General features: G+C 67.4%; 79 protein-coding genes and 2 pseudogenes (2 of these 81 cut by a window edge). 46 read left to right on the top strand and 35 right to left on the bottom strand.

Annotated features, from left to right (window positions below; translation table 11 throughout):
* The 4 genes in view from ACKI2N_RS24975 to ACKI2N_RS24960 are tightly spaced (at most 53 nt apart) and all read left to right on the top strand, a layout consistent with a single transcriptional unit that may run on beyond the window.
* Positions 1–1,062, top strand: the 3' portion of a protein-coding gene (locus tag ACKI2N_RS24975; RefSeq protein WP_420991475.1) for an ABC transporter substrate-binding protein. The gene continues 540 nt to the left of window position 1, outside the view; 1,062 of the gene's 1,602 nt are visible here — the last part of the coding sequence; its start codon lies off the left edge, out of view; the stop codon is at positions 1,060–1,062.
* Between the two features lie 53 nt (positions 1,063–1,115).
* Positions 1,116–2,072 (top strand): ABC transporter permease, encoded by a 957-nt coding sequence (locus ACKI2N_RS24970; RefSeq protein WP_420991474.1) that lies wholly within the window; start codon positions 1,116–1,118, stop codon positions 2,070–2,072.
* Complete coding sequence (locus tag ACKI2N_RS24965) at positions 2,069–2,881, top strand: ABC transporter permease (protein ID WP_420991473.1); 813 nt, start codon at positions 2,069–2,071, stop codon at positions 2,879–2,881. Before ACKI2N_RS24970 ends, ACKI2N_RS24965 begins: the two co-directional genes overlap by 4 nt.
* Positions 2,878–4,602 carry a dipeptide ABC transporter ATP-binding protein gene (locus ACKI2N_RS24960; RefSeq protein ID WP_420991472.1) on the top strand — a complete coding sequence of 575 codons (1,725 nt, stop codon included), beginning with the start codon at positions 2,878–2,880 and terminating at the stop codon, positions 4,600–4,602. Before ACKI2N_RS24965 ends, ACKI2N_RS24960 begins: the two co-directional genes overlap by 4 nt.
* An 81-nt stretch (positions 4,603–4,683) precedes the next feature.
* Here the strand turns inward: ACKI2N_RS24960 and ACKI2N_RS24955 are convergent, their stop codons facing one another.
* Positions 4,684–5,340: a BON domain-containing protein gene (locus ACKI2N_RS24955; protein WP_420991471.1), complete on the bottom strand. Its 657-nt coding sequence runs from the start codon at positions 5,338–5,340 to the stop codon at positions 4,684–4,686.
* Between the two features lie 215 nt (positions 5,341–5,555).
* Between ACKI2N_RS24955 and ACKI2N_RS24950 the strand changes: the two genes are divergently transcribed.
* Positions 5,556–7,934 (top strand): phosphoketolase, encoded by a 2,379-nt coding sequence (locus ACKI2N_RS24950; protein ID WP_420991470.1) that lies wholly within the window; start codon positions 5,556–5,558, stop codon positions 7,932–7,934.
* 70 nt (positions 7,935–8,004) lie between these two features.
* On the opposite strand, the gene ACKI2N_RS24945 is transcribed toward ACKI2N_RS24950, so the two are convergent.
* Both ACKI2N_RS24945 and ACKI2N_RS24940 read right to left on the bottom strand, forming a co-directional pair.
* Complete coding sequence (locus tag ACKI2N_RS24945) at positions 8,005–8,580, bottom strand: nitrogen fixation protein NifQ (RefSeq protein ID WP_420991468.1); 576 nt, start codon at positions 8,578–8,580, stop codon at positions 8,005–8,007.
* 163 nt (positions 8,581–8,743) lie between these two features.
* On the bottom strand, positions 8,744–9,637 hold the full coding sequence (locus ACKI2N_RS24940; protein WP_420991467.1) for a LysR family transcriptional regulator: 894 nt from the start codon (positions 9,635–9,637) through the stop codon (positions 8,744–8,746).
* Between the two features lie 86 nt (positions 9,638–9,723).
* Here ACKI2N_RS24940 and ACKI2N_RS24935 point away from each other — a divergent pair, with 86 nt between their 5' ends.
* Complete coding sequence (locus ACKI2N_RS24935; RefSeq protein WP_420991465.1) at positions 9,724–10,503, top strand: NAD(P)H-dependent oxidoreductase; 780 nt, start codon at positions 9,724–9,726, stop codon at positions 10,501–10,503.
* An 18-nt stretch (positions 10,504–10,521) separates the two neighbouring features.
* On the opposite strand, the gene ACKI2N_RS24930 is transcribed toward ACKI2N_RS24935, so the two are convergent.
* The 4 genes from ACKI2N_RS24930 to ACKI2N_RS24915 form a co-directional block, all read right to left on the bottom strand.
* Positions 10,522–11,376, bottom strand: a complete 855-nt coding sequence (locus tag ACKI2N_RS24930) for an EAL domain-containing protein (protein ID WP_420991464.1) — start codon at positions 11,374–11,376, stop codon at positions 10,522–10,524.
* A 612-nt stretch (positions 11,377–11,988) separates the two neighbouring features.
* Positions 11,989–13,104, bottom strand: a complete 1,116-nt coding sequence (locus ACKI2N_RS24925) for a hypothetical protein (protein ID WP_420991463.1) — start codon at positions 13,102–13,104, stop codon at positions 11,989–11,991.
* A 180-nt stretch (positions 13,105–13,284) separates the two neighbouring features.
* Positions 13,285–14,991, bottom strand: a complete 1,707-nt coding sequence (locus ACKI2N_RS24920; protein ID WP_420991462.1) for a hypothetical protein — start codon at positions 14,989–14,991, stop codon at positions 13,285–13,287.
* Positions 14,992–15,420: 429 nt separating this feature from the next.
* Positions 15,421–16,212, bottom strand: a complete 792-nt coding sequence (locus ACKI2N_RS24915; protein WP_420992054.1) for an XpsR family transcriptional regulator — start codon at positions 16,210–16,212, stop codon at positions 15,421–15,423.
* Positions 16,213–16,827: 615 nt separating this feature from the next.
* Here ACKI2N_RS24915 and ACKI2N_RS24910 point away from each other — a divergent pair.
* Positions 16,828–17,922: a helix-turn-helix domain-containing protein gene (locus ACKI2N_RS24910; RefSeq protein WP_420991461.1), complete on the top strand. Its 1,095-nt coding sequence runs from the start codon at positions 16,828–16,830 to the stop codon at positions 17,920–17,922.
* Between the two features lie 27 nt (positions 17,923–17,949).
* Here the strand turns inward: ACKI2N_RS24910 and ACKI2N_RS24905 are convergent, their stop codons facing one another.
* Complete coding sequence (locus ACKI2N_RS24905; RefSeq protein WP_420991460.1) at positions 17,950–18,768, bottom strand: transcriptional regulator; 819 nt, start codon at positions 18,766–18,768, stop codon at positions 17,950–17,952.
* A gap of 647 nt (positions 18,769–19,415) precedes the next feature.
* Here ACKI2N_RS24905 and ACKI2N_RS24900 point away from each other — a divergent pair.
* The 5 genes from ACKI2N_RS24900 to ACKI2N_RS24880 all read left to right on the top strand — a co-directional run bounded on the left by ACKI2N_RS24900 (position 19,416) and on the right by ACKI2N_RS24880 (position 25,461).
* The gene (locus tag ACKI2N_RS24900; protein ID WP_420991459.1) at positions 19,416–20,804 is read left to right on the top strand and encodes an undecaprenyl-phosphate glucose phosphotransferase; all 1,389 of its coding nucleotides are present in this window, start codon (positions 19,416–19,418) and stop codon (positions 20,802–20,804) included.
* Positions 20,794–21,267 carry a VanZ family protein gene (locus tag ACKI2N_RS24895; RefSeq protein ID WP_420991458.1) on the top strand — a complete coding sequence of 158 codons (474 nt, stop codon included), beginning with the start codon at positions 20,794–20,796 and terminating at the stop codon, positions 21,265–21,267. Before ACKI2N_RS24900 ends, ACKI2N_RS24895 begins: the two co-directional genes overlap by 11 nt.
* Positions 21,245–22,690 carry a UDP-glucose dehydrogenase family protein gene (locus ACKI2N_RS24890; protein WP_420991457.1) on the top strand — a complete coding sequence of 482 codons (1,446 nt, stop codon included), beginning with the start codon at positions 21,245–21,247 and terminating at the stop codon, positions 22,688–22,690. The genes ACKI2N_RS24895 and ACKI2N_RS24890 overlap by 23 nt, the downstream gene beginning before the upstream one ends.
* Before the next feature lie 185 nt (positions 22,691–22,875).
* Positions 22,876–23,460 carry a WecB/TagA/CpsF family glycosyltransferase gene (locus ACKI2N_RS24885; protein WP_426990948.1) on the top strand — a complete coding sequence of 195 codons (585 nt, stop codon included), beginning with the start codon at positions 22,876–22,878 and terminating at the stop codon, positions 23,458–23,460.
* Between the two features lie 114 nt (positions 23,461–23,574).
* Positions 23,575–25,461 carry an acyltransferase family protein gene (locus ACKI2N_RS24880; protein WP_420991455.1) on the top strand — a complete coding sequence of 629 codons (1,887 nt, stop codon included), beginning with the start codon at positions 23,575–23,577 and terminating at the stop codon, positions 25,459–25,461.
* 30 nt (positions 25,462–25,491) lie between these two features.
* On the opposite strand, the gene ACKI2N_RS24875 is transcribed toward ACKI2N_RS24880, so the two are convergent.
* From ACKI2N_RS24875 to ACKI2N_RS24820, 12 genes are all read right to left on the bottom strand, one after another.
* Positions 25,492–25,848, bottom strand: coding sequence for an acyltransferase (locus tag ACKI2N_RS24875; RefSeq protein ID WP_420991454.1), 357 nt, complete (start codon positions 25,846–25,848; stop codon positions 25,492–25,494).
* Positions 25,849–25,963: 115 nt separating this feature from the next.
* Positions 25,964–27,196, bottom strand: coding sequence for a glycosyltransferase family 4 protein (locus ACKI2N_RS24870; protein WP_420991453.1), 1,233 nt, complete (start codon positions 27,194–27,196; stop codon positions 25,964–25,966).
* A 34-nt stretch (positions 27,197–27,230) separates the two neighbouring features.
* On the bottom strand, positions 27,231–28,556 hold the full coding sequence (locus ACKI2N_RS24865) for a hypothetical protein (RefSeq protein ID WP_420991452.1): 1,326 nt from the start codon (positions 28,554–28,556) through the stop codon (positions 27,231–27,233).
* Positions 28,553–29,446: a glycosyltransferase family 2 protein gene (locus ACKI2N_RS24860; RefSeq protein WP_420991451.1), complete on the bottom strand. Its 894-nt coding sequence runs from the start codon at positions 29,444–29,446 to the stop codon at positions 28,553–28,555. The genes ACKI2N_RS24865 and ACKI2N_RS24860 overlap by 4 nt, the downstream gene beginning before the upstream one ends.
* A 55-nt stretch (positions 29,447–29,501) precedes the next feature.
* Positions 29,502–30,818 carry a flippase gene (locus ACKI2N_RS24855; protein ID WP_420991450.1) on the bottom strand — a complete coding sequence of 439 codons (1,317 nt, stop codon included), beginning with the start codon at positions 30,816–30,818 and terminating at the stop codon, positions 29,502–29,504.
* Positions 30,819–30,833: 15 nt separating this feature from the next.
* The gene (gene fcl, locus ACKI2N_RS24850) at positions 30,834–31,796 is read right to left on the bottom strand and encodes a GDP-L-fucose synthase (RefSeq protein ID WP_420991449.1); all 963 of its coding nucleotides are present in this window, start codon (positions 31,794–31,796) and stop codon (positions 30,834–30,836) included.
* 6 nt (positions 31,797–31,802) lie between these two features.
* Positions 31,803–32,933: a GDP-mannose 4,6-dehydratase gene (gene gmd / locus ACKI2N_RS24845; protein WP_420991448.1), complete on the bottom strand. Its 1,131-nt coding sequence runs from the start codon at positions 32,931–32,933 to the stop codon at positions 31,803–31,805.
* Between the two features lie 31 nt (positions 32,934–32,964).
* Positions 32,965–34,419 carry a mannose-1-phosphate guanylyltransferase/mannose-6-phosphate isomerase gene (locus ACKI2N_RS24840; RefSeq protein WP_420991447.1) on the bottom strand — a complete coding sequence of 485 codons (1,455 nt, stop codon included), beginning with the start codon at positions 34,417–34,419 and terminating at the stop codon, positions 32,965–32,967.
* 344 nt (positions 34,420–34,763) lie between these two features.
* Positions 34,764–37,022 carry a polysaccharide biosynthesis tyrosine autokinase gene (locus ACKI2N_RS24835; RefSeq protein ID WP_420991446.1) on the bottom strand — a complete coding sequence of 753 codons (2,259 nt, stop codon included), beginning with the start codon at positions 37,020–37,022 and terminating at the stop codon, positions 34,764–34,766.
* A gap of 20 nt (positions 37,023–37,042) precedes the next feature.
* A complete protein-coding gene (locus tag ACKI2N_RS24830) occupies positions 37,043–37,480 on the bottom strand; it encodes a low molecular weight protein-tyrosine-phosphatase (RefSeq protein WP_420991445.1) in 438 nt (145 codons plus the stop codon).
* On the bottom strand, positions 37,477–38,616 hold the full coding sequence (locus tag ACKI2N_RS24825; RefSeq protein WP_420992053.1) for a polysaccharide biosynthesis/export family protein: 1,140 nt from the start codon (positions 38,614–38,616) through the stop codon (positions 37,477–37,479). The genes ACKI2N_RS24830 and ACKI2N_RS24825 overlap by 4 nt, the downstream gene beginning before the upstream one ends.
* A gap of 608 nt (positions 38,617–39,224) precedes the next feature.
* Positions 39,225–39,524, bottom strand: a complete 300-nt coding sequence (locus ACKI2N_RS24820) for a hypothetical protein (RefSeq protein ID WP_420991444.1) — start codon at positions 39,522–39,524, stop codon at positions 39,225–39,227.
* Between the two features lie 835 nt (positions 39,525–40,359).
* Between ACKI2N_RS24820 and ACKI2N_RS24815 the strand changes: the two genes are divergently transcribed.
* Complete coding sequence (locus ACKI2N_RS24815) at positions 40,360–40,740, top strand: hypothetical protein (protein ID WP_420991443.1); 381 nt, start codon at positions 40,360–40,362, stop codon at positions 40,738–40,740.
* A gap of 241 nt (positions 40,741–40,981) precedes the next feature.
* On the top strand, positions 40,982–41,467 hold the full coding sequence (locus tag ACKI2N_RS24810; protein ID WP_420991442.1) for a hypothetical protein: 486 nt from the start codon (positions 40,982–40,984) through the stop codon (positions 41,465–41,467).
* Between the two features lie 83 nt (positions 41,468–41,550).
* On the opposite strand, the gene ACKI2N_RS24805 is transcribed toward ACKI2N_RS24810, so the two are convergent.
* On the bottom strand, positions 41,551–41,898 hold the full coding sequence (locus ACKI2N_RS24805) for a winged helix-turn-helix domain-containing protein (protein WP_420991441.1): 348 nt from the start codon (positions 41,896–41,898) through the stop codon (positions 41,551–41,553).
* Positions 41,899–42,021: 123 nt separating this feature from the next.
* Here ACKI2N_RS24805 and ACKI2N_RS24800 point away from each other — a divergent pair, with 123 nt between their 5' ends.
* The gene (locus tag ACKI2N_RS24800) at positions 42,022–42,561 is read left to right on the top strand and encodes a hypothetical protein (protein WP_420991440.1); all 540 of its coding nucleotides are present in this window, start codon (positions 42,022–42,024) and stop codon (positions 42,559–42,561) included.
* A gap of 43 nt (positions 42,562–42,604) precedes the next feature.
* On the opposite strand, the gene ACKI2N_RS24795 is transcribed toward ACKI2N_RS24800, so the two are convergent.
* Positions 42,605–43,405: a transcriptional regulator gene (locus ACKI2N_RS24795; RefSeq protein ID WP_420991439.1), complete on the bottom strand. Its 801-nt coding sequence runs from the start codon at positions 43,403–43,405 to the stop codon at positions 42,605–42,607.
* A 394-nt stretch (positions 43,406–43,799) separates the two neighbouring features.
* Here ACKI2N_RS24795 and ACKI2N_RS24790 point away from each other — a divergent pair, with 394 nt between their 5' ends.
* Positions 43,800–44,963 carry a diguanylate cyclase gene (locus ACKI2N_RS24790; RefSeq protein WP_420991438.1) on the top strand — a complete coding sequence of 388 codons (1,164 nt, stop codon included), beginning with the start codon at positions 43,800–43,802 and terminating at the stop codon, positions 44,961–44,963.
* A gap of 48 nt (positions 44,964–45,011) precedes the next feature.
* On the opposite strand, the gene ACKI2N_RS24785 is transcribed toward ACKI2N_RS24790, so the two are convergent.
* Positions 45,012–45,473 (bottom strand): CopD family protein, encoded by a 462-nt coding sequence (locus tag ACKI2N_RS24785; protein WP_420991437.1) that lies wholly within the window; start codon positions 45,471–45,473, stop codon positions 45,012–45,014.
* 286 nt (positions 45,474–45,759) lie between these two features.
* Here ACKI2N_RS24785 and ACKI2N_RS24780 point away from each other — a divergent pair, with 286 nt between their 5' ends.
* The 3 genes from ACKI2N_RS24780 (at position 45,760) to ACKI2N_RS24770 (ending at position 50,076) form a co-directional block, all read left to right on the top strand.
* Complete coding sequence (locus ACKI2N_RS24780) at positions 45,760–47,733, top strand: diguanylate cyclase domain-containing protein (RefSeq protein ID WP_420991436.1); 1,974 nt, start codon at positions 45,760–45,762, stop codon at positions 47,731–47,733.
* A gap of 151 nt (positions 47,734–47,884) precedes the next feature.
* Positions 47,885–49,090 (top strand): fimbria/pilus outer membrane usher protein, encoded by a 1,206-nt coding sequence (locus ACKI2N_RS24775; protein WP_420991435.1) that lies wholly within the window; start codon positions 47,885–47,887, stop codon positions 49,088–49,090.
* A 119-nt stretch (positions 49,091–49,209) separates the two neighbouring features.
* A complete protein-coding gene (locus ACKI2N_RS24770) occupies positions 49,210–50,076 on the top strand; it encodes a Csu type fimbrial protein (RefSeq protein WP_426990947.1) in 867 nt (288 codons plus the stop codon).
* A gap of 841 nt (positions 50,077–50,917) precedes the next feature.
* Here ACKI2N_RS24770 and ACKI2N_RS24765 read toward each other — a convergent pair.
* Positions 50,918–51,250, bottom strand: coding sequence for a DUF190 domain-containing protein (locus ACKI2N_RS24765; protein WP_420991432.1), 333 nt, complete (start codon positions 51,248–51,250; stop codon positions 50,918–50,920).
* 280 nt (positions 51,251–51,530) lie between these two features.
* Here ACKI2N_RS24765 and ACKI2N_RS24760 point away from each other — a divergent pair.
* From ACKI2N_RS24760 to ACKI2N_RS24725, 8 genes and pseudogenes are all read left to right on the top strand, one after another.
* Positions 51,531–52,019 (top strand): annotated as a pseudogene (locus tag ACKI2N_RS24760) (IS5/IS1182 family transposase); the annotation flags it as partial.
* Positions 52,020–52,329: 310 nt separating this feature from the next.
* A complete protein-coding gene (locus ACKI2N_RS24755; RefSeq protein WP_420991431.1) occupies positions 52,330–52,653 on the top strand; it encodes a hypothetical protein in 324 nt (107 codons plus the stop codon).
* 255 nt (positions 52,654–52,908) lie between these two features.
* A complete protein-coding gene (locus tag ACKI2N_RS24750; RefSeq protein WP_420991430.1) occupies positions 52,909–53,505 on the top strand; it encodes a DUF6927 domain-containing protein in 597 nt (198 codons plus the stop codon).
* Entirely contained in the window at positions 53,502–53,741 is a 240-nt protein-coding gene (locus ACKI2N_RS24745) for a hypothetical protein (RefSeq protein WP_420991429.1), read from the top strand. Before ACKI2N_RS24750 ends, ACKI2N_RS24745 begins: the two co-directional genes overlap by 4 nt.
* 227 nt (positions 53,742–53,968) lie before the next feature.
* Positions 53,969–54,370, top strand: a complete 402-nt coding sequence (locus ACKI2N_RS24740) for an antirestriction protein (protein WP_420991428.1) — start codon at positions 53,969–53,971, stop codon at positions 54,368–54,370.
* Between the two features lie 102 nt (positions 54,371–54,472).
* Positions 54,473–55,438 (top strand): DUF932 domain-containing protein, encoded by a 966-nt coding sequence (locus ACKI2N_RS24735; RefSeq protein ID WP_426990889.1) that lies wholly within the window; start codon positions 54,473–54,475, stop codon positions 55,436–55,438.
* Positions 55,439–55,539: 101 nt separating this feature from the next.
* Positions 55,540–56,553 carry a YqaJ viral recombinase family protein gene (locus ACKI2N_RS24730; RefSeq protein ID WP_426990946.1) on the top strand — a complete coding sequence of 338 codons (1,014 nt, stop codon included), beginning with the start codon at positions 55,540–55,542 and terminating at the stop codon, positions 56,551–56,553.
* Between the two features lie 2 nt (positions 56,554–56,555).
* Entirely contained in the window at positions 56,556–57,491 is a 936-nt protein-coding gene (locus ACKI2N_RS24725; protein WP_420997430.1) for a hypothetical protein, read from the top strand.
* Here the strand turns inward: ACKI2N_RS24725 and ACKI2N_RS24720 are convergent.
* Positions 57,477–57,737, bottom strand: a complete 261-nt coding sequence (locus ACKI2N_RS24720) for a helix-turn-helix domain-containing protein (RefSeq protein WP_420997428.1) — start codon at positions 57,735–57,737, stop codon at positions 57,477–57,479. The genes ACKI2N_RS24725 and ACKI2N_RS24720 overlap by 15 nt on opposite strands.
* Positions 57,738–58,331: 594 nt before the next feature.
* Here ACKI2N_RS24720 and ACKI2N_RS24715 point away from each other — a divergent pair.
* The 3 genes from ACKI2N_RS24715 (at position 58,332) to ACKI2N_RS24705 (ending at position 63,160) form a co-directional block, all read left to right on the top strand.
* The gene (locus tag ACKI2N_RS24715; protein WP_420997426.1) at positions 58,332–60,131 is read left to right on the top strand and encodes a hypothetical protein; all 1,800 of its coding nucleotides are present in this window, start codon (positions 58,332–58,334) and stop codon (positions 60,129–60,131) included.
* Between the two features lie 117 nt (positions 60,132–60,248).
* On the top strand, positions 60,249–62,123 hold the full coding sequence (locus ACKI2N_RS24710) for a tetratricopeptide repeat protein (RefSeq protein WP_420997425.1): 1,875 nt from the start codon (positions 60,249–60,251) through the stop codon (positions 62,121–62,123).
* Between the two features lie 320 nt (positions 62,124–62,443).
* The gene (locus tag ACKI2N_RS24705) at positions 62,444–63,160 is read left to right on the top strand and encodes a MobA/MobL family protein (protein WP_420997423.1); all 717 of its coding nucleotides are present in this window, start codon (positions 62,444–62,446) and stop codon (positions 63,158–63,160) included.
* A 92-nt stretch (positions 63,161–63,252) separates the two neighbouring features.
* Here ACKI2N_RS24705 and ACKI2N_RS24700 read toward each other — a convergent pair whose 3' ends face one another.
* Both ACKI2N_RS24700 and ACKI2N_RS24695 read right to left on the bottom strand, forming a co-directional pair.
* The gene (locus ACKI2N_RS24700; RefSeq protein WP_420997422.1) at positions 63,253–64,704 is read right to left on the bottom strand and encodes a YfjI family protein; all 1,452 of its coding nucleotides are present in this window, start codon (positions 64,702–64,704) and stop codon (positions 63,253–63,255) included.
* Between the two features lie 231 nt (positions 64,705–64,935).
* Positions 64,936–65,417: pseudogene (locus ACKI2N_RS24695) on the bottom strand (transposase); the annotation flags it as partial.
* A gap of 26 nt (positions 65,418–65,443) precedes the next feature.
* On the opposite strand from ACKI2N_RS24695, the gene ACKI2N_RS24690 reads away from it, so the two are divergent.
* Positions 65,444–65,683 (top strand): LysR substrate-binding domain-containing protein, encoded by a 240-nt coding sequence (locus ACKI2N_RS24690; RefSeq protein ID WP_420997420.1) that lies wholly within the window; start codon positions 65,444–65,446, stop codon positions 65,681–65,683.
* Positions 65,684–66,221: 538 nt separating this feature from the next.
* Here ACKI2N_RS24690 and ACKI2N_RS24685 read toward each other — a convergent pair.
* On the bottom strand, positions 66,222–67,643 hold the full coding sequence (locus ACKI2N_RS24685; RefSeq protein WP_420997418.1) for an MFS transporter: 1,422 nt from the start codon (positions 67,641–67,643) through the stop codon (positions 66,222–66,224).
* Between the two features lie 248 nt (positions 67,644–67,891).
* On the opposite strand from ACKI2N_RS24685, the gene ACKI2N_RS24680 reads away from it, so the two are divergent.
* The 9 genes from ACKI2N_RS24680 (at position 67,892) to ACKI2N_RS24640 (ending at position 101,119) form a co-directional block, all read left to right on the top strand.
* Positions 67,892–68,149, top strand: coding sequence for an MbtH family protein (locus ACKI2N_RS24680; RefSeq protein WP_420997417.1), 258 nt, complete (start codon positions 67,892–67,894; stop codon positions 68,147–68,149).
* Between the two features lie 2 nt (positions 68,150–68,151).
* Positions 68,152–68,961: a thioesterase II family protein gene (locus tag ACKI2N_RS24675; RefSeq protein WP_420997415.1), complete on the top strand. Its 810-nt coding sequence runs from the start codon at positions 68,152–68,154 to the stop codon at positions 68,959–68,961.
* A 61-nt stretch (positions 68,962–69,022) separates the two neighbouring features.
* Positions 69,023–73,657 carry a condensation domain-containing protein gene (locus ACKI2N_RS24670; protein WP_420997414.1) on the top strand — a complete coding sequence of 1,545 codons (4,635 nt, stop codon included), beginning with the start codon at positions 69,023–69,025 and terminating at the stop codon, positions 73,655–73,657.
* A gap of 4 nt (positions 73,658–73,661) precedes the next feature.
* The gene (locus ACKI2N_RS24665; protein WP_426990945.1) at positions 73,662–76,979 is read left to right on the top strand and encodes an amino acid adenylation domain-containing protein; all 3,318 of its coding nucleotides are present in this window, start codon (positions 73,662–73,664) and stop codon (positions 76,977–76,979) included.
* 47 nt (positions 76,980–77,026) lie between these two features.
* Positions 77,027–85,033 (top strand): amino acid adenylation domain-containing protein, encoded by an 8,007-nt coding sequence (locus ACKI2N_RS24660; RefSeq protein WP_420997411.1) that lies wholly within the window; start codon positions 77,027–77,029, stop codon positions 85,031–85,033.
* A complete protein-coding gene (locus ACKI2N_RS24655; protein ID WP_420997409.1) occupies positions 85,034–97,024 on the top strand; it encodes an amino acid adenylation domain-containing protein in 11,991 nt (3,996 codons plus the stop codon).
* Between the two features lie 377 nt (positions 97,025–97,401).
* Complete coding sequence (locus tag ACKI2N_RS24650; protein ID WP_420997408.1) at positions 97,402–99,606, top strand: TonB-dependent siderophore receptor; 2,205 nt, start codon at positions 97,402–97,404, stop codon at positions 99,604–99,606.
* A 71-nt stretch (positions 99,607–99,677) separates the two neighbouring features.
* Positions 99,678–100,835: a PepSY-associated TM helix domain-containing protein gene (locus ACKI2N_RS24645; RefSeq protein WP_420997407.1), complete on the top strand. Its 1,158-nt coding sequence runs from the start codon at positions 99,678–99,680 to the stop codon at positions 100,833–100,835.
* Positions 100,832–101,119 carry a hypothetical protein gene (locus ACKI2N_RS24640; protein ID WP_426990944.1) on the top strand — a complete coding sequence of 96 codons (288 nt, stop codon included), beginning with the start codon at positions 100,832–100,834 and terminating at the stop codon, positions 101,117–101,119. The genes ACKI2N_RS24645 and ACKI2N_RS24640 overlap by 4 nt, the downstream gene beginning before the upstream one ends.
* A 40-nt stretch (positions 101,120–101,159) precedes the next feature.
* Here the strand turns inward: ACKI2N_RS24640 and fhuF are convergent, their stop codons facing one another.
* Entirely contained in the window at positions 101,160–101,939 is a 780-nt protein-coding gene (fhuF, locus tag ACKI2N_RS24635; protein WP_420997404.1) for a siderophore-iron reductase FhuF, read from the bottom strand.
* Positions 101,940–102,109: 170 nt separating this feature from the next.
* Here fhuF and ACKI2N_RS24630 point away from each other — a divergent pair, with 170 nt between their 5' ends.
* The 4 genes from ACKI2N_RS24630 (at position 102,110) to ACKI2N_RS24615 (ending at position 107,579) form a co-directional block, all read left to right on the top strand.
* The gene (locus ACKI2N_RS24630) at positions 102,110–103,789 is read left to right on the top strand and encodes a cyclic peptide export ABC transporter (protein ID WP_420997402.1); all 1,680 of its coding nucleotides are present in this window, start codon (positions 102,110–102,112) and stop codon (positions 103,787–103,789) included.
* 53 nt (positions 103,790–103,842) lie between these two features.
* A complete protein-coding gene (locus ACKI2N_RS24625; RefSeq protein WP_420997400.1) occupies positions 103,843–104,841 on the top strand; it encodes an alpha/beta hydrolase fold domain-containing protein in 999 nt (332 codons plus the stop codon).
* 142 nt (positions 104,842–104,983) lie between these two features.
* The gene (locus tag ACKI2N_RS24620; RefSeq protein WP_420997398.1) at positions 104,984–106,141 is read left to right on the top strand and encodes a GNAT family N-acetyltransferase; all 1,158 of its coding nucleotides are present in this window, start codon (positions 104,984–104,986) and stop codon (positions 106,139–106,141) included.
* A gap of 79 nt (positions 106,142–106,220) precedes the next feature.
* Entirely contained in the window at positions 106,221–107,579 is a 1,359-nt protein-coding gene (locus tag ACKI2N_RS24615) for a lysine N(6)-hydroxylase/L-ornithine N(5)-oxygenase family protein (protein ID WP_420997396.1), read from the top strand.
* 69 nt (positions 107,580–107,648) lie between these two features.
* On the opposite strand, the gene ACKI2N_RS24610 is transcribed toward ACKI2N_RS24615, so the two are convergent.
* A complete protein-coding gene (locus ACKI2N_RS24610; protein ID WP_420997395.1) occupies positions 107,649–108,470 on the bottom strand; it encodes a 4'-phosphopantetheinyl transferase family protein in 822 nt (273 codons plus the stop codon).
* Positions 108,471–108,835: 365 nt separating this feature from the next.
* Between ACKI2N_RS24610 and ACKI2N_RS24605 the strand changes: the two genes are divergently transcribed.
* A complete protein-coding gene (locus ACKI2N_RS24605; protein ID WP_426990943.1) occupies positions 108,836–109,396 on the top strand; it encodes an RNA polymerase factor sigma-70 in 561 nt (186 codons plus the stop codon).
* Here ACKI2N_RS24605 and ACKI2N_RS24600 read toward each other — a convergent pair.
* Positions 109,374–110,408 (bottom strand): helix-turn-helix domain-containing protein, encoded by a 1,035-nt coding sequence (locus ACKI2N_RS24600; protein WP_420997393.1) that lies wholly within the window; start codon positions 110,406–110,408, stop codon positions 109,374–109,376. The genes ACKI2N_RS24605 and ACKI2N_RS24600 overlap by 23 nt on opposite strands.
* 133 nt (positions 110,409–110,541) lie before the next feature.
* Positions 110,542–112,014: an MDR family MFS transporter gene (locus ACKI2N_RS24595; protein WP_420997392.1), complete on the bottom strand. Its 1,473-nt coding sequence runs from the start codon at positions 112,012–112,014 to the stop codon at positions 110,542–110,544.
* A gap of 415 nt (positions 112,015–112,429) precedes the next feature.
* On the opposite strand from ACKI2N_RS24595, the gene ACKI2N_RS24590 reads away from it, so the two are divergent.
* Positions 112,430–113,584: a CaiB/BaiF CoA transferase family protein gene (locus ACKI2N_RS24590; RefSeq protein WP_420997391.1), complete on the top strand. Its 1,155-nt coding sequence runs from the start codon at positions 112,430–112,432 to the stop codon at positions 113,582–113,584.
* A gap of 108 nt (positions 113,585–113,692) precedes the next feature.
* Here the strand turns inward: ACKI2N_RS24590 and hpxZ are convergent, their stop codons facing one another.
* The 3 genes in view from hpxZ to ACKI2N_RS24575 are tightly spaced (at most 16 nt apart) and all read right to left on the bottom strand, a layout consistent with a single transcriptional unit that may run on beyond the window.
* The gene (hpxZ, locus tag ACKI2N_RS24585) at positions 113,693–114,103 is read right to left on the bottom strand and encodes an oxalurate catabolism protein HpxZ (protein WP_420997438.1); all 411 of its coding nucleotides are present in this window, start codon (positions 114,101–114,103) and stop codon (positions 113,693–113,695) included.
* 16 nt (positions 114,104–114,119) lie between these two features.
* Positions 114,120–114,842: a cysteine hydrolase family protein gene (locus tag ACKI2N_RS24580; protein ID WP_420997389.1), complete on the bottom strand. Its 723-nt coding sequence runs from the start codon at positions 114,840–114,842 to the stop codon at positions 114,120–114,122.
* Positions 114,839–115,343: the 3' portion of an ABC transporter ATP-binding protein gene (locus tag ACKI2N_RS24575; RefSeq protein ID WP_420997388.1), read on the bottom strand. The gene runs 1,109 nt beyond the window's last position; the window shows 505 of its 1,614 coding nt (coding positions 1,110–1,614); its start codon lies off the right edge, out of view; its stop codon occupies positions 114,839–114,841. The genes ACKI2N_RS24580 and ACKI2N_RS24575 overlap by 4 nt, the downstream gene beginning before the upstream one ends.

Here is a 115,343-nt window from a genome sequence, read left to right as displayed (position 1 = left end):
GGCGGCACCGGCATCTACCACCGCAGCTCCGTCGGCCCCGACGGCAAGTGGCGCGAACCGGTCGGCACCGGCCCGTTCAAGCTCGCCGAGTGGAAGCGCGGCCAGTACATCGACCTCGTGCGCAACCCCGGCTACGCGGCGCTGCCGGGCAAGCGCGACGGCAACACCGGCAACAAGACCGCCGAGGTGGCCAAGGTGCGCTTCGTCGTCATCCCCGACGTGGCCGCCTCCAAGGCCGCGCTGCTGTCCGGCGGCGTGGACCTGATCTTCGACGTGGAAGACAACGACCTGCCGGAATACCGCAGGCACCCCGAGCTGGTGATGCAGAGCATGCCCACCATGACCCTCAACGGCCTGCTGTTCCAGACCCGCGACCCGCTGCTCAAGGACGTGCGCATCCGCCGCGCGCTGGCGCTCACGCTCGACGTGCCGGAGATGGTGGACGCCCTCACCGAAGGCACCGCGCTGCCGAACCGCTCCGTCATTCCGCGCGCCAGCCCCTTCTACAGCCGTGCGCAGTCCGCCATGCCGGGGCGCGACATCGCCGCCGCGCGCAAGCTGCTGGCCGAGGCCGGCTACCGCGGCCAGACTATCAAGATCCTGGCCACCAAGCGCTACAACTCGCTGTTCGACATGGCCGTGCTGACGCAGGCCATGGCCGGCGAGGCCGGCCTCAAGGTGGACGTGGAAGTGCTGGACTGGGCCACCCTGCTCGACCGCTACAACCGCGGCGACTTCCAGGCCATGGCCTTCACCTACTCCGCGCGGCTCGACGCGTCGCTCTCCTACGAGATGATCACCGGCCCCAAGGACAAGCAACCGCGCAAGGTGTGGGAGACGCCCGAAGCCATCCGCCTGGTGGGCGAGAGCATGAACACCACCGACCGCGCGCAGCGCCAGGCCATCTTCGACAGCCTGGACGCGCGCCTGATGCAGGACGTGCCGGCGGTGTTCTTCTACTCGGAGATGCGCACCAGCGCCGCGCGCGACTACGTCAAGGGCTACAAGGGCTGGCCGATGGGCCAGCCGCGCGCCTGGGGCGTGTCGCTGGCCGGGCGCTAGCGCCGCCTTCGCCCCGCATGCCTTACAGCCAGATGCAATAACCGGAGCCCCCCTTGTCTTCGTCCTTCCTGCTGTACCTGCTCAGACGCGTGCTGTGGACGCTGCCCACGCTGCTGCTGGTCGCGGTGCTGGTGTTCGTGCTGATGCGACTGATCCCCGGCGACCCGGCCCAGATCATCCTCGGCGACGCCGGCACCGCCGAACAAGTGGCCGACCTGCGCGCCCAGTTCGGCCTCGACAAACCCATCCCCGTGCAGTTCGGCCTGTGGCTCTCGCACATGGCCAGCGGCGACTTCGGCCACTCGCTGAGCAGCGGCGAGGCCGTGCTGCCGCTGCTGCTCGAGCGCTTCCAGGTCAGCGCCGCCATCGTGCTGGTGGCGGTGGGCGCGGCCGCCCTGCTGGCGGTGCCGGCCGGGCTGTTCGCCGCGTGGAAGCAGAACTCGCTGACCGATACGGTGATCGTGGCCGGCGCCACCTTCTTCCTGTCGATCCCCAGCTTCTGGCTGGGCCTGCTGTTGCTGCTGTTCGTCGGCCTCAAGCTGGGCTGGGTGCCGGTGGTGGGCTACGTCACCTTCGCCCAGGACTGGCGCGCCGCCGCCAGCTACCTGGTGCTGCCGGTCATCACGCTCACGCTGATCGAGATGGGCGTGCTCACCCGCATGGCCCGCTCCAGCGCCATCGAGACGCTGCGGCTGGAATACGTGACCCATGCCCGCGCCAAGGGCCTGTCCGAGTTCCGCGTGCTGCTGCGCCACGTGCTGCCCAACGCGTTCGCGCCCACCTGGACGCTGATCGGCCTCGTGCTGGGCAACCTGCTCGGCGGCATCGCCGTGCTGGAGACCGTGTTCACGCTGCCCGGCCTGGGCCGCCTGCTGGTGGACGCCATCTTCGCGCGCGACTACCCGGTGGTGCAGGGCTGCCTGCTGTTTACCGCGGGCGTGTACGTGCTGGTCAACCTGGTGGTGGACCTCTTCTACCCTCTCTTCGATCCGCGGGTCGCGACATCATGAAACTACGCACCAACGCACTGGTGGGCGGCCTGCTGGTGGCCACGGTGACGGCGATGGCGCTGCTGTCCGTGCTCTGGACGCCCTACAACCCCCTGCGCCTGAACCTGCGCATGCGGCTCAAGCCGCCCAGCAACCTGCACTGGCTCGGCACCGACGAGTTCGGCCGCGACATCCTCTCGCGCCTGCTGGCCGGCGCCGGCGCCAGCCTGCTGGTGGCCGCGCTGACCGTGCTGGTGGCCCTGCTGCTCGGCACGCTGCTCGGACTGATCGCCGGCTACTTCCGCGGCCGCATCGACCGCGTGATGATGGTCTTCAACGACGCCCTGCTCGCCTTCCCCGGCATCCTGCTGGCGCTGGGCATCATGGTCATCACCGGCGCCAACAAGTACGGCATCGTGCTGGCGCTGGGCCTGGCCTACACCCCCACCGCGGTGCGGCTGGTGCGCGGCACCGTGCTGTCGCTGCGCGAGAAGGAATACGTGGAAGCCTCGCGCGTGATCGGCAACAGCGAGCTCGTCACCATGCTGCGCCACATCCTGCCCAACTGCGCCGCGCCCCTGATGGTGCTCGGCACGTCGATGTTCGGCTGGGTGGTGCTGGCCGAAAGCGCGCTGAGCTTCCTCGGCCTGGGCGTGCCGCCGCCCGCGCCGACGTGGGGCAACATGCTGTCCTCGGGCCGCCCCTACATCGAATCCGCCGCCTGGCTGGGCATCGCGCCCGGCGTATGCATCGCGCTGACGCTGCTCGGCATCAACCTGCTGGGCGACGCACTGCGCGACTGGCTCGACCCCCGCATGGAGCAAGGATGAATTCCAGGATGGACTCCCACACGCTCGACCCGCAACCGGCGCCGGCGCCCGCCCAGGGCGGCCCGCTGCTCAGCGTGCGCGGCCTGACGCTGCGCAGCGCCGCCGGCGCGCGCATCCTCAACGGCGTCTCCTTCGACATCGCGCAGGGCGAGGTGCTCGCGCTGGTGGGCGAATCCGGCAGCGGCAAGACGCTGGCCGGGCGCGCCGTGATGCGCCTGCTGCCGTCGCAGGTGCGCCAGACCGGCGGCACCATCATGCTGGCCGGCCACGACATCGCCACGCTGCCGGACCGCGGCATGCGCTCGCTGCGCGGGCAGGTCGCGGGCATGGTGTTCCAGGAACCGATGGTCTCGCTCAACCCGGCCATGACGGTGGGCGCGCAGCTCTGCGAAGGCCTGATGCTGCACGAGAAGATCCCCGTGCAGGCCGCGCGCGAGCGCGCCGTGGCCATGCTCGCGCGCGTGCAGATCGCCGACCCCGAAGGCTGCATGGCGTCCTACCCGCACGTGTTCTCGGGCGGCATGCGCCAGCGCATCATGCTGGCCTCGGTGATGCTGCTCAAGCCGCGCCTGCTGATCGCCGACGAGCCCACCACCGCGCTGGACGCGCTCAGCCAGCGCGAAGTCATGCAGATCATGGCCGACCTCACGCGCACCAGCGGCACCGCCGTGCTGCTGGTCACGCACGACCTGCAACTGGTGGCGCACTACGCGGACAGCGTGCTGGTGCTCAAGCGCGGCGACCAGGTCGAGTCCGGCCCCGCCGCCGAGGTACTGCGCAACCCGCGCGAGGCCTACACCCGCAGCCTGATCGCCGCGCTGCCCCGGCGCGACGACGGCCGCCCCGCCGTGGCCGACGCGCCGCCGGTGATCGAAGCGCGCAACGTCTCGGTGGGCTACCCCGGCACCCAGCGGCTGTTCTCGCGCAGCGCCGCCAAGCGGGCCGTGGACCAGGTCTCGCTGGCGATTCGTCCCGGCGAAGTGGTGGCGGTGGTGGGCGGCTCGGGCTCGGGCAAGACCACGCTCGGGCGCGCCATGATCGGCCTGCTGCCGCTCGAAGGCGGCGAGATCCTGTTCCGCGGCCAGCCGGTCGGCAGCGGCGGCCGGCAAGGCCGGCGCGACTTCCGGCTGGCCTGCCAGATGGTGTTCCAGGACCCGTACTCGTCGCTCGATCCGCGCCAGCGCATCGGCGACATCGTGGCCGAGCCGCTCAACCACGGCGAGCCGCTCACGCGCGCCCAGCGCCGCGAGCGCGTGGACGCCATGCTGGCCGAAGTGGGGCTGGACGGGCTCGGCGAGCGCTATCCGCACGCGCTCTCCGGCGGCCAGCGCCAGCGCGTGGCCATCGCGCGCGCGCTGATCCGCCGGCCCGCGCTGGTGGTGGCGGACGAACCGGTGTCCGCGCTCGACATGACCATCCAGAAGCAGGTGCTGACCTTGTTCCGGCAACTGCAGGCGCAGCACGGCTTTGCGTGTTTCTTCGTCTCGCACAACCTGGCCGCGGTGTCGGAGGTGGCGGACCGCATCGTCGTCATGCATCAGGGGCGGATCGTCGAGCAAGGCAGCGTGTCCGACATCTTCGACCGGCCGCAACATGACTACACGCGCGCGCTGCTGGAAGCGGCCTATGTCGCGCCGGGGCAGCAGGCGCCGTTGTCGGTGCCGGCCCGGGGCGCGGAGGACGGCATGGGCTCGCTGATGCTGGGGGCGACGGCTTCGTAGGGGCGCCGGCCCTCTTCCCCGGCCCCTCTCCCACAAATGGGAGAGGGGAGCAAACCCCCGACACTGCCCGACCGGCCAAAGTCAGTCGACGATCGAAATCTTGTCCACCACGCGGCAGACGCCGGGCGTGCTCCACGCGGCGTGCGTCAGCAATTCGCGCTCGGACCAGGTGTGGACGGTGCCCGTCAGCGTCACCTCGGTGCCCTTGACGGATACCGCGATATCCCGCGCCTCCGAGGTGGAGCGCCGGGTCAGCGCGGCCTCGATGTCGGCCCTGACGGCGCCGATCGATACCGGCGAACGGACTTCGATCTGGTTGCTGACCCCGCGCACGCCCATCAGGTCGCGCACCGCGGCGACGGCGGCCTGCTTCTGATGGTCCCAGCCGACCAGCCCCGACAGCGTGATCCACCCGTTCTCCACCATCACGTCCACGCTGTCCTTCGGCACGAACGAAGTCCACTCCAGGACGTTCTTCGCCGTGCGCGCGATGTCCACGTCGTTTCTCTCGCTGGCGCCGGTCAGCCGCACGTCGATCTCGACGGCCAGGGCCTTCACCCCCTTGACGCGCTGGACCGCGCGCTCCGCGCTGTGCTTCTCGGCAAAGCTGCCCACGTGGCCGGCCAGCGTCACGACGCCGTCGCTGACCTCCACGCCGATCTGCGCCGCGTTGATCGACGACTCCCAGCGTAACTCGGCCATCACATCTCGCTGCAATTGCGTATCGGTTCTCATCATGGTCTACCTTTCATGTCAGGGAACCGTAGCGTGCACGGCATCGGCGCCGCCGTCTGTACGGTAGCGGCGCCGGGCCCGCCGGCAAAGGCGGCCGCGCGGTACCTGGTACGGCTGCGTACCGACGCGCACATCGTTGTCGCGCATGGTGCCGGCTGTTGTCTTCCGATGCCCGTCGATGTTCCTCGATGTCCCTGAATGTCCTCAAGCGACCCGCCATGACGCCTGCCCAAAATCCGCTTTCGCCCGCCCTGCTCGCCGGCATGCACGCCTACTGGCGCGCCGCGAACTACCTGTCCGTGGGCCAGATCTACCTGCAGTCCAACGCGCTGCTGGAGGTCCCGCTCACCCTCGCGCACACCAAGCCTCGCCTGCTGGGGCACTGGGGCACCACGCCGGGCCTGAACCTGATCTACGTCCACCTCAACCGGCTCATCAACGAACATGGCCTGGACATGATGTACGTGATGGGCCCGGGCCACGGCGGCCCCGGCATCGTGGCGCAGACCTACCTCGAAGGCTCGTACACGGAGCGCTACCCGGCCATAGAGCGCAACCGCGGCGGCATGGAGCGGCTGTTCCGGCAGTTCTCCTGGCCCAACGGCATTCCGAGCCATGTCGCGCCGGAAACGCCCGGCTCCATCCACGAAGGGGGCGAGCTCGGCTACGCGCTGGTGCATGCCTACGGCGCCGCCTTCGACAACCCCGGCCTGATCGTCGCCTGCGTGGTCGGCGACGGCGAGGCGGAGACCGCCACGCTCGCGGCGAGCTGGCACTCGAACAAATTCCTGAACCCGGCGCGCGACGGCGCCGTCCTGCCGATCCTCCACCTCAACGGCTTCAAGATCGCCAATCCGACCATCCTGGCCCGCATCGGCCGCCAGGAACTCACCGAGCTGCTGCGCGGCTACGGGCACGAGCCCTGCTTCGTCGAGGGCAGCGATGCCACGCTCGTGCACCAGGCGCTCGCCGCCGCGCTCGACCAGGCGCTGGCGCAGATCCGGCGCATCCAGGCCGAGGCGCGCGCCCCGGGCCGCGCGGGCGCCTGCGCGCGGCCGCGCTGGCCGATGATCGTCATGTGCACGCCGAAAGGCTGGACCGGCCCGAAGTTCGTCGACGGCCTGCCGGTGGAAGGCACCTGGCGCGCGCACCAGGTGCCCATTGCCGATCTCGCCAGGCCCGGCCACCTGCATCAGCTCGAGGCATGGATGCAAAGCTACCAGCCGCGCGAGCTGTTCGACGAACAGGGGAAACTCCGCGACGAACTGGCCCGCCTGGCGCCCACCGGCCACCGCCGCATGGGCTTCAACCTGCATGCCAACGGCGGCGAGCTGCTGGTGCCGCTGTCGATGCCGCACATGCGCGACTACGCGGTGGCGGTGCCGCTGCCCGGCAGCGTCAAGGCCGAGGCGACGCGCAACCTCGGCGGCTTCCTGCGCGACGTGATGCGCCTGAACCTCGCGCAAGGCAACTTCCGCCTGTTCGGCCCGGACGAGACCGCCTCCAACCGGCTCGAAGCGGTCTTCGACGTCACCGGCAAGACGTGGATGGCCGAGGTGGAGGAGGTCGACCTCGACCTGAGCGCCGAGGGCCGCGTCATGGAGGTGCTCAGCGAGAACCTGTGCCAGGGCTGGCTGGAAGGCTACCTGCTGACCGGGCGGCACGGCCTGCTGTCCTGCTACGAAGCCTTCATCCACGTCATCGACTCGATGTTCAACCAGCACGCCAAGTGGCTCAAGGTGAGCAAGCAGGTGCCGTGGCGCAAGCCGGTCGCCTCGCTCAACTACCTGCTGACCTCGCACGTCTGGCGCCAGGACCACAATGGCTTCTCGCACCAGGACCCCGGCTTCATCGACGCGGTGGTGAACAAGAAGGCGGAGATCGTCCGCATCTATCTGCCGCCCGACGCCAACTGCCTGCTCGCGGTGGCCGACCACTGCCTGCGCAGCCGCAACTACATCAACGTGATGATTGCCGGCAAGCAGCCCGAGTGGCAGTGGCTGGACATGGACGCCGCCGTCGGCCACTGCGCCGCCGGCGCCGGCATCTGGCAATGGGCGAGCAACGACGGCGGCGACCCGGACGTGGTGATGGCCTGCGCGGGCGACGTGCCCACGCTGGAGACGCTGGCCGCGGTCAGCCTGCTGCGGCAGTACGTGCCCGACATCCGCATCCGCGTCGTCAACGTGGTCGACCTGATGGTGCTGCAGCCGGTCTCGGAGCACCCGCACGGCCTGAGCGACCACGACTTCGACGCGCTGTTCACCACCGACCGGCCCATCATCTTCGCGTTCCACGGCTATCCGGCCATGATCCACAAGCTCACCTACCGCCGCCGCAACCACGGCAACCTGCACGTGCGCGGCTACAAGGAGGAAGGCACCACCACCACGCCGTTCGACATGGTCGTGCTGAACAATCTCGACCGCTACCAGCTCGCGCTGGACGCCATCACGCGCATCCCGCGCCTGAGCGGCGAGGTGGAAACGGCCACGGCGCGCTACTGGGCAAGCCTCCAGCGCCACAAGCTCTACATCGGCGAGCATGGCGAAGACCTGCCCGAGATACGGGACTGGCAGTGGCAGCCGCGATCGTGACAGGGCTGCGGGCGCTACGGAATGCCGCGGGCGCGGCCGGGGGCACCGCAGCGGGCACGGCGGGCGGCGCCTAGCGCCACAGCACCGCCACGGTTTCCGCGCCGTGGCAGGCCGCGTAATTGTCGCAGCCGGCGCAGGCCGGTTCGGGGCAGGGATGGAGGTCGAGCCGCAGGCACAGTTCGTGGTAGAAGAACTTCTTCCACTTCATGTCGGTGGTGTTCGCCGCGTAGAGCGCGGGGAAATATTCCTGCAGCAGGCGCGAGACGTCGTGCCGCCCGGACAGCCCCATGTCGTGCCACAGGTGCGAGCCGCCGAAGCAGCCGCTGGCCAGCGCGTGGGCCGCCCAGCGCATTTCGGGGCGGCTGGCGTCGCCAGTGGCGATCAGCATCGCCACCAGGTCGGGAAACTCGCAAGGCAGCGCGGCGGCGTCCACGGGCGCGGATTCCGGCGCCCATCCCGCCGCCCGCGCGCCGGGAAAGCACTGCTCCAGCATCTGCCAGAACTCGGCCTCGGCCAGCCCCAGCCATTGGGCAAAACGGGGCAGCTTGCCGGCGTTGGCATTCTCCAGCACCCCCGCCAGCGCGCGCGCCGCGGGCTCGCCGGGAGACAGCGAAAACGCATCCAGGATCAGCAACGACTGGTTCACGGCACCGCCTCGTGGGGACAGGCGCCGCCGTGCCGGCGCCGCCCGGGTATGGTTCAACCCCGGGTCAACCCCGGGTTCAACCCTCGGTCCGGCCCTCGGCCCGACCCTCGAAATATAGCGTCGTATATAACGGTAGTCAAACCCGCGCCGCCTGCCCCGGAGGTCACACCGCGCCGGCGATGTACTCGCGCAGCCACTGATGCGCGGGGTCGCGGTGGGAGCGTTCATGCCACAGCATGGCCAACTCGTAGCCCGGCACCGCAACCGGCGGCTCGACCACCCGCAGCGCGCCGGCGCCGCGCACCAGGCGCTCGGGCAGCATCGCCACGAGGTCGGTGCTGGCCAGGGCCGACATGACGAACAGGAAATGCGGCACCGACAGCACCACCCGCCGCGCGAGCCCCGCCTGCGCCAGCGCTTCGTCCGTGACGCCGCGAAATCCCCCGCCGTCCGGCGACACGATCACATGGTCGAGCTCGCAGAACTGCGCCAGCGTCGGCCGCCGCTTCAGGCGCGGATGGCCGGCGCGGCCCGCCAGCACATAGCGCTCCGTGAACAACGCCCGGCGGTGCAGGCCGGCCGGCGCTTCGTCGCTGATATGGAAGGCCAGGTCGATCTCGCCCTGCTCCGCCTGCCTGGCGATGCGCGGCGGCGCGATTTCGAGCACGGCCAGCCGCACGCCCGGCGCCGCCGCGCGCAGGCCGGCCAGGACCGGCAGCAGCACCGTCGACTCGCTGTAATCGGAAGCGGCCACGCGCCACGTGTGGCTGGCTTCGGCCGGGTCGAAGGGGCTGGCCGGCGCGACCGCGCGCGCCAGCGCGTCCAGCGCTTCGCGCAACGGTTCGCGCAGCGCCTCGGCCCGCGCGGTGGGCCGCATCCCGCGCGGCCCCGGCAACAACAACGGGTCGCCGAAGATGTCGCGCAGCTTGGCGAGATGGACGCTGACCGATGGCTGGGAGAAATTCAGCCGTTGCGCGGCGCGGGTCACGTTGTGCTCGGAGAGCAGGACATCCAGCGTCAGCAGCAGGTTGAGGTCCAGCCGTCGCAGATTATTCATGGCAATACCTAGAATATCAATTATTCATTTCCAATATACCGGACGAGGGCCTACCTTGCAGGTTTCCAGCAACGAAAGGCCCAGCCATGCATGTACTTCTGGTCTACGCCCATCCCGAGCCCCGCTCGTTGAATGGCTCGCTCCGGGACTTCTCCGTCAAACGCCTGCGCGATGCCGGACACACCGTCCAGGTATCGGATCTCTATGCCATGAAGTGGAAAGCCGCGCTCGACGCCGACGACAACCTGGACCACCAGCCCGGCGCGCGCTTCGACCCCGCCCTCGATTCGCAGCACGCGTTCGAGCACGGCCGGCAGAGCGCGGACATCGCGCGCGAGCAGGACAAGCTGCGCTGGGCGGATGCCGTCATCCTGCAATTTCCGCTGTGGTGGTTCTCGATGCCGGCGATCCTCAAAGGCTGGGTCGAGCGCGTCTACGCGTATGGCTTCGGGTATGGCGTGGGAGAACACTCCGACCTGCGCTGGGGCGACCGCTACGGGGAAGGCACGCTGGCCGGCAAGCGCGCGATGCTGGTGGTCACGGCGGGCGGCTGGGAATCGCACTACGGCCCGCGCGGCATCAACGGCCCGATCGACGACCTGCTGTTCCCGATCCAGCACGGAATCCTGTACTACCCGGGCTTCGACGTCCTGCCCCCCTTCGTGGTCTATCGCACCGGCAGCCTCGACGAAGCGAGATTCGCGGACATCCGCGGCGCGCTCGGGCAGCGCCTCGACGATCTCTGGCAGACCGCGCCGATCCCGTTCCGCCCGCAGAATGCCGGCGACTACGACATCCCGGCGCTCACGCTGCGGCCCGGCATTGCGCCGGGGCAGACCGGCTTCGCCGCGCACCTGGACGTGTAGCGCTGGCTGGAGCGCCAGCTAGAACACCAGCTCCCCCAGCCGCTCGAACGGCACCGGCGCCGAGATGGCGTAGCCCTGCAGCAGGTCGGCGCCCAGCGACTTCGCCAGCGCCATGTCTTCGTCGCTCTCCACGCCTTCGGCCACGGTCTGCAGTTCCAGCGAGCGCGCCAGATCCATCGACAGCGAGAGCAGCCGGCGCGCGCGCTCGGTGTGGCGGGCGCGGTGCAGCATGGTCTTGTCGATCTTGACCTGCTGGAACGGCAGCAGGCCGAGCGCCTGCAGCGAGGCGTAACCGGCGCCGAAGTCGTCCTGCGAGATCATCATGCCGCGGCCCGAGAGCGCGCTGAGGTTTTCCAGCAGGCTGGCCTCGCCGCCGCGCGCCAGGCGCGTCTGCTCGGTCAGCTCCAGCACCACGCGCGCGATGTCCAGGCCGCGCGCCATGCTAGCGCGCAGCAGCACCGGCACGAAATCCGCGGCCGCCGCGGTGCGCGGGTTGACGTTGAGCGAGAAGCGGCCGCGGTAGTGCGGAAAGCGCGTCTGCACGCGCGCGCAGGCGCCGAGGAAATGATCCATCAGCAGGATCTCCACGCCGTGGCCCGCCATGCTTTCCACGAACTTGTCCGGGGCCTGCTGCCGGCCCTGGTCCGACCAGCGCGCCAGCACCTCGAGCCCGACGATGGTGCCGTGCCGCGCGCTGATCTGCGGCTGGAACACCGGATAGATATGCCCCAGCTCGATGGCGCCGACCAGCTCGGCCCGGGTGAGCGCGAGCAGGTCGTCGCCCTGCAGGCTGCGCTCGGCCGTGTCCGCGCCGGGCGGCGCGAGCGCGGGCTGTCCCAGCCTGTGCCGCAGCCGCGCCATGCGCTCGGCCACGCTATCGTGCGGACCGTCCTCCGGTCCCGTGACTGACGCTGGCTGCCATGCCGGCGCCGGACAGGCCCCCTCCTGGCCACTGATTAACGCGAAGTGCAATTCAAGCTCCCGGAAGCCATACCCGCTCTACCCTGACCCTAACCACGGTTCGTTGTTCTCGATGTTCCGTTCTTCTTTTTTTTTCTGTTTTTCTTCTGTTTTATCGCTCTCGTTTCCGGTGCTTTCATGCCGCCTCTGCGGGGCGGCTTGCCTGCGGCAACGCTACGGCAACGCACGGCACCGATGCACGGCGCGAACGTGCGCGGCGCGAAAGACCAGCCCGCGGGCGCCCCGGCATCCGCATCCGCATATCGATGCGCGAGTACCTCATTCTTTCAGTACATGGCCGGCTCGTGGTGCCTGGAATTCCCCTCCGAAGCGGGACCACCCCCCAATGCAGGGTACTGATGCGATGCAACACCTACCACAATGCACTTCAGCAAGACTGACCCCTTGCTAAACACTCAAGGGGTGCAGGGGCGCCCTGCACCTGCACCCCTCTTTTTCGCTGGGCGGCAACGCACCCGCGAAGCCGCCGCCGCACGGCCGCCAAGCCGCCTGCCCGCGCCCGCCTCAGAACCCCGAGAAACGAATGCCGATCGAGCCATAGCCGTAATAACGGTCCAGCTTGCCCGCGGTCGCCGCATTGTAGAGAAACGGGATGGTCCCCACGAAGTTGTGCAGCGATGCCTGCCCGCGCAGGAACACCTCCACGTTCTTCACCACCGCGTACGACAACTCCAGCCCCAGCGTATGGTTCGAACGGATCGGCGAAGTGCCGTAGGCCTGCGCGCGGTTATCGACGTTGCTGCGCAGCAGGTACTGGAACTGGTAGCCCAGCCGCGCGCTGAAGTCCTTGTACTTCCAGCGGTAGGCGCCGCCCAGGTTGAGGTAGCCCGCCACGTAGTTGAAATCGTCGTTGATATTGAGCCCGTACTGGCTCGCGTCCGTGGAGAACGACGCCGACGTCAGATTGACGTTGCCCGCGCGGCAAGGCGCGGCCAGCGAGCCGTTGGCGATATTGTCCGAGCCGATGGCCACGTTGAAATTGCAGCCGCCCTGCTGCAGGCGCGTATTGATGCCGCCGATGGTCACGCGGCTCGCGCCCAGGCCGAAGAAGCCCGTCAGCTGGCTGCGCTCGGTCAGCTCGCCGGAGAAGATCACGTCGGCCTGCGCCTGGATGTCGTTGGCGTCGTTGACGGTCACGCCGTTGAAGGTGGCGCTGCGCACCTTCAGCGCGGCGGAGCGGTCCAGCGTGCCGGAGCGGTCGCCCCACAGCGAGAAGCGCATCATGACGCGGTCGCGCGCGCCCGGCTCGGCCAGCGGGTCGTAGTGCAGCGCCACCATCCAGGTGTCGATCTGGTTGTTGTCGGGGCCGTAGTCGATGCCGCGCCGCCAGTAGGTGGCCGAGGCCGACCACCGCGGCGAGAACTTGTAGCCCAGCATCAGCCGCCCGCCGCGATAATCGCCGGCGTTGTCCGGCAAGCTGCCGCCGCCCTGGTTGAACACATCCATCGAGCGGTTGACCATGTCATAGCTGGCCTCCACGCGCACGGACGTGAACTCGCCGGTGGCGGGTTCGGCCTGCATGAACACGTCGTCCGGCGCGGCGCTGGCCGCGCCCGCGCAGGACAAGCCCACCATCAGGGCGCCGGCCTTGCCGAGCCGGCGCGAGCGAAACAACAGCATAGGAGACTCCGAGGCCGTGGGCTGGCCTCATGCACGGCATGCGCCCGCACCCCACCCGCGGGAGCCGGCGCACTGCACACAAAAAGAAGCCGGCCACCCGCCGCGCGCGCCCGCGGGCGCGCGTGGCGGATGACCGGGCATGCCCTCCCCGTGCGGGCGGAAGGCGTGGCTGCGCACCGGTCAGGGGTTCAGCGTGACCGAGGTCTTGATGCCGTTGCCGCTCACCGTGGCCGCGCTGGTCTGCACCGACTGCACCTGCGTCTTCTGCGGGCTGCCGCCGGCCAGCGTGCCCACGCTCACGGCCTTGCCGCCCTGGCCCGCCACCGCGAACGTCACCGGGAAGGTGGCGGTCGCCTTCGGCGTGAGCGCGTCGATCTGCGGCTGGCTCAGCGCGCCGGCGCTCTTGAGCTTGGCGAGGAAGGTGGTGAACGGCAGGCTCAGCGAGCCGCCGTTGGCGCTGCTGAACAGGTTGTCGGGGGTGGCGTTGGTCAGGCTGACGTTGGCCGAGGTGGAGCCCGAGATGCTGAACGAGTAGGCCGTGTTGGCCGGCACCTGCACCGCGGTCAGCGCCGAGCCGCTGAAGGTCAGCGAGACCTTCTCGATGATCACGCTGACCGTGCTGCCGTTGTAGGTGTAGCTCAGGCCGGCACGCACGTCGGCCGCGCCGCCGGCGAACGGGTCGCCGTCCTTCGACACCGCCACCGTGATGGCGCCAAGCGCGCCGCCGCCGGTGACCGTCACCGCATCGCTGACCGGGAACGTCTGGCCGTTGATGGTCATCGTGGCCAGCTGGATGAAGTTGGCCGGCTTGACGGCATTGGCCACGTTGTCGATGGCACCGCTGTCCACCGCGCCGCTGCCCAGGCCCGTGGCGGCGGTCTGGATATCGGCCGCGTTGCCGCTCGCCACCGCGCCGCCCAGGTCCGACAGGCCCGCGGTCTTCGACGGATCGGACAGCGTGGCCGGCGTCACCGCCGCCACCAGGTCGCTGGTCGTGGTGGACTTGGCGCTGTCCACCACCGCGTTGACCGCGCCGGCCGACTGCAGCGCCGCCAGCGTGGCCGCCGGGCTGGTGCCCAGCACGATGGTGCCCAGCGACGCGCTCACGTTCGCCACCTGGCTGGCCACCACCGGGCCGGCCAGCGCGCCCACGTTGGCCGCCACCGTATCGATGTTCGCCTGCAGGGTGGCCGGCAGGCCGGCCTTCGCGTTCTGCACGGCGGAGGTGACCACCGTGGTCACCAGCGTGCCGCTGGTCAGGTCAGCCGTGCCCGACGCCGCGTTCACCGCGTTGGCCACCGCCTTGGACGCCGCCGCCGCCGCGTCGCCCGCGCTCAGCGTGCCGCCCTTGGCCAGGCCGGTCAGCGTCTTGGCGACCTGGTCCACCAGCTGCTGCACCACCACCGCGGCCTTGAGCACCGCCACGTCCTGCATCGGGTCCAGCGTGGCCAGGTCCTTGCCGTCCAGGCCCAGCTTGGTGGCCAGCGCGGCCGCCTGCGCGGCGCCGAGCTGCGCCACCAGCGTGGTCAGCGGCGAGATCACCGGCGTCACGCCCGCCTTGTAGGCCACGGCCGGTGCCTGCAGCACGCCGGTGAACGGCTGGCTGGTGCCGATGTCGGTACCGCCGGACACCTTCAGCGCGCTCGTGGAGCAACCGGCGGGGAACGTGAAGTCGCCCGTCGCGTTGGTGGTCGCGGTCTGGTTGCTGCAATCGAGGAAGGTGACGGTGGCGCCCGACAGATAGAAGTCGACCGCCTTGCCGTTGACCGTGACCGACGACGGCGTGGATGGCGAGGGAGAATCCGAGCCGCCCCCGCAGGCAACCAGCGCTGCCGCGGCGGCAGCCATGATGCCGAGGGTAAAGATGTTCTTGATGTTGGTTTGCACTCTTCTCGCTCCTGAAATCGTTACGTCGATACGTGGTCTTTGGATTCACGCGCCGGGCAATCTCCGCGCGCCGTTGCCGGCGCCCTTCGCTGCCGCGTCCTGCCGCGCATCACGGATACCCTTGCCGGCCCTTGCAAGCGCAATCGGCAGCCGCGCAATTGATGCAGTGCGTTACTGCGTCCTGCCAGCACACTAGATAAACAATCCCCACCATCGTGTCACCCCTACTTGGAGGGGGAAAGCATGGACTTGCGCGGCAGGCGGTATCGGGGGCGCCCCGCCTGCCTTGCGGCGCGGCCCTGTCCGGCCGCGCCGCGCCCTGCCCGGTGGCGGGGCCTGCCGGCTACCCGGCAGCGCCCTGCGCCTGGTCTACATCGGCCGCATCGACCGCTATCGCATCGCCTGCGCCGAGCGCACCGGCTAGATCGGCTAGATCGGCTGGCACACGCGCAACGCGGGGAAATCCTCCGGCACGAGCCAGCGCGCCACGTAGCTGCCCATGGCTTCGAGCAAGACGTCCGACGTCAGGCCCGACGCGCCGGCCAGTGCCGGGCAGACGATCCACGTGGTGCCGTCGCGCTCCAGCACCCGCAGCGTCTTCGCCAGGTCCGCGGGCTGCAGGATGAAGCTGGACGCGCGCGCGTCCTCGAGCGCAAACGCCTGTACGAAATCGTCAAGATGGCGCTCGCCCAGGCAGACCACCACCTTCGGCTTCCAGTGCCGGCGGATGCCGTCGATGAAATCGAAGCGCTGGCCGTTGCGGCACAGATCCAGGTAGCGCTGCTTGGGCACCAGCGCGGGCTGGCCGCGGAACGCCTTCGACCACGGCGTCTGCCCGATCAGGTGGGCCGGCAGCGGGAACAGGCTGAGCTTGAACTCCGCGCCGTGCGGCGCGTAGAGGTGATGGTCGAAGTAATGCTTCCAGTCGCATTCGCTCAGCGAGCTGCCGAAGGTATGCGCGCGCGCCGCCGCCATGATCCGTGCGATCTTCTGGTGCGACTGCCATCGCTCCATGCTCTGGCGATGCTTGTCGCGGTACGCCTCGTCCCACGCGCCCGGCTGCGCGCGCGGCACCAGCGGCGCCACCAGCGACTCCACCCACGGATGTGGCGTGCTGTCGCAAAACCACACGGCCGCAGCAGGATTTCCCCCTTCCATACCCACGTAGGACGCGAAATACGCATCCAGCTGCTCTCGCGAAAACACCGTCTTCTGTTCTATTTCCATCGCCTCTACCGCTTGGTGGAGTTAAAGATGCCCACACGCAGAGGCCATACTCACCTGTACGACGTGAAGAGCAAGGAGACGCCCCGAATGCATCGGCAAATCTCTAATAGAACCTGGAGACAACCCGCTGAGTGGGAAGCAGAGCGGCGCCGGCGATCCGGCGCCTCCCATTGCGCTTCGTATCGGCGAGCCAGCCAGCCCGACGCTAATGCTGGCCCACACGGATTTGACCTTCCTGCAACCAATCTGAATCAGTCTTTCCCCATGGAAGAACCTCTCCGGCGCCATGTCTGTACAACCCGCGAGCCACCGGATACCGCCCCAAGGAAACCTGATCACGTTTGCGCGAAACACTAACTAGGCGGACCGAGATTTTGCGTGAGAATCGACCGATGCGCGCCCCCCTTTGGAGGGATTCGTTGCAGTCTTCTATCCCTTCTTGAGCGGGGTAACAATCAACGCCCGCCTTGCCCGCACGCGCGCGCGGGAAAGCGCAATCGCCTAAAAGGATGAGGAAGGATGAGGCCGCCGGCGCGGGCGCGCGCGGCCAAACTTGGATAGAGTCATGCCGGCGCGCGGGCCCTTTTTCGTGCCGCCCGCGCGCCCACCATGCCCGCCCAGCCCACTGTCCGCAACACCGCCCCGCCCACGGCCGGGCCGCCGCAGCACAGCCGCTTCGAAGTCGGCGGCCACGCGCAAGCCAATGTAACAAACCAGATACTTCGCTGGCGCGAACGCGTGGGCCACGTCATGGACCTGCAGGTGACCCGCGACGACCTGCGCGCGCCGTTCCACGCCGCCATCGACCGCTACCTGCTCGGCGACATGGTCTTCACCGACTGCCGCTGCGACGGCGTGACGCTGCAACGCAGCCTGGCGCGCATCTCCACCGACACCATGCGGCACCACGTGCTGCAGGTATTCGTCGAAGGCAGCGCGGGCACCGTGGAAGGCATGCGGCGCAACCCGGTGCCGCGCCACGGCGGCATCCTGCTCACCGACCTGGGCCAGCCCATCGCGATGCAGCGCGGCGCCACCCGCGCGCTCTCGTTCTTCGTGCCGCGCGCGATGATGGACACCATCTTTGCCGACACCGAAGCCGCCCACGGCCGCATTGCCGAGGCCAACACCCCGCTCACCCGCCTGGCCGTGGAACACGCCATGATGCTCAGCCGCGAGATGCCCGGCATGAGCGCGCAGGCCGCCGCGCAGGCCACGCGCGCAGGCGTGGAACTGCTGATGGCCGCGTTCCGGCGCGGCGCCAGGCTCGAAGGCAGCGCCCGGGCGGCCGCGCGCACCGCCATGCTGGCGCGCGCGCGGCGCCTGATCGATGCCGACCCCGGCCAGGCCGGCCTCTCGCCGGGAACGCTGCTGGCCAGCATGCAGATCTCGCGCCCCACCCTGTACCGCCTGTTCGAAGACGAAGGCGGCGTGCAGGCCTACATCCGCAAGAGCCGGCTGCGCGCCGCCGCCCACGACCTGGTGCGCTTTCCGCGCCTGCCAGTCAACGACATCGCCTACGGGCTGGGGTTCAACAGCGCGTCGGACTTCACCCGCGCGTTCCGCCGCATGCTGGGCATGTCGCCCAGCGACCTGCGCGCCTACGCCACCGAAGCCGGCAACGACGGCTTCCAACTCAGGCAGGCCGCGCTCGCCGTGCAGGACGAAGCGTACCGCCAGTGGCTGCACCGGCAGGCGGCCTGAAACGCGTGGCGGCCCTCGCGCGGCACCTCAGGCCGCAATGCCCGGCGCCTGCCGCACGCGCGGATCATGCGCATCCGGGCGGGCCTGGAAGTCGGCCAGCGTCAGCCACTGGCTGATGAACCGGCCCATCGCATTGAGCAACACGTCCGACGCCAGCCCGTCCACGCCGGCCACCGCCGGGCAGATCACCAGGTGCGTGCCCTGGTCCGCGTAGACCCGCAGCACCCGCGCCTGGTCCGCGGGCTGCAGCGTATGCGTGGCGCACGGCAGCCCGCGCATGCCGAAGGCGTGGACGTAATCCGCCTCATGGCGCTCGCCAAGGCAGACCACCACCTTCGGCCGCAGGCGCCGCCGCAGCCCCGCGATAAAGCGGAATCGCCCGCCTTCCTGGCACAGCGCCAGGTACCGGCTCTTCGGGTTCAGCTCCGGCTGCGCGCCGTGCAGGTACTTCCACGGCAGCCCGCTCTCCGCGCGCACCGCCAGCGGAAACAGGCTCAGCTTGAACTCCCAGCCGCGCGGCCGGTACAGATACTCCGCCAGATAGCGCTGCCAGTCGCCGCTATCGTCGCGGCCGAACAGCGCCACCTCCCGCGCCGCCGCCATGATGCGCGCGATGCGCTGGTGCGACTGCCATTTCGCCATGTCCCGCGCGTGGCGCCGGCGGAAATCCGCGTCCCACGCCGGCGCCGCGGTCAGCGGCGCCAGCACCGGCTCCAGCGGCCGGCCGTCCGCCACCGGCATCGCGTCGCAAAACCAGACCGCCGCCGCCGGGTTGCCCCCCGTCATCCCCACGTACGACGCAAAGTAAGCATCGAGCTGCTCACGGGTAAATACGTGCCCTTCCATTCCCGACCATCCCGCTGGTAGATGTCATGGCGGCCCGCAAGCGTGCGTGCCATCGGGGCGCCATTGCCGGGGCGCCTGCGCGCAATACCGGCACGCACAGCGTAGCCCGGCCGGCGCGGCGCGCTTGACCGTGCGTCTCAAAACGACGGCGCGCCACGCGCCTGCCGCGCAGAAACGACGCGCCCATTCGCACGCTAGCCACGCCCTGAACGCGCACTGAACGCGCACCGGCCACACACCACGCGCGCGCAAGCCGCCAATCCCCACGCATTCCCTTCTCACGCAGGGTACCGGTAGTTCTCGCTGCACCGCATTATCCGCTCCAATGCAAAGACAGAAGCACGCCGCCGCGGCCAGCGCCGCCGGCCAGGCACGAAGCGTTGCAGCTCCAATGGGCAGTCCGCAAAGGACGCCGCAGGTGGCTCCGGTCAGCCACCGCGCAACACCCGCCATGGAGCGACTGCCGCGGAAGCAGTCCAGCACGACTTTGCCTCTGTCTTGCCGTGGCCACGCCGCGGCATTGTGCATGGCGCCGGCCTGACCGGCCGCCACACAACGTCATTTTCCAGCAGGGGGAAAAGCGCGGACGCACGCGGTGCGCCCGCTACGCGAACGCTTCGGGGGGAGCCATGGGAGTCTATCGCGACATGTTTGCCAGGCATCACGATCAGCTAGCGCTGATGGTGCGCCTGTTCGATGTAGGTGCCATCTGGATCGCCGGCTACGTTGCCGCCGAACTCCGCTTCCCCGCCGATCCCGGGGCGGCCGCACCCATCCACCAGTTCATCCAGTACTTCGGCTGCGCGGTCGCGTTCATCGTGCTGCCCGGCTTTGACCTGTACGCCTCCTGGCGCGGGCGCAGCTTCGCCGCGCTGGCCGCGCGCCTGATCGCCGCCTGGACCCTGGTCTGGCTGGTCAGCCTGCTGCTGTGCTACTTCATGCATCAGATCGACGCGCTCTCCCGCCTGTGGATGATCTACTGGTACGCGCTGTCGCTGGCCGGCCTGTTCGTCCTCCACCTTGCCACCCGCTCCATGCTCAGCATGGTGCGCGGCGCCGGCATCAACCACAAGCGCGTGCTGATCGTCGGCTACGGCCGCACCGGCCAGGAGATGTACCAACGCGCGACTGCCAGCCACCGCACCGGCTACAAGATCAGCGGCATCTACGCCCCCGAAGGCGAGCCCACGCCCGAAGGCCGCCCGCGCATCACGGACAGCGCCGAGATTCCCGCCTTCTCGCGCTCGCACGGCATCGACGAGATCTGGCTCACCCTGCCCCTGTCCGAATCCCGCCGGATGCAGGAGATCGCCTTCTCGCTGCGCAACGACTTCATCGACATCAAGTGGATGCCCAGCGTGCTGGACTTCGACCTGCTCAACCACAACGTGGGCAACTTCCTCGGCATGCCCGCGGTGGAAATGAACCGCCCGCCCTCGCTGGGCGTGCGCGGCGTCGTCAAGGCCATCTTCGACCGCACCTTCGCCGCCCTCGTGCTGCTGGCCCTCTCGCCCCTGTTCGTGGCGATCGGCATCCTGATCAAGCGCGGCTCGCCCGGCCCGGTCTTCTTCAAGCAGGAACGCCTGGGCATGGACGGCCGCGTGATCCACGTCTACAAGTTCCGCAGCATGAAGGTGCACGCCGAGCACGGCACCGTCACCCAGGCCAGCAAGGGCGACAGCCGCATCACGCCCATCGGCGCCTTCCTGCGCCGCACCAGCCTGGACGAGCTGCCGCAGTTCATCAACGTGCTCAAGGGCGAGATGAGCGTGGTAGGGCCGCGCCCCCACGCCATGGCCCACAACAACATCTACAAAGAACAGCTCGACTTCTACATGCTGCGGCACCGCGTCAAGCCCGGCATCACCGGCTGGGCCCAGATCAACGGCTTCCGCGGCGAGACGGACACGCTCGACAAGATGGCCAAGCGGGTGGAGCACGACATCTTCTACATCCGCAACTGGTCGTTCTGGATGGACCTGCGGATCATCTTCTGGACGGCGTTCAAGGGGTGGACCGGGCAGAATGCGTACTGAACCGTCGCGCCCGGGCAGCACCGCCGCGACGCTGTTCTCGCCCCAGGGCAGGCTCTGGCTCGCGGCCGCCGCCGTGTTCTACCTGACCATGCTGGTGGTGGGCAACCTCCCCGGCAAGGCGCAGGCGCTCAACCAGGAATTCGGCGACAAGGTCATGCACCTGAGCGCCTACGCCTGCCTGGGCGGCGCCATCTACCTGGCTTTCTCCCGGCACAAGGCCGCCATCACGCTTGCAGGCATTGCCGTGCTCGGCGGGCTCGATGAAGTCATCCAGTCGTTCTTTCCCTACCGCTCGTCCGACCTGGCAGACCTGCTCACGGACCTGACGGCAGCCGTACTCGCCATTGCCCTGCTCTCCCTGGCCAGCGCGCTGGCAAACGCCAGGGCGCGCAAAGACGCAGGCGATGCAAACCGATCTCTACCCCCTTCGACACGCGCTCATGAAAATCACCATCATCGGTAGTGGCTACGTTGGCCTGGTCACCGGCACCTGCCTGGCCGAGCTCGGCAACGACGTACTGTGCCTGGACCTGGACGCCACCAAGATCGGCATGCTCAACGCCGGCGAAGTGCCCATCTACGAGCCCGGCCTGAAGGAGCTGATCGAGCGCAACCATGCCGCCGGCCGGCTGCGTTTCACCAGCGACATCGAAGCCAGCGTGCAATTCGGCGACGTCCAGTTCATCGCCGTCGGCACCCCGCCGGACGAAGACGGCTCGGCCGACCTGCGCTACGTGGTATCCGCCGCCCGCAATATCGGCCGCTACATGACCACCCCCAAGATCGTGGTGGACAAGTCCACCGTGCCCGTGGGCACCGGCGCCAAGGTCAGGCAAGCCATCCAGGCCCAACTGGACGAGCGCGACCTGCCGGCGCTGGAGTTTGCCGTGGTGTCCAACCCCGAATTCCTCAAGGAAGGCGCCGCCATCGAAGACTTCATGCGGCCCGACCGCATCGTCATCGGCACCGAGCCCGGCGCCGCCGGCCAGCGCGCCCGCGAAGCCATACGCACCCTGTACGCGCCCTTCACCCGCAACCACGACCGCATCCTCAACATGGACATCGCGTCGGCGGAATTCACCAAGTACGCCGCCAACGCCATGCTGGCCACGCGCATTTCCTTCATGAACGAGCTGGCCAACCTGGCCGACGCGGTTGGCGCGGACATCGAGCTGGTGCGCCAGGGCATTGGCTCCGACCCGCGGATCGGCTACAGCTTCCTGTATGCCGGCACCGGCTATGGCGGCTCCTGCTTTCCGAAAGACGTACAAGCGCTGGAACGCACCGCAGCGGAATACGGCCAGGCGCCGCGCATCCTGGCCGCGGTGGAAGCGGTCAACCAGGACCAGAAGCGAGTTCTGGTGCGCAAGATCGTTGCGCACTATGGCGAGGATCTGAGCGGCCTGACTTTCGCGCTGTGGGGGCTGGCCTTCAAGCCGAATACGGATGACATGCGGGCTGCGCCCAGCCGGGTTGTGATCAAGGAACTGCTGGCGCGCGGGGCTAGCGTGCGGGCGTTTGATCCGGTGGCGATCGAGGAGGCCAGGAAGGCGATTCATGCGGATCTGGGCGGCGATCCCGCAGCCACCTCGCGCATCCATTTCGTGCCAGATCAGTCGGCCGCGCTGGAAGGCGCCGATGCGCTCGTCGTCGTGACTGAGTGGAAGTCCTTCCGTTCACCTGACTTTGCTGCCATAGCCGCTGTGCTGCGGGAGCCGGTGATTTTTGATGGGCGGAATCTTTATGAGCCGGCGGAGGTCAACCAACTGGGATTCAAATACTACGCAATTGGTCGTACCGGCGAAGGACGACAAGGAGAACGTCTCAGCATCGCCCCGGCAAGCGTAGGGACACCAAGCGGCATGGTTGCCGGGGCCGCCCAATGAAAGCGCTACGTGGGGGGCGCGTGCTGGGTGCATTTATAAATGCCGTAAGCTGGGATGAAGCCGTCACGGCAATACACCAATGGGCGACACGGCGCGAGTCACGCTATGTCTGCATATGCAACGTCCATTCTGTAGTCACGGCACGATCGCATCGGGATTTTTCCCAGGCTATCAGCAACGCGGACATGAACACTCCGGATGGCGCTCCTGTCGCATGGATGCTTCGGTGTCTCGGCTACCCAACGCAGGAGCGCATCAATGGCCCAGACCTGATGCTGCGCTACTGTTCCCACGCTGAGCAGACCGGTGAGAGCATCTTTCTCTACGGTGGCCGCATCGAAACACTTCTTCTCCTTGAACAGCGCCTAAAGGAGGATTTCCCTTCGCTGCGCATTGCAGGCATGCACAGCCCCCCGTTTCGCAAACTGACAGAAGAGGAAGACCGCGAGATAGTCGAAAAGATCAACAACAGCGGTGCCAGCACCGTCTGGGTAAGTCTTGGCTGCCCAAAGCAGGAGCAATGGATGGCCGATCATCGAGGAAGGATCAAGGCCGTAATGATCGGCGTCGGGGCCGCCTTTGACTATCACGCGGGAACCGTACGCCGTGCGCCGCTATGGATGCAGATGCGCGGACTGGAGTGGCTGCACCGGTTGTGCTCCGAACCGTCAAGACTGTGGAAAAGGTACCTCGTGACAAATTCGATCTTTGTCGGACTCGCTCTCAGCCAATTGCTCTTGGCACCTTTGACGAAGCGCTCGCGAGTCTGACCAACGACGGTCTCCGCCCATGCGGACTTCTACCGTGGGAATCATCAGTACACTAAGCGGCAATTCCTATTCTCAATCTGCCCAAAGGTGTCATCCATCCAGGACTGACAACGCATGAGTTCGCCCACACAGACAAATTTTCGGCCCGACATCGAGGGGCTGCGAGCAATAGCAGTACTTTCGGTCATTACATTTCATGCATGGCCTGACATGCTCGCCGGCGGCTTTATCGGTGTCGATATTTTTTTTGTATTGTCCGGTTTCCTCATATCGCGCAACATTCTGAAAGATCTCGGTCAAGGTAATTTTTCTATCACCACATTCTATGAGCATCGAATCCGACGCCTTTTCCCGGCCCTCTTCTTCGTGCTTATCGTGTGCTCTATCCTGGCGTATCAGTTGTTCGCGCCAGCACCTCTAGTTCGCTTTGGCCAGAGCCTTGCGGCAACAGCCCTTTTTTCCTCGAACATCTATTTCGGTACACATACAGGCTACTTTGACGAAAGCGCCCAATTGCAGCCGCTTCTTCATACTTGGTCGCTTTCCGTCGAGGAACAGTTCTATGTATTATTTCCGATATTTCTGGCATTCCTGTGGAAGAAGAAACGATCCGCACTACCCGCAAGCCTGATTTCTCTCGCAGTCCTGTCTCTCGCTTTCAGTGTCTGGGCGGCTCACTTTCATTCTTCTGCCGGATTCTTTCTACCCTTGAGCCGCGGATACGAATTCCTCCTTGGAACTGCAATTGTATTCGCCAAGCCGGAGCGGATATCGGCTCGTACCACTGATGCATTATCCGTCGTCGGCCTTTGCCTCGTAGCTGGCAGCATCGCGCTGATAACGGAACAGATGCCATTTCCTAGTGCCTTGGCATTCCTGCCCGGTCTTGGTGTAGCCTTGCTGATTCTTACGGGATCCACAAGGTCAACGGCGATCTCCAGGCTTCTGGGAATGCAACCGCTTCGGTATGTCGGTAAGATTTCGTACTCGCTGTATCTGTGGCACTGGCCAATACTCGCTTTCTCCAAGCACTACTTCCTCACTGACAGTCTTTCCGAAATTCAAACACGCTTCGCCGTTGCGCTGGTATTCCTAATCTCGGCGGCATCGTATCAATATATTGAGAAACCCTTCCGGTACGGTAGCTTCGGCAAGACAGCCCTGTTTAGCTCCGGAGTCGGCCTCATCACTGTTACTTGTGCTTGGTCAGCCTCCCTCGTCATGGCAAGTGGTTTTCCTTACAGATTTTCCCCGACGTCGCTCCAGCTGTTCTCTTATGAAGGCGACTTCAATAAAAGAAGAAACCAGTGTCACGGCAGCAATCACCAGCACATTGCCTATGACAAGAACTGCATATACGGGAATGCATCCGATCCGCCCACCCTCGCAGTCTGGGGAGACAGTCACGGCGCCGAATTGTCACTGGCGCTCGGCGAGCATATGTCGCACCGGGCCCAGTCTGTGCTGCAGATCACGTACTCTTCGTGCCCGCCTGCGCTGAATTACACTCCCAAAGACCGTCCCGACTGCAGAACTCACAACGAGGAGGCACTACTCGGTCTGAAATCAGATCCAAGGATTAGAACCGTAGTGCTCGTCGCCTACTATCGCAAGTACTTGGACGACCAGTGGCCCACGATGACGGCGGGCCTGGAGCAGACCGTGCGAGAACTACGGCAGGCCGGCAAGGCAGTCATCCTTGTCAACCCAATACCGACCTTCTCCTACAACGTTCCTGATGCCCTCGGCCTCCGGGCTTCGCGCAACGATGGCGTGCCGAACGTGCAGATGCCTCTCAACGCCTATCTGCGGGAAAATGCCTTGCCGCTGGCAAGCCTGAAGATGATCGCCAATGCGACCGGTGCGCGCCAAGTCCGACCCGAGGACATCCTGTGCACGGGTGGCAGTTGCTTCGCGACTGTCGGTGGCATGCCGGCCTACTTTGACAACAATCACCTGAGCCTGCAAGGCGCCCGGGCGCTCACCGTCGCATTTGACTGAAGAAACTTGACTAAGAAAGCGGCCTGCCACTCAGCGCCGCATCTTCACCACCCGGGCCGGATTGCCGGACACGATCGCAAAATCAGGCACATCCGCCACGACCACGGCGCCAGCGGCAACCACCGCGTTCCGGCCGACGGTCACGCCTGACAGCACAACTGCGCCGTAGCCCAGCCAGGCGCCCTCGCAAATCCTGGTCGGCAAGGAGAGCTCCCTGCGCTCGCGGACCGTTGCCGCATCAAATGCGCGCGTCTCGAAATGGGAGACGTCATGATCCCGCCGTCCAACTATACCGACGTTGTTCCCGATCAGAGTGCCCGATTCGATGACCCCTTCTACCTCAATCGTGACGTATTTTCCAATATAGACATCAGATGCGATGTCCAAAGAATATATTGCGTTTATTACGCAACCCTTCCCTATATACACACCCTTGTCGATCCTGAGCCCCTTCGAGCGCCATTGGAACCAGGTGCGCCGCAGGAACGCAACCCCTCTCTGTCTAGCTGAAAATTTCATCATAAATTACCTGGATATCTTCACCCTTTCGGCTCCATGAATGGTTGAGCGAAATGTTTTTCAAACCTGCCTCACTCAGTCCGCGAAGATCCAGCTTGCCGTCAAGGGCCGCCTCGATATACTGGCTGAAGCCTTCCACCACCTTTCCATAGTTCTCCGGTTCAACCAGCAAGCCACCGCCGTCGCGCAGGATTTCCTTCGCACCCTGATGGTTGATTGCGACAACCGGCAGCCCATGTGAGAGCGCTTCCAGTATTACGTTTCCAGACGTGTCCTGAACGCTGGTGAACACGAACATATCCGCCCGGGCGTAGAAATCGCCCATTTTGTGGAATGGCTGAGGGCCGAGGAAATTTACCGTGCTGCGAATGCCAAGCGTCTCGGCCCGTTGAATTTCACGCTGCATGTCGGGGCCTTCGCCGATCACGTCGACCGTGATGCCGTCCGTACTGCCCCTGCGCAGCGAGAGCGCCGAAATGGCATCTAGCAGAATGCCAACCGCCTTGCGCCTTTCGATCTGACCAACCCACAGCAATCGCACCGTTTGCCCGGAGCTCGCATTAGCGATTCTTTCCGCCCGTCCCGGAGGGACATTGATCGCGGTCTCCAGCATCTTCTGGCATTTCCCCCTGAATCGCTCGGGAATTCGCGCAAGCGTTTCATCGTTCGCCACAAGGACAACGGACGCCCGCCAGATCCCCAGGAGGACCAGCGGGTTATATCTGATCGTTGCCTTGATGAAACGACGCAGACGTTCCCTGTTCCAGCCGGAACCATATATGCGACTCGCCCATTCAGGCGGGCACTGGCCGCCACCGACAGGCCCCCAGACGAAGCGACTGCCTGGGATTGCCCAGAGGAACCCCGGGAAATCCACCACATTGTAGGTACAGTGATGGATTACCTTCACGCGATTGGTCAAGCAATAGGTCAGCACGCGAAAATAGGCAAGAACCTGCCATGCAATGTAGTATGCCTTGATGCCTCGGCCTCTGTGCCCCATCCCGCCGATGACGGGAAGATCGAAGAATATGAATTCGACGTTCCACATCTGGTTTTTCTCGACGGCCTGCCGCAGTACCTCCTGATGAACACGCCGGGTCAGGACTGTCAACTTCGAATGGCGGGCACTCAGCAACTTCAACCAGTTCCAGCCGACGTATGGCTCGGAGCCCGAATTCGGGTCACACGCAAAAGCCGATAACAGGATTTTCATTTAGACTAGCCACCAAGAAGACAATTACCGAAATTCAAGAGGCAGCACTCAGGCGCATAACCCGATAGTTACGGGCACCAGCAGCCCCAGCCGATCCGGTCTTTCTCGTGAGCGCAAACAGTATTCCTGCCAACATGTAAAATGGGAATGCAAAACACGGCTTTTCAAATGCATCCTCTGCAGTGGAAAAAATCCACGTATTGATGAGAAACAGCGATATCGTTACAACCACATAGTCATGCTGCTGCACCCGCTTCTTTATCTTCATCATTGTTGCGGCAATCCGCACCGCCAAGACGGCCCAGATCAGCCCCACAATGGAGAGTCCAAACACACCTTGCCGGCCGGCGATGGAAATAACGGAGTTGTGCACTTCCCTCACCGCGATCCCGCCAGTTATCTCGAACGGTGTCAGCGGCATGCCAAAGCCCAGTCCAAATGTCAGGTTGTAGGGAGATGCCATCAGCTTGTTGAAGATGTCCCGCCACCATTCAAAGCGCAGGTCCACGCCGGATGCCGATGCGGCGAAGGGCCCTTCCTCAATGCCGAGAATCGAGAGAAAGTGGGATCCTAGGGTATCGATGTCCAGCGAGACTCCAAGACGACCAAACTCCTGCCCCAGCGGGGCCATCACCACCAGCAATGCGAGCGACGCGAGAAGCATGTATGGGGCGTAGAGCATCCAGCGAGGGCGCAGATATATCCCCACGATGAGACAGGCGAATAGTTGAAAATATAGGATTCGCGCCTGGAACAACTGGACCGCTAGGATGATTGCAAAGAACGCAACCAGCGCTCTCTTGCGGCCGCCACCCATGACCGCGGGGCTCCGGATGAGACTGGCGAATCCCACTGCGAACATTACGGAAGGGAATGCCACGTAGGACAGCAGCGAGACGGACTCCCCATGAGGATTCGACACCTCCGGCACCACGCCTGGCGCAATGGCCTTCAGGAAATAAAAGCAGAAATACAGCGCCATGATCCAGAAAAAGCGGCGAGTCAGCTTGCCCCAGTCCAGGGACGGATTTCGCAGAACGCAGCCATAGCCAACGAAGAAAGCAAACATTTCGATGTAGTGCGAGGCGTCGCGGATGGCGAAGAAGCCGTTCTCGTCGATGTCGAAGCTCAGCTTTATGGCCGCATAGAGACCGGAGACGAGAATAGCCATGCTCGCGATTTTCGTACCCTTGTCCATCTTCTTCGCGAGGATATCCTTTAGATAGATCATCCCTCCAAAGGCGATGACAATCTCCGCCATCGGAATCCCGCCGATCGTGACGACTTGTGCTGAATATCCAAACATCAGATAGAAAACCAGCACACAAAGGAGCAATCGGTCTGTGAATCTCATTTTCATTTCGCGGATATCTTCAAGGTAATACGCTCCACCGTGAGCGCTACAACCTCAAGGCAAATCAGAGGCCGAGATAGCACACTACCAGCCAACAACCAGAACAGGGAAAAGAACTTCCTGTCCTGAAACAACCGGTAGGCCAGAACATTGATGCGGAATCCCATTTCCGCAGTCTTGTCAAACCGATCCCGCCGCTCCCGAACCCAGCGTGCCGACTTTTCGTAGCTGTCCCGCTTCGCTCTTCCGCGCGAGGGACGTACATTCCAGACACCCAGGGTCTCATCCAGGTACACGAATGCGGCACCCGCCTGTTCCAGGTTCAATACAAAATCCCAGTCTTGATGGCGCTCCAACTCAGCGGGAAAGCGGCACGACTTCAACAAGGCCGCCGAGCAGATCAAGGTGCTTGTCTGCATCAACCCCGAACGGACGAAAAGATATTGGGCGACAGACTCTCCCGGCTTGATGCCACGGGGTGGATAAAAGAACATCTTTCCGTCGGGATACTCACAACGCAACCGATGATAGAGGCACAGGTTCTTGCCTCCATCCATGGAGATACGCCGAACCGCTACCTCCAGCTTTTCCGGAAACCAATAGTCATCGGCATCCAGAAAGCATATGTAACGCCCTACCGCCGTTTCGATCCCGACATTCCTGGCCGCGCCGCCGTTCGTCCGATGAGGCTGGCGTACCAACTTTATGTTTTCCAGCCCGGATTCTCTGACCTTCTCCGCCAACACGTCAAAATCGTTGGAGTGGTCATCTACAACGATGACCTCGAAATCCTTGAACGTCTGCGCCCCGAGTGAATCCAAGGCTGCGGAGATTTTTTCTGCACCATTGAAAACCGGTATGACGACAGAAAAAAAGATATCTGACTTTATAAGCATGATGACGTAATGATGGTTTGATCGGGTCGATCTCCACGATGCCAGGATTAAAATCCTATATTGCCTTTCGCATTGTGTTCAGGCTTCTGGCTATTCTTGCCACCGAGAGCGGCAAGACCAGGGATTTCATGACCATCGAGAAATGAGGAATCCCCCCGGATCTGATCGACAAGAACAAAACGGATGTAATCGACTGGCTTAGCAGCATTGCCCAGGCAGCCCCGACGGCCCCGTATGACGGCACCAACGCAAGATTGAGCATGATGCTGAACAAGACCAGCGCCGCCACTCGCCACATCGTTTCACGAGATCGCGCTTCGGCCACCAGCCCAATGGTATGTATCTGCAGCAAGGCGATCGGGAGCGTTGCCCACATGAGCAGTTCAAAAACCTTCCCCGCATTCAGATAACCACCGCCAAAAAGCAGATGGACCAATCCCGCTCCGAATATGCTTACCCCGATGCCCAGTAAAATTCCGCCCATGGAGGTCAGATCATATACGGCCTGCAATCGGCGCGTATAAACCACATTTCCGGCAAGCCTAGCATCAAAAATCGGAGCCCCAACAACGCGGGTAACGGCAATGGCTAGGTAACAGGTACTTTCGAAAATTCTCGCAGCCACAGAAAACTCGCCGACGACTGTCGAACCCCAATAGTGATTCAACGTCACCTGGCTGATACGCAGGCATAGGGAAAAACCGATGCCCGCGAATATCAATGGCCACGATTCTTTCAGCATCGACATCGCGGTGGCGCCGGAGAACCGCCACTGGAAGATTGGCGTTCCGCCCGTGGTTCCCACGACATACAGCAACCCGGCCAAGACAACAGCATCCGCAACCACGCTCCAAACAAAGAACACCGGCGGCGCATTGAGCAATGCGAGCATCAACTTGACGACAAGCGAAACAACGACCTGGATAATCTGAGCCCGCATCACCGGCCCCATCTTCGAATCCGCTTGGAAGGCGTACGACACGGTACCGACGACCTGCAGGGGAATCGAAATGGACAGGATGCAGATATATTGGGCCTGTTGCGCATTCTTTACAAAAAGCAATGCGAACACGAGGACCAGCATCACGCTGACCGTTGCCGCGGCGAGGCTGGAAAGAGCGGCGCTTCCCAGCACCAGCTCCGGGGAGTCGATACGTTGAACCAGCCGCCTGACCACTACGGCCTCGAGGCCCAGAGTGATGAAGATGGCAAGCAGGCCAATCACACTCTGTGCGTAGCTCAAGTCGCCAAAGTCGGCCGGACCAAGGTAGCGCGCGAGAACGATGCCGACAGCCAGACTGGAGAAAAGGCGGATCGCCTTTTCGATAAAAACCCAAATTCCGCTACGGGCGTACGCTCGAACGCTACTCATCTTGTCGACACCGGGTCAGTTGTACTCATGACTGCAGAAGTCCTGATAGGCCAACTGCAGACCCGACGGAAGATCGACCTTGCGAGTCCAGCCGAGATCATTGATGGCCGAGACATCCAGCAGCTTCTGAGGCGCTCCGTCCGGCTTTCGGGTGTCGAGACGTATCTCGCCTTGGTAGCCGACGACCTCCTTTATCAAATGGGACAGTTCGAGAATGGTGATGTCCTCGCCGCATCCGACGTTGATGTGGCTTTGCATCGGACTGGTGGTGCTGCTATATGCGTCATGACCGAGCGACATAACATAGATGCTGGCTGCCGCCATGTCATCGACATACAGGAATTCCCGCCGCGCGGCTCCCGTCCCCCAGATCGTGACGAAGGGGGCCCCCGATAGCTTGGCCTCGTGAAATCGGCGAATCAGTGCCGGCACCACGTGGCTGTTTTCCGCGTGGTAGTTGTCGCCGGGCCCGTACAGATTCGTTGGCATCACGCTGCGGTAGTCGGTGCCGTATTGCCGGTTGTAGCTCTCGCATAGCTTGATTCCCGCGATCTTGGCTATCGCATAAGGTTCGTTCGTCGGCTCCAGCGGACCGGTAAGCAGAGCGCTTTCATCCATCGGTTGCCTGGCGAGTCGCGGATAGATGCAGCTGCTACCGAGAAGCAGCAATTTTCGCACTCCCGCGCGCCAGGCCTCGTGAATGACGTTGGCCTCCATCATCAGGTTCTCGTAGATGAACTCGGCGGGATAGGTATTGTTGGCATGAATGCCGCCGACTTTGGCCGCCGCGAGATAAACCTCGTCCACCTTCTCGATCGAGAAGAAATGGCGCACGGCCTGCTGATCCGTCAGGTCGAGTTCGCCGTGGCTTCGGGTAATCACCTCGGCCTTGTCGTCGCCCGCCTTCAAGAGGCGGACAATGGCGGAACCCACCATGCCACGATGGCCCGCGACATATATCCTGGAGCTATGCGTCATGGTCCGTTACTCCACGCTCACGGCAATCTCGTAGCCGTGCTTCTTCAATAGCGCGTAGCGGCGCGCCACGTCCAGATCGCTCGCCACCATCTCCGAGATCATCTGGTCCAGGGTAATTTCCGGCTCCCAGCCAAGTCGCTCCTTGGCCTTTGCGGGATCCCCCAGCAGGGTCTCCACCTCCGCTGGGCGAAAATAGCGCGGGTCCACTTTCACGATTACGTCACCGCAAGCCAGCGCGGGAGCCCTGTCACCGTCAATGGCGCTGACAATGCCGACCTCGTCGACGCCATGCCCCTCGAATCGAAGCGTGATCCCCAGATTCGCGGCGCTGCGTGCAATAAACTCCCTCACGCTCACCTGCTTGCCCGTGGCGATGACAAAGTCCTCCGGCTGCTCCTGCTGCAGCATCAGCCATTGCATGCGCACGTAGTCACGCGCATGCCCCCAATCCCGCAGCGAATCCATGTTGCCCATGTACAGGCAATTCTCCAAGCCCTGGGCAATATTGGCCAGCCCGCGCGTGACCTTACGGGTCACGAAGGTCTCGCCACGGCGCGGGCTTTCATGGTTGAACAGAATGCCGTTGCAGGCGTACATGCCGTAGGACTCCCGATAATTCACCGTAATCCAGTAGGCATAGAGCTTCGCGGCGGCATACGGGCTGCGCGGATAGAACGGGGTGGTTTCCTTCTGCGGAATTTCCTGCACCAGGCCGTACAGCTCGGAAGTGGATGCCTGGTAGAAGCGCGTCTTCTTTTCCAAGCCGAGAATGCGGATCGCCTCAAGCAACCGCAACGTGCCAAGTGCATCTACGTCCGCCGTGTATTCGGGCGACTCAAAACTTACTGCCACGTGGCTTTGCGCGCCCAGGTTATAAATTTCATCGGGCTGCGTCTGCTGAACGATCCGGATCAGGTTGGTACTGTCGCTCAGATCGCCGTAGTGCAGCACGAAGTTCCGATGACTGACGTGCGGGTCCTGGTAGATATGATCTACGCGCGACGTATTGAACGAGCTGGCCCGACGCTTAATACCATGGACGATGTATCCCTTTTCCAGCAGAAATTCGGCCAGATAAGATCCATCCTGGCCCGTGATGCCGGTGATGAGTGCGGTCTTTTGGTTGGTCTTGGTCATGGTAGGGGTTCAGTTCCGTGATTCGAATCGGTCAAGCCAGTTCGGCTTTGGGTCCGGTGGCGGGTGCGCGGCCATACGCATCGTCAAAGCGGACGATGTCGTCTTCGCCCAGATAGCTGCCGCTCTGCACTTCGATCAGTTCAAGGGGGACACTGCCGGGGTTTTCCAGCCGGTGAACAGTGCCGAGCGGGATGTAACTGGACTGGTTCTCGCTGAGCAGGAACGTGTCATTGCCGCATGTCACACGGGCCGTGCCCTTGACCACGATCCAGTGTTCGGCGCGGTGGTAATGCATCTGCATGGAAAGCTTCGCGCCGGGCTTCACGGTGATGCGCTTGACCTGGTACCGCTGGCCTTCGTCAACCGCGTCATAGCTGCCCCACGGGCGATAGACCTTTCGATGATCGGCAGCCTCACTGCGGCCTTGCTTGCGCACCATATCCACAATGGCCTTGACGTCCTGGCATTGGTCCTTGTGCACCACCAGCACGGCATCAGGTGTCTCGATCACCATCACGTTTTCCACGCCGGCCACGGCAACCAGGCGGTGTGATGCGTGAACTAGACAATCCTTGGCGTTGTGCGTCAGCACGTCGCCAACCGTAACGTTGCCACCTTCCTGCTTTGCGCCGAGTTCCCAGACGGCATCCCATGCGCCGACGTCGCTCCACTCGGTGGCAAACGGCACCATCTGCGCGCGAGTGGTGTGCTCCATGACGGCATAGTCGATGGAATTGCTCGGGCAGCGCGCGAACGCGGCTTCGTCGAGGCGGAAGAAATCGAGATCCTTTTGCCCGAGGCTGACGGATTCCTGCACCGCGCGAAGGATCTCAGGCGAGAACGACTCCAGCTCAGCCAGGAACGTGGACGCGCGGAACAGGAAGATGCCGCTATTCCAGAAGTAACCGCCCTCGGCCAGGAACTGGCTCGCGCGGGCCTGCGACGGCTTTTCTTCGAAACAAGCAACGTCGAAGCTCCATTGCGTGCAGCTTGCGCCGGCCTTGATATACCCGTACCCGGTAGCAGGCGCCGTTGGCGCGATGCCGAAGGTGACAAGCGCTCCGGCTTGTGCAGCCATCACGCCTTGCTTTACGATCTCGGCGAACGCGGACGCATCCCGGATCAGATGATCGGAAGGGAGCACCAGCATCAGCGGATCCTGCCCCGCCGCGAGGGCATGGAGCGCGGCCGCCGCTGCGGCCGGTGCCGTGTTCCGGGCATGCGGTTCAAGGATGAAAGCGGCGTCGCTACTTCCGATCTCGCGGGCTTGCTCAGCCACCATGAAACGATGCGCATGGCTGGTAACCAGCAGAGGGGCTCCAATTCCCTGGATTTCCCTCACACGCAACAGCGTGTCCTGCAGCAGCGAGCGGTTGCCCAGGATGTTGAGAAATTGCTTGGGATAGCCTTCGCGTGACAGCGGCCAGAGACGGGTTCCAGATCCCCCGCACAGAACAACGGGAATGATCACAGCAGGCTCTTCCATCTGACTTCTCCTTGTGCCAATTCAAACTTCGGTCAGCCCGTTGCTCGTCGGCATGACGAGACAGGGCACGCCGCCAGATGGCGGCGGCTTACCCCTGCAATTGGAGAAATCCCCTGAATGCCAGATCGCGTTACCGCAATCGATCCGCTTTCACGGGTGGCCGGTGGAAAGGCGGTAGCCAGACGCGTCCACGACTCTGTGCTTACTACCCCATCACGCGAAATTCGCCGGCTTCATAGAACTGGCTGATATATGATCGGTCAGTTGCCGATTTAGTCGCTGGCATGATTGGCCAGCGTTTGACCCCATTCCTATTCTCTAGAATTTCCCTCCACCATCACACCTCATTTGCTATCTGCAGTAATCTGCGGCGGCGAAACCTCCGACGCGTAACCGTAGTAAGCATACCGGTAACGGCCATATTTCGATCCATAGCCGTACCGATACGCGTTCGGGTCCAGCCCATTGAAGACCACACCATTGACATCAGCATTGGCTTGCCTCAGTTGTTTGGCGGATTCCGTCACTTCGCCGATGGTCGTCTTCTCGAAACGGGTCACGAGAAATACTGTGCCGCAGCGTGCCGCCAAAATCGCAGTGTCAGAAACGGCAAGAACCGGTGGGGTATCAATTAGCACAAGGTCATACTGTCCTCCGACCTCATCAAGAAGGCGCGCCATACGCTCATTAAGCAGCAACTCAGCAGGATTAGGCGGCAAGCCACCGGTACTAAGAAAATCCAGGTTCTCGAATATGTCGCGATGCACCGCCTCGCCAAAACTCAAATTACCGATTAATACATCAGACAATCCATTATTCCTATCCTTTCCGACATACTGATTAAGGTGCCCTTTTCGCATATCAGCATCAATCAAAAGGACCCGCTTCCCACCAGTTGCCATTACTACAGCAAGATTGGCGGATATAAACGATTTCCCCACCCCCGGCGTCGGCCCCGTCAATAAAACACGATTATTTTCGGCATCAAGCATTGCAAACTGCAGCGCAGTGCGAAGGCTACGCAAGCTCTCAATGGAAGGCTCATTTGGGTTGCGTTCTGCAAGTACGAATTTCCCGCGCTTCCGCTGACGGATTTCCTCCGTGAGGAAAGTCTGTGCAGTAGACAATGGCACTGTGGCGTATACATTCAGGCCTGTATGCTGCTCAATGTCCTGTGAGTCAGTGATACCACCGTATAGTGCATTGCGCACAAATGCTGCAACGACGCCCAACAGCATTCCGAGCACAGCCGCCAGCACAATAGTCAGCCCCTTCTTTGGCTTAATGGGCTGTTCCGGGACCGGCGCGCCGTCGAGCAAACGAACATTACCAACTTTGCCTGCCTTGACAAGCTTGAGTTGCTGCATGTTATTCAGCAAGCCGACGTAAAGATCATTATTTACCTGTACATCCCGCATCAGCCTTAATGTATCCTGCTCAATGTTCGGAAATGTCTTCATGCGAGCGGCCATGGCTGCCACCTTGGCATTTAACGTTGCAATCTGCTGCTCAATTGCCTGCACACCAGGATGAGAGGGCGTAAAGCGCGTCAGCAACTCCGTTCGCTTCTGCTTGAGTTCAAGGAGAGTGGTTTCGGCTGCAACACTTTCCTGGAGAAATGCCTTGCCTTCCTCGCTGAGATTGAACGTATTGCGTTTATTTCGCATTTCGTTGTACTTAACCTCGGCTCGCTCCAACTCCGCCTTCAGCTGAGGCAACAGATTGCCAAGGAAAACCAATGATTTTTCCGCCTCCGCAGCCTTACGTTTGATATTCTGGGCAACGTACTCTTCGCCAATCTCATTCAGAATGCTCGCCGTAAGTTTCGGATCGGTTCCATCTAGCGAGGCACCAATAATTCCGCTTTGCTTACCTTTTTCCGCAATTTTCAGCAAATCCTGTAGATCTTCAATAGTCCGAAGATGTGAATTCCTGACTAAATTAAAAGCAATTCCCGGTTTCGCTTTCATTGCGGTAACAAGCAGCGTAATCGTCCCTACGCTTTGTTCCGCCTTCAAAATTTGTCCGACGCGTCCCTCAAGAGGAGCATCCAGGCTACTGTTTTCCAGACGGAAACGATCATTACCTAGAGAGATTAGTTTGAACTCGTCTCCTTCGACTGACTCCGGAACATCGAACTGCTTGACCTCAATGGATTCCGTCGCCCAAGCATAGCCGCCGAAACCAAACAGACCCGGTTCTGATAACCCTTTAGCACGGCTAGCAACCCAGGGACCGACAATGGGAAAATAGTTAGGTTTTGCAGAGATATACAGGCGTAGGTTATCGACCGCCTTACTCACAACCATGCGGGAGCGGATGATTTCAATTTCAGCCGTTGCTTGCGTCTTGAGATCGAACAGGCTCGACACGTCTCCCAACAGACTATTTGCGCTGCTAGGACTATCCTCCACCTGCACGAGGATATCGGCCTGATAGACGGGACGCACCAAGAACGCGTACGCGACGCCAAGCGCCAACACCGCGCCGGCAATAGAAGCGATTAGCCAACGGCTTGCGAGTAGTACATCCAGATAATGGACGAGGTCGATCTCGTCCTCTGGCGGACCAGCAACAACGACGGAAGGTGGGGTCTGGTTCATCAGCGTCACTACCAAATCAGTTATCGAAGAGCCTGGATGCGCGGCACCCAGGCTGCCACGCCACGCTGTATCAACTGCAGCGCGTTCTCGAATGCGGGGCGAGCCTCCCGAAAGGGGTCAGGCACGTCGAACTTTCCCAGTTCTCCCATACGGAAAACCCGGCCGGTGGTAGCCGGATATAGCCGCTGGATCTCCTGTCGTTGCGTGTTGTCCATCACGAGGATTAGGTCTGCGCTCGTCGCCATAGAGCGGCTAAGTTGTTGAGCGCGATGGCCAGTGATATCCACTCCGCGATCACGCATGAGCTCGACGGCGTAGGGTTCAGCGGGCTGTCCAGTCAATGCGGCAAGGCCGGCAGACACGACATTGATGTCAGGCAAATCTTGCTTAAGCAGCCCCTCTGCCATGGGGCTGCGGCAGATATTTCCAATACACACTACGAGAACAGTCTTGATCATTTGGCGACGTTCGCAGTGGAGGTGACAAAATTACCACTAGGCAGTAGTTGATTTATCACCCGGCTCCATCGAACCACACCTGCTGCGTCTACATAAACGACATCCTTTGGCTTGAGTTCGAAAGATTCTGCCAAAGCAAAAGAGACCGGCGATTTTCCATCCAGATGGAAAATCTCAGCCTCGCCGTCGCTCCCTTTGCGGATAACATACAACTCCTTGGCATTCGCAGAAGTTGGATTTACACCCCCAGCTTCACCAATGGCTTCGTTAAGAGTAAGTCGTCCATTGCGAGGCAAGACCGAAGCCGGACGAAGAACTTCTCCTGTGACAAAGACTTTGCTGTCTTCACGTTGCTCCACACGCACGATGTCGCCATTACGTAACAGGATGTGCGACGGGTCGACACCTTGCTGCAGCAAGGCAGGCAGGTTGACATGGTAGTTCCTACCCCCGCGTGAAATGCTAACGCGGCTGTTGTCGCCGGTGAGCACGTTGATACCACCCGCGCGATTGAGCGCCTCGACCAAAGTCATGGGCACGTCGTCGATATTCTGCGGCCCAGGTGTCTTAACTTCTCCATCGAGATATACGCGCTTGCTACGAAAAGCGAGTACGCGCACGGTGACCTGGGGCATAGAAACAAACGGTTTGAGCTGCGCTGTGAGCTGTCCTCGAATGTCGTCCGCTGTCTTACCGACAACTTCTACTCGACCGGCATAAGGAAACTGAATGGTCCCGCTAGGGTTGACCACATAGCCAGGCACATTAGCCGCTCCGCTGTAGTTTGGAATCTCGTAAGCGGAGCCAATGGAATACGTCTGCGTGGGAAACACCAACTCAGGATGGTCCCACACAACGATAGAGAGGATATCCCCCACACCGACGGTGTACGGCTTTGCCTCGCCAAACAGATCGCTAACGTCTGCATTGGCTGGCTTCGCTGCCGCCTTCAACGCCTTCACCAACGCCGGCGTGATCTGCGTAACCTTAGGCACCGATTCTGGGTCTTCAGGATCGAGCGGGCGCTGCGGATCGAAGCGCATACCTGGTGCGAGTGCGCAGGATGCCAGCAACGGGATCATTCCCAGCCACAGTACTGCTCTGCCAAAAGGCAGCTTGCTTGGAAGCTTGAACACGACTTGATGATTTCCTTGATACCCGAAATGTCCGCATTGCCCTGCCGTCTCCAGGCGGGCCTTGTTGCGGCAAATCCGCTGGTCCGTCATGACACTCGTTGTGTTGTCTCTCCGCCTTGTTTGCACTGCTGGCGGATATGGTCCTTGCGGCGATGGTTTCGCGACGTCTCTACGCTGGCTCTCTTGCAGTGCACCACCGCAGGAGGACCGGCGAAGTGTATGGCCGCTCGGGGTCAATCTTCAAGGCAATACGGGCGTTTTTACCGTGTTTTCTATCCCCACTGAAGGGTGGACCCGACAAAGGTGGGGATGCCCCCGGAAGGGGTATTGCGGAAGAATTCGAACCCTGTTGAAGATGGGTCATTGCGTCGATCTTCCGGGTATTTAACCCAATTGGGCGAGGTGAATTTTTTTGATTTGTCCGGGATTTTTTTGATTTTTTCGCGATCGGTTTTCCCGATATTTTCGATTATCGTTTTTCGCGATGCGGGTACCCTCCGGAGGGAGGGAAAGTTTGGCGGGGTGTGCGGTACTTCGTTGGGGGCGCTGGCCCTCTCCCCCGGCCCCTCTCCCGCAGGCGGGAGAGGGGAGACAACAGGGGCTAGCTGTCAGTCGGAGGGGGACTGGTCTTGCGTTTCATGCTCATGCTGTGCGGCCAGTTCGCTCAGGACGAGTGTCTCGTGGGCCAGGCCGGCGGCCAGGGCGAGCAGATGGTCCTGGAGGTCGGGCGCCGGATCGCTGGCGATGCCGGCAGCGACGCTGTCGCGGGTGACGGACAGTAGCGCGTGGAGCTGGGCCGCTTTTTCGCCGGCTAGGCTGAGAGGATCTTCGCACGGGGAATGGGCGGTGATGAACATGTCCCTGCCGGTGTGTTCGGCGGTAACACCATAGCGAGCGTGCTTAGACATGGCTCGCCCTCCCTTGCCTGACGCGCGAGCGCATAGCGGCGAAAGCATGATTGGAGAGCGGAAATTGCCCAGGACGGGCGAACAAGAGCTTCGGCATGATTGCCTCCTGTGAGCGGAACATCAATCCCGCATCCCCGCTGCTAGTCGGGTGGGCGGGCGCAAGGCAGGGTTAGCAGACCGACACAGGACCGGCGAGCCCGAAGGCTCCCCCACCAAGGCCCGCCCATAAGGGCGTGCAAAGGCAAGACGGACGCAAACGGCCGCCAGAGGCGACCGTCCGCCTGTGTCCGGGCTGCTAAACCCGATCGCTGTAATTGCATCTACAGCGACGGTTCCACAGTACCTTGGCCCGGACTCGGCGGTAATGTCCCGTTGTCTCATTCGAGCGAATGAAGACGACACGCAGCGCGACATTGTAGCCGCATGCCTGGCAAGCCCCTGTTCGTGCCGGTTCCCGGAGTTTCCGGCCTGGTGCCGCAAACCCAAAAAAAGAGGGTGTAGGCGCGGGGAGTGCCTACACCCTATCGGGAATTAGCAAGGGGTCACGCTTGCCGGGTTGGATTATTGATGGAGGCCTGGCTCCACGCTTACCCTGCTTAGGTAGGCCCCACGCTTTGGTGGGGAAAGAACGGTGACGCCGCGCCCGTGGGCGCCCACGGGGCGCGGCCGGCGGTGCCTGGCCGATGCCTGGCCGAGCCCGTGCGATACCCACCAAGGCGGGGTACCGGCGCGCGGGGGCGCGCACGAGAATGCAGCGCGGGCATGGCGCGGTCCTCGTGGTGGGCCGGGCGGCCTGCGCTGGCCGCGGTGGGTGGCGTATGTTCGAGAGGCAGGCATGATGCGCAAGGCGATGGTGAATGGCGAAGCGGCGGCGCCGGGCATGCCGGATATGCTGGATATGCTGGATATGCCGGGTACGCCTGACATGCCGGCTTCGGCCGAGGCCTGGATCGAGGCGCACCTGACGCCGTCTGGCTGGACCTACGGCAGCTACAAGAACCGGGACGCGCACCCGGTGCTGATCCCGGCGCCGCATGAGTCGTTGCTGACGATGCGGCGGCATTTCGTGGAGGCCGGCGGCGCCGCGCCGCGCCGCCTGAGCGAGATCCGCGCCACGCGCGCGAATTCGGCGCGCGAGATCGCGCGGCTGCTGGAGACGTTCGGCGAGCCGCATTTCAACATGCGGCCACAGCGGGCGCCGCGCGCCCGGCCTTGAGCTTTGGCGCCCACGGTCGCCTGTCTGCCGGGCCGCCCGGGCGCCGGCGCCCTGCTCTTCCCGTCCTGTGCCGGCTGCGCGCCGGATTGCGCATGGCCGGCTGCGGCCGCCTGCGTAACCTGACATAGCACTTCCCCCCAATGCTTATTGGCGGCCGGGCGTATACACTGCCTGCATGCCCCGCATGCCTGCCGTGCGGCGCGCGAGACGAAACGAGACACGAAACGAGACGTTTAAAACAATGAAAGTTTCGACCACCAACGTCCTTAACGTCCTGGAGCAAGACGAGATCGACGCCGTGCGCGCGCTGGCCCGCCGTGTTTCGCACCCGCGCGTGTTTGTGGTGCTGCGCGCGGTGTTCATGCTGATGGTGGCGGCCGCGGTGCTGTGCTTCGCGGCGAGCAGCTTCCATCTGGAGGACTTCCAGAACGTGGGGATCGGCGCGACGGTGCTGGCGGTGGTGTTGTTTGCCTTCGAGCGCCGCGTGTTCGGCAACCGCGACGAGGTGCCCGTGCCCGCGTCCGCGCTGGCGGCGCTGCGCGGGCAGCTGCGCCCGGAGATGTTCGCCAAGCTGGAGGAGGTGGCGAGCCGCCTCACGCACGACGGCCCGGGCGACGGCGTGATCCGCGTGAGCACGCTGTGGCTGTTCTTGTCGGAATCGGTGGCCAGCGAGACCTTGCGGCGGCGCAACGCGCGCGGCCCGGCCAAGGAATCGCAGACGGGATAATGCGGAGATAATGCGCGCGGGCATGCGCGGCGCGGTATTCGCGGTATTCGCGCGCGCTGCCGGCGCGGTGTCCGGGGGTTATCTCAGGGTTTCTTGGTGGCGTTGACCAGGCATTCGGACAGCCGGTCGAAATGATGCAGCGCTTCGGGCGTCAGCCCTAGCTGCTTGCGGCGGGCGTCTTCGGTGTCCGTCAGCATGATCCAGCCTTTCTCGCGCATGGATTTCAGGCGGGCGTGCAAGGTGGCGGGCGAGCCCAGCTCGCTCCTGGCCATCATGTCCCTGACCGACAGGCGTTCCTGCGCCTGGCTGGTACGCGCAATCAGTTCGAGAATCCGTTCCTCCAGGGGGTCGAGCGCGGGCAGCGAGGGCAAGCCCCGCAGTGCCTCGGCCAGTTGGAGAAAGCGCAGGTAAATGTCCGCCGGACGCGTCACGACGGCATCCTGCGGTAAATGGGTCGCGGTATGCGGCGCGCGGGATCGACTATCATCAGGCCCCAATTTTTATATGCCCCGATGCATTTTACGGCAATGCCCCATGTTCGCCTCCAATTAAGTATGGTCTTCGCCACAATTGTTTTGTTTGTTTTGACGCTGGCCGTTAATGAGTGGCTTTTCCGGCATTTTGAATTTGTGCCGGGAATTAATTGGGTTTATCTACCGGCGGGTATCCGGCTGTTGAGTACCTTGCTGTTTGGCGCGGCCGGCGCGGTGGGGTTGCTGATTGCCTCCTTGCTGGTGAACGTCTTTTATATTTTCCCGGACGACTTCGCGCGCGCGTTCATGGGCGCCATCCTGGCGAGCGTGGCGCCGTACCTGGTCTACCGCGTCGCCCGCCAGGCCTTTGGTTTGCGCGCCTCGCTGACCAACCTCACGCCGGGGCGGCTGCTGGCGTGCGTGCTGGCGTATTCGGTCGCAAGCCCGCTGCTGCACCATATCTGGTTTGCGCTGCGCGGCAACCGCGGCGGGTTGTTCCACGGCTTCCTGGTGATGTTTGTCGGCGACCTGACCGGCACGCTGATCGTCGTCTACGCCATGCGGGCGCTGCTGGGCCTGCTGCCCGCGCGCGCCGTGGGCGCGCGGGCGCAAAGCCGCTAGCGCGCGCCTTGCGTGCGGACTGCGGCCATGCCCGCGCCGGGCCTTACATGAAACCGGCGATGAACCTGCCCAGCGCGGTTTGCAGTACGTCGGAGTTGAGCCCCGAGGCGCCGCTCAGCGGCGGGCAGACCAGCAAGGTGGTGGGGCCGTCCGCATAGACCTGGATCGGCTTGCCCTGGTCCGCGGGCTGCAGGACGTGCTGCCGCTGGCGGGCTTCGCCGAAGCCGAACGCGCGCAGGAAGTCCTCGGTGTTGCGCGTGCCCAGGCAGACGATGACCTTGGGCTGGCGCTGGCGGCGCAGCGCGCCGATGGCGCGGAAGCGGCTGCCTTCGCGGCACAGGTCGAGGTAGCGTTCCTGCGGGTTCAGCGCCGGCTGGTTGCCGTAGACGCGGGTCCAGCTGCGCGCGCCGGATTCGCCCGTGGGCAAGGGGAACAGCGTGAGCTTGAACTCCCAGCCGGAGGGGCCGTAGAGATGGCGCTCGAAGTATGCCTGGGCTTCGCACGGTGCCACGCTGCCCAGCGTGTTGCGCACGGCGGCCGCGATACGCGCGATCTTCTGCTGCGTGGCCCAGCGGGCAAGCAGCTCGCGCTGCCGCTGCCGGAACGCGGCGTCCCACACCAGCGGCGCCGCCACGGGCGAGAGCATGCTGGCCAGCGGCACGGGCTCGCCGTTGGAGCGCACGTCGCAGAACCACAGGTCGGCCGCGGGATTGCCTTCCATGCCGACGTACGAACCCAGGTAGGCGTCCAGGCAGTGGCGCGAGATGGCGATCTGCGCGCGGTCGTGCGCGCGGTCTTGTACGTTGTCCTCCGCCGCTGCCCCGCGCTCCCGGCTGGCTAGCACCCTCGCTTCCCGCCACGCGGGCGCCTGTGCCCAGGCCCCCGCCCCGGACCACGCCGGCAGTCCATCTCCCCTGTCGCTCATGCCGCTCCCCAGGAATTGCCCGCACCGTTGATGTCGGTGCGTCGTCCAGCGCGCGTATATCGTTGCGATACGCTGCGATGGTCGTTTTTGATATAAAAATTATAGCAATAACGCGTGAGCGGCTACCGTGCAGCGCCCCCCTCGCAAGGGGGAGATGACAAAGCGCGCGATTGGGCCCAGGGTTGGCAACCGGCCCGGCCGACCGCGCCGCAAAGCCGCCTGTGCCGTGGGCGCATGGCGGCGGCGCGATGCCGTTGGCGCGGGTCTTTGGTAGCATAGCCGCTTGGCCCCCTGCCTGGGATACACACCCACGATGCTGCAGCTCGATCTCAAGACAACGGTCTTCCTGGCATCGATCATGTCGGCCTTGATGTCAGTGGTGCTGCTGTCGGCGTACCACAGCTTTCCGCGCAGCATCCGGGGCATTGGCCAGTGGGTGGCCGGCTCGCTGGTGCTGGTGGTGGCGCCCATGCTGTTCTGGCTGCGCGACATCGCGCCGGCCTGGATCTCCATCGTGCTGGCCAACGGCCTGCTGCTCGCCGCGGTGGCGCTGTGGACGCTGGGCACGCAGGCCTTCTACGGGCGGCCGCCGGCACGCCGGCCCGCGGCCATCGTGGTGGTGGCGGCTACCCTGGCGGTGACGTGGTTCGTCTACGGGCGCGAGAGCTACGAGGCGCGCGTCACCATCGTGACCTTCGCCATGGGCATCTTCTTCGGCGCGCAGGCGCTGCTGGTGCTGCGCCACGGCGGGCGCGACTTCAGCGCGCGGTTCTTCGGCTTCCTGCTGGCGGTGCAGACGCTGGTGGTGCTGGCGCGCGGCATGGCGAGCCTGTTCGCGGGCCTGGGCGGGCAGACGCTGTTTGCCGCCAACGACGTGATCCAGACCGTCTACCTGGGTTCGTACACGCTGATGGACCTGGGCTTGTCGGTGGCCTTCATGCTGGTGATCACGCGGCGGCTGCACGTGGAGCTCGACATCCTGTCCCGCACCGATCCGCTCACGCAGCTGCTCAACCGCCGCGCGCTCTACGACGCCGGCCAGCGCGAGCTGGCGCACATGGCCGAGCACGGCGGCGAGATGGCGCTGCTGCTGATCGACCTGGACCACTTCAAGCACATCAACGACAGCCTGGGCCACGCCGAGGGCGACCGCGTGCTGACCGCGTTCTCCGCCATGCTCAAGCGCGAGCTGCCGGCCGGCGCGCACCCGGGCCGCTTCGGCGGGGAGGAATTCCTGGTGCTGCTGCCCCGTACCACCATGGCCGCGGCGCTGGCGCTGGCCGAGCGCCTGCGGGCCACGTCGTCGCGCTTTTTCGGCAGGCAGGTGGCGGACCTGACCATCAGCATCGGCGTGGCCAGCGTGGACAAGGCGGAGCACCGCCTGGACGGCGCCGTGCGGCGCGCCGACCTGGCGCTCTACCGCGCCAAGAGCGCGGGCCGCAACCGCGTGGAGGCGGTGATGGAGGCGGCGGCCTGAGGCATCGCCCGGTGCCGCCTGGCGCCGCCTGGCGCCGCCGGGTACTGTTCAGCGCAGCAGCTGGCCGAGGGTGGCGATCGCGATGGTGAGCACGCCCAGCAGCAGGTTCAGGCCCACGGCCTGGCGGATGCGCGCGAGCGCGGCGCCCGCGGCCGGCCAGTCCTGCGCGTCCACGGCGCGGCGCAGCGCGCCGTACGGCCCGGCGAACACGTAGACGAAGATCACGATCATCAGCAGGCCGGTGCCGAGCATCAGGTGCCAGTGGACCGGCGCGGCGGCCATGCCCACCTGCGCGATCATCACCGCGCCGCTGGCGGCGATGACCACCACCGCCACCCACACCCAGGCCAGGAACCTGGCGAACACGCCGCGCCACAGGCGCAGCCGCTGGGGCGGCTCCAGCAGCGTGCCGGCCGCCGGGCGCAGGCAGACGTAGGCGAAGAACATGCCGCCCACCCACAGGGTGGCGCCGGCAATGTGCAGGAAACGCAGGACGGGATCGAGGCTCATGGGTGGCGGGCTTGGCAGCAGAGGTGGGGAACGGCCGATGGGGGCAGCGGCCGGGACTGTTGGAAGAATGCCGCATTCTAGCCCCGGCCGCCGGGCCGGTGAGCAGGTTGCGTCACCGAAACGGATCACCTGCCCGCTTATCGCACCGCCGGGCCGCGGCATGGCCGGCCGGGGCTACCGCTTCTGCTAACCTGTGCTCCGGGTCAGCCGCTCGCGGCGGAGGACGGGCAGCCGGGCGGTCGCGCCAGGCAAGATGGCTGATCCGCACACCAAAAATAAGATAATCATGCGGCACTCCTTAAAGTATCGGGTAGCCATTGCGACGGCCGTCGTCGTGACGCTCATCGTCCTGGCCCGCGCGCTCTTTGCGCAGTATTACGCCTTCCAGGGCCTCAGGGATCTGCGCCAGACCCAGCAGGACACCCTGGTCAAGATGGTGGCCGAACAGCTCGACGAGAAGTTCGAGACCCGCGCGGTCGACCTGCGCCGGCTGGCGAACCAGCTCCAGCCCATGCTCGGCCAGCCGCCGGCGGCCATGAAGCGCTTTGCCGCGCAGGCCGTGTCGATGCCGCAGAGCTTCAACGCGGTATTCCTGGCGTGGCCCGACGGCGACATGGCCTTCAGCACCGCCGTGCCGGACGGGCAGCGCATCCACCTGGCCGACCGCGATTACTTCCGCGAGGTCATCGGCGGCGCGGGCTTTGCCGTGTCGGATCTGCTGCGCGGGCGCATGAGCGATTCCCCCGGCGTGGTGATGGCCGTGCCGCTGCGCACGCCCGACGGCAAGCTGCTGGCGGTGGTGGGCGGCGCGCTGAACTTCTCGGAGAGCAATTTCCTCGGCCAGCTCGCGCACAGCCGGGTGGGGCTGACCGGCAGCTATTGCCTGGTGTCTTCCGGCGACAACCCGCGCTACGCCATGCATGCGGACGCGTGGAAGGTCATGGCACAGGCCCGAGCGCTGGGCGACAGTTGCGGGGTGGAGGCACCGCGCTCCGCATGGGAGGCCATGAACCCCAGCCAGCCCATCGTGGCGCGCTACCTGCTGGAGACCACCGGCTGGGAGGTGGTGTCCGTGCTGCCCGCGCGCGAGGCCTACGCGCCGCTGATCGAGGCGCGCAGCAAGACCATGCTGAGCGCCGGCTTCTCGCTGGTGCTGGCGGCGCTGCTGATGTGGCTGGTGATCCGCCGGATGCTGGCGCCGCTGGAGCTGCTGCACCGCGTGGTGGGCCAGGTGCCCAAGGACCCCGCCGCGCTGGCCGCGCTGCCCACCGGGCGCAATGACGAGATCGGCGAGCTGGCGACCACCTTCAGCACGGTGATGCAGCAACTGTCCGAGCGCGAGGCGGCGCTGTCCGCGGCCAAGGACCAGGCCGCCGAGAGCGAGAAGCGCATCGAGGCCATCGCCAACCATGTGCCGGACTTCGTCTCCTTCATCGACACCAGCGAGCGCTATGTCTTCGTCAACGAAGCCTACGCGCGGCGCTTCGACCTGCCGGTGCGGCAGATCGTGGGCCTGACCGTGCGCGAGCTGTGGGGCACGCCCACCTACGTGGCGTGGCAGCCGTACCTGGCGCAGGCTTACCTGGGCGCCTCGGTCACCTTCAGCCTGGAAGGCCCGGACGGCGGCGAGTGCATGGAGGTCACCTACCAGCCGGCGTGGAACGATGCCGGCGACGCCGTGCAGGGCCTGTACATGTTCGCCCGCAACGTGACCACCGAGCGCCAGAAGATCCGCAGCCTGGAGGCGCAGACGCTGACCGACCACCTCACGCGCCTGCTCAACCGCAAGGGCTTCGACCGCTGCCTGGCCGAGACCATGGCGCGCGCCGGCGCCGCCGGGCGCAACGCGGCGCTGATGCTGGTGGACGTGGACGACTTCAAGACCATCAACGACAGCTACGGCCACGCCGTCGGCGACCAGTTGCTGGCCGCCTTCGGCGAGCGCCTGTCTGCCTGCGTGCGCGCCAGCGACAGCGTGGCGCGCATCGGCGGCGACGAATTCGGCATCGTGCTCGACGACGCCGCCAGCCCGGCCAGCCTGGAGCGCATCGCGCAGGCCATCGTGCACGCGGCGCGGCGCCCGCACTTCATCGAGGGCCACACCATCGTGGCCACCGCCAGCGTGGGCATGGCCGTGCACTGCCCGCGCGACGGCCAGACCGCCAACGAACTCTTCATGCGCGCCGACATGGCGCTGTACGAAGCCAAGCGCGGCGGCAAGGCCCGCTACACGCCGGCGGCATCGAACACGCCGGCCTGACGGATGGCCGCGGCAAGGGCCGGCGCGGCGATAGCGATGCCATACTACGGCCCTCCCCCAAACCCGAGGACCTCACCGTGACCGACCCGATCCTGATCCGCCCCGCCAGCCAGCCAGGAAGACTATCTCTCACGGCCTGACCATGGGTGGCATGGGCGCCGCCATACGACTAGGCCAGCTTGGCGTATTGAGTGCTTCCTATGCCTCCAGCAGCTATAGCCAGCAACGCGGTCAGCAATACGGCGCTGGCTACGAATGGCGCGGGTACGGATTCAGCATCAAACTCGCGACCTTGCGCGGTGACAGCAAGTTCCGAGATATCGGGACGCTCGAAGGTTCGACGCTGCCTCTAAACAGTTCACAGGCATTCCTGGGCTGGGACCTGGGAGGTGGCCAATTGGGTGCGAGCTATATACGTCAGAGTTATCAGAATATTCAGCCCGCCAGCTATGTAGGCCTGAGTTGGTCGCAATCTCTCGGCCGCTTTGGCAATCTCAGCATGGGCACGAATCGTGACCTATATGGTCACGGTGGAACCACTGCATATGTCTATTGGTCGCTACCCCTCGGCAACAGAGTTCAGACATGGGCTAGCGGCACGCATCAGGCGCAAGGCAATACGGGCACTATCGGCGCTGTGCGCAGCGTGCCCGGCGACTCCGATGGCTGGGGCTGGCGTGTCCAGGCAAGCGCGGGAGCAAACGCGGGCGGCGAGGCCGAGATCAGTCAACTCACCCAGTTTGGGGAGTGGCGAGTCGGTGGCCAGTACCTGGAAAGCCAGAGCACAGGCAGAAGTACGATGTATGCCGACTTGACCGGGGGACTGCTGCTGATGCAAGGCCATGTGTTTCCCATGCGCAGGGTATACGATGCCTTTGCGCTGGTATCGACCGACGGCGTAGCCGGAGTGCCGGTCAAACTGGAAAGTCGGCCGGTTGGCACCACCGACGATCATGGCTTGCTGCTGGTGACGCCACTCAATGCATGGCAGAACAACGATCTGTCCATCGATCCGCGAGCGCTTCCTGCTGACGTGAGCGTAGAACAAGTACGCATGCAGGCGGTACCGTCGACCGCAAGCGGCATGCTGGCGCGCTTCGAGATGCGAAGCATGCTGATGTTGGATTTTTCCGTCCGCAGCGAGGACGGCGAAACCATACCCGCAGGCACGCAAGCCGTGCTCAGCCCAGGAAACCAACCCGTCGTGATCGGCTACGATGGCCGCGTTTACCTGGAGAATCCGCCCGCGGGCGCCCGGTTGTCCGTGCCTTTGAGCAGCAGGCAATGCGTTGTGACGCTGCCGGACAATCTACCGCAACGCGGTCGGATCGACCTCGGAGTCCAGCCATGCAGATAGGCTGCGCCTCCCGGCTGAGCCGGGCTGCCCTCATGATTTGGCTTGTGGCGCTTCTCGCCCTCGCGCTACATGCGCGACCGGCACACTCTCAGTCCTGTTTCGTCAACGGCGCATTCGGCATGAACTTCGGCACCGTCACGAGCAGCGGCCGCGCGGCAACGTCCTCGCTGACTGTCACCTGCCAGCCGGATTTTTCGAGTGGACAGACCAACTACTACCAAGTCTGCATCTATTTGAACCCAGGCAACTGGAGTGTTGGGCAACCAACACGGCGCATGAGCAACTACAACGGCGCATATCTCAATTACGACCTGTTTTCCGATCCCGCCCACACACAAAACATCGGAGCACCGGGGACTACGCCCGTCTATTCTGTGCAAGTTGCGGCAGCGCCAGCGACACCACAGACCGTCGATATCCCCATCTACGGCTGGACGTATCCAGGGCAAGCGGTTCCAGCAATCCAAGCCTTCGAGGAGCAAGGCACACTAGGCCTCCTGCGTTTCCGATATAGCACCGCGGGCTTTCCCAGTTCAGCCGATTGCACCACCGGGGGCACTGCGGGCGGCAGTCTATCTTTCAGTTCTTCAGGCGTATATGCGGCGTTCGAGCACGCATGCTGGGTCACGGCCACCGATATCGACTTCGGAGCAGTGGCCCCCCCTCAAGCTCCATTGCGCGAGAACGGCAACATCCGTCTCCAATGTGCCCCTGGCACATCCTGGCGTGTGGGCCTCGACAACGGCCAGAGTTTTGACGGTTCCATGCGCCGCATGGCCGGGCCGGGTGGTTACGTCCGTTACCAGATCTATCGAGACCCAGGCAACACACAGGTCTGGGGAAATGATGATGCAAGCATGGTTAGCGGAACGACCGACTCGGCGGGCAACACAGCATCCGTGACCGTTTATGGCCAAGTGCCAGCGCAACCCAACCTCGCGGTCGGCAACTACGTCGATACGATCGTCGTCACGCTGTACTACTAAAGAATAATGGGCCTTCAAAAAGGAATTGTTCGGGTTGCCAACCGAACGGCCGCCTACTGCCGCGGAGCCGGCGTCTGAACATCCGAGCGACCCGCCGGGCGAATGGCGCTTGCTGGCCGATTCAGTTGAAAACTCGATGGCAGAGGCTTGTAGACCATAATCGCCAGAAGTCGACCTCTCATATCGGCTTGCATTGCATGATTGTCCGGCGATTGAGGGATAAGGTACGCTGGAATCGCCCGCAAACGGCCCTCGGGGAGTTTTTCAACACTATCGGCCAATGGTGGCCATTGTAGCGGCGTGCCCGGATACCCTCCCCGCTTGCGCTGCTTGAAGCACCACGCGCGGCTCGTGCGGTGCCCGCCCGCGGGCGGGCCCGCCAGTTGCCACGGCACCGGAGCGAACCGTTCATTCGCGAGCCGGCCAGAGACCGCACGGGGGCTCACAATGAAAGAGCCGAGGCGGCGCCCGCGCCGGCCGACCAACCTCGAAGCTGGGACCGCGCAGGCATGGATATCAGAGCAGGCCGAGATAGCGTTTGACTCCGTCCGTAGCCTCCACCTCAATCAATTCCGGACATGAAAACAAATCGAGATGCACGCTGAGCACGATAGTCCCTCTACGGCATGGGCTCAATGGGGGATAGGCCCGATAACAACAAGCGCTTCGATCTCGTGCCCCCCCAAAAACGCATTGCGGCTCTTCCCTGCGATCTAGCACACACGCTTGACGCTCGATAATCCTGGAATGCTCCTTCCGTCATGCCCGCGCATAAGCTCAACGGTAGTCACAGCCTACCGTCTCTCCTCGAGCGAGCTTCAGTGACATCAAACACAGCGCTCTAGCCATCCCTTGGCGCCGCCTTACCCAAAAAACCAAACTCGACAGGAAATTTTGCGTAGAACACCTTCACGTCCTCGGTAGCCAAGTGATCGAACAGCGCCTGCATCTCCGTCTCGGTCGCGATCATGGTGATCTCCTCGGGGCGATCGGCGAGCTCAACAAAGTGCCAGCTATGGAATCGGTGATCGTGTCCAATCCCTTCCGCTGCGACCAGGTGTGTTGCCCCGCGAAAATTGAGCTCGCGCATGATCTGGAGGAGCCAGTGCGACAGTTGCTTTCCGTGATAGCGACGATTCTCGACCGTGTACAGGGTAACTTGAAAGCCACGCACGATACACTCCCCACACATTGTTGCGATGCGTCACGCGACGCACATATCGCCTGCTTCAGTTTAGGCCACCGAGCCAGGGTTGCTGCGAAGCTGCCCGGTTTTCTCATGCGTTGACTTGCGGTTCAGCATGCCGAACGCAGATAACCGGCCGCCGAGGCCAAGCCGAAGATCTCACAAGCACCGTACTGGTCTCCAGTCTCGCCTCGTGCCTTAAGGCCCAGGACTAGCTAGAGCATCTGGCTTCCTTGCTGGAAAGCTCGGTTCTCTCGAACGGCGATGCGGCAGTCCAGAAGTTCCAGAGCTGGCCCCAGCCAGACACCCAACCTGCCGCGGCGAGACTGGAATTCCGCGGGAAGACTTGCCGCAGGAGATGGGCTTCGGTAGCGGCATGGCCTGCGGGCGTCGCTTGCGTGAGCATGACCAGATCGATTGGTGTCGCAGGAGCATTGATGGTGCGGCAGTGGTCAGCCCCCGGGGGCAGAAGACCGGCCCAAACACCACCGACCGCGGCAAACTCGGCAGCAAACGACATCTCGTTGGAGACCGGTGCAGCGTTCCCTGCTCGTGACTGGCGCCAATCGGCACGACTCAGTTGTCTTCGAGGCCTTGACCGATACGATTCCATCTGTGCCAGGCCTCTGCAGCCGACCGCGAAACCGCCGAACAAGCCCCACACCGACAAGAGGTAGGACTTCGCGACGGTGTCGTCGGTATTTTCGCAAAACGAGGCATCGATCCACGAATCGCTCGCCGTGGCATCGAGAAAAACATGTCGCCTGCTAGCTAGACGGCCGATCCTAGAAATTTTCAATTCCATATCACTGACACGAGCCTGCTCCGGTATTGCCATGGGGTGGCTTACCCATCGAATCTTCTCTTCATGGAGTCAGCGTGATATCCATCCAACCGCTTTACCGACCGCTTCTGGTCATCGTTACCCTAGAGGCCAGCCGGCAACGCCTTCGCTTCGGCAAGCTCACCAGGCAAACGACGGCCATCTCATGGCATCCACCGCGCTGCCGACTCACGGATAGCAGCACGGCAGTGCGCCTGGCTTGCCTGATCCCACGGAGCCCGCAATGACGCCGCCCTGCCCTCTGTGCAACTCCCTTTGCATCGAGACGCGTGACTACGCCCGCAAGGGTGCTGGCGTCATCGGCGGCATCGCCGGCGCCGTAGGTGGTGCCTCGGCTGCCATCAGCGGCGCGGAGGCCGGGGCCCTCATCGGCTCTGCAGGCGGTCCCTTCGGCGCGATTGCCGGCGCCATCATTGGCGGACTCGTGGGCGGTGCCACGGGTTGCGTCGCCGGCGCGCGGATCGGCCAGACGATCGACGATACCGTCCTCGACAACTTCCGCTGCCTGAATTGTCAGCACGTCTTCAGCGTGGGCCAGAGTCAGTAGCGCTCTTGGCGTGACACCACGCCGACCATATTGGCTTTTTCCATCCCGCCTAAAGCCCGGCCCCAGCGCCGGGCTTTAGGCTTTCTATGCCCTGTAATCATGAACACGATCACCCTCGCCCATACGCGTGAGCATCCCGACTGCGCGGTCTTCTTCGCGCTCATCGACCAACTGGAGAAATGACTCTCAATCACTCGCATCCGAAATCGGGCATGCCGTCTGGCAGCCGCAGGGATGTAAACAAAAAGGACTGACATGGGCTGGACCGAAACGCACAAACCAAAGGGCGAACCGCTCGCTGACTGTTTCCACCGACACGGGGCCACTCGCTGGAGCGAGGACTCGCCGTATCGCTATCGGGTTCTAGCGAGCGCGCTCGTTCATGCTAGTACCTGGTATGCCGCTGTCGAACGCGTGGAGAAAACGACAGGCGAGCGAATCGTCTTCGCACTGATCTTCCTCGTGCGCATGTACAAGGCGAAGCATCCGGGCGGTTACAACTTCGGCTACAAGGACATGAGCGAGGACATGGGACCCATCGAGGCGCGTTGCCCCGAGCGAATCCTGGACCTGCTCACCCCCACCGAGAGTGCGCATGCAAACGCGTGGAGAGCAGCCTGCCGGCGGTACCACGCCACGCGCAAGCTCATCCCCCGGATGGCGCCAGGTACGGTGTTGCGCTTCACCGAACCACTGATCTTCGGCGCACATGGCAAGGCCACCGAGTTCACGGTACTCCGCACTAGCGCCACCAGGCTCGTCTGCTCGGCGGCGGGGCTCTCCATCCTCGCTGCCGTACCGCGCTCGCTTGTCAGGAAACGCCTGGCCGCATCGGGGGTGACATTCTCGTGAAGCAAGCCTATGTGAAGGGCACCGATCTGCGTATTGTCGGCACGCTCGAGCAGATCCCGGGCTGCGCCTTCGTGAACGGCTTCGACTCCTGCGGTCAACCCGTCTACTCCGGTGACACCGAAGTGTGGTGGAACGGCCAACAGACGGAAACCGATCCCGGCAACAACCGGCCCATCTATGTCGACCAAAACCTGGAGACACGTGGCGCCAACGAAATCGAACTCCGGGACGCCTGATCGCCCACTACCGCATTTACCTCTCAATCCACCTTGAAGCCCGGCCTCGCACCGGGCTTTTTGCATTCTTTTCATCGAAAGGATCTCTGTCACGCATCCCGTACCCACGATGGCTCACGTCCCCTAAGGACTTGGGCGCACCGCGTCACACCTCCCCTTCGCCTTCCCACAGAGCCCGGCTACTGCCGGGCTCTGTGCATTGATCAGCAACCAAACAGGAATACCCCATGACAATCATCAAAACGCTCGTGCCGAGCGCCAATCGCATTGGCTTCCTGCCCCAGCATTTCGGCTTGCACGCCGCGATGTTGGTCGAGCCGAACATCTATGCTCAACTGGGCTCGCTCTGCAAAGCCTATGACGGCGGCCTCTGGCACTTCTACGAACTCGACAACGGCGGCTGCTTCATGGCGCCGAACTCGGACAAGCCCTTCCACCTGGAAAATCCCGACAACGATTCCAGCGAGACCATGAGCGCAGAGGCAGCCGGCATTGTGGCCTGCCTCTACACCTTCAGCTTGTTGTCATTCCGCCCCGGGATGGAGCCGCTCGGCGACAAGTACCACCAGTTGCGCGAATTCGCGCTCGAGCACCCCGAGTGCGCAAATATCTTCGCGCTGATTGACTGAGGCGTCTCGTCGCCGCCAGAAGCATCGCCCCATTTTCCCCTCCCTATTTCGACAGCCCGGCCAATGCCGGGCTTTTTCATTCCCCCCTTCAAGGAACCCGTCATGCATCTCGTTCAAACCATGGCTTACATCAACGAAACCCCGTGGCACGGCCTGGGCAACAAGCTCGCCCCCCATCAACCGCTGGAAGTCTGGGCCGAACGCGCCGGCATGAACTGGCGCATCGAGCAGGCCCAGGTCCGCTTCGTCACCGATGGCGACGATGCCACACATATCCACGCCTTTGCAGATCAGAAGGTGTTGTACCGCTCGGACACGAAGGCACCGTTGTCCGTGGTCTCCAATCGCTACCAAGTCGTCCAGCCGGCGGAGATCCTCGAGTTCTACCGCGACCTCACGGAAGTCGGGGGCTATCAGCTGGAGACGGCTGGCGTGCTCAAGGACGGCAAGAAGCTGTGGGCCCTGGCCCGCACCGGCCAGAGCGTCTCCCTCGCCGGCCGAGACGAGGTCAAGGGCTATTTGCTACTCGCCACCGCATGCGACGGGTCCCTCGCGACCACCGCGCAATTCACTTCCGTCAGGGTAGTTTGCAACAACACCCTTGCCATTGCGCTCGGCGACAACGCTGGCGCGGTCAAGGTCCCCCACCGCAGTCAGTTCGATGCCCAGGCGGTCAAGCGTCAACTGGGCGTCGCGATCTCGTCCTGGGATGGCTTCATGGAACGGATGAAGGCGTTGTCCCAGCGCAAGGTCACCGGCTACACGGCCGAGAAGTTTCTCCAGCGCGTCCTGAGCAACCCGGTCATCCCCGCCGCCGAGCGTACCGGCAAGGTAAACAACGACCGCGCCATCCGAGCTGCTCTGGCGCTGTTCAATGGTCGCGGCATGGGGTCGAACCTGGCCTCAGCGGAGAGCACGGCTTGGGGCCTGGTCAACAGCGTGACCGAATTCGTCGATCACCAGCGCCGTGCCCGCAGCACCGACCATCGGCGCGACGCGGCCTGGTTCGGCCAAGGCGCTTCCATCAAGCAGAAGGCTTGGGAAGAGGCGCTCAAGCTGGTTGCCTAGCGGCGACTTCCCGCCCTCGCCCCCTCCCCCTTTTCTTTCTCTCTCACACCTCGGTCTGGTGCGGCATTCGGCACCAGACCACCCTTTATTTGGAGTACGACATGAGCACTCTCGCTTTGGATCTACCCTCCAGCAAAGCACGGTCCGCGCTGCGCCTGGTGGACACCAAAGGGCTCAGCCACGACGACTGGCTGGCGGTACGTCGCACCGGCATTGGCGGCTCCGACGCCGCCGCCGCGGTCGGGCTGAACCCCTACATGAGTCAGCTTGAGCTGTGGATGATCAAGACCGGGCGCGACGCGGATCTTCCGCGGCCGGATTCGACCGACACGTCGGAGCCGGTCTACTGGGGCGCCATGCTCGAACCGGTCGTGGCCGCCGCTTATATGCGTCAGACCGGTCATCGCGTGCGACGTGTCAACGCCGTCCTGCGCCATCCGACCGTCCCCTTCATGCTGGCCAACCTCGATCGGGAGATCGTTGGCGCACCGGACGTCCAGATCCTCGAATGCAAAACGGCTGCGGATTTTGGGGCGCGCCTTTGGCGTGATGGCGTACCGGAGTACGTGCAATTGCAGGTACAGCACCAGCTTGCCGTGACTGGCAAGCCAGCGGCCGACGTGGCCGTGCTGCTCAACGGTCAGCGGCTGGAAGTGCATCGGATTGAGCGAGACGACGCGCTGATCTTCCGCTTGATCATGCTTGAAGCGCAATTCTGGCACTTCGTCAGCAGCGATACTCCGCCCCCGGCTGACGGTTCCGAATCGGCCGAACGCGCATTGCGCTGTCTGTATCCGCGCGATGCCGGCAATACGCTGGACTTCACCGAAAACCCACGCTTGAGCGCGACATTCTCCGAGCTCGTGGCAATCCGCGCCGAACTGGAAGCCAAAAGCAAACAGGAGGCCCAACTCAAGCAAGAGATTCAGCAGGCCATGGGCGATGCCTCCCGCGCCCGGTTCGAAGCCGGCGAAGTTTCCTACAAACGCAGCAAGGACGGGGCAGGCGTCGACCTCGAACGTCTATTTACCGACGACCCGGCCCTGAGGACCCGATATGCCGTCACCAAACCGGGAAGCCGCCGCTTCCTCATCCATCTCGACAAGGAACAATAACCATGCTCAAAGGCCTCGCCATTACGCCACCGGTCATCGGGCGCATTTCCATCGGGCACATCGTCGAAAAGGACGGTGAACGTCTGCCGGAAAAAGATGATCAGTTCACCCTGACCAGCCAGATTCAGAACCGCGATGGCTGGATTCTTCACCCGCTCGACGAGACGCTGCGCAAGGCGGCAAACGGCAAACTGCGCGCCATTCCCGTGCGTGTACTGTTCAACGACCCGGCGCTCAATCTGCGAGCAGACTACTGCCTGTTCGATCGGCAGACGGGTCGTCAATTGTGCGTGGGCAATGGCGAGAGCTGTCGCCGAGTCTCCGATGAAGGCATGGTCAGTCTGCCCTGCCCCTCGCCGGCTGCCTGCCAGACCGGACGCGAAGGCGGTTGCAAGCCCTATGGCCGGCTCAATGTCGTGATCGGGGATGAGGACGAGCTCGGCTCGTTCATCTTTCGGACAACTTCATACAACTCAATCCGGACGTTGACCGCAAGGCTCAGCTATTTCCATGCTGTCTCGGGCGGGCTGCTGGCCTGCCTGCCGCTGGAGTTACGGCTGCGGGGCAAGTCGACGGCGTTGAGTCATCAGGTGCCGATTTATTACGTCGATTTGACGATCCGCAGTGGCCTTACCTTGGAGCGGGCCATCACAGAAGCCCGGGAGGTCGATATGAGACGGCGGAGTGCTGGATTCGAGCAGGCCGCTCTCGATTCCACGGCGCAAAGGGAGCTAGCGCGCGGAATGCTGGAAGAAAATGAGGAGGAGGCTCCGGCTTTGATTAGCGAGTTCTTTCTACAACCCTTCCACGAAAAAGCGGCCCCTCTTGGACAGCGGCGCAAACCGTCGACGTTGAAAGACAGACTGGACGACAAAATAGTAAGGGAGAGCAGCGAGCAAATGCCGCAAATTGAGGCGCGTCCGTCAGCTTCGTGGTAGTGATGCCTCAAACTGAGGTAGCAAATTGTCCAGAAACGACCGCGGCTCCACATCTAGCACCTGCAATATGTCTAGCAGCTCGATGACGTCCAGCCGTCGCGCACCGCTTTCGTATTTCGAGACGAACCCTTGGGGGCGTCGCAGGCGGTCCGCGACATCCTGCTGAAGAAGGCCACGCTTCCTGCGTAGCTCTGCCAAATACTGCGCGACTAGCTGATAACGGTGGTCATGGAGAGGGTGTGCCATGCCACAAATTCTAAATGCGTATAAGATATATACCATATCCGTATATGGAATATTGCAAATGTACGTACTTTTGGCCATTTGGCTAGTGAGCGGGGCCCTTGCCGGGGCAGCGATCAAGATCGACATGCACTATCTACGAGTCAACCGTGTGGGGATGTCGCGCTTGCAATGGATTCTTGTCTGCGCAGGGACGGGACCGATTGGCGGCGTGATCTATCTGCGCCTCCGTCGCACGGTACGAACGCGATTGATGAGAGCGGCCTGGCAGTTCATTGGCGATACGAACTGCCCACTCAACTCGAGGCGGCGCCTCTTGGGCCTCCGTTCTACCAGCATGGTTAGCACGTCCATCTTCGAGGAGTGCGAGGCAAGACTAGATGGTGAAAACATTGCCAACCAAGACCAATCGCAAAGTCATATCGGATGAACTGGCAACACGTCAGCGCAGGCTCATTGAGCCATTTCTAATGGAGATTCGACGTATTTAGGGTCACTACTCGCATAAGCCCGTTGACGGGCATCTCTCTGCGCGCTCGCGCCTACTTAGCTTCGCGGTTACGGCCACGGGCTCTTTCTTTACAGGGGAAACCACTAATGAACAGATTCAACCTCAAACCAACTCTTCTTGCTGGCGTCTGCGCCTCCATGCTGGCCGCCTGTGGCGGCGGCGGGGACAGCAGCAACCAGCTTGCACCTTCCGCGCCAGCCACGCCCACGCCCGCCATCACCGGCAAAGCCATCGATGGCTACCTCGTCGGCGCAGACGTCTGCCTCGACCTGAACAGCAACAACGCCTGCGATGCGAATGAGCCAAGCGCGATCACCGATGCCGATGGCAACTTCTCGCTGCCCTACGATGGCGACGCCAGCGGCAAACGGCTGCTCGTGCAGGTCACCCCGTCCACCCGCGACCTCGCCCGTCCCGCCGGCTTCCAGTTCCCGGCAAGCTTCACCCTCTCCAATGTCGTGACAGGCTCTGCCGCCCAGATCGTCACGCCCCTGACCACCATGGTCGCGGCGCAGGTGGAAGCCGGTTTCACCCAGGCCGAAGCCATTGCCGCCATCCAGGCACTGCTGGGCAGCAAGGTCGACCCGATGGCCAACTATGTCGCCGACGGCGACACCGCAACGGCCACGGCCGCCAGCCAGATCGTCGACAAGGTGACCGCCTTTGCATTAGCGGGCAAAGCCGACCCGGCGACGATCCGCCACGTACTCAACGCCATCCTCGCCAAGGGCGACATCGCCTCCATCACCCAGGCGGATGTCGATGCCCAGGCCAACAAGCCCGTGTATGAACAGGCCAACGCCGCGGAAGTCCTTACCAAGCCGGTCTACAGCCTGGTGGATGCCCAGAATACAGTCAATCTCGATGGCGCCACCCAGGCCATCCAGCAGATCGTCAACGGCATGCTCCAGACGACCTATCAGGAGCGGAAAGTCGGCGACGATACCTGGACGGCAGTGCCTACCACCGCCCCTGTAAGCTACATGGATCCGCGCGCCCAGTTCGTCATGAAGGCCGACGGCACATGGTCGGGCATGCTCACGCCCGACCAATGGCATGCGCCGCAACCGCTATCGGCGGCTGGGGTCACGCTGTCGGGAACCGACCCGGTCACGGGCATCGGCTTCACCCTTGAGGAGCGCCGCGTTGACCTGAGCCATCAACCCATGACGATGGCCGTCGCGGGCACGCAGTTCGGCCCCGACGTCTCGCTTTACCCGGCGCTCAGCAAGCCATTTCCTGCGGGGACAGCCGGCTATATGGGCATCCAGTCGTATGCTGGCGACCGCATCGTGCTACCGCTGGGTCTGAGTGGCGAGTGCGACTTCCCCTACCTGAAGGATGGCGCGTGCCCCACGGGCCCCGCGTGGATGCCTGGCACCGGGCTCAACCTGCCGCCGTACGACCCGAGCCGCCCCCCATACGACCCGAACCAGCCGCTCAATGACGCCAAGCTGCCAAGCCCCCTCACCACGGTGCAGCAGTTGGTCGGCCGCACGCTCATCGAGCCGGTGATTACGGGCGCCGATGTCCAGATCGCCCAGGATGGCAAGGCGCAGCTGACTGTGCGTGACTGGTCGTCGGGAGGGACGCCGAAGGTCATCAACGCGACCTGGACGGTCTACGCGCGCAACCCGAACGTGATGGTGTTTGACATGTCGCGCTCGGATGCCGCGGCCGTGGGAGAGCACGATAACGCCTGGCCCCTCAGCCAGGGCGCCAAGCTGGTCATGGCGTTGCGAGGTGGCCAGCTGCAGAGCGGGGTGCTCTTCCCCGCAGGCTATGCACAGCGAACCGTGCAATTTGCCAATGCCCTGCCCAGCCAACTCCTCACCCCGGTGGATCTGAGCCGCTTGCTGTCCAAACAATCCAGGCAGCCCAAGTAGTTCTTCCCGCACCAGCGCTCGCTACTCGCTGGGTTAAAGACCGACCGGTACGTCGTTGACGAGGTCGGTCTTTTTTTTGCAACACTTCGACAAACACGCCTCCCTTCTTCTTTCGCCATGACCGACTTTGACGACGCCTTGCAGGCCCATCGCCGGGGCAACGTGGTGGCGGCCGCGCAAGGCTACCGCGCCGCCATCGCCCAGAATCCCGGCCATGCCCAAGCGCTCCACCTGCTTGGGCTGCTATACCATCAACAGGAGCAACACGATCTCGCCATTGAACACATCGAACGGGCCGCCGCACTGCAGCCAGAGGACCCGACAATCCAGTTGAACCTCGGGATTGCACTCCGCGCGGCCGGCCACACTGACCAGGCCATCGCGTGCTTTCACAAGGCATTGGCACTGTCTCCGGCCATGGCCGCTGCCCACTACAACCTGGGCAACGCCTATGCGGCCGGACAACGTCATGCCGAGGCGGTCGAGTCATTCCGCACCGTGGTCAGGCTGCAGCCCGATGACCTGGCGGCGCTCAACAACCTCGGTAACGCGCTGTTGGCCCTCCAGCGCCATCGGGAGGCGGTGAACGTATTGGAACGGGCGCTGCAGTTCGCACCTGGCCATGCCCTGCTGCATAACAACCTCGGCATTGCGCATCACGTCCTCCAGGAGACGGACCGGGCCATCGGGCACTTTACGGCGGCCGCTGCCGCGGATCCCGGCTATGTGCCTGCCCACATCAATCTGGGCAACCTCCTCCATGCGCAAGAGCGCAACGCCGAAGCCGCCGTGGCCTTCCAGACCGCGCTGGCATGTGAGCCGACCTCGGTTGCCGCCCTGTTGGGGGTCGGCAACGCACTCAGCGCGATGGAGCGCTATGCCGAGGCCGTCGTTCACCTGGAGTCAGCGGTTCGTCTTCAGCCACAGTTGGTGCCGGCCTGGTACAACCTGGGCTGCGCCCGGCTTGCCCTGCGTGCCTACGGCGCTGCGCTCGAGGCCTTCGACCAGGTCCTGCGCCTTGCCCCCGGCTTTGCCCCGGCCCATCTCAATCGGGCCCACACCTGGCTGGCCATGGGGGACTACCAGCGGGGGTGGCCTGAATATGAATGGCGGTTCCAGACCATCCATCCCGTTCCATCCTCTCCCACTTCCGACCTGCCCCGCTGGCACGGTGAAGCGTTGGACCATCAGGTTCTGCTCATCCAGGCCGAGCAAGGCTTGGGGGATACACTTCAGTTCGTCAGGTTTATTCCCCTGGCGGCACAACGCGCTCCCCATCTCGTCCTGGCCGCGCAACCAGAGCTTGTTCCGCTCTTGGAGCCCAATGCCAAGGCGTGGGGCATCCGGCTGATCGCCCAAAATGACGCCTGTCCCGACGCAGCCGTCCAGTGCCCGCTCCTGAGCTTGCCATACGTGCTCGGCATGACATTAGAGACATTCATTCCAGATCTTTCACCGGCGCCTTACCTGGCGGCCCCGGAAGACTATCGGGCCAAATGGCGCCATGTATTACATGGCCTCAAGGGGCGCAAGATCGGACTCGCATGGTCTGGCCGCATCAGGCACAACGAGAATCGGGCCATACCGCTCGCGCGGCTCACCCCCTTGCTAGCGCTCGACGACATCGACTGGGTCATTCTCCAGCGCGATATCAGTGAGGCCGATCTCGGTATGCTCAAAGACCACCCGCATGCGGCGCGCCTGCATCGCTTTGATGACAGGGTGGAGAATTTTGCGGATACTGCCGCGCTGGTGGAGCAGCTCGACGCCGTCGTCTCCATCGACACGTCGGTGGCCCACTTGGCCGGAGCAATGCATAAACCGCTGTGGCTCATGCTGCCGTTTGCGGCCGATTGGCGCTGGTTTGCAGGGTCCGAGTCCAGCTTGTGGTACCCGACAACCCGACAGGTTTATCAGTCACAGCCGGGCGACTGGGATGTCGTGATTCAGCAAATCGTGGCTAACCTGGCGAGACCAATTCCCTCCCAATAACGTATCCGCATTACCCTGAACAGCCTCCACCTTCCCCATACGACTTCATACCGTCTCCCTTCTAGTAGCCATTCTTCCCCAACCAAGTCATACCAAACAGGCTGCGCCATATTCAGGGCTGCAGTCTGTTTGGCAGCCTCTCTTCAACGTGATTATTTTTTACATCCTCAGGCATTGCTATGGAAGACAGGCATCACCTGGTGGCATCTGAAGATAAGCGACTGAGGGGAGAATAAGGGACGCGCACTTACCGTTTCTCCTTGAGCACCGGAAACCTCCGAAGTCTTCCGTCTTTTTTTCATCAACGGGAGCCCACACGAATGGCGACTTACCATCTCAGTCTCAAAAGCGGCAAGAAAGGAAAGGCAGCGGATCACGCCGCCTATATTTCACGCACCGGCAAATTCAGTAAGGCGGAGGGCCGATCCGATCTCATTCAGTCAGGCTATGGGAATCTGCCGGACTGGGCATCCGGCGATCCGCTTCGCTTCTGGAAACTGGCCGACAAATACGAACGAGTAAATGCCGCGGCATATCGCGAGTTTGAGGTCGCCTTGCCGCGCGAACTTACCCTTTCCCAACAGCAGCAGATTCTGGAGGAATTTATCCGCCAGGAAGTGGGAAACAAGCCTTACCAGTTCGCAATTCATGCCCCAACCGCAGCCCTTGGTGGCGAGGCTCAACCTCACTCTCATGTCATGTACTCGGATCGCTGCCCGGATGGCATCGAACGCTCTGCCGAACAGCATTTTCGGCGCTATAACGGCGCGAATCCGGAACGCGGTGGCTGCAGAAAGGACAGCGGTGGCATGAGTGCCTTCGAGCTTCGAGAGAAACTCATTTCTACCCGGAAAAATTGGGCAGACATACAAAATGCCGCGTTGGAAAAGCATGGCCATCCTGAGCGAGTTGACCACCGTAGCCACGCAGCACGGGAGATAACCCGGCAGCCAGAACGCCATCTGGGACAAGCGTTGGTGAAGAAGATGACACCGACGGAAAAGGAAGCCTACGTAAAGGGACGTGCGCAAACGTAACCAAGCCCAACAAGAAGGTCTACGCTAGGCTAAAGATGCTATTCCTGCTACCAGGTAGCAGGAATAGCATCTTTAGCCACAACTTTGACAAATCAGACCTTGGGTATATAGGGGGGAGGATTATTGAGATACACCATTTTAGGAGATCTCGCGGAATAGCTCCCAAATCGGATCTTCTGGTTACGAACGAGATAGTCCAGGGCCTGCTCTATCCTTAGCTTCTGATGACGTAGTGGCCCCGACTGCAGAATCTCATTCTTCCTGATACCGGGCCCCATTGCATGGCCGCTCGCTATGACCCGCTGACGAATCCAACGCTCCAGCACCTCGGCATCCAACTTCTCACGTGATGCCTTCTGATCCACAAATACGGCAATAAATTCGCCGCCAAACCAATTACAAATATTAATTGCACGATTAACATTCTCGCTCGATATGAATCCAGACGACCTTTCAAATATGTGGAAAAGTGCAGCCATACGCGCCACATTTTCTGCCATTTTTGCCGCCGCCTCCTTCACACTGTAAAGAACACCCCATGGCAATATTTCAGACTCCAGATTATTATAATAATCTCTCCATATTTTTTGCGCTTCCACAGACAACTCAACAACAGGACGCCCTTGACATCCCCTATTGATATTAGATCGATTTTGATGAAGCAACTCCTCGACCCGAACCCCAAAATCCTCAATACCCGATGAAAAATTGATACCAACATCAGATTCTGACGTATCGAGAAGATATCGAGTACCCTGCGTAGATTCAGGATATGCAACGAGAAATCGCGCGAAAAATCCGATCTCACGTGCCGCATCTCCGTGCGCATGCATAAACTGCTCAAAAATTCCTGGCTGCACCATCAGAGAAATCGTGAGTCGTGCATTATGCACAGTAAAACTCTCACTACTTCTCCTGTCTACACTTAGCGATGCGCCATCCCAAAGCTTATTTAGCATTGCTAGGCCACTAGCGGCTCGCCCATTCAGAATGGCCCCTGCTTCATCCGACACGATACCGGCCGCCGGCCAGTTCTCGTACAAACCGAAAGCAATGGCTTCCGGTGTTGCATCTGAGTACAGCAATCTCAGCGACAGTGGCTTTACCGGCTTCTCGACCTCCAGACCCTCAAGGCGTTTTTCAAGGCCCTCTGTCTGCTTACCTTGTTTCACCGCCTTCCGATACTCTTCCCTCAGGACATTCTTTTTTATGGACCACCCCTCCATACGTGCGTTATGTCTGCGCTCACGCTCATCGCGGTCCACCTCCATCCGGTCATCAGATTCTCGAATAGCTTTCATGAGATATTTATCCAACTGCGTCTTACGCTCGCCGGACACCCCAAAACCAAGCATATACAAAGAACAGGGTGATTCCAGCCCCTGCATTCGCCTGACATCTGCGAGATCCTGGCAAACCACCGACACAGCAGATAACGCAGATAGTGCAGCTAGTCCCATTGGGGCTTGAGTTTTGCTCTGGGCATTCAAAACAGCGTTTCGAATCAGCGGAGGAAGTGCCATAACGGGGAATGCTTGATTCATTACAGTAGACCTCTCTTCCTAAAAATCTCTTTTTCAATCACATTAAAATAAAAAATACAATTCATATACAAAATACACACAATGTCAACGGCACAGAAAATTTTATCAAGGCTTCGGCATAGAAAAATTTAAATTATCAATCTAATATAAAATTGATTTTTTCAAAAAATAACTATAAAGTTCTTCGTTAATTTGCCGCCCCCCCCCCCCCCCCAAGAAGGCCCAACGAAGTGACCTCCTGAGATGACGCCAGCAGATGTGCAACAGGCGATTTCAGGAAGGCTTCGTGGATCAAGGCGAGGCGCTCGAAGCGCACGCGCAATCTCTTGAAGTTGTGCAGCCAGGCGATCGTTCGTTCGACGACCAACGGGTCTTGCCAAGGCCATTGCCATCCGCTTCACCGCGATGGACGATCTCGGTGGTGATGTCGGCGGCGTGAAGAGGCTTACGGTATTTGTCGTGGTCGTACCCGCGATCACCCTACCCTGGACGATGCGGGGCTTGGACAATGGACGGCCGCGTTTGCCGCGGATAGGCGGAATCGCCTCAACCAGCGGCAGCAGTTGGGTGACGTCGTTGCGATTGGAGCCGGTCAGTATCAGCGCCAGCGGTATGCCTTGGGCCTCCGTCAGGAGGTGATGCTGAACCGGGTCGCGCGCGATCGGTGGGGTTGGGTCCTGTTTTTGACCCGCCCCCAACGCACGAATGGAAGAACCGCCTGACCGCCGACGAATTCGCCGTGCAGTACGTTCTATGGCCTGCCTTGGAACGATTCCTGCCAGACTACCCGGATATCCGTGTCGAGCTGACGACAGACTACGGCCTGACCGACATCGTGCAGGCGCGCTATGACGCGGGCGTGCGCTGCGGTGGTCTGATTGCCAAGGACATGGTGGCCGTGAGTATCAGCCCCGACATCCGCATGTCCGTGGTGGGGGCACTCGCCTATTTCGCGAACCACCAGGCCCGCAGGATCTGACGGCCCATGCCGGCATCAACCTGCGGCTGCCGCCCCCGGGGAGCTTTTATATGGACCTTCAGGAAAGGAGGCAGAAGCTTGCGCATCCGCTGCGACGGACCGCTCGTCTTCAACAGACTGCCGCCGATGCTCAGCGCTACGCTCGGCCTGGTCTGACTACCCGAACCCATGGTGAGGACCCAGGTGGAAGCTGGCCGGCTGGTGCCTGTACTGGAGACTGGGCCCAGACCTTCGAGGGCTATCACCTTTACTATCCGCATCGCCACCATGACGTCCGCTCTCTCGCTGCTGCTAAAGACGCTGCGTGTCGAAAGGTAATCGTGCCCCGACCGGCACATTGGGGCGAAATAACCGGATTCCACGATTGACCATGCAGCGTTTCTAGTAGCGCCCTCGATTTGCTTCAGCGCTTCCCTGGCGGCCTCAGGATTTTGTCTCCACCAGCATACGCCTTGCGTGTCAGGCGAATATAGGTCCGCTCAAGTGCACGTTCTTTCATCCGTCGCACCGCTCTGCCAGCAAGTTCCGGCGACGCCGGCTACGCCTTCCCGGCGGCCGCCGTGTCGACGCGCGTCCGCCTCGAGATGTCGGCCCCGGCGTTGTCGGCCAGCCGGCGCGTGACGGGAATCGAGGCGAACGAGCACAGCCCCACCACCACGAAGGCCGGCCAGAAATCCGACCACTGCAGCGTCGCGTGGCCGTTCACCGAGCGCGTGATCTCCAGCACGATGCCGCTGATCGTCACCCCGAGGCCGAGCGAGATCTGCTGCACCACGCTGCCCAGGCTGGTGGCGCGGCCCACGTCGCTGCTCTTGATCTCGGCGTAGGTCATCGAATTGAGGCTGGTGAACTGCAGCGCGGGGAAGAAGCCGCCCAGCAGCACGACCAGCCAGATCACCCAGGTCGGCGTGCCGGGAAAGAACGCGCCGCATGCGGCGATGGCGATGCCCGACAGCGCGGCGTTGTACATCAGCGTGTTGCGAAAGCCGAAGCGCCCCAGCACCTTGGAGGCGAGCGTGCGCATGAAGATGCCGCCGAACGCCGACGCGCAGGTAATCAGCCCGGAGCGGAACGCGCTCATGCCATGCCCTTCCTGCAGCACCAGCGGCAGCAGGAACGGCACCGCGCCCAGGCCGATGCGGAACAGCGAGCCGCCCAGCACGCTGGCCTGGAAGGTCGGCACGCGGAAAAAGCGCAGGTCCAGCAGCGGCCGCGGCGTGCGGTACGCGTACCAGGCGTACACCAGCAGCATGGCCGCTCCGGCCGCCGCCATCGCCAGCGCGGCCGTACCGGAGGCCAGCCCGCCGTCCACCAGCGACAGCCCCAGCAGGAACAGCGAGGCGCCGCCGGCCGACAGCACGAAGCCGATCCAGTCCAGCGGCCCGGGATGCGGCTCGCGCGTGTTCTTGATGTAGCGGTTGGCCAGGTAGATGCCGAGGATGCCCACCGGGATGTTGATCAGGAAGATCAGCCGCCAGTGCAGGTAGGTGGTGATGAAGCCGCCGAGCAGCGGCCCCGCCGCCGGCCCGAGCATGGCGGGCACGCTCAGGTAGTTCATGGCGCGGATGTACTCGGAGCGCTCCACCACGCGGAAGATGATGATGCGGCCCACCGGCACCATCATGGCCCCGCCCACGCCCTGGATGAAGCGGGCCACCGTGAACGCGAGCAGCGAGGTGGACACCGCGCACAGGATGGAGCCGGCGACGAAGATGCCGATGGCCGCGCGGAACACGGAGCGCGCGCCGTAGCGGTCCGCCAGCCAGCCGCACACCGGGATGAACACGCCGAGCCCGAGCACGTAGCTGGTGACGGCGATCTTGAGGGTGACCGGATCGTGGCCGAAGGCGCGCGCCATCTCGGGCAGCGCGGTGACGATCACGTTGGCGTCCAGGCTTTCCATGAACATCGCGCACGCGACGATCACGGGCACGATAAAAGCCTTCAGAGCAAGTAGCATGGGGGCGCGGGGAAAAAACGAAAAACAGAAAGTAAGCAGCCGCTGAAGAAACGCGATTATCGCACCGATATGGGTCACGCGCCCGCGTGCCCGTCCATGGCGCCCCACCGGCGAAGTGCCCTGCGAGCCAGGCGCGCGCGCCCGGTGCACCGCCCCGGCGCATCCCGCCCCGCCTAAATTTCCGCTCCCCGGCTTCGTCCAGTTGAGTGATGCATTGCACCACCGCCACGACAGACACGGGAGCCACCATGAGTTTCGACCGCGACGACGCCACCTTCCTGGTCCTCGTCAACCATGAAGAGCAGTACTCCATCTGGCCCGACTACAAGCCCGTGCCGGGCGGCTGGCGCGCCGCCGGTTTCAGCGGCAACAAGCAGGCGTGCCTGGACCATATCGAGCGCACCTGGACCGACATGCGGCCGCTGAGCCTGCGCCGCCATATGGAGGCACAGGCCGAAGCGCAGGCGGCGGCGCCGGCGAAGGCACAAGCCCCGGCAGACGCCTGAGCATGCCCGGCCTGCTGCTGTTCTGCCTGCCCTATGCCGGCGCCAGCGCCACCGCCTACCTGCGCTGGCGCCGGCTGCTGCCGGCCGGGGTGGCGCTGGTGCCGCTCGAGCCGCCGGGGCGCGGCGCGCGCCTGGCGGAGCCGCTGCTGCGCGATTTCGAGGCGCTGGCGGCCGACCTGGCCGGCGCCGCCGGCGCGCGGCTGGACCAGCACGCAGACCGCGGCGCGCCCGCCCGCTACGCGTTGTTCGGCCACAGCATGGGCGGCCTGCTGGCCTACCGCGTGGCCCAGTTGCTGCGCGAGCGCGGCCACGCGCTGCCGCAGCGCCTGGTGGTGTCGGCCTGCGCGGCGCCTAGCCGGCGCGATCCGCGGCGCCTGGCCGCGCTGCGCGGCGACGCGGCGCTGATGGCCGAGCTGCGCAAGCACGGCGGCACGCCCGAGGCGGTGTTCGCCGATGCCGAACTGCTGCGCCTCACGCTCGACGTGCTCGACGCCGACTACCGCGTCTGCGAGAGCTTTCGCCACACCGACGCGGCGCCGCTGCCGGTGCCGCTGCACGTGCTGGCCGGGCGCGACGACGCCATCGGCGCGGCCGAGCTGCAGGCCTGGGCGCTGGCCACCAGCGCCGGCCACACGCTGGACTGGTTCGCCGGCGGCCATTTCTTCCTCCACCAGCAGCAGGGCGCCGTGCTGGCCAGGCTGGCCGAATTGCTGGCCACAGTCCTGGCCGCAGTGCCGACCGAGCCGCCAGCCGAACCGCCGGCCGCGTTGCCGCCCGGACACGCCCGCGCCGCCCGCCCGGTGCCCGCCTGAACCCCGCGCGCGCGGCGCCGCCCTCCCACGCCAACCGTTTTCCTGGAAAGCCGATCCAAGCATGCAGCCCGATCCGAACGTCCCGGCCACGCTGGTGGCCCACCTCTGCCGCCTGGCCGCGCAGCGCGCCGGCGATACGGCCCTGATCACCATCGACGAGACCGGCGAGCAGCGCCACGACTACGCCGCGCTGGACACCCGCGCGCGCGCGCTGGCCGCCTGCCTGGGCGGGCATGCCGCGCCCGGCGAGCGCGTGCTGCTGCTGATGGACAGCGGCATCGATTACGTGGCCGGTTTCTTCGCCTGCCTGTACGCCGGCCTGGTGGCCGTGCCCGCGTTCGAGCCCGGCGCCATGCGCGCGGCCCAGGTCAGCCGCCTGCGCGCCATCGCCGGCGACGCCGCCGCCGGCGTGCTGCTGACCACCGCCGCGCAGGCCGCGGCGCACGGCGACACGCTGGCCGCCATCGCCCCGCGCGCGCGGGTGGTGCTGGCCGACGCGCCGCTGGCGCCGCCGCCGGCCGGCTGGCGGCCGTTCGCGGCCGGCCCGGACACCCTCGCCTTCCTGCAATACACCTCCGGCTCCACCGCCGCGCCCAAGGGCGTGATGGTCAGCCACGGCAACGTGATGGCCAACGAGGCCGCCATCCAGGCCGGCATGGCCGTGCGGCCCGGCGACGTGATGGTGAGCTGGCTGCCGCTGTACCACGACATGGGGCTGATCGGCGGCCTGCTGCAGCCGCTTCACACCGGCACGCCGCTGGTGCTGATGCCGCCGCGGCTGTTCCTGGAGCGCCCGGCGCGCTGGCTGCAGGCCATCGCGCGCCATCGCGGCACGGTCTCGGGCGGGCCCGACTTTGCCTACCGCCTGTGCGTGGAGCGCGTGCGCGACGCCCAGCTCGACGGGCTGGACCTGTCGAGCTGGGCGCTGGCCTTCTCCGGCGCCGAGCCGGTGCGCGCCGACACCCTGCGCGCGTTCGCGCGGCGCTTCGCCGGGGCCGGCTTCCGCGCCGGCGCGCTCTACCCCTGCTACGGCCTGGCCGAGGCCACGCTGTTCGTCAGCGGCGGCGAGCGCGGCAAGGACATGGCCAGCACGCGCTTCGACACGGCGGCGCTGGCGCGCGGGCAAGGCGTGCCGGCCGGCGCCGACGTGCCCGGCGGCCAGGACGCCGAAGCGGGCATCACCGAGCTGGTGGCCTGCGGCTTCGCGCGCGCCGGCCACGCGGTGCGCATCGCCGATCGCGGCGGCCGCGCGCTGCCCGACGGCGCCGTGGGCGAGATCCAGGTGCGCGGCGCCAGCGTGACGCGCGGCTACTGGCGCAACCCGCGGGCCACGGCCGAAAGCTTCGCCGCCGACACCGGCGGCGCCTGGCTGCGCACCGGCGACCTCGGCCTGCGCCACGACGGCCAGCTCTACATTGCCGGACGCCGCAAGGACCTGATCATCGTGCGCGGCCAGAACCTCTATCCGCAGGACATCGAGCGCGCCGTGGAAGCCCACGTGGCCAGCGCGCGGCCGGGCCGCGTGGCGGCCTTCGCGGTGGCCACGGACCACGGCGAAGGCATCGGCGTGGCGGCGGAAATCTCGCGCCCCGAGCAGCGCCGCGCCGGCCACGGCGCGCTGGTGCAGGCGCTGGCCGAGGCGGTGGGCAATGCCTGCGGCGAGCCGCTGGCGGTGGCGCTGCTGCTCAATCCGGGCGGCCTGCCCAAGACCTCCAGCGGCAAGCTGCAGCGCGCCGCCTGCCGCCAGCGCTGGCTGGACGGCAGCCTGGATGCCTGCGCGGTATGGGCGCACGGCGCGTTCACGCGCGGCGGCGCGCCGGCCGAAGCCGGCGGCGCCACCCCGGCCGAGGCGCCGCGCGGCGCCACCGAGCTGGCGCTGGCCGCGCTGTGGCAGGAACTGCTGGGCGACGCCCCCGCCGGCCGCCACGCGCATTTCTTCGCCAGCGGCGGCAACTCGCTGGCCGCCGCCCGCCTGGTGGCGCGGCTGCGCGAGCGGCATGGCGCGGCGGTGCCGCTGCGGCTGCTGTTCGACCACCCCACGCTGGCCGCCTGCGCGGCGGCGCTCGACCGCCTCGGCGGCACGGCCGGCGATGCGCCCGGCGACGGCGCGCACGGCATCCACGACGCCATCGCCCCCGCCCCGCGCCACCCGGCCATGCCGCTGGCGCCGGCCCAGCACCGCCTGTGGCTGGTCGACCGCCTCGGCGGCGCCGACGCGCGCTGGACCTACAACATGGCCGGCGGCCTGCGCCTGGCCGGCGCGCTGGACGCCGACGCGGTGCGCGCCAGCCTGAACGCGCTGGTGGCGAGGCACGAGATCCTGCGCACCGCCTACCCCGCCGACGCCCAGGGCGAGCCCTATGCGTGCATCGCGCCCGCGCTGGCACTCGACGTGCCGCTCAGCGATCTCTCCGGCCTCGGCCCGGCGCAGCGCGAGCTGGCCCTGCGCGAGCTGGCCGAGGCGCAGGCGCGCCAGCCGTTCGACCTGGCCCAGGCGCCGCCGCTGCGCGCGCGCCTGGTGCGCCTGGCCGCCGACGACCATGCGCTGCTGCTGACGCTGCACCATATCGCCGGCGACGGCTGGTCGGTGGGCGTGCTGCTCGACGAATTCGCGGCCGGCTACAACGCCGCGCGCGCCGGCCGCCCCGCCGCATTGCCGCCGCTGTCCATCCAGTACGCCGACTACGCCGTCCACCAGCAGGCCGCCGCGCGGCAGGCGCAACTGCACGCCGACGCCGGCTACTGGCGCGGCGCCCTGCAAGGCGCGCCGCAGGCGCCCACGCTGCCAACCACCTACCCGCGCCCGCCGGTGGCATCCACGGCCGGCGCCGCCTGCCACGCCACCCTGCCCGCCGCGCTGCTGGCGCAGGCCGACGCGCTCGCCCACGCCCACGGCGCCACCCGCTACATGGTGCTGCTGGCCGCCTTCCACCTGCTGCTGCACCGCCTGGGCGGCGCCAGCGAGCAACTGGTCGGCATCGACGTGGCCGGCCGGCCGCGCCGCGAGCTCGAAGGCCTGATCGGCTTCTTCGTCAACGTGTTGCCGCTGCGCGCCCACTGCGCCGCCGACCTGCGCTTTGCCGACCTGCTGGCGCAGGTGCGCGCGCGCACGCTGGAGGCGTTCGACCACCAGGCGCTGCCGTTCGAGCGCATCGTGGAGGCCGCCGGCCAGGGCGCGGCGCGGCGCGAGCGCGGCTGGCACCCGCTGGTGCAGGTGCTGTTCGTGCTGCACAACACGCCCGCCGGCACGCTGGCGATGGACGGCGTGACGGCCAGCCGCCTGCCCGCGCCGGCGCATGCCGCCAAGTTCGACCTCGCCGTCTTCCTCGAACCCCACGCCGGCGGCGTGCGCGCCGAGTGGGTCTACGCCACCGCGCTGTTCTCGCCCGCCGCGGCCACCGCGCTGGCCGACGCCTATGCCGCCGTGCTGGCGCAGGCGGTGGCCGACCCCGCGCGCCGGCTGCCCGCCTTCGTCCTGCCGGGCGCGCCCGGCCACGCCATCCACGCCATCCGCTCCACCGAAGCCAACGACACCGTCCATCCCGCCATGACGCCCAGCCCCAGCCCCAGCCCAAGCCCAAGCCCAAGCAGCAAGCTCGACAAGCTCAAGCAACTGACCCGCCGCGCGCCGGCGGCCGCGCCCGCCCCGGCACCCGCCGCGCGGCCGCTGGTGACGACCTCCTTCCTCGCTCCCGGCAAGACCTTCCCCATCGTGATCGAGCCCGGCGCCGGCGACATCGACGCGGTGGGCTGGGCGCGCGCGCAGCGCGACTACCTCGAGTCCACGCTGTGCCGCCACGGCGGCATCCTGCTGCGCGGCTTCGGCCTGCGCACGCCGCAGGAATTCGAGGCCTTCGCCGAGGCCATCGAGCCCGGCCTGTACGGCGCCTACGGCGACCTGCCCAAGAAGGAGGGCGGGCGCAACACCTACCGCTCCACGCCCTACCCCGAGCGCGAGATGATCCTCTACCACAACGAAAGCGCCCACCTGTCGCGCTGGCCGCGCAAGCAGTGGTTCTTCTGCGAGCTGCCGGCGCCGGTGGGCGGCGCCACGCCCATCGTCGACTGCCGCGAGATGTACCGCCGCCTGCCGCGCGCGCTGGCCGAGCAGTTCGAGCGCAAGCAGCTGCGCTACGTGCGCACCTTCAACGACAAGCTCGACGTGAGCTGGCGCGACTTCTTCAAGACCGCCGAGCGCGCCGAGGTGGAAGCGCGCCTGCGCGCCTCCGGCACCGATTTCCGCTGGCTCGACGCCGACACCCTGCAGACCCGCGAGTTGTGCCCGGCCGTGATCGCCCACCCGGTCACCGGCGAGCGCAGCTTCTTCAACCAGGTGCAGCTGCACCACACCGCCTGCCTGGACCCCGAGGTGCGGCGCGACCTGCTGGAGATCGTCGGCGCCGAGCGCATGCCGCGCCAGGTCACTTTCGGCGACGGCAGCCCCATCGGCGACGACACGATGGCCCTGCTCGGCGAGCTGTACGAGGCCTGCGCGGTGCGCTTCGACTGGCGCCAGGGCGACGTGGTGATGCTGGACAACATGCTGGCCGCGCACGCCCGCGACCCCTACCAGGGCCCGCGCAAGATCGTGGTGGCGATGGGCGAGATGTTCGAGCGCCGCGCGCTGCGCCCGCTGGCCGACAGCGCTGCGGCCGATGTTGCCGACGCCGCCGCGACCGCCGGCACGGAGGGCTGACGCGATGAACGCCATCGTCCACGACTTCTCCGCCGCCGCCCAGCCGCTGGGCCGCGAACAGCGCGCGCTGGAAGGGCGCGCCGACGCGCCGGTCACGCTCGCCGCCACGCTGCGCGGCCCGCTGGACGTGCCGCGCCTGCGCCAGGCGCTGCTGCGCGTGGCCGCGCGCCACCCCAGCCTGGGCCTGGCCTTCGGCCACGCCGAGGGGCTGCGCGGCCTGCGCCAGCGCTTCGAGGGTGTGCCGCCGCTATGGGCGGACGCGCGCGGCGATGCCGCGCATGCCGCCGATAAAGCCGACGGCGCGGATGCCACCGATGCCCTGCCCGCGCTGCGCGCCACGCTGCTGCCGCTCGGCCCGGACCACCACCAGCTGCGGCTGGCCGCCAGCCCGCTCGCCGCCGACGGCGCCAGCCTGGCCACGCTGTACCGCGAGCTGGCGCAGGCCTATGCCGGCGGCGACATCGGCGACATCGGCGGCGCGGACGCGCAAGAAGCCCCGCTCGCCTACGCCGACTACCTCGAATGGACCGCCGGCCTGGCCCAGGACAACGCGCAGGCCGGCCGCGACTACTGGCACGGCGCCGGCGGCGCGCTCGCCGGGCTGGACGCGCCGCGCCTGCCGTGGCGCCGCGCCGCGCCGGATGCGGCGCCGTCGCCCGCCGAGCTGAGCGTGGCCATCGGCAGCGGCGAAGCCGCCGCGCTGCAGGCATGGGCGCGGGCGCTGGGCCAGCCGCTGCCGCTCGCGCTGCAGGCCGCGTGGTGGCTGCTGCTGTGGCGCCTGGACCCGGCCGAAGCGTTTGCCGCCGGCTGGCTGCACGACTGCCGCCGCGACTTCGACGCGCTGGCCGGCGCCGTGGGCCGCTACGAGGCGGTGCTGCCGCTGGCGGTGCGCCCCGACCCGGACGCGCCGTTCGCGGACTGGCTGGCGCTGCTGGCCGCGCAGGCCGGCAGCCACCTGGACTGGCGCGAGCACTGCCCGGCCGACGCCGCCGCGGGCGCCGCGGGCCGCATCGGCTTTGTTCTCTCCACCCTGCCGCCGGCCATGCCGGCGCGCGGCGGCCTGCACTGGCAGGCGCAGCCGCCGCAGGCGCTGCCCGGCTTCGAACTGGCGCTGGAAATCCGCGAGGACGAGCACGGCGACGAATGCGGCGACGAATCCGCGCACGAACGCGGCACGCCGCGCCAGCTCGCCCTCCACTACGACGCCGCGCGCTACCGCGCCGACGCCATGGCCTGCCTGCTGGACCAGTACCGCACGCTGCTGGGCACGCTGCGCGCGCAGGCCGCCACCGCCATCCGCGCGCTGCCGCTGGCCACCGCCGCCGACGCCGCGCGCGCCGCCGCCATGCATGCCGCGCCGCTCGACGCGGGCCCGCTGATGCTGCCGCAGCGGCTGGCGCAATGGGGCCGCGAGCGCGCGCGCGAGCCCGCGCTGTCCGCCGTCGGCCTGCAACTGGACTACGGCGCGCTGAACCAGCGCGTGGCGGCGCTGGCCGCGCGCCTGCCCGCCCTTGGCCTGCGCCGTGGCGCGCCGGTCGGCCTGCTGCTGCCGCGTGGCGGCGAACTGGTGCTGGCCCTGCTGGCCGTGCTGCGCGCGGGCGGCGCCTACCTGCCGCTGGACCCGTCGTGGCCGGCGCCGCGCCGCGCGCAGGTCCTGGCCGATGCCGGCGCCACGCTGGTGCTGGCCGGGGCGCGCTACCTGCCCGGCGGCACCGATGGCGCCAGCCTGCCGCCGCACGTCGACGTGGCCGCGCTGCTGGCGGACAGCGCCACGGCGCCGGCCAACGCCGGCGAGCCGGACCTCGCCGCCGGCCAGCCCGCCTACGTGCTCTACACCTCCGGCTCCACCGGCACGCCCAAAGGCGTGGCGATCGGGCACGGCCAGTTGCTCAACTACGCCGCCGCCGCCGGCCACGCGCTGGGCCTGGAGCGCTGCCGGCGCTTCGCGCTTACCTCCACCGTGGCCGCCGACCTGGGCAACACCACGCTGTTCGGCGCGCTGTGGCACGGCGCCTGCCTGTGCGTGGCCGACGACGCCGACATGCAGGACGCCGCCGCCTTCGCCCGCTTCCTCGCGCGCGAGCGCCCGGACTGCCTGAAGATGGTGCCGTCGCACCTCGATGCGCTGCTCGGCGACAGCGATGGCAATGGCAATGGCGCCGGCGACAGCCTGCCGCTGCCCGCCGGCGCCACCATCGTGCTGGGCGGCGAAAGCGCCCCGCCCGCGCTGCTGGCCCGCCTGCGCCGCCACGCGCCCACCGCGCGCCTGTGCAACCACTACGGCCCGACCGAAACCACGGTGGGCATCCTGGTGCATGTGATCGATGCCGACGATGCCGCCGCTACCGACAATGCGGGCCTGCCGCTCACCACCGTGCTGGCCAATTGCGAGGCGCACGTGCTCAACGCGGCCGGCGAACTGGCGGCGGCCGGCGAAACCGGCGAGCTTTATCTCGGCGGCGCCCAGCTATGCGGCGGCTACCTGGGCCGCGACAGCGATGCCTTCGTGCCGCATCCGCGCCGCGCAGGCGCGCGCCTCTACCGCAGCGGCGACCTCGCGCGCTACCTGCCGCGCGGCGGGCTGGAGCTGGCGGGCCGCGCCGACGGCCAGCTCAAGGTGCGGGGTTTCCGCATCGAATGCGGCGAGATCGAGCACGCGCTGCTGGCGCTGCCCGGCGTGCGCCAGGCCGCGGTGGTGCCGCTGGCCGGGCCGGACGGCGCCGGCGGCGACACGCGCCTGGCCGCCTGGCTGGTGCCCGACGACGACGGCGCCATCCCGCTCGGCGGCGCCCGCCGCGCCGCCCTGCGCGCGGCGCTGGCCGCGCGCCTGCCCGAGGCGATGGTGCCGGCCCACTGGATCGCCGTGGCCGAGCTGCCGCGCCTGCCCAACGGCAAGGTCGACCGGCGCGCGCTGTCCACGCGCGCGCTGCCCGGGGACGATGCGCCCGCCGGCTCCGTGGCCCGCGAGCCCGCCGACGCGCTCGAAGCGCTGCTGCTCGAACAGATGCGCGAGCTGCTGGACGCCCCCGCGCTGCGCGTGACCGACGACCTGTTCGAGGCCGGCGGCCATTCGCTGCTGGTGATCAAGCTGGTGGCGCACATCCGCAAGCTGCTCAAGCTGGAGATCGCGCCGGGCGCGGTGTTCGACGCGCCCAGCGCCGCCGCGCTGGCCGCCGCGCTGCGCGCGGCCAGCGCCGATCCGGCGCAACTGGAAACGCTGGCCGGCCTGCAGCGCACGCTGGCCGCCATGTCGCCGCAGGCGCGCGCGGCCCTGCGCGCCTCGGCCGGCACCGGCGGCGCGCCCGCGCCCGCGGCCGGCTGAGCGCGCCCGCACACCGTATCGCCAAGCCCACCGTACAGGACAGCCCCATGACGCAATCCCCGACCCGCCAGCAGGACGCCGCGCTGCTGGCGCTGCTGCTGGAAGACGAGGCCGAACAGGCCGCCGCCGGCCTGGGCCATGGCGGCGGCAATGCCGATGCATCGCCGTGCGCCGTCGCTTCGGAGCCGGCCTCCTCCGCACCAATGTCCTCGATGTCCGCGATGTCCGCGATGTCCGCGATGTCCGCGATGTCCTTCTCCCAGCAGCGGCTCTGGTTCCTGCTGCAATACGAGCCCGGCAGCACCGCCTACAACCAGACCCGCGCGTTCCGCCTGCATGGCCGGCTCGACCGCGACGCGCTGGCCGCCGCGCTGCGCGCCGTGCTCGACCGCCATCCCGCGCTGCGCACCCGCTTCGCCGCCGCCGGCGCGCCGGGCCAGCCGCCGCTGCAGGTGGTGGAAAGCGCGCCGCCGTTCGCGCTGCGCCACGAGCCGCTGGCCGCCGGCGCGCAGGCGCTGGCCGAGCGCATCGACGCCGAGGCCGCGCGCGCCTTCGACCTGGCGCGCGCGCCGCTGCTGCGCGCCACCCTGCTGGCGCGCGCCGAGGACGAGCACGTGCTGCTGCTGTCGCTGCACCACATTGTCTCCGACGCGGTTTCCAACGCCGTGATCGCGCGCGACCTCGCCACCGCCTACGCGCAGGCCGCCGCCGGCGCGGCGGTGCGGCTGCCGGCGCCCGCCGCCACCTTCGCCGCCCACGCGCGGCGCCAGCGCGACCGGCTGGCCAGCGGCGCGCTCGACGCGCAGCGCGCGTGGTGGCAGGCCAGCCTGGGCAGCCATATTCCCGCGCTGCAGCTGCCCACCGACCGGCCGCACGGCGCGCCGGCCCACCTGCACCTCGCGCGGCGCGTCGACATGGCGCTGCCGCCCGCGCTGGCCAGCGCCGTGCGCGCGTTCTGCGTGGCCCGCCGCTGCACGCCCTTCGTGGTGATGCTGGCCGCGTGGCAGGCGCTGCTGGCGCGCCATGCCGGCCAGCACGATTTCGCCGTCGGCGTGCCACACGCGGGCCGCGGCGAGCCGGGGCTGGACGAGGTGGTGGGCTTCTTCGCCAACACCCACGTGTACCGCTCGCGCACCGAGCCCGGCATCAGCGGCGGCGCGCTGTGCGAGCGCGTGCGCGCCGACGCGCTGGGCGCGCTGGCCAATGCCGAGCTGCCATTCGAGGTGCTGCTCGACAGCATGCAGGTGCCGCGCGACGCGGGCCGCAGCCCGCTGTTCCAGGTCATGTTCAACCTGCGCGCCGGCGCCGGCGCGCAGGCGTTCGCGCTGCCCGGCCTGCGCACCGAGGCCGTGGAGGCGCGCCAGACCGGCGCCAAGTTCGACCTGATCCTCGATGTCGAGACGCACCCCGACGCCATCCGCCTAAGCCTGGAATACGACAGCGCGCTGTTCGACGCCGCCACCGCGCAACGCCTGGCCCGCCACTACGTCGCCCAGCTCGGCGGCATGGTGCGCGCGCCCGACCTGCCGCTGACCGCCACGCCGCTGCTGGAGGCGGATGGCCATGCCGACGACCGCGCCGCGCTCGCCATGCAGCACGCCGCCGGCCGGCCGCGGCGCCGCTTTGCCGGTCCCGCGCCCGCGCACCGCCTGATCCAGCGCCAGGCAGAGGCGCGCCCCGGCGCGGTGGCGCTGCGCCATGGCGACGCCGCCGTCAGCTACGGCGAACTGGAGCGCCGCGCCAACCGCCTGGCGCACCGCCTGATCGCGCTGGGCGTGGGCCCGGAAGCGCGCGTGGGCATCGCCGCCGAGCGCTCGCCCGAGATGATCGTCGGCGTGCTGGCCATCCTCAAGGCGGGCGGCGCCTACGTGCCGTTCGACCCCGCCTATCCGGCCGAGCGGCTGGCCTACCTGTTCGACGACAGCGGCATCGCCGCGCTGCTCGTCCAGCCCGCGCTGCAAGACCTGCTGCCGCGGCGCGCGGGCCTGCCGGTGGTGCTGCTCGACGCCGCCGAACCGGAGCGCGCGGACTGGCCCGAACATGCGCCGGACGTGCCGGTTCGGCCCGACCACCTCGCCTACGTGATCTACACCTCGGGCTCCACCGGCCGGCCCAAGGGCGCGCAATTGCAGCACGGCAACCTGTCGCGCCTGCTGGCCGCCACGCAGGACTGGTTCGGCTTCGGCCATGACGATGTCTGGACGCTGTTCCACTCCTACGCCTTCGATTTTTCCGTGTGGGAAATCTTCGGCGCGCTGTGCCACGGCGGCCAGCTGGTGATCGTGCCGTTCCCGGTCAGCCGCGCGCCGCAGGACTTCCTCGCGCTGCTGCGGCGCGAGCGCGTCACCGTGCTCAACCAGACCCCGTCCGCGTTCCGCGCGCTGCTGGCCCAGCCCGAGGTCTACGCGCAGCCGCTCGCGCTGCGCCACGTGATCTTCGGCGGCGAGGCGCTCGAGCCGCAGGCGCTGCGGCCCTGGCTGGCGCGCTTCGGCGACGCCGCGCCGCGCCTGGTCAATATGTACGGCATCACCGAGACCACGGTGCACGTGACCTTCCGCCCCATCGCGCTGGCCGACCTCGATCCGCGCCACGGCGCGCGCAGCCCCATCGGCGAATGCATCCCCGACCTGGGCGTGCGCGTGCTCGACGCCAGCCTCAACCCGGTGCCGCCGGGCGTGGCGGGGGAGCTGTATATCGGCGGCGACGGCCTCGCGCGCGGCTACCTGAACCGGCCCGGCCTGACCGCCGAGCGTTTCGTGCCCGATCCGTTCTCCGATGACGGCGCCCGGCTCTACCGCAGCGGCGACCTCGCGCGCTGGCTGCCTGACGGGCAGCTCGAATACCTGGGGCGCATCGACCAGCAACTCAAGATCCGCGGCTTCCGCATCGAGCCGGGCGAGATCGAGGCGCGCTTGCTGGCGCAGGCAGGTGTCGCCAATGCAGCAGTGATTGCGGTCGATGGCCCGACCGGCGCGCGGCTCGTTGCCTATGTCGTGCCAGCGGAAGGCGGTGCCATCGACGTAGCGTCGTTGCGCACCGCGCTGGCCGCGCAATTGCCCGACTACATGGTCCCGGCTGCCTTCGTTTCTCTCGCCGCGCTGCCGCTCACGCCCAACGGCAAGCTCAACCGCCATGCGCTGCCCGCGCCCGAGTTCGGCGGCACGCAGGCATTCGTCGCGCCCGAAGGCGAAGTAGAAACAGCGCTTGCCGCCATCTGGGCCGACGTGCTCGGCCTGCCGCGCGTGGGCCGCGCCGACAACTTCTTCGAGCTCGGCGGCGACTCCATCCTCAGCCTGCAGATCGTCGCGCGTGCCCGTGCCGCCGGCTGGCTGCTCACGCCGCGCCAGTTGTTCGAGCGGCAGACGCTGGCCGAGCTCGCCACCGTGGCGCAGCCGCTGCCGCGCGATGCGGCAGCCGAGGAAGCGGTGCCGGCCGGCGCCGTGCCGCTGCTGCCGATCCAGGCGGACTTCTTCGCCATGCCGATGGCGCGCCGCGAGCACTGGAACCAGTCCGTGCTGCTCGATTGCCGCGAGGCGCCCGATACGGCGACGCTGGCGCTGGCGCTGGGCGATCTGGTGGCGCGCCACGATGCGCTGCGGCTGCGGTTTTCGCAGGCGGACGGCGCGTGGACACAGCAGTACGTGCCCGCCCAGGCCTCGCCGGATTTGCTGTGGGTGCGCGCCTTCTCCGACGAGGACGAACGTATCGGCCACTGCGAGGCCGCGCAGCGCAGCCTCGATCTTGCGCACGGACCGCTGTTGCGCGCCGTCGCGCTGCAAGGCCAGACTGGGCAATGGCAACTGCTGCTGGTGATCCACCATCTCGTGGTCGATGGCGTGTCCTGGCGCATCCTGATCGAAGACCTGCTGGCTGCTTACCGGCAGCGCGTTGCCGGTGAGTTCGTCACGCTGCCCGCCCGCACGGCTTCCTATCAACGTTGGTCCGAAGCGCTGCGCCGCAACGCCGCTTCTCGTGCGGATGAACTGCCGCATTGGCAAGCATTGTTGGATACGGCCGCTGCGCTGCCTTGCGACGATCCCACCGGCCCGCTCACCGTCGCCGAACGCGACAGCATCACGCTGACACTGCCCGCCGACGCCACCCAGGCCCTGCTCCAGCGCGCGCCCGCCGCCTACCGCACCCGCATCAACGACCTGCTCCTCACCGCGCTCGCGCGCGTGCTGGCCCGCTGGAGCGGCAAGGCCCGGGTACTGATCGACCTCGAAAGCCACGGCCGCGTGGCCGGTGTCGACGACGCGCTCGACCTGAGCCGCACCGTCGGCTGGTTTACCACGCTGTTCCCTGTCGCCCTCGACGGCGCCGGCGACCTGCCGGACGCCATCAAGGCTGTCAAGGAACAACTGCGCGCCGTGCCCGGCGAGGGCATCGGCTTCGGCCTGCTGCGCCGCTTCGGCACCATCGAGCAGCAAGCCGCCATCGCCGCGCTGCCCAGGCCCGAGGTGGTCTTCAACTACCTCGGCCAGTTCGATGCCAGCCTGGCGGAAGGCGCGCCGTGGCAGCCGGCTTTCGGCAATGCCGGCGCCAACCAGGATGCCAGCGCGCCGCTGTCGCATCCGCTGTCGGTCAGCGGGCAGGTGCATGGCGGCGAGCTACGTCTGTCCTTTGCCTTCAGCCGCGCGCGGCACAAGCACGCCACCGTGCAGCGGCTGGCCGAGGACTACCGCGTGGAACTGCTTGCCCTCATCGCGCATTGCACGTCGAACGAAGCCGCCGGTTTCACGCCATCGGACTTCCCCCTCGCGCGGCTGTCGCAGGCGCAGCTTGACGGCCTAGGTCTCGATCCGGCGCAGGTGCAGGATCTCTATCCGCTCTCGCCGATGCAGGCCGGCATGCTGTTCCACAGCGTCTATGCGCCTGCCGCCAGCGCTTACATCAACCAGTTGCGCGTCGACATCGACGGCCTCGATGCCACGCGCTTCGCCGCCGCCTGGCACGCCGCGCTCGCGCGCCACGACAGCCTGCGCTGCGGTTTCCTGCACCGCGGCGAGCAGCCATTGCAATGGGTCGCGCGCCATGTCACGCTGCCGGTCGTCGTGGAGGACTGGTCGGAGCGCGACGCTGCTCAATGCCAGCACGATCTCGACCAGCTTGCGGCCGATCAACTGGCCCAAGGCTTCGACCTCGAACGCCCGCCGCTGATGCGCGTGGCGCTGATCCGCACCGGCGCCAACCGCCATCACCTGCTCTGGACCGTCCACCACCTGCTGCTCGACGGCTGGAGCACATCCCAGCTGCTCGGCGAAGTGCTGCGCCACTACGCCGGAGAAACCCTGCCCGCCACCGGCGGCCGCTTCGCCGACTACATCGGCTGGCTGCAAGGCCGCGACGCCGACGCCAGCCGCGCCTTCTGGGCCGCGCAACTGGCGCCCCTCGATACGCCGACGCGTCTGATGGCCGCGCTGCCCGCGCCCGAGCATGGCAAAGGCCACGCCGAGCAGCATCATCTGCTCGATGCCGGCCGCACCGCCGCGCTGGCAGCGTTTGCCCGCGCGCAGAAGGTCACGCTCAACACGCTCGTGCAGGCCGCGTGGCTGTTGCTGCTGCAGCGCTATACCGGGCAAGACTGCGTGGCCTTCGGCGCCACCGTCGCCGGGCGCCCCGCGGACCTGCCCGGCTCGCAACAGATGCTGGGGCTGTTCATCAATACGCTGCCCGTCATCGCCACGCCGCGCCCCGAGCAAGCCGTCGGCGACTGGCTGCGCGAGGTGCAGGCGCTCAACCTCGCCACGCGCGAGCACGAGCACACCCCGCTCTATGAAATCCAGCGCTGGGCTGGCCAGGGCGGGCAGGCGCTGTTCGATGCCATCCTCGTCTTCGAGAACTACCCGGTGGATGCCGCGCTGCGCCGCGCGCCGGGCGGATTGGCCTTCTCCGACGTGCGCAACCGCGCCGAAACCAACTACCCGCTCACGCTGGTGCTCGCCCACACCGACACCCTGCGCCTGACCTGCCGCTTCGACCGCGCCAGGCTCGGCGAGCCGCATGCGCAGAGGCTGGCGCAGAGCCTGTTTGCGCTGATGGCGCAGATGAGCGAGGACGGCGCCCGCCCGCTCGGACAACTCGCGCCGGTGCCGCAAGACCGGCAGGCCCGCCTGCTGGCGTCGGGACGCAACCCGCAGGCTTGCCCGGCGCTCGCGCCGGTGCATCGCCTGTTCGAGGCGCACGCCGCCGGGCAGCCGGATGCCATCGCGCTGGAGGCCGACGGCCAGGCGGTCACCTACGCCGGGCTGAACCGCCGCGCCAACCGCCTCGCGCACCGGCTGATCGCGCGCGGCGTGGGGCCCGACGTGCCGGTCGGCGTGCTGGCCGAGCGCTCCGTGGAAATGGTCGTCGCGCTGCTCGCCATCCTCAAGGCCGGCGGCGCCTACGTGCCGTTCGACCCGGACTATCCGGCCGAGCGGCTCGGCTACATGATCGGCGACAGCGGCGTGGCCCTGCTGCTGGCGCAACGCGCCGACGCGCTGCCGCCGCTGCCGCGCGCGGTCGAGGTCATCGACCTGACCCGGCCCGTGCAGGATGCGGACGGCGCAGACCACGACCCGGCGCCGGCGCTCTTGGCCGACCACCTGGCCTACGTGATCTACACCTCCGGCTCCACCGGCCAGCCCAAGGGCGTGGGCATTTCCCACCGTGCGCTCGGCAACTACCTGCATGGCGTGCTGGCGCAACTCGCGCTGCCGCCCGGGCTGCGCATGGCGATGGTGTCGACCCCGGCGGCCGACCTCGGCCACACCGTGCTGTTCGGCGCGCTGGCCAGCGGGGCCGCGCTGCACCTGCCGCCGCGCCGCTGCGTGTTCGACGCCGCCGCCTTCGCGCGCTACATGGCCGGCCACCGCATCGACGTGCTGAAGATCGTGCCCAGCCACCTGCAAGCGCTGCTGGACGGCGCCGCCGCCGCGGGCGCCAGCCCGGCCGACGTGCTGCCGGCCCACACGCTGCTGCTGGGCGGCGAGGCCACCGGCGCCGCGCTGCGGGCGCGCCTGCACGCGGCGCGCCCGCAGTGCCGGCTGGTCAACCACTACGGCCCCACCGAGAGCACCGTGGGCGTGCTGCTGCACGTGGCCGGCAGCGCGCCGGCCGGGCGCGCGCAGGCACCGGGCCTGCCGCTCGGCACGCCGCTGGCCAACGCCACGGCCTACGTGCTGGACGGCGCGCTGCAGCCGCTGCCCGACGGCGTGGCCGGCGAGCTGTACCTGGGCGGCGCGGGCCTGGCGCGCGGCTACCTGGGCCGCGCCGCGCTCACCGCCGGGCGCTTCGTGCCCGATCCGTTCTCGGACGGCGGCGCGCGCCTGTACCGCAGCGGCGACCGCGTGCGGCGCGGCGCCGGCGGCGTGCTGGAATACCTGGGCCGCATCGACGACCAGGTCAAGATCCGCGGCTTCCGCGTGGAGCCCGGCGAGATCGCCGCGCGGCTGCGCGCGCTGCCGGGCGTGGGGCAGGCCGTGGTGGTGGCGGAGCCCGCCGCGGCCGGCGGGAGCGGCGGAACAGGCGCGACCGGCGGCGCGCGGCAACTGGTCGCCTACGCCGTCGCCGCGGCCGGCCACGCGCCGGCGCCCGCCGCGCTGCGGCAGGCGCTGGCCGCCGCGCTGCCCGCGCACATGGTGCCGGCCGCCATCGTGATGCTGGACGCGCTGCCGCTCACCGCCAACGGCAAGCTGGACCGGCGCGCGCTGCCGGGGGCCGGCGCCGGCGCCGCCAATACAGCCAATACAGCCGATGCAGCCGATGCAGCCGCGCAGGCGCCGCAAGGCGAGCTGGAAACGCGGCTGGCGGCGATCTGGCGCGAACTGCTGGACCTGCCGCGCGTGGGCCGCCACGACAACTTCTTCGCGCTGGGCGGCCACTCCCTGCTGGCCGTGCAGTTGCTATCCCGAATCCAAGGCGAACTGCGCATCGATGCGCCGCTGCACCTGCTGTTCGGCGCCGCCACGCTGGCCGAGCTGGCCGCCGCGCTGGCCGGCCAGTCCCGCCACGCCGACGAAAGCGCGCTGCTGGAACTGGAAGCGTTCGCCAATACCCTGGAGGCAGTCTGAATGATCGAAGCCAACACCGCGGCCCGCCTGGCCGCGCGCTTTGCCACGCTGGCGCCGGCGCAGCGCCGCGCGTTCCTGGACAAGATGGCCGGGCAGGGCATCGCGTTTTCTCAGTTGCCGATTCCCGCCGCGCGGCCGGCCGACACGGATGCCGCCGTCGACTCGCCGCTGTCCTACGCCCAGCAGCGCCAGTGGTTCCTGCACCAGTTCGAGCCGGACAGCGCGGCCTACCACATCAGCAGCGGCGTCAGCCTGCGCGGCCGCCTCGACGTGGCGGCGCTGGACGCGGCCTTCGCCACGCTGGCGCGGCGCCACGCCGCGCTGCGCACCGCCTTCGTGACCGATGCCGCCGGCGCGGCGCGCCAGCGCGTGCTGCCCGCCGCCGCGCTGGCCATGCCGCTGCTGGACCTGTACCGGGGCAGCGCGGCCGAGGCCACGCCGCAGGCCCGCGCCGCGCGCGCCGACGCCATCGCCGCCGAACTGGCCACCCAGCCCTTCGACCTGGGCACCGCGCCGCTGCTGCGCGTGCGCCTGCTGCGGCTGGGCGAGGAGGAGCACCGGCTGCTGCTGGTGATGCACCACATCGTCTCGGACGGCTGGTCGATGCAGTTGCTGATCGACGAGCTGGCGGCCTGCTACCGCGCGCACCTGCTGGGCGACGCCGTCAGCCTGCCGGCGCTGCCGGTCGGCTATGCCGACTATGCCGTGTGGCAGCGCAACTGGCTCGAAGCCGGCGAGCAGGAGCGGCAACTGGCCTACTGGCGCGCGCAGCTGGCCGATGCGCCCGCCGTGCTGGCGCTGCCCACCGACCGCCCGCGTCCGGCCGCCGCCGTCTACCAGGCGCACCGCCACGACATCGCGATCCCCGACGCGCTGGCGCAGGCTTTGCGCGAGCGGGCGCGCGCGCATGGCGCCACGCTGTTCATGGCGCTGCTGGCCGGCTTCCAGGCCCTGCTCTACTGCCACGCCGGCAGCCGCGACCTGTGCGTGGGCGTGCCGGTGGCCAACCGCAACCGCATCGAGACCGAGGGCGTGGTGGGCCTGTTCGTCAACACCCAGGTCGTGCGCGCCCGCCTGGACGGCCGCCAGCCGCTGGCCGCCGCGCTGGAGCAGGCGCGCGCCGCCGTGCTGGGCGCGCAGGCGCACCAGGACCTGCCGTTCGAGCAACTGGTGGAGGCGCTGCAGCCCGAGCGCAGCATGAGCTACAACCCGCTGTTCCAGGTGGTGCACAACCACCGCCGCAGCGACCGCGCCGCGCTGGCGGAACTGCCCGGGCTGGTGCTGGAGACCGCGCCCATCGGCGCGCGCAGCACCGCGCTGGAACTGACGCTGGACACGCGCGAAAGCCCCGACGGGCATATCAGCGCCTGCTTCCACTACGCCGCCGAACTGTTCGACGCCGCCACCGTGGCCCGGCTCGGCGCGCACTACCTGCGGCTGCTGCGGCAACTGGCGCAGGCGCCCGAGGTGGCGCTGGACGCGGTGGCACTGCTCGATGCCGGCGAGCGCGCCGCGTTGCTGGCGCTGGGCCAGGGCGCGGCGCCGCCGGCCGACGGCCTCGCCGCCCACCAGCGCATCGCCCGCCATGCCGCCGCGCGGCCCGACGCCACCGCCGTGATCTGCGGCACCCGCACCCTGCGCTACGGCGAACTGCTCCACCGCGCAGACCGCCTCGCCGCCGTCCTCCATGCGCGCGGCATCGGCGCCGAGAGCCGCGTCGGCATCGCGCTGTCCCGATCGCCCGACATCGTCGTCGCGCTGCTCGCCGTCATGCGCAGCGGCGCGGCTTACGTACCGTTCGATCCGGCTTACCCTTCGGAGCGCCTGGCTTACCTGTTCGGCGACAGCGCGATCGCGCTGCTGATCACCGAAGCGGCCTTGCTCGACACGCTGCCCGCGCCCGCCTCGCTGCCGGTGCTGACGCTCGACATGGTGCCCGAGGATATCCCCGCGCTGCCCGAACAACCGGTGCATCCGGACCAGCTCGCGTATCTCATCTACACCTCCGGCTCCACCGGCCAGCCCAAGGGCGTGTGCGTCTCCCACGGGCCGCTCGCCATGCATGTGGCCGCCACCGTCGACGCTTACGAGATGGGCGCCCATTCGCGCGAGCTGCATTTCCTGTCTTTCGCGTTCGACGGCGCGCACGAGCGCTGGCTGTGCGCGCTCGCCTGCGGCGGAGCGCTGGTGTTGCGCGACGATGCGCTATGGACGCCCGAGCAGACCTGCGAAGTGCTGATCCGCCATCGCGTCACCAACGCCGGCTTCCCGCCCGCTTATCTGAAGCAGCTCGCCGAGTGGTGCGCGCAGAGCGGCCAGCGGCCCGAGGTCTCGCTCTACTCCTTCGGTGGCGAGGCGATGCCGCGTCCGGCCTTCGAGCTGGCGCGCCGCGCGCTGGCGCCGCGCACCTTCATCAACGGTTATGGCCCCACCGAAACGGTGGTCACGCCGATGGTGTGGAAGGTGCGAGCCGACAGCCCGGAAGCCGACTTCGCCGGCACCTACGCCCCAATCGGCCGCCCGGTCGGCGCGCGCTGCGCCTACCTGCTCGACGCCGAGCTCAATCTCGTGCCGCCGGGCGTGGCGGGGGAGCTGTATATCGGCGGCGACGGCCTCGCGCGCGGCTACCTGAACCGGCCCGGCCTGACCGCCGAGCGCTTCGTCCCCGATCCGTTCTCGGACAGCGGCGCGCGCCTCTACCGCAGCGGCGATCTCGCGCGCTGGCTGCCTGACGGGCAGCTCGAATACCTGGGCCGCATCGACCAGCAGCTCAAGATCCGCGGCTTCCGCATCGAGCCGGGCGAGATCGAGGCGCGCTTGCTCGCCCACGATGGCGTGGCCAATGCCGCCGTGATTGCGGTCGATGGCCCGACCGGGGCAAGGCTGGCGGCCTACGTGGTGCCGGCCGAAGGGAGCGCCATCGACGTAGCGTCGTTGCGCGCCGCGCTGGCCGCGCAATTGCCCGACTACATGGTCCCGGCTGCCTTCATCGTGCTCGCCGCGCTGCCGCTCACGCCCAACGGCAAGCTCGACCGCCATGCGCTGCCCGCACCCGAATTCGCCGGCACGCAGGCATTCGTTGCACCCGAAGGTGAAGCGGAAACAGCGCTTGCCGCCATCTGGGCCGACGTGCTCGGCCTGCCGCGCGTGGGCCGCGCCGACAACTTCTTCGAGCTCGGCGGCGACTCCATCCTCAGCCTGCAGATCGTCGCGCGTGCCCGCGCCGCCGGCTGGCTGCTCACGCCGCGCCAGTTGTTCGAGCGGCAGACGCTGGCCGAACTCGCCACCGTGGCGCAGCCGCTGCCGCGCGATGTGGCAGCCGAGGAAGCGGTGCCGGCCGGCGCCGTGCCGCTGCTGCCGATCCAGGCCGCGTTCTTCGACACGCCGATGCCGGTGCGCCGTCACTGGAACCAGTCGGTATTGCTCGATTGCCGCGAGGCGCTCGATACGGCGGCGCTGGCGCTGGCGCTGGGCGATCTGGTGGCGCACCACGATGCGCTGCGGCTGCGGTTTTCACAGGCGGATGGCAGCTGGGTCCAGGCTTATGCGGACACGGAAACGGCATCGGACCTGCTGTGGATGCGCGCCTTCTCCGACGAGGACGAACGTATCGGCCACTGCGAGGCCGCGCAGCGCAGCCTCGATCTTGCGCATGGACCGCTGTTGCGCGCCGTCGCGCTGCAAGGCCAGGCGGGGCAATGGCAACTGCTGCTGGTGATCCACCATCTCGTGGTCGATGGCGTGTCCTGGCGCATCGTGATCGAGGATTTGCTGGCTGCTTACCAGCAGCGCCGCTCCGGTCAGCCTGCCGCTTTGCCCGCACGCACGGCTTCCTATCAGCGCTGGTCCGAAGCGCTACGCCGCAACGCCGCTTCTCGTGTGGATGAGCTGCCGCATTGGCAAGCATTGTCGGATACGGCCGCTGCGCTGCCTTGCGACGATCCCACCGGCCCGCTCACCGTCGCCGAACGCGACAGCATCACGCTGACACTGCCCGCCGACGCCACCCAGGCCCTGCTCCAGCGCGCGCCCGCCGCCTACCGCACCCGCATCAACGACCTGCTCCTCACCGCGCTCGCGCGCGTGCTGGCCCGCTGGAGCGGCAAGGCCCGGGTACTGATCGACCTCGAAAGCCACGGCCGCGTGGCCGGTGTCGACGACGCGCTCGACCTGAGCCGCACCGTCGGCTGGTTTACCACGCTGTTCCCTGTCGCCCTCGACGGCGCCGGCGACCTGCCGGACGCCATCAAGGCTGTCAAGGAACAACTGCGCGCCGTGCCCGGCGAGGGCATCGGCTTCGGCCTGCTGCGCCGCTTCGGCACCATCGAGCAGCAAGCCGCCATCGCCGCGCTGCCCAGGCCCGAGGTGGTCTTCAACTACCTCGGCCAGTTCGATGCCAGCCTGGCCGGCAATGCCCCCTGGCGCCCGGGCGCTGGCGAGACCGGTGCCAACCAGGACCCCCGAACGCCGCTGTCGCATCCCTTGTCGGTCAGCGGACAGGTCTCCGGCGGGCAGTTGAAGCTCGCGTTCGCCTTCAGCCGCACGCGGCACCGGCATGCCACCGTGCAGCGGCTGGCCGAGGACTACCGCGTGGAACTGCTTGCCCTCATCGCGCATTGCACGTCGGAGCACGCTGCCGGCTTCACGCCGTCCGACTTCCCGTTGGCAAAGCTGTCGCAGGCGCAGCTTGATGGCCTCGGTCTCGATCCGGCGCAGGTCCAGGACCTCTATCCGCTCTCGCCGATGCAGGCCGGCATGCTGTTCCACAGCGTCTATGCGCCTGCCGCCAGCGCCTACACCAACCAGTTGCGCGTCGACATCGACGGCCTCGATGCCACGCGCTTCGCCGCCGCCTGGCACGCCGCGCTCGCGCGCCACGACAGCCTGCGCTGCGGTTTCCTGCACCGTGGCGAGCAGCCGTTGCAGTGGGTGGCGCGTAATGTCACGCTGCCGGTCGTCATGGAGGACTGGTCGGAGCGGGAGCCGGCGCAGATCGCCGGCGCGCTCGATGCGCTGGCCGATAGCCAGCTTGCGCAGGGCTTCGACCTCGAGCGCCCGCCGCTGATGCGCGTGGCGCTGATCCGCACCGGCGCCAACCGCCATCACCTGCTCTGGACCGTCCACCATCTGCTGCTCGATGGCTGGAGCACCTCTCAACTGTTAGGCGAAGTGCTGCGCCACTACGCCGGAGAAACCCTGCCAGCCACCGGCGGCCGCTTCGCCGACTACATCGGCTGGCTGCAAGGCCGCGACGCCGACGCCAGCCGCGCGTTCTGGGCCGCCCAACTGGCCCCGCTCGATACGCCAACCCGCCTGATGGCCGCGCTGCCCGCGCCCGAGCATGGCGAAGGCCACGCCGAGCAGCATCATCTGCTCGATGCCGGCCGCACGGCCGCGCTGGCAGCGTTCGCCCGCGCGCAGAAGGTCACGCTCAACACGCTCGTGCAGGCCGCGTGGCTGTTGCTGCTGCAACGCTATACCGGCCAGGACTGCGTGGCCTTCGGCGCCACCGTCGCCGGGCGCCCCGCGGACCTGCCCGGCTCGCAGCAGATGCTGGGCCTGTTCATCAACACGCTACCGGTGATTGCCACACCGCGCCCCGAACAGGCCGTCGGCGACTGGCTGCGCGAGGTGCAGGCGCTCAACCTCGCCACGCGCGAACACGAGCACACCCCGCTCTATGAAATCCAGCGCTGGGCCGGCCAGGGTGGGCAGGCCCTGTTCGACGCCATCCTCGTCTTCGAGAACTACCCGGTGGATGCGGCGCTGCGCCGCGCGCCGGGCGGGCTGGCCTTCTCCGACGTGCGCAACCGCGCCGAGACCAATTACCCGCTCACGCTGGTGCTCGCCCACACCGATACGCTGCGCCTGACCTGCCGCTTCGACCGCGCCTTGCTGGGCGAGCCGCATGCCGCCGACCTGGCGCGCGCGCTGCTTGCCGTGATGGCGCAGATGAGCGAGGACGCGGCGCGGCCGCTGGGCGAGATCGCGCTGGTGGCGCCGGCGGAGCGGCCCGCGCTGCTGGCGCTCGGCTGCAACCCGCAGCCTTATCCGGCGCCGGTGCCGGTGCACCGCCTGTTCGAGGCGCGCGCCGCGTCTCGCCCGGACGCCGTTGCGCTGGTCTGCGGCGAGCGGCAGCTTGACTATGCGGAACTGAACCGCCGCGCCAACCGCCTCGCGCACCGGCTGATCGCGCGCGGCGTGGGGCCCGACGTGCCGGTCGGCGTGCTGGCCGAGCGCTCCGTGGAAATGGTCGTCGCGCTGCTCGCCATCCTCAAGGCCGGCGGCGCCTACGTGCCGTTCGACCCCGATTACCCGGCCGAGCGGCTCGGTTACATGATCGGCGACAGCGGCGTGTCGCTGCTGCTCGCGCAGCGCGCCGACGCGCTGCCGCCGCTGCCGCGCGCGGTCGAGGTCATCGACCTGACCCGGCCCGTGCAGGATGCGGATGGCGAAGACCACGACCCGGCGCCGGCGCTATCGCCCGGCCACCTGGCCTACGTGATCTACACCTCGGGTTCCACCGGCCGCCCCAAGGGCGTGGGCAACTGCCACGGCGCGCTGCACAACCGGCTGTGGTGGATGCAGGCGCAGTACGGCCTCGGCGCGCAAGACACGGTGCTGCAGAAGACGCCGTTCAGCTTCGACGTCTCGGTGTGGGAGTTCTTCTGGCCGCTGATGGCCGGCGCGCGGCTGGTGCTGGCCGCGCCCGGCGACCATCGCGACCCGGCGCGCATCGCCGCGCTGATCGCGCGCCACGGCGTGACCACGCTGCACTTCGTGCCGTCCATGCTGCAGGCCTTCGTCGCCCACGACGAGGTGGCGGACTCGTGCGCCACGCTGCGCCATATCGTGTGCAGCGGCGAGGCGCTGCCGGCCGCGCTGGCGCGGCGCGCCATGGCGCTGCTGCCGCATGCCGGCCTGCACAACCTGTACGGGCCCACCGAGGCGGCCATCGACGTCACGCACTGGACCTGCCGCGACGACGGCGGCGGCGCGGTGCCGATCGGCAGCCCCATCGCCAACGTCAGCGCGCACGTGCTGGACGGCGCGCTGCAGCCGCTGCCCGACGGCGTGGCCGGCGAGCTGTACCTGGGCGGCGCGGGCCTGGCGCGCGGCTACCTGGGCCGCGCCGCGCTCACCGCCGAGCGCTTCGTCGCCGATCCGCACGGCGCGGCGGGCGCGCGCCTGTACCGCACCGGCGACCTGGCGCGCCGCCGCGCGGACGGGCAGATCGAATACCTGGGGCGGCTGGACCACCAGGTCAAGATCCGCGGCCTGCGCATCGAACTGGGCGAGATCGAGGCGCGCCTGCTGGCCCACCCGAGCGTGCGCGAGGCGGTGGTGGTGGCACCGGCCGGCGACGGCCCGGCGCGGCTGGCCGCCTATGTGGTGGGCGCCGCCGGCGCCAGCCCCGACGCGGCCGCGCTGCGCGCGTGGCTGGCGCAAGCGCTGCCGGACTACATGGTGCCGGGCGCGCTGCTGGTGCTGGAGGCGATGCCGGTCAGCGCCAACGGCAAGCTGGACCGGCGCGCGCTGCCGTCGCCGGCGTTTGCCGGCAGCGCCGCCTTCGAAGCGCCCGCCGGCGCCGCCGAGACGCAGCTGGCCGGGGCCTGGGCGCAGGTGCTGAAGGTGGCGCGCGTGGGCCGCGCCGACAATTTCTTCGAGCTGGGCGGCGATTCCATCCTGAGCCTGCAGATCGTGGCCCGGATGCGCGCCGCCGGCTGGCTGCTGACGCCCAGGCAATTGTTCGAGCGGCAGACGCTGGCCGCGGTGGCGGCGGAGCTGGTGCCGCTGGCCATGCCGGCCGCCAGCGCGCAACCGGCGCCGCGCCCGGCCGCGCCGCGCACGCACCTGCGCAGCGAGGACTTCCCGCTGGCGGGCCTGCGGCAGGACCAGCTCGATGCGCTGCAGGCGCAGGGGCTGGCGCCCGCCGAGGTGGAGGATCTGTATCCGCTCTCGCCGATGCAGGCCGGCATGCTCTATCACAGCGCCGGCGCGGCCGAGGGCGGCGGCGCCTACGTGAACCAGTTGCGGGTGGACATCGAGGGCCTCGACGCGGATCGTTTCGCGCTGGCCTGGCGCGCGGCGCTGGCGCGCCACGACACCCTGCGCAGCGGCTTCCTGCAACGCGGCGAACAGCCGCTGCAATGGGTGGCGCGCGAAGTGGAATTGCCGGTGACGCACGAGGACTGGTCCGCGCGCGCCGACGCCGACCGCGAACAGGCGCTCGACCGCTTCGCCGCCGGCGACCTGGCGCGCGGCTTCGACCTCGAGCGCGCGCCGCTGATGCGCCTGGCGCTGATCCGCACCGGCGCGCGCCGCCATCACCTGGTCTGGACCGTGCACCACCTGCTGCTCGACGGCTGGAGCACCGCGCAACTGCTGGGCGAGGTGCTGCGCCACTATGCCGGCGAGGCGGTGCCCGCCGCCGCCGGCCGCTTTGCCGACTACATCGGCTGGCTGCAAGGCCGCGATGCCGGCGCGGCGCAGGCGTTCTGGAGCGCGCAGCTGCGCGGCTTCGATACGCCGACGCGGCTGGCCCAGGCCGTGCCTGCCCCGGCGCGCGGCGCCGGCGGCTACGGCCTGCTGCAGCATGAATGCGACGCGGCGCAGACGGCGCGGCTGGCGGCCTTCGCGCGCGCGCAGAAGGTCACCGTCAACACCCTGGTGCAGGCCGCGTGGCTGCTGCTGTTGCAGCGCTATACGGGCCAGCGCCGCGTGGCCTTCGGCGCCACCGTGGCCGGGCGCCCGGCGCAGTTGCCGGGCTCGCAGCAGATGCTGGGGCTGTTCATCAACACCCTGCCGGTGATCGCCGCGCCGCGCCCGCAGCAGGCCGTGGGCGACTGGCTGCGCGAGCTGCAGGGCTTCAACCTGGCCGCGCGCGAGCACGAGCACACGCCCCTGTCCGACATCCAGCGCTGGGGCGGCCAGCCCGGGCAGCGGCTGTTCGACAGCATCCTGGTGTTCGAGAACTTCCCGCTGGAAGACGCGCTGGCCCCGGCCGCGCGCAGCGGCCTGGCCATCGAGACGCGCGCCAGCACCGGCCTGACCGAATACGAGATGGACGTGGAGGTAAGCCTGCGGCAGACGCTGCGGCTGGGCTTCACCTATATGCGGCGCGCCTTCGACGCGGCGCAGGTCGAGCGCATCCGCGCGCAGTTGCTGGCGCTGCTGGAGGCCATCAGCACGCGGCCGGAGCAGGCGGTGGGCGCGCTGGGCCTGCTCGACGCCGGCGAGCGCGCCGCGCTGCTGGCGCTGGGCCAGGGCGCGGCGCCGCCGGCCAGCGGCCTCGCCGCCCACCAGCGCATCGCCCGCCATGCCGCCGCGCGGCCCGACGCCATCGCCGTGATCTGCGGCGCACGGACCCTGCGCTACGGCGAACTGCTCGACCGCGCCGACCGCCTCGCCGCCGTCCTCCATGCGCGCGGCATCGGCGCCGAGAGCCGCGTCGGCATCGCCCTGTCCCGCTCGCCCGACATCGTCGTCGCGCTGCTCGCCGTCATGCGCAGCGGCGCGGCTTATGTGCCGTTCGATCCGGCTTACCCGGCCGAGCGCCTGGCTTACCTGTTCGGCGACAGCGCGATTGCGCTGCTGATCACCGAAGCGACGCTGCTCGACACGCTGCCCGCGCCCGCCTCGCTGCCGGTGCTGACGCTCGACATGGTGCCCGAGGATATCCCCGCGCTGCCCGAACAACCGGTGCATCCGGACCAGCTCGCCTACCTCATCTACACCTCCGGCTCCACCGGCCAGCCCAAGGGCGTGTGCGTCTCCCACGGGCCGCTTGCCATGCATGTGGCCGCCACCGTCGACGCCTACGAGATGGGGACCCATTCGCGCGAGCTGCATTTCCTCTCCTTCGCGTTCGACGGCGCGCACGAACGCTGGCTGTGCGCACTCGCCTGCGGCGGAGCGCTGGTCCTGCGCGACGATGCGCTATGGACGCCCGAGCAGACCTGCGAGGCACTGATCAGCCATCGCGTGACCAACGCCGGCTTCCCGCCCGCCTACCTGAAGCAACTGGCCGAATGGTGCGCGCAGAGCGGCCAGCGGCCCGAGGTTTCCCTCTACTCCTTCGGTGGCGAGGCGATGCCGCGCCCGGCCTTCGAGCTGGCGCGCCGCGCGCTGGCGCCGCGCACCTTCATCAACGGTTATGGCCCCACCGAAACGGTGGTCACGCCGATGGTGTGGAAGGTGCGGGCAGAGAGCCCGGAAGCCGACTTCGCCGGCACCTACGCCCCAATCGGCCGGCCGGTCGGCGCGCGCTGCGCCTACCTGCTCGACGCCGAGCTCAATCTCGTGCCGCCGGGCGTGGCCGGCGAGTTGTATATCGGCGGTGACGGCCTGGCACGCGGCTACCTGAACCGGCCCGGCCTGACCGCCGAGCGCTTCGTCCCCGATCCGTTCTCCGCTGACGGCGCGCGCCTCTACCGCAGCGGCGACCTCGCGCGCTGGCTGCCTGACGGGCAGCTCGAATACCTGGGACGCATCGACCAGCAGCTCAAGATCCGCGGCTTCCGCATCGAGCCGGGCGAGATCGAGGCGCGCTTGCTCGCCCACGATGGCGTGGCCAATGCCGCCGTGATTGCGGTCGATGGCCCGACCGGGGCAAGGCTGGCGGCCTACGTCGTGCCGGGCGAAGGCGAAGTCATCGACGTAGCCGCGCTGCGCGCCGCGCTGGCCGCGCAGTTGCCCGACTACATGGTCCCGGCCGCCTTCGTCGTGCTCGCCGCGCTGCCGCTCACCCCCAACGGCAAGCTAGACCGCCGCGCCCTGCCCGCGCCCGCCGCCGAGGGCGCGCGGCCCTACGTGGCGCCGCGCACCGAGGCGCAGCGCTGGCTGGCGCAGGTGTGGCAGGAAGTGCTGGGCGTGGAGCGGGTCGGCCTGGACGACCATTTCTTCGAGCTCGGCGGCGATTCGCTGCTGAGCCTCAAGGTGATTTCGCGCGTGCGCGCCAACCAGGCGCTGGGGCTGGCGCTGAAGCTGCGCGACCTGATGCGCACGCCCACCATCGGCCAGTTGCTGCCGGACGCCGCGGCGCCGGTGTCCGCCGCCACGCCGCCGGCCGCGCTGCGCGTGCTGGCGCCAGGCCCGGCCGGCGCCGCGCCGGCGCCGCTGTGCTGCGTCCACGCGGCGCTGGGCACGCTGTTCGACTACGACCAGATCGCGCGCCGCCTCGGCGGCGAGCGCGCCGTCTATGGCCTGCAGTCGCGCATGCTGCTGGACGCGGGCTGGCGCGATGCCTCGCTGGCATCGATGGCGCGCGACTACGTGCGCGAGCTGCGCGCGGCGCGGCCGCAGGGGCCGTACCTGCTGCTGGGCTGGTCGCTGGGCGCCACGCTGGCCACGCTGATGGCGCGCGAGCTGGAGGCGCAGGGCCAGCAGGTGGAGTGGCTGGCGCTGATCGATCCGTTCGTGCCGCAGCCCGAGGCAGTGCAGGCCAGGGCTGCGCAGGCCGAAACGGGGGAAACCGCGCCGCGCTGGCAGGCCGCATTGGCCGATTTTGCCCGGCGCATGCTGCCGCACGCGCCGCCGCTGCGGGTGCCGGCGGGCTTGGATGCGGAGCCGGACGCCGCGGCCGTGCGCGCCCTGCTGGCGCCGCTGCTGGCCGGTGCGCCGGCGCAGCGGCAGGCGCTGGGCGCCGACGAGCTGGCGCAGATGTTCGTGGCGGCCCACCACCTGGGCACGCTGGCCGGGGCGCTGCGCGCGCTGCCGCCGGTGCGCACGCCGCTGGCGGTGTGGTGGCGGGCCGGGCGCGCCGATGCCGCCGCGCGGCTGGCGCAATGGCAGGGCGCGCCGCTGCGCGAGGCCGTGCTGGACGGCGTGGACCATCACGCCATCGTGCGCGATGCCCGCGTGGCCGAGGCGCTGGCCGCGCTGGGCGGCGGCCCGCAGCCGGCCCGCCGCGTCCACGGCGATGGCGATGGCGATGGCGATGGCGATGGCGATGGCGATGGCATGCAAACCACAACCCTGCTCATGGAGTAGTGCCTCGATGAAATTCTAGATGCGAATGTTAACGATTTGCATTTAGAATTACGCACGACATAAAACCGCCAGGCGCCACGGCGCCGCCGGCCCGGCCGCCATGCCTCGCATGCGCGGCCGGTGCCATCGAGGCGGGCCGCACCGGCTCCCCCCACGCCAAATCGCGGCCACCACGGAACTCCAAGGACCGCCCGCAAGCCGCGCCGCCCATCCCGGCCCGGCTGCCGGGACGTGTCTGTCTGTCGGGCCGCCCGGCCGCCAGGCCCGGGCACTGCCCTCCAGCGGTTTTGCGCGCCGTGTGGCGCGCTGTTTCGCCATCGCGGGACGAGCGGCGCCACGCGCCGCCGCCGCGGTGATTTTTGACTTAGGGGAGAAACATGAAAACGGGCAAATCGGTCAGGCCGCGCCAGGCGCAGGCCAATCACCGACATCTTGCGCTGAGCGCGCTGGCCATGGCGGTATCGATACAGGCAGCGCACGCGCAGTCTGGCACCGCCGCCACCGCGGCGGCGGCTCCGGGCGAGGTGCAGTTGCCGGTGGTCAGCGTGCGCGCCGACAGCGCGGCCGGCCCGGCCTACGGCGCCAGGAACACGGTGTCGGCCACCAAGACCGACGCGGCCATCGCCGAGACGCCGCAGTCCATCAGCGTGGTGACCGCCGACCAGATCCGCGCCCAGGGCGCGCAGCGGGTCGAGGAAGCGCTGCGCTACACCGCCGGCGTGCGCACCGAGCCGATCTACGACACGCGCCGCGGCAACTACCTGATCCGCGGTTTCCTGGCCTCGCAGCAAGGCCAGTACTGGGACGGCCTGAAGCTGCCGCACTCGGGCGGCTACGGCGGCTGGGAGCTGGAGCCCTACAGCCTGGAGCGCATCGACATCGTGCGCGGGCCGGCCTCGGTGCTGTACGGCCAGAGCTCGCCGGGCGGCATGATCAACCAGGTCAGCAAGCGCCCGCAGGACACCCCGGAGCACGAGCTCAACGTCAGCGTGGGCAACCACGCGCGCAAGGAAGTCTCCGGCGACTTCACCGGTCCGATCGACCAGGACGGCAAGCTGCTGTACCGCGTCACCGCGCTGGCGCGCGACAGCGGCACGCAGACCCCGCACGTGGACGACAACCGCCTGTTCATCTCGCCGCAGATCACCTGGCGCCCGACCGACGCCACCAACCTCACGCTCTACGCGCAGGCCTACAAGGACCGCTCGGGCAACAGCGGCAACTTCCTGCCGGCGGTGGGCACGGTCAGCCGGCTCGGCAACGGCCAGCGCATCCCCAGCGACCTGTTTACCGGCGAGCCGGACTTCGACCTGTTCAAGCGCGAGCAGTACATGGTGGGCTATGAGTTCTCGCACCGCTTCAACGACGTGCTCACGGTGCGGCAGAAACTGCGCTACGCCCACATGCACGTGAGCTACGAGGACATCGGCGGCAGCGGCGGGCTGACCAGCTACACCACCGGCCCGTTCAACCTGCGCCGCATCGGCCTGATCTCCAACGAGTCGTTCAGCCTGTTCACGGTGGACAACCAGGCCCAGGTCAAGCTCTCGCACGGCATCTTCGACCACACCTTCCTGCTGGGCGTGGACTACCAGCGCTCGACCTTCGACCGCCTGCTCGGCCAGAGCGCCAACGAGCCGCCGCTCAACGTGTTCAACCCGGTCTACGGCAACTTCGTGCGCCCGACGTACCAGACCGACACCAGCACCACGCGCGACCAGGTCGGCTTCTACCTGCAGGACCAGGTCAAGATCGACAAGCGCTTCGTGGTGCAGCTGGCGGGCCGCTACGACAAGGCCAAGGTCGATATCGACACGCGCACCATCGCCACCAACGCCACCGCCGTCACCGGCACCGACGACGGCCGCTTCACCGGCCGCGCCGGCCTGCTGTACGAGGGCCCGTTCGGCCTGTCGCCATACGTCAGCTACTCGACCTCGTTCGAGCCCGCCATCAGCACGCTGATCTACGGCGGCGGCACGCCCCAGCCCACCACCGGGCGCCAGTACGAGGCGGGCGTCAAGTGGCAGCCGGCCAACTCGCGCAGCTTCGCGCAGCTCTCGCTGTTCGACCTGACCCAGCGCAACGTGGTGACCACCTCGCCGGTCAACGGCCTGTTCTCGCAGGTCGGTGAAATCAGCTCGCGCGGCATCGAGCTCGAAGGCACCTGGGCGGTGACGCCGAACTTCAACGTGCTGGCCTCCTACACCTACACCGACGCCGAGGTGACCAAGGCCGGCCCGGGCGCGCCCAACGCGGGCAAGGTGCCGCCCTACGTGGCCAAGCACATGGCCTCGCTGTGGGCCGACTACCGCCTCTCCGGCGGCCCGCTGGCCGGCGTGTGGCTGGGCGGCGGCGTGCGCTACGTGGGCGGCAGCTACGACGCCACCAACACGGTCTCGGTGCCGTCGTTCACGCTGGTGGACCTGGCCGCCAGCTACACCATCGCCAAGCACTACACGCTGCGCGTGAACGTCAACAACCTGTTCAACAAGACCTATGTGGCGGCCTGCGACAGCGCCACCAACTGCTACTACGGCCGCAACCGTACCGTGGTGGGCACGTTGAGCTACCGCTGGTAAGCGCCGGCGGCGGCCCGTCCGGCAGCGGACGGGCCGGCGGCAGGCACCGGCACGCATCAGAAAGGATCCCCATGAAAGCGCCCACGCTGCGCATCTGGTACGCCATCCACCGCTGGACCAGCCTGCTGTGCACGCTGAACCTGCTGGTACTGTGCGTGACCGGCCTGCTGCTGATCTTCCACGAGGACATCGACGCCATGCTGGGCCAGGACCACCACGGCAGCGTGGCGGCCGAGCGCGCCGCCGCGCCGCCCGCGGTCCGCCCGCCGCTGCAGGCGCTGGTGGACGCGGCGCGCGCCGCCCGGCCCGGCTGGGCGCCCAAGTCGGTCTCGTTCAGCGACGACGACCCCGACGCGGTGGGCGTGCGCGTGGGCCCGCCCGGCGAGCCCAGGCTGCGCAACGGCGCCACCGTGCAGTTCGACGCCGCCACCGGCGCCACGCGCCGGCCCGGCCCGCCCGGCGAGACCTTCAGCGGCTTTATCCTCAAGCTGCACCTGAACCTGTTCCTGGGCCTGCCGGGCCAGTTCTTCATCGGCTTCATCGGCGTGCTGCTGGTGGCGAGCCTGGTCAGCGGGCTGGTGCTGTACGGCCCGTTCATGCGCAAGCTGGCCTTCGGCCTGCTGCGCTTCGGCAAGCCGGTGCGCGTGGTGCAGGCCGACCTGCACAACCTGTTCGGCATCGTGGTGATGGTGTGGGCGCTGGTGGTCGGGCTGACCGGCACCTTCCTGTCGTTCTCGCCGCTGATCATCGGCCTGTGGCAGAAGACCGAGCTGCAGCACCTGATCGCCACGCTGCCCGGCCCCGCGCCGCGCGCGCTGGTGCCGGTGGACGGCGCGCTGGCGGCGGCGCGCGCGGTGGTGCCCGGCAAGGACCCGGCCTTCGTGTTCTATCCCGGCACCGAGTTTTCCACGGGCCGCCACTACGGCGTGGTGCTGCGCGGCCATGGCGAGCTGCAGAAGCGCGTGTACGCCATCGTGCTGGTCGATGCCGGCGACGGCAAGGTGGCCGCGGTGCGCGGCATGCCGTGGTACCTGCAGGTGCTGCTGCTGTCGGCGCCGTTCCATTTCGGCGACTACGCCGGGCGGCCGCTGCAGGTGCTGTGGGCTCTGCTCACGGTCATCACCGCGGGCGCCACCGTCACCGGCTTCATCTTCTGGCTCAAGCGGCCACGCCGCGGCGCCGGCGCGCGCGCGCCGCAGTTGCCGCAGCTTTCCGGAGACCAGGCATGAAGGACACGGACGGGGAAGACCTGGGCGGCGGGCGCCTGATGCGCGATACCTGGCCGATGCCGGCGCTGCTGGGCCTGCTGTCGCTGGGCGGGCTGGCGGCGGGCATCTTCGGCGACGGCGCCTGGGACTGGCTGTGCTGGCTGGGGCTGGGCGTGCCGGTGGGCGTCACCGCGCGGCTGCTGTGGCGGCAGTGGCGCCGGTTCCGCGCGGGCCGCCGCGCACCCGGCAACATACCGGGCAGCGCGCCGGCGCGCGCCGACGGGACGGAAGGGTCCGAGATCTGAGTTCCGCGGGGACCGGCGCGGCGGGCGGCAAGGCGCGGCATCAGCCGGCAGCCACCACGGCCGTACCTGTCTGCGCGGTCGCGGCGCGCGCCCGCGGCAGCGGACAGGTGCCGCAGTGCCCCTCGCCCGGCAGCCGGTGGTTCAGGCAGCAGATGCGCCGCAGCGGCGCCACGCCCGGCGTGCCGGGCTCCCGGCCTGGCCGGAAGGCGCCGTGGTACGGGTTGGCGATGCCGCCGTCCGACACCGCCTGGCCGATCCACGCCGCCACTTCCGCGCGCGCCGGCGCGCCCAGCGCCGGGTGCGCGGCCAGCTGCCGCGCCACGCCGGCCGCGGCGACACCGCCCGTGCACCACAGCAAGCGCGGCGACACCTTCGCCGCGGCCGACAGCGCGGCCACCACGTCAGGCAGATGCGTATTCACCAGCGGCGCCAGCAAGGCGGGCAACGGCACCGGCAGGCGCTCGCCTTCGTGCGGCAGCAGCAGGCAGGCCAGCAGGCCGTCGGCGGCGCCGTGCCAGGCCGCGCGCGGCGCGTCGAACGGCAGGCGCCGGCGCAGCAGCGCGGCCGCCACCAGCGCGCTGGGCAGCAGCGCCAGCGTGTAGTCGCGGAACCAGGCGGCGGCCAGCGCGCGCAGGTCGTCGCAGCCCAGCGCGCGCGCCTGGCGCGCCAGGCAGTCGCGCGCCTGCGGCTGGCCGAACGCGCCGAGCCACAGGGAGCCGCCGGCCGCGGCTGCCTGCGGCGCGCCGGCCGCGGCAATGCCCACGCGCTCGCCGAACGGGCGCAAGGCCCCGGCGAAGAACGGGGCCAGCGAAGCGATCATCGGGTCTCCTGAGGTGACGGCGCGGCCCTGCCGGCGAGGCCGCCCACGGTAGCGACGACGAAGCGCGCCGCCGGAAATTTAGGGCGCGCCGCCGCTAACTTTCGCCGCGCGCCGCACGTCTATCCAGCAGTGCCCGCCACCTTCGCCACCTTCGCCACCTTCGCGACCTCATGACGCTTCTCTCTTCCCTGCCGCGCAAGCTGCGCTTCACCATCGTCCTGGCCGCCGCGGCCAGCTTGGCCGCCGGCCTGTGCTCGGTGGGCATGATCGCGGTCATCAACCGCGTGCTGGCCACGCAGGGCGCCGGGGCCGCGCGGCTGGCGCTGCCGTTCGCGGCGCTGGCGCTGGCCGTGCTGGCGTGCCGCACGCTGGCCTCCACGCTGTTCGTGCAGGTCAGCCAGAGCGCGCTGGCGCGCATCCGCGCGCAGATCTGCGCGCGTTTCATCGGCGCGCCCTACGCGCATATCGAGCAGACCGGCAACGCGCGCGTGCAGGCCGCGCTGGCCGACGACAGCACCCACGTGGCCAACGGCCTGTCGGTGATCCCGGTGGTGCTGACCAACGCGATGGTGGTGCTGGGCTGCCTGGCCTACCTGGCGTGGCTGTCGTGGCAGACTTTCGCCATCGCCTGCGCCATCATCCTGGCGGGCTCGTGGTTCTACCACCGCAACCACCGCCGCGCGCTGGTGCACCTGAAGCAGGCCAGCGCCGCGCAGGACGTGCTGCACGGCCAGTTCAAGGCGCTGGTGGCGGGCGCGCGCGAGCTCAAGCTCAACCAGGACAAGCAGCACGGCTTCCTGCACGGCGCCCTGGAGGCCTCGCTGGAAGCCGTGCGCGCCGCGCGCACGCGCGGGCTGTCGATCTTCTTCGTGGCGCTGGGCTTCGGCAGCTTCCTGTTCTTCGCGGTGATCGGCGGCGTGCTGTTCGCGCCGCGCGCCACGCCGCTGGCGCCGGCGGTGATGACCGGTTTCACCATCATGTTCCTGTACATCATGTCGCCGCTGGAGTCGCTGCTCAACGCGCTGCCGGCGCTGAGCATGGCTCGCCTGGCCTACGCGCGCATCGAGGCGCTGGGCGCGGACGCCGAGCCGGAAGCGCCGGCGCGCCCACTGCCCGCGGCGCCGTTCGTCTCGGTGGCGCTGGCCGGCGCCAGCCACCGCTACTTCCACGAGGCCGAGAACAGCTTCTTCGCGCTGGGGCCGGTCGACCTGGAATTGCGCGCCGGCGAGATCGTGTTCCTGGTGGGCGGCAACGGCAGCGGCAAGACCACGCTGGCCAAGCTGCTGGCCGGGCTCTATCCGGCGCTGGCCGGCGAGGCGCGCTACAACGGCGCGGCGGTCGACCCGACCCACCTGGCGGACTACCGCGCGCTGTTCTCGGCGGTGTTCTCCGATTTCCACCTGTTCGAGACGCTGCTGGCGCACGACCCGCGCGACGACGCGCTGGCCAACCGCCTGGTCGAGCGCTTCCAGCTTGGCCACAAGGTCAGCGTGCGCGACGGCCGCTTCACCACGCAGGCGCTGTCGCAAGGCCAGCGCAAGCGGCTGGCGCTGATCGTGGCCTGCCTGGAAGGGCGCCCGGTGCTGGTGCTGGACGAATGGGCGGCCGACCAGGACCCGCTGTTCAAGGAGATCTTCTACCGCGAGGTGCTGCCCGAGCTGCGCGCGCAGGGCAAGGCGGTGCTGGTGATCTCGCACGACGACCGCTACTTCGGCGTGGCCGACCGCGTGATCCGGATCGAGAACGGCCAGATCGCGCAGCCCGCGCGCGACGGCGGCGCGCCGGCGCAGGCCCCGCAGGCGCCACCGGCGCGCCGGCATGACGACGCGCTGGCGGCGCCGGCCGCCTGAGCGCCTGCCGCCGCGCCACCCCGCAACACCGCAACCCCACGGACCCGACTCCCATGCCACTGCATCCCGACCTCGAAGCCCTGCTCGACATGGTGGAAAGCGCTACCGCCAGCGGCAAGCGCCCCGCCATCCATCACCTCGCGCCGGCCCGGGCGCGCCGCGAATTCGACGACGCCTCCGGCGCGCTCGACCTGCCGCCGGTGCCGCTGGCGCGCGTGGAAACGCTGACGCTGCCCACGCGCGACGGCGGTCGCATCGGCGCGCGGCTGTTCGCGCCGCGCGCGCCGCAGGCGGGGCCGCCGCTGCCGGTGCTGCTGCATTTCCACAGCGGCGGCTTCACCGTGGGCAGCCTGGATTCGCACGATTCGCTGTGCCGCTCGCTGGCCGCGCGCACGCCGTGCGCGGTGCTGTCGGTGGCCTACCGGCTGGCGCCGGAGCACCGCTTTCCGTGCGCCGCCGACGACGCGGTGGACGCGCTGGCCTGGCTCGGCGCGCACGGCGCGGCGCTGGGGCTGGACCGCGCGCGCATCGCCATCGGCGGCGACAGCGCCGGCGGCACCCTGAGCGCCATGCTGGCGCTGGCCGCGCGCGACGACCCGGCGCTGCCGCAGCCGTGCCTGCAGGTGCTGTGCTACCCGGGCCTGGGCGGGCGCCAGGACACGCCCTCGCACCAGCGCTATGGCCGGGGCTACCTGCTGGACACCGAGACCATCGACTGGTTCTACCGCCAGTATCTGCGCGACGAGCGCGACCGCCTCGACTGGCGCTTCGCGCCGCTGCTGGCGCCCGACCACCGCGGCGTGGCGCCGGCGCTGATGGTGCTGCCCGAATGCGATCCGCTGCGCGACGAAGGCCGCGCCTACGCGCGCAAGCTGGCCGAGGCCGGCGTGGCGGTGACGCTGCGCGAATACCCGGGCATGGTCCACGAGTTCCTGCGCATGGGCAACATCGTCGGCGACGCCGAGGCCGCGCACGACGACATCGCGCGGGCGCTGGCGCAGGCGTTCGGGCTGGCCGACGCGGAGCCGCATGCCGTGGCGCAAGCGGCCTGAGCATGCCGGCCGCCAGACTAAATTCGCGCATGCGCGCCTCGTCTCGGTAGAGAAGGCGCGCATGGCATGCCACCGCCGCGCGCCGGCCCCTATCGGAACACAACGCAACGCAACGCATTCGATTGCCTCGCCAGGATTCGCCATGTCGACCCCGACTTCCGCAGCAACGCCCGCTATGACGTCCGGCGCCACATCCGATGCCACATCGGGCGCCACATCGGGGGGCGCCACATCGGGCGCCACCCCCGGCGCCGTCCAGCCCTTCGAGCGCTTCCGCTCGTTCGCCGCGCAGCCCGACGGCGGCTGCGACAGCCGCTTCGACGGCGCGCGCCTCGACGTGTCGCGCGGCGGCGCCGCGCTGGCCAGCTTCGCCTTCGACGGCGCCACGCTGCGCCTGCGCGAAAGCGCGCTGGACGACGACGCGCTGGCGCGCGCCACCATGGCCGCGCTGGATGCCTGCTTTGCCCACGGCGCGCCGCGCACGCTGCGCGTGCGGCTCGAAGCGCCCGGCTGCGAGCGCGCGCTGCTCGAGCGTGGCGCGCTGGTGCAGGATGCCGCGCGCGGCACGGTGGCGCCGGCCGAGATGCTGTGGCAGCTGCCCGAACTGTGGATGGCGCCCGCGCCGGGCGCCTACCCGCTGCGCTACGCCCTCACCGCGGGCCGCCGCCATCCGCAGCGGCGCCCCAAGCCGCGCGGCGTGGTCTACGCCCGCCACATCCCGTGGCTGGGCCAGACGCTGACGCTGCGCGCCGCCACCATCGGGCAGGACCTGCCGCTGCTGCACCGCTGGATGAACGATCCCGACGTGGCCTACTTCTGGCAGGAAGACGGCGACGAGGCCAGGCACCGCGCCTACCTGCAAGGGCTGCTGGACGACCCGCACATGCTGCCGCTGATCGCCGCGTTCGACGGCCAGCCGTTCGGCTACTTCGAGGTGTACTGGGCCAAGGAGAACCGCATCGCGCCGTTCTACGACGCGCACGACCACGACCGCGGCTGGCACGTGCTGATCGGCGAGCCGGCGTTTCGCGGCAAGCCGTTCCTGACGGCGTGGTTTCCCGCCATCCAGCACTATCAGTTCCTGGACGACGCGCGCACCCAGCGCATCGTGGGCGAGCCGCGCGCCGACCACGCGCGCCAGATCGCCAACCTCGACAAGGCCGGCTTCTCCAAGATCAAGGAGTTCGACTTCCCGCACAAGCGCGCCATGCTGGTGATGCTGCTGCGCGAACGTTTCTTCGGCGAGCACCTGCTGCTGCCTGTTGCCACCCCCGCTGCCGCGCGCGCGCCCGGCGCCTGACCGGCGCCGCCACGCCGCGCTTTTTTTTGCGCCCCATCCCGCGCCCCATCCCGTGATCCATCCATCAAGGACCGAACTCATGACGCTACGCGACGCATCCACCGCCGTCCACGACCTGGTCGGCATCGGCTTCGGGCCGTCCAATCTCGCGCTGGCCATCGCCCTGCAGGAGCAGGCCGGCGCGGGCCGCGCGCTCGACGCGCACTTCCTGGAGAAGCAGCGCACCTACCACTGGCACGGCAACACGCTGGTGGCGCAGAGCGAGATGCAGATTTCCTTCCTCAAGGACCTGGTGTCGATGCGCAATCCCACCAGCCCCTACAGCTTCGTCAACTACCTGCACCGCCACGGGCGCCTGGTGGACTTCATCAACCTGCGCACCTTTTACCCGAGCCGGCTGGAGTACGACGACTACCTGCGCTGGGCGGCCGGCCACTTCGCCGGGCAATGCAGCTATGGCGAGGAAGTGGCCCGCATCGAACCCGAGCCCGGGCGCCACGGCGAGGCCGTCACGCGCGTGCGCGTGGTCTCCACCGACGCCGCGGGACGCGAGCGCGTGCGCAGCGCGCGCGCCATCGTGCTGTCCACCGGCGGCACGCCGCGCATTCCCGAGGTCTTCGCCGGCCTGCGCGACGACGCGCGGCTGTGCCACCATTCCGGCTACCTGGACTGGATCGGCCGCCAGCCGTGCGCCGGCGGCAAGTCCATGCGCATCGCCGTGATCGGCGCCGGCCAGAGCGCGGCCGAGGCCTTCATCGACCTGCACGACAGCTATCCCGGCGTGAAGGCCGACCTGATCGTGCGCGGCGCCGCGCTCAAGCCGGCGGACGACAGCCCCTTCGTCAACGAGATCTTCGCGCCGGCCTACACCGACGTGGTCTACGAGCAGGCCCAGGCCGGGCGCGACCGGCTGATCCAGGAATACCTGAACACCAACTACTCGGTGATCGACGCCGACCTGATCGAGCGCATCTACGCCCTGCTGTACCGGCAGAAGGTCAGCGGCCAGTTCCGCGTCAACCTGCTGACCTGCAAGACGGTGGTGGCGGCCCACGCGGTGGCCGCCGGCATCGAGCTGACCATCGCCGACACCGCGCCGGCCGGCGGCGAAGCCACCGAGACACGCCGCTACGACGCGGTGGTGCTGGCCACCGGCTACGAGCGCGAAAGCCACCGCCGCCTGCTGGCGCCGCTGGCGCCCTACCTGGGCGATTTCGCCGTGGACCGCAACTATCGCGTGCAGGCCGCGCCCGAGCTGGCGGTGCCGGTCTACCTGCAGGGCTTCTGCCAGGGCAGCCACGGCCTGAGCGACACGCTGCTCTCGGTGCTGCCGGCGCGCGCGGAGGAGATTGCCAGCGCGCTGCACGACGCGCTGGCGCCGGGCTGGCAGGACGGCCGCCATGCGCGCGCGGCCGAGCTGGGCGCGCTGCGGGCCTAGTCTTGCCCGTCGGGTGGCGCATCCGGCGGCGCATCCGGCAGCGCAGGTGATCCGACGCTGCGCTGCCGGCTAGCCGCCGGGCGCTTCCCCCGCTTCCCCTGCTTCAGCTGCTTCCCCCGCCTCCCCGCCCGGCTGCGCCGGCGCCAGCCATGCCACCGCCGCGGCGTAGCCCGGCGGCGCCGGCAGCGCGTACAGCCGCGGCACCCGGCCATCGCACAACAGGGCCGCCGCTTCCCGCGTCTCCGGCATCACGGCGAAGCGCGCTCCGGCGCCGGCGGGCAATACCGACACCTGCTGCAGATGCGCGGCGATGCCCACGCCGGGCGCCTTGAGCAGCGCCTCCTTGGCCGTCCACAACGCATGAAAGGCCGCCGGCCATTGCGCCGCGGCCCGCGCCGCCAGCCACGCCCGCTCGCGCGGCGTGAAGCACACCCGCGCCATCTCGCGCAACGCCGGCGGGTCCAGCGCCGCGTCGATGCGCTCCACGTCCACCCCTACCGCCGTCACCTGCGGGGCCTGCGCCAGCGCCACCAGCCCGTGCGCGCCGGCATGCGAGACATTGAAGGCCGGCGCGCCGGGCAGGCCGAGGCAAGGCTTGCCGTGGGCGCCCGCGCCCAGCGGCAACGCCTGCGGCGGCAGGCCAAGCCGTCCGGCCAGTAGCAGGCGCAGGCTGGCGCGCGTCACGGCGAAGCGCAGGCGGTCGGCCGGCCGGCGCAGCGCCGCGCAGCGGGCCTGCTCGGGACCGCTCAGGCAGGTCAGCGCATCGGCCAGCGCCATGCCGCGCCCGGACAGGTCGAGCCGCCACAGCGCCAGCGCCGGGCCGGGGCTGGGCAGGCGCAGCGGCAGGGCGGCTGGCGGGAGGGCGGCTGGCGGGAGAGCGGGCAAGGTCATCGGGCTCCTGGGTGGCCGGGCCGCACGCCGGCCCGGAACAGGGAAGACGAATGAAAGCGGCGCGAATTTAAGCGCTGGCCGCCGCCGGCCAACTGGCCACTCTCCCCGCTCCGGCCCTGCGCCGCGCCGGCATGACAGTGTCCCGCAAATGCCATGCAATCGTCGCCGGATCGACACGGCTCCGTCATAAGAGTTGTCCTAGACGAGCATCGCCACGTGAAATTTAATGCTTTTCATAACGCGAAATCGTGGCACAAAAGTATAGGAATGCTAACTACAGCGTTACTTTTTTCTTAATTGACAATCATTCGCATTCTCATTAACTTGTTTTGCCCGTACTCGCCAACGCGCCAAAGGAGTTTCCTGTGGACCACGCTTCCGATCTGTGCGCCGATCTCGCCAATCTCGGCTGGGATCCCGGAAACGGCCTGCTGGCCCTGTTCCTGGAACATCGCGGCGCGCTGGTGGGCGCCGCCGCGCGCATCGTCGGCTCGCGCCACCACGCCGAGGACGTGGTGCAGGACGCGTTCCTGCGGCTGCGCGGCCTGGACGGCGGCGCGCCGGCGATCCGCTCCAAGGTGAGCTACCTGTTCCAGATGGTGCGCAACCTCGCCATCGACGCCTACCGGCGCCAGAGCCTGGAGCTGAAATGGATGGCGCCGGAGGAGGACGGCATCCATGCGCCCTCGCCCGCCACGCTGCCGGACACGATCGCGATGGACCGCCAGGCGCTGTGCGCGCTGTCGGGCGCGCTGGCCGAACTGCCCGAGCGCACCCAGCAGGCGTTCGAGATGTGCCGGCTGCAGGGCATGACGCAGAAGGAGATCGCCACGGTGCTGGGGGTGTCGCCCACGCTGGTGAACTTCATGGTGCGCGACGCCTGCATCCACTGCCGCGCGCGGCTTACCCGCCAGCAGGTGATCTGACGGCGGCGGCAGGTACGCCGGACTGGCCGGCCGCCTGCCGCGCCGGCCGCCGCCGGCCGTGCTCGCGCGCGAAGGCGGCCGGCGTGCAGCCGATGTGCCGGTGGAAGCGCCGCGTGAAGTGGCTCTGGTCGGCGAAGCCGGCCATCAGCGCGACTTCGGTCAGCGGCACGTCGGTCTCCAGGATCAGCGCCTGCGCGCGGCGGATGCGGCATTGCTCGACGAAGCTGATGGCGGTCATGCCGGTGCTGCGCTTGAACAGGCGCGTGAAGTGGAAGCGGCTCACCTGCACCAGGTCCGCCAGCTCGGCCAGGCCGATGGTCCGGTCGATGTTGTCCTCGATGAATTCCGTCAGCCGCGCCAGCTCGCCGCGGCCCAGCGGCGGCACCTCCTGGCACGCGAGCGGCTCGAACGCGTTGTAGCTGCGCAGCAGGTGCGCCGCGAGCGCCAGCGAGACCTGGTCGGCGATCAGGGCCTGCGCCGGGTGGGGCTTGCGCTCCAGCTCCGCCAGCAGGATCTGCGCCAGGCGCTCGATCACGGCGTCGCGCGTCTCGAACACGTTGCGGATCTCGATGCGCGAGGTGCTGCGGGGGCCGAGCTGTTCGCCCGCGCTGGCGACCAGCGAGGCGGGAACGCGCAGCCGCGCCGACGCCGCCGAATCGCCCTCCCAGGCCGACTCGTACCCGGCCGGCATCAGCAGCGACACGCCCGCGGAGATCCAGCCGTCATGCACCGCGCCGCCGCGCCGCTGGACCAGCCGCGCGCGGCCCGACGGGCAATAGCAGATCAGGTGATGGTCGAGCGCGGGATAGGCGACGGCGCAATCGGGCTGCGGCGGATACAGGTCCACCGTCACGCCGCTCCAGCCGCGCTCGCGGGTGGTGGCGGATGGCCGGCGCGACTTGATGTCGACGATCTTGTCGATGGAGACCGGCTGCCCGGGTGAACGCGCCGATGAGGGCGCCGATGCGTGCGCCGACGAGTGCGCTGAGGTGTCGGAGTGCGGCTCCGCCATTGCAGCCTCCTGCCCGGATGAAGGTTGGGATACGGATACGCCTGGATATGCCTGGATATGCCTGGATACCCCTGGACTGGCCGGCGCAGTCTCCCATTTCCCCCGTGAAAGCGCAAGTTCCGCGCGCGGCGCGCTACTCCGCCGGCACTTCCTGCCGGCGGGCGATTTCGATGCCGGGCAGCAGCAGCATGGCGGCGATGGCGCCGAGCGCGATCAGCAGCATCGCGATGAAGGTGACGTGCAGCGAGTGGTGCAGCGCCTCGCGCACCAGCGTGCTGCCGGCCAGATGCCGGCCGGCGCCGTCCAGCACCTGGCGCAACTGCTCGGTGCTGACCACGCCCAGGCCCGCGGCATGGTGCATGCCGAAGTTCTGCACGGCGCCGAGCAGCGCCGCGCCCAGCGTGTTGCCGAGGTTGCGCGCGAACAGGTTGGAGGCGGTGGCGCTGCCGCGGTCGGCCAGCGGCACGATCTCCTGGATCAGCACCAGCGAGCACACGCTCTGGATGCCCATGCCGAAGCCCATCACCAGCGAGCCCAGGCCCGCCAGCGCCGGACTGCTCCCGGGCGTGAGCAGCACGAAGACCAGCGCGCCGGCCGGCAGGAACAGGCTGCCGCCGATCAGCAGGCGGCGCAGGCCGATGCGGTGGAAGGTGCGCGACGAAATGGTGGCGCCCGCGGGCCAGCCCACCATCATCATGGTCAGCGCGAAGCCGGCCACCACCGGGCTGCGGTCCATCGCCACCTGCACGTACATCGGCAGGAAGGTGGTCAGCCCCATCAGTGCCATGCCGGAGAACAGCGTGGCGCCGTTGCAGGCCAGCACCGGGCGGTGGCCCCACAGGCGGAACGAGATCATCGGATCGGCGGCGCGGCGCTCCTGCCGCACGAACAGCAGCACGCTCGCGCACAGCACGGCGACCTCCGCGGCCAACCGGGCCGTGCCCGCCGTGCCGGCGTCGGTCAGCGCCATCATCAGCGCCGCCACCGCCGCCGTGAAGTACGCGGCGCCGGCGATGTCGATGGCCGGGCGCTTGCGCACCGGCTGCTCGTGCAGGAAGGCGATGAAGCCGAGCGCGGCCAGCGCGCCGATCGGCAGGTTGATCCAGAAGATCCACGCCCACGACAGCTTGCTGATGATCAGGCTGCCCGCCATCGGCCCGAGCACCGCCGACACCGCCCACACGCTGGCCAGGTAGCCCTGCACCTTGCCGCGCTCGTGCGCGGGGTAGAGGTCGCCGACGATGGTCAGCGTGACCGGCAGGATGGCGCCGGCGCCGATGCCCTGCAGCAGCCGGAACACGATCATGGACGGCATCGACCACGCAAAGCCCGCCAGCACCGAGCCCAGCAGGAAGATGGCGATGCCGGCCAGCGTGACCGGCTTGCGCCCGTAGAGGTCCGCCAGCTTGCCGAACACCACGGTCATGGCGGTCTGGGTCAGCAGGAACGACGAGAACACCCAGCTATACAGGCGCAGGCCGCCGAGCTGCGTGACGATCTGCGGCATGGCGGTGGAGACGATGGTCGCTTCGAGCGCGACCATGGCCATCGACGCCATCACGGCCACGATGACCATGGGGCGGTTCGTACGGGGAGCTTGGGGCATGGATACGGGAGAAAGGAAGCCTGGGCGACGCGGCGGCGCGGCGGGCCCGCAAGGGACGCAGGCCCACATGCTAGCGGCAAATCGCCAAACGTGCTGGGCGCCGCCCCGGCCGCTCTGTGCCGGAAACGGGCGCCAGCGGCATGGCCGCCCGCATCGACCCTCGATACATAGGCCTTGATAAAGCGAGGCCGGATGGCCGACACTGATCCAGCAGCGAACCGATGACCGGCCGGAGCCAGGCATCTCCCGCGTGCCGGAAAAGCGTGTGCATGGAAATCGACATGCGCGGAAAACCAGCGGCGCAATGCGGGGCCGGCGGTCGCCAGACACCCTGCACAGCGCGGCGCCATGGCGCGCCGGCCTGCCCAAGACCCATGCGCCCGTGGCCGGCGCAGCCACCGCCTGAGAGCGCAACATGCCATCTGATTCCGATTCCCTGCCGCTGGCCGGTGTCCGCGTGGTCGAGTTTACGCAGCTGGTGATGGGCCCCACCTGCGGCATGATCCTGGCCGACCTGGGCGCCGAGGTCATCAAGGTGGAACCTCCCGGCGGCGACAAGACCCGCACCCTGCCGGGCTCGGGCATCGGCCTGTTCCGCGCCTTCAATCGCAACAAGAAAAGCGTGGTGATCGACATCACCACGCCGCAAGGACAGGCCACCGCCACCGAGCTGGCGGGCCAGTGCGACGTCTTGCTGGAGAATTTCCGGCCGGGGCTGATGGCCAGGCACGGCCTGGACTACGGCACCCTGTCGGCGCAGTATCCGCGCCTGATCTACGTGTCGCACAAGGGATTCCTGCCCGGCCCGTACGAGCACCGCCTGGCGCTCGACGAGGTGGTGCAGATGATGGGCGGCCTGTCCTACATGACCGGCCCGAAAGGCCGTCCGCTGCGCGCCGGCACCTCGGTCAACGACATCATGGGCGGCATGTTCGGCGCGATCGGCGTGATGGCCGCGCTGCGCGAGCGGGACCGCACCGGCCGCGGCCAGGAGGTGCAGAGCGCGCTGTTCGAGAACTGCGTATTCCTTTCGTCGCAGCACATGCAGCAGTTCGCCATGACCGGCGAGCCGCCCTCGCCCATGCCGTCGCGCGCCGCGGCATGGAGCGTGTACGACGTGTTCTCCCTGGCCGACGGCGAGCAGCTGTTCATCGGCGCGGTCAGCGACAAGCAATTCGTCACGCTGTGCCATGTGCTGCAGCGCCCGGACCTGGCCGCCGAGCCGGCGTTCGCCGACAACGCCAGCCGCGTGGCCGTGCGGCCGGCATTGCTGCAACGGCTTGGCGACATCCTCAAGGATCACCGTCTCGGCGAGTTGATGCCCAAGCTCGAGGCCAATGGCATCCCCTACGCGCCAATCGTGCGCCCGGAGCAATTGATGGAAGACCCGCATCTGCGGGCAAGCGGCGGCCTGGCGCCGATGCGGACCGAGGACGGCGGCACGACCGACGTGGTCCTGCTGCCCTTGACGATGGATGGCCGGCGGCCGGGCGTGCGCATGCCGCTGCCCGGCATTGGCGAGCACGACGAGGAAATCCTCTCCGGCCTGCCGTCGCGCAGGACGGACTGAAAAGTTGTGCCAGGATTTCCTCCGCGATCAAAGATAGCGCAGCGCCCGCGGGCCTCGGCGCCGCCTGCGCGGCTTGCCGAAGAAAGGCGCCTCGGCTGCCGGTACAGGTCAGGCGCCGCCGCCCGGGTCCGGAATCAGGCTGACGTGCGCGGCCACGATCTTCCAGCCGCCGGTCGCGTCGGCCGGCGCGCCGATCCTGGCCCAGGTCTGCATCTGCCGCCCCAGCAGCGGCGTGGCCGCGCTGGTGAATTCGGTGCTGACGGTGGCATGGCCGGTGCCGAACGTGGTGACCACGGTATGCCGCAGGCGCCGGCTGCGCGGCACCGGTTCGCACGTCTGGCGCCAGGCGCGGATCTGCGCGCCGCCGTGCTGGACTTCGGCAATGCCGTAGCGCACCGTTTCCGGGGCGTCCCAGAACAGCGCGTTCATGGCGCCGATGTCGTTGTCCACCAGCGCGCGCTCATACTCGGCGAAGGCCGCCGCTACCTGCGCCACCACCTCGGGCCGGTTCACTTCCATCTTCACGCCTCTTTCTTCAGTTGGCATCCCGCATGGCCGCGCGCAGCGCCGCCAGCGGCGCGGTCCAGCCGACGATGCCGCCCTGCGAGCGGATCATCTCCAGCGTGGCCTGCTTGAACGCGGGGAAATAGCTGGCGGTGGCGTCCTCGACCAGCAGGCATTCGTAGCCGCGGTCGTTGGCTTCGCGCATCGAAGTCTGCACGCAGACTTCGGTGGTCACGCCGGCAAACACCAGCTGGCGGATGCCGCGCGCGCGCAGCGCGTCGTCGAGCGCGGTGGCGTAGAACGCGCCCTTGCCCGGCTTGTCGACGACCAGTTCTCCCGGCGCCGGCGCCACCGCATCGACGATGGCGTTGCCCGGCTCGCCGCGCACCAGGATGCGGCCCATCGGGCCGGGGTCGCCCACGCGCAGCGACGGCGCGCCGCGCAGGCGCTTGGCCGGCGGGCAGTCCGACAGGTCCGGCGCGTGCGACTCGCGCGTATGCACCACGAACCAGCCGGCCCCGCGCGCCAGCGCCAGCAAGGCGGCCACGTCCGGCACGATCCCGGCCAGCAGCGCGACGTCGTTGCCGAGCGAGCTGCCGAAGCCGCCCGGCTCGATGAAGTCGCGCTGCATGTCGATCACCACCAGCGCCGCGTGCGCGGAGTCGAGCGCGAACGGCGCCGGACTGGCGTCGACGGCGATCCCGCCGGCCGTCGTGCCGCCGCTCTCGTCCGTCCCTGGATTCTCCGCCGTCATCGGCTCATCTCCGTCAGGACCGCCGGCCGCGGCGCCGGGGCCGCCGGCGCGTGCCCCGCCATGTAGCGGCCGAGCTCGGCGCGCCCGGCGCCAGCGGCGGCGGTCTCGTGGACGATGCGGCCCTCGGCCATCACGGCGATGCGGTCGGCCAGCGCCAGCAGCTCGTCCAGGTCTTCGCTGACCAGCAGCACCGCGGCGCCGGCATCGCGCGCGGCCAGCAGGCGCGCGTGGATGTCGGCGACCGAGGCGAAGTCCAGGCCGAACACCGGGTTGGCGACGATCAGCACGTCGACCGGCTGGCCCAGTTCGCGCGCCAGCACCGCGCGCTGCACGTTGCCGCCGGAGAGCGTGCCGATCTGCCGCTCGGGCAGCGGCGGGCGCACGTTGAACTCGGCGATGCGCCGCAGCGCGCGCTCGCGCATGACGCGCCGGTCCAGGCGCCAGCCGCCGCGGCGCAGCGGCGCGCGGTCGAAGTCGCGCAGGGCCAGGTTCTCCGCCACG

The sequence above is a fragment of the Cupriavidus sp. 30B13 genome (assembly GCF_049059565.2).
Lineage (GTDB): Bacteria > Pseudomonadota > Gammaproteobacteria > Burkholderiales > Burkholderiaceae > Cupriavidus.
The sequence above is the reverse complement of the archived record's forward strand: the minus strand, read 5'-3'. Positions and strand labels throughout refer to the sequence as shown.

Excerpts from the sequence above, each read along its gene's own strand:
- ACKI2N_RS24965 (WP_420991473.1), top strand. The coding sequence starts at position 2,069 with ATGAAACTACGCACCAACGCACTGGTGGGCGGCCTGCTGGTGGCCACG.
- ACKI2N_RS24960 (WP_420991472.1), top strand. The coding sequence starts at position 2,878 with ATGAATTCCAGGATGGACTCCCACACGCTCGACCCGCAACCGGCGCCG.
- ACKI2N_RS24955 (WP_420991471.1), bottom strand. The coding sequence starts at position 5,340 with ATGATGAGAACCGATACGCAATTGCAGCGAGATGTGATGGCCGAGTTA.
- ACKI2N_RS24950 (WP_420991470.1), top strand. The coding sequence starts at position 5,556 with ATGACGCCTGCCCAAAATCCGCTTTCGCCCGCCCTGCTCGCCGGCATG.
- ACKI2N_RS24940 (WP_420991467.1), bottom strand. The coding sequence starts at position 9,637 with ATGAATAATCTGCGACGGCTGGACCTCAACCTGCTGCTGACGCTGGAT.
- ACKI2N_RS24935 (WP_420991465.1), top strand. The coding sequence starts at position 9,724 with ATGCATGTACTTCTGGTCTACGCCCATCCCGAGCCCCGCTCGTTGAAT.
- ACKI2N_RS24925 (WP_420991463.1), bottom strand. The coding sequence starts at position 13,104 with ATGCTGTTGTTTCGCTCGCGCCGGCTCGGCAAGGCCGGCGCCCTGATG.
- ACKI2N_RS24910 (WP_420991461.1), top strand. The coding sequence starts at position 16,828 with ATGCCCGCCCAGCCCACTGTCCGCAACACCGCCCCGCCCACGGCCGGG.
- ACKI2N_RS24905 (WP_420991460.1), bottom strand. The coding sequence starts at position 18,768 with ATGGAAGGGCACGTATTTACCCGTGAGCAGCTCGATGCTTACTTTGCG.
- ACKI2N_RS24900 (WP_420991459.1), top strand. The coding sequence starts at position 19,416 with ATGTTTGCCAGGCATCACGATCAGCTAGCGCTGATGGTGCGCCTGTTC.
- ACKI2N_RS24895 (WP_420991458.1), top strand. The coding sequence starts at position 20,794 with ATGCGTACTGAACCGTCGCGCCCGGGCAGCACCGCCGCGACGCTGTTC.
- ACKI2N_RS24890 (WP_420991457.1), top strand. The coding sequence starts at position 21,245 with ATGAAAATCACCATCATCGGTAGTGGCTACGTTGGCCTGGTCACCGGC.
- ACKI2N_RS24885 (WP_426990948.1), top strand. The coding sequence starts at position 22,876 with ATGAACACTCCGGATGGCGCTCCTGTCGCATGGATGCTTCGGTGTCTC.
- ACKI2N_RS24880 (WP_420991455.1), top strand. The coding sequence starts at position 23,575 with ATGAGTTCGCCCACACAGACAAATTTTCGGCCCGACATCGAGGGGCTG.
- ACKI2N_RS24870 (WP_420991453.1), bottom strand. The coding sequence starts at position 27,196 with ATGAAAATCCTGTTATCGGCTTTTGCGTGTGACCCGAATTCGGGCTCC.
- ACKI2N_RS24865 (WP_420991452.1), bottom strand. The coding sequence starts at position 28,556 with ATGAAAATGAGATTCACAGACCGATTGCTCCTTTGTGTGCTGGTTTTC.
- ACKI2N_RS24860 (WP_420991451.1), bottom strand. The coding sequence starts at position 29,446 with ATGCTTATAAAGTCAGATATCTTTTTTTCTGTCGTCATACCGGTTTTC.
- ACKI2N_RS24855 (WP_420991450.1), bottom strand. The coding sequence starts at position 30,818 with ATGAGTAGCGTTCGAGCGTACGCCCGTAGCGGAATTTGGGTTTTTATC.
- fcl (WP_420991449.1), bottom strand. The coding sequence starts at position 31,796 with ATGACGCATAGCTCCAGGATATATGTCGCGGGCCATCGTGGCATGGTG.
- gmd (WP_420991448.1), bottom strand. The coding sequence starts at position 32,933 with ATGACCAAGACCAACCAAAAGACCGCACTCATCACCGGCATCACGGGC.
- ACKI2N_RS24840 (WP_420991447.1), bottom strand. The coding sequence starts at position 34,419 with ATGGAAGAGCCTGCTGTGATCATTCCCGTTGTTCTGTGCGGGGGATCT.
- ACKI2N_RS24835 (WP_420991446.1), bottom strand. The coding sequence starts at position 37,022 with ATGAACCAGACCCCACCTTCCGTCGTTGTTGCTGGTCCGCCAGAGGAC.
- ACKI2N_RS24830 (WP_420991445.1), bottom strand. The coding sequence starts at position 37,480 with ATGATCAAGACTGTTCTCGTAGTGTGTATTGGAAATATCTGCCGCAGC.
- ACKI2N_RS24820 (WP_420991444.1), bottom strand. The coding sequence starts at position 39,524 with ATGTCTAAGCACGCTCGCTATGGTGTTACCGCCGAACACACCGGCAGG.
- ACKI2N_RS24815 (WP_420991443.1), top strand. The coding sequence starts at position 40,360 with ATGATGCGCAAGGCGATGGTGAATGGCGAAGCGGCGGCGCCGGGCATG.
- ACKI2N_RS24810 (WP_420991442.1), top strand. The coding sequence starts at position 40,982 with ATGAAAGTTTCGACCACCAACGTCCTTAACGTCCTGGAGCAAGACGAG.
- ACKI2N_RS24800 (WP_420991440.1), top strand. The coding sequence starts at position 42,022 with ATGGTCTTCGCCACAATTGTTTTGTTTGTTTTGACGCTGGCCGTTAAT.
- ACKI2N_RS24790 (WP_420991438.1), top strand. The coding sequence starts at position 43,800 with ATGCTGCAGCTCGATCTCAAGACAACGGTCTTCCTGGCATCGATCATG.
- ACKI2N_RS24785 (WP_420991437.1), bottom strand. The coding sequence starts at position 45,473 with ATGAGCCTCGATCCCGTCCTGCGTTTCCTGCACATTGCCGGCGCCACC.
- ACKI2N_RS24780 (WP_420991436.1), top strand. The coding sequence starts at position 45,760 with ATGCGGCACTCCTTAAAGTATCGGGTAGCCATTGCGACGGCCGTCGTC.
- ACKI2N_RS24775 (WP_420991435.1), top strand. The coding sequence starts at position 47,885 with ATGGGCGCCGCCATACGACTAGGCCAGCTTGGCGTATTGAGTGCTTCC.
- ACKI2N_RS24770 (WP_426990947.1), top strand. The coding sequence starts at position 49,210 with ATGAACTTCGGCACCGTCACGAGCAGCGGCCGCGCGGCAACGTCCTCG.
- ACKI2N_RS24755 (WP_420991431.1), top strand. The coding sequence starts at position 52,330 with ATGACGCCGCCCTGCCCTCTGTGCAACTCCCTTTGCATCGAGACGCGT.
- ACKI2N_RS24750 (WP_420991430.1), top strand. The coding sequence starts at position 52,909 with ATGGGCTGGACCGAAACGCACAAACCAAAGGGCGAACCGCTCGCTGAC.
- ACKI2N_RS24740 (WP_420991428.1), top strand. The coding sequence starts at position 53,969 with ATGACAATCATCAAAACGCTCGTGCCGAGCGCCAATCGCATTGGCTTC.
- ACKI2N_RS24735 (WP_426990889.1), top strand. The coding sequence starts at position 54,473 with ATGCATCTCGTTCAAACCATGGCTTACATCAACGAAACCCCGTGGCAC.
- ACKI2N_RS24730 (WP_426990946.1), top strand. The coding sequence starts at position 55,540 with ATGAGCACTCTCGCTTTGGATCTACCCTCCAGCAAAGCACGGTCCGCG.
- ACKI2N_RS24725 (WP_420997430.1), top strand. The coding sequence starts at position 56,556 with ATGCTCAAAGGCCTCGCCATTACGCCACCGGTCATCGGGCGCATTTCC.
- ACKI2N_RS24720 (WP_420997428.1), bottom strand. The coding sequence starts at position 57,737 with ATGGCACACCCTCTCCATGACCACCGTTATCAGCTAGTCGCGCAGTAT.
- ACKI2N_RS24715 (WP_420997426.1), top strand. The coding sequence starts at position 58,332 with ATGAACAGATTCAACCTCAAACCAACTCTTCTTGCTGGCGTCTGCGCC.
- ACKI2N_RS24710 (WP_420997425.1), top strand. The coding sequence starts at position 60,249 with ATGACCGACTTTGACGACGCCTTGCAGGCCCATCGCCGGGGCAACGTG.
- ACKI2N_RS24705 (WP_420997423.1), top strand. The coding sequence starts at position 62,444 with ATGGCGACTTACCATCTCAGTCTCAAAAGCGGCAAGAAAGGAAAGGCA.
- ACKI2N_RS24700 (WP_420997422.1), bottom strand. The coding sequence starts at position 64,704 with ATGAATCAAGCATTCCCCGTTATGGCACTTCCTCCGCTGATTCGAAAC.
- ACKI2N_RS24685 (WP_420997418.1), bottom strand. The coding sequence starts at position 67,643 with ATGCTACTTGCTCTGAAGGCTTTTATCGTGCCCGTGATCGTCGCGTGC.
- ACKI2N_RS24680 (WP_420997417.1), top strand. The coding sequence starts at position 67,892 with ATGAGTTTCGACCGCGACGACGCCACCTTCCTGGTCCTCGTCAACCAT.
- ACKI2N_RS24675 (WP_420997415.1), top strand. The coding sequence starts at position 68,152 with ATGCCCGGCCTGCTGCTGTTCTGCCTGCCCTATGCCGGCGCCAGCGCC.
- ACKI2N_RS24670 (WP_420997414.1), top strand. The coding sequence starts at position 69,023 with ATGCAGCCCGATCCGAACGTCCCGGCCACGCTGGTGGCCCACCTCTGC.
- ACKI2N_RS24665 (WP_426990945.1), top strand. The coding sequence starts at position 73,662 with ATGAACGCCATCGTCCACGACTTCTCCGCCGCCGCCCAGCCGCTGGGC.
- ACKI2N_RS24660 (WP_420997411.1), top strand. The coding sequence starts at position 77,027 with ATGACGCAATCCCCGACCCGCCAGCAGGACGCCGCGCTGCTGGCGCTG.
- ACKI2N_RS24655 (WP_420997409.1), top strand. The coding sequence starts at position 85,034 with ATGATCGAAGCCAACACCGCGGCCCGCCTGGCCGCGCGCTTTGCCACG.
- ACKI2N_RS24650 (WP_420997408.1), top strand. The coding sequence starts at position 97,402 with ATGAAAACGGGCAAATCGGTCAGGCCGCGCCAGGCGCAGGCCAATCAC.
- ACKI2N_RS24645 (WP_420997407.1), top strand. The coding sequence starts at position 99,678 with ATGAAAGCGCCCACGCTGCGCATCTGGTACGCCATCCACCGCTGGACC.
- ACKI2N_RS24640 (WP_426990944.1), top strand. The coding sequence starts at position 100,832 with ATGAAGGACACGGACGGGGAAGACCTGGGCGGCGGGCGCCTGATGCGC.
- fhuF (WP_420997404.1), bottom strand. The coding sequence starts at position 101,939 with ATGATCGCTTCGCTGGCCCCGTTCTTCGCCGGGGCCTTGCGCCCGTTC.
- ACKI2N_RS24630 (WP_420997402.1), top strand. The coding sequence starts at position 102,110 with ATGACGCTTCTCTCTTCCCTGCCGCGCAAGCTGCGCTTCACCATCGTC.
- ACKI2N_RS24625 (WP_420997400.1), top strand. The coding sequence starts at position 103,843 with ATGCCACTGCATCCCGACCTCGAAGCCCTGCTCGACATGGTGGAAAGC.
- ACKI2N_RS24620 (WP_420997398.1), top strand. The coding sequence starts at position 104,984 with ATGTCGACCCCGACTTCCGCAGCAACGCCCGCTATGACGTCCGGCGCC.
- ACKI2N_RS24615 (WP_420997396.1), top strand. The coding sequence starts at position 106,221 with ATGACGCTACGCGACGCATCCACCGCCGTCCACGACCTGGTCGGCATC.
- ACKI2N_RS24610 (WP_420997395.1), bottom strand. The coding sequence starts at position 108,470 with ATGACCTTGCCCGCTCTCCCGCCAGCCGCCCTCCCGCCAGCCGCCCTG.
- ACKI2N_RS24600 (WP_420997393.1), bottom strand. The coding sequence starts at position 110,408 with ATGGCGGAGCCGCACTCCGACACCTCAGCGCACTCGTCGGCGCACGCA.
- ACKI2N_RS24595 (WP_420997392.1), bottom strand. The coding sequence starts at position 112,014 with ATGCCCCAAGCTCCCCGTACGAACCGCCCCATGGTCATCGTGGCCGTG.
- ACKI2N_RS24590 (WP_420997391.1), top strand. The coding sequence starts at position 112,430 with ATGCCATCTGATTCCGATTCCCTGCCGCTGGCCGGTGTCCGCGTGGTC.
- hpxZ (WP_420997438.1), bottom strand. The coding sequence starts at position 114,103 with ATGGAAGTGAACCGGCCCGAGGTGGTGGCGCAGGTAGCGGCGGCCTTC.
- ACKI2N_RS24580 (WP_420997389.1), bottom strand. The coding sequence starts at position 114,842 with ATGACGGCGGAGAATCCAGGGACGGACGAGAGCGGCGGCACGACGGCC.